Here is a 115343-nt window from a genome sequence, read left to right as displayed (position 1 = left end):
TCGATGTCGCCCAGCGCACCTCGCCGCTGGTGGTTCTCGATCTGGCGCATGGCTGGAACGGCTGGACCCGCACCACATTGATGCGGGCCGATGAAGTGGTGATCGTCGCAGCACCCGATCTCGCCAATCTGCGCAATACGAAGAACCTGCTCGACACGCTGGCGCAATTGCGCCCGAACGATCTGAAGCCGCATCTGGTGCTCAATCAGGTGGGTGTGCCGAAGCGCCCCGAAATTGCACTGTCGGACTTTTCCGAACCGCTCGGCATCGACCCGATTGCTGCCATCGAATTCGAACCGCAGCTTTTCGGCAATGCCGCCAATACCGGGCGCATGATCGCGGAAACCAGCCCCGACAGCCCGGTTTCTGCAACCATCACGCATTTAGCGCACGTGCTGACGGGACGGGCGGATGTCCAGCCGCGCAAGAAGAATGGCATCTCCGGTCTTTTGGGCAAATTTGCACGCAAGACGAAGTAACGGCGGAAAATCATGTTCGGCAAAAGAGGCAACGATTCAGGAAGCAAACAGGATGGCAGCATTGCAAAAGCAATCGCGCCTCAGCCTGTGCAGCGCACGGAGCCTGTTCAGCCGTCCCGCATGCAGGCCGCTGTTCCCACCACGCCTGCCAGACCTGCCCCGCCCACCAGCAGCGGGCGCGAGAAGACCGAAGGCTATTACGACACCAAAGCGCAGGTCTTTTCCGCGCTGATCGACACGATTGATCTGTCGCAGCTTTCGCGCATGGCGCCCGATACGGCGCGCGAGGAAATCCGCGATATCGTCAATGATATCATCGCCATCAAGAATTTCGTGATGTCGATTGCCGAGCAGGAAGAACTGCTCGACGACATATGCAACGATGTTCTGGGCTACGGTCCGCTGGAGCCATTGCTCGCCCGCGACGACATTGCCGATATCATGGTCAATGGTTCGCGCCACACCTATATCGAAGTCGATGGCAGGGTGCAGGAAACGGGTATCCGGTTTCGCGACAACCAGCAGCTTCTCAATATCTGCCAGCGCATCGTCAGCCAGGTCGGCAGGCGCGTCGATGAATCAAGCCCGATCTGCGATGCACGCCTGCCGGACGGGTCGCGCGTCAATGTCATCGCGTCCCCCCTGTCGCTTGACGGCCCGGCGCTCACCATCCGCAAATTCCGCAAGGACAAGCTGACGCTCGACCAGTTGGTGCGTTTCGGCGCGATTTCCAGCGCCGGTGCGGAACTGTTGCAGATCATCAGCCGCGTGCGCTGCAATGTCATCATTTCCGGCGGCACGGGTTCGGGCAAGACCACGCTTTTGAACTGCCTGACCCGCTATATCGATACGCATGAGCGCATCATCACTTGCGAAGATTCCGCCGAACTGCAATTGCAGCAGCCCCATGTCGTGCGCCTTGAAACCCGCCCGCCCAATCTGGAAGGCGAAGGCGAAGTGACCATGCGCGATCTGGTCAAAAACTGCCTGCGTATGCGCCCGGAGCGAATCATCGTCGGCGAAGTGCGCGGACCGGAAGTCTTCGATCTGCTGCAAGCCATGAATACCGGCCATGACGGCTCGATGGGCACCATCCACTCCAACAGCCCGCGCGAATGTCTCAGCCGTATGGAAGCCATGATCGCCATGGGCGGCTATGTGCTGCCGCAGAAGACCGTGCGCGAAATTCTGGTCAACTCCATCGATATCATCATTCAGGCGGCGCGCCTGCGGGACGGTTCGCGTCGCATTACCCATGTGACAGAAGTTGTCGGGCTGGAAGGCGACGTTATCATCACCCAGGATCTAATGCTTTACGACATCAAGGGCGAGGACGCATCCGGACGTATTCTCGGCACGCACAGTTCGACCGGCATTGGTCGTCCGGCCTTCTGGGAACGCGCGCGCTATTACAACGAAGATAGCCGCCTTGCCACTGTTCTCGACAGTATGGAGACGGTTGACTGATGACCGCCTCCCCCGTCAGCATTCTGATCTTCATTGTTCTGGCGGTGGTCGCCTGTGCTGCGCTCGCCTATGTGCTGTTCTATGACAGGCTGGCCAGCAAGGACCCCGCCTCGCGGCGGCTGGAAACCGTGCGCAACTATGCCGAACGCAGTGTCACCCGCAGCGAACGGGACAAAAACACCGATATCCAGAAACGCCGCAAACTGTTGCAAGACAATATCAAGGATCTCGAAGCGCGGCAGAAGCAGCGCGAGAAGAATCAGAAATACCCGCCGCTGCGCATCATGCTGACGCAGGCGGGCCTGAGCATCACGCTGCGCCAGTTCTATATCTATTCCGGCGTCACGGCCTTCACCGGCCTCCTGATCGGCTTTATTTTCGGCCTGCCGCTTCTGCTACTTCCCGGCATTGCCATTGCCTGCTTTTTCGGGCTGCCACGCTGGTTCGTGCTGCAAAAACGCAAGCGCCGCCTGAAGAAGTTTCTGGAAGAATTTCCAAACGCGCTCGACGTCATTGTCCGCGCGACAAGGGCGGGCCTGCCGCTCAACGATGGCTTGCGCCTGATCGCCAGCGAGGCGCTGGAGCCGGTCAAAGGCGAATTCAAGAAAGTCGTTGAAGCCCAGCAGATGGGTCTGTCGATCCCCGAAGCTGTTGGCAAGATGCCCGACAGCATGCCCTGCCCCGAAACCAACTTCTTCGCCATCGTGATCCAGATTCAGTCTCAGGCGGGCGGCAATCTTTCCGAAGCGCTGAACAATCTGTCCAAGGTGCTGCGTGATCGCAAGAAGATGAAAGCCAAGGTCGATGCGCTTTCGATGGAAGCAAAGGCATCAGCCGCCATCATCGGCGCGCTGCCCTTTATCGTCATGGTGCTGGTCTATCTGACCAGTCCGCAATATATGACGCTGCTTTTCACGTCATCAACCGGCCATATGCTGTTAGGCATTGCCGCCGTGCTGATGGCGACCGGCATCTTCATCATGAAGAACATGATCAATTTCGATATGTGAGGCGCAGACCATGTTTTCTCTCCTCATCGAAAAACTAAGCGACCCGCAATTTCTGATCGCCATGCTGATCACGGTTGCGGTTTTCGCCGCCATCGTCACTGTTGTCATGCCGGTCCTCAGCACCAGTGTTTTGAAATCACGCATGAAATCGGTCGCCACCGAGCGCGAGGCCATCCGCTCGCGCGAACGCGCGCGGCTAGCAACGGAAAACGACCGGCGCAACAGCCTGCGTCACCAACAGAAGCAGGGCATTCGCGACTTCGTCGAAAGGCTCGATCTGAAAAAGGCGCTGGCCGACGAAAAGACGATTGCAGCACTCAGAACCGCCGGTTTTCGCGGGCAAAACCCGCTCAACATCTTCCTGTTTCTGCGCTTCGTGCTGCCTTTCGGCGCGATGACGCTGGCAGCCTTTTACGTCTTCGTGCTTGGCAATCTGCCGGAGCACTCATTCTTCGTCCGGATTTTCGTCTGTATTCTGGCCGGTTATGCCGGGTTCTATGCGCCGAACCTCTATGTTTCCAACAAGGCGGCCAAGCGCAAGCAGTCGATCCGCCGGGCCTGGCCGGATGCGCTCGACCTGATGCTGATCTGCGTCGAATCGGGCATGTCGGTTGAAGCAGCCTTTCGCAAGGTGGCCGACGAAATCGGCATACAATCGGTGGAACTGGCGGAAGAACTGATGCTCACCAATGCCGAGCTGTCATTCCTGCCCGAGCGCCGTCAGGCCTATGATAATCTCGCCAGCCGTACCGGCGTCGATCAGGTGAAATCGGTTTCGCAGGCGCTTATTCAGGCAGAGCGTTACGGTACGCCGGTGTCGCAGGCGCTCAGAACGCTTTCTCAGGAAAGCCGCGATCTGCGCATGCTGGAAGCGGAAAAGAAAGCGGCAGCCCTGCCGCCGAAACTGACCGTGCCGATGATCGTGTTCTTCCTGCCGGTGCTGTTCATCGTCATTCTTGGCCCGGCCTTCATCCAGATCGCCGCGCAGGGCGGACTGTTCGGTCCGCGCTGATGCATCGCCGGATGTAAGAACGTCAGCCCTTCGGCTTGTCCTTGAGCATGTTCCAGGAGTTCTGCTGCGCCAGCATGGAACGCAGATAATCCGTGTTGGCCTTGGCCTGTTGCGGCGAAAGCTCCTGCGCGGCAATGGTTTCCGCTTCCTGAAAACGCCCCTGCAATCCGACTGAAAGCGCCAGATTCTGACGCACGCGGCTATCCGCGCCAGGCAGAACGGACGCCTGCCGGAAATAGTTTTCCGCCGCCTTGGAATCACCGGCGAGAAGATAGGACATGCCCATATTGGAGAGTACCGACGGTTCGTTCGGCTTGATCTGTAGCGCCTTCTGATACATGGCGCGGGCCTGATCCCGATTGCCCATCTGGTCGAGAATGGCACCTTCGGCGGAGACGAGTTTCCAGTCGGGATAGGCCGGGTTCTGCGCACGGCGAATGGCATCAAGTGCGGTGTCGAACTGGCCCGCACCGGCCAGCGCCTTGCCATAGGCGGCAAGCACCTGCTGATCCTTCGGATAGGTGATGACCAGCGCGCGCATGACGGCCAGAGCCTGATCGTTGCGGCCAAGTCGTATCAGCACGCCTGCATAATTGAGCGCTGTGCCACGGTCCTTGGGGTTGCGCTCATATTGCGCGCCAAGACGGCCCGCCATCGCGGCAAGCTGTGCGTCGTTCATGTGATCGAAAGTGGCTGCGGTTTCGACGCGTCGCACCGAACCTGTCGTAGTGCGGTCCACCGTGTTGCAGCCGGTGAGGACAAGCGCTGAAAGGATAGAAGCCACGCCAAGGCGGAAACCAGCGCCGCCCATTACACCGATGTTGAGCATCCCGCCTCCAATATCGACCGGCGCTACGCCCCGGTCCATCAAGCCCGATTTCTCCTTCATCAATAATCCGTTAACCCTAATGATTGGTTAACAAGCCCTGCATGCACCTGTTTTCAAACGAGGCGAAGCACTCTATCTGTTTTCAAAACTGCCTTGATCGGAAAGAGTGCCATGTCTGTCGAACTCATTGCCCAAAAGTCGGAACAAAGCCGTCCAATCTGGTTTACGAAAAAGGGGCAACTGGAAGAAAACACGCTTCCTGCCCCGGTGATCGCTTGGGCGAAAGCCCATGATTTCGACGGAGAGGCGGGCAAGGTTCTGGTTCTGCCGGGACCGGACGGCGCGATCTCCGGCGCGCTGTTCGGCATTGGCGACGGTGCCAAAGGTGGTCAGTCGCAACTGCTTGCAGGCAAACTCGCACGCAGCCTGCCGGAAGGTGACTGGCATTTCGAAAATGCTGGCGACGAGGCCGGGCTGGCGGCGCTCGCCTTCCTGATGGGCGGCTATCATTTCTCGCGCTACCGCAAGGCAAATGGCAAGACAATCCGTCTTGCTCTGCCAAGCGGTGTTGATGAAGCCGAGACGAAGCGCATCGCCGCAGCGGTTACACTCACGCGTGATCTCATCAACACGCCGACCAACGACATGGGACCGGACGCGCTGGAAAAAGCCGCACGCGAACTGGCCAGCGAACATGGCGCGAAGGTGAGCGTCACGGAAGGCGATGCTCTTCTGGAACAGAATTTCCCGATGATCCATGCGGTCGGACGCGCAGGCGCGATTGCGCCACGTCTGATCGACATCACATGGGGCAAGGAAAGCGATCCGAAAGTCACGCTGGTCGGCAAGGGCGTCTGCTTCGATACGGGCGGTCTCGATATCAAGCCCGCAAGCGGCATGTTGCTCATGAAAAAGGATATGGGCGGCGCTGCCAATGTGCTCGGCCTTGCCGCCATCGTCATGGGCGCAAAACTGGCCGTGCGGTTGCGCGTACTAATCCCGGCGGTCGAGAATTCAATTGCCGGAAATGCGTTCCGTCCGGGCGATGTTCTGCAAAGCCGCAAGGGACTGACCGTCGAAATAGGCAATACGGATGCGGAAGGCAGGCTGGTGCTGGCGGATGCTCTGGCGCTGGCCGACGAGGAAGAACCGGAATTGCTGATTGATATGGCGACCCTGACCGGTGCAGCGCGTGTGGCGCTCGGTCCTGACCTGCCACCGTTCTTCACCCATGACAATGCGCTGGCGGAAGCCATTGCCGCCAAGGCCGAGGAAACCGCCGATCCGCTGTGGCGCATGCCGCTCTGGCAGCCCTATGCGCAAAAACTGTCGTCACGCATTGCCGATATCAACAACGTCACCACTGACGGTTTTGCCGGATCGGTGACGGCAGCCTTGTTCCTCAGCCGCTTTGTCGAAAAAGCAAAGGCGCATGCGCATTTCGATATTTTCGGCTGGGTGCCGGTGGAAAAACCCGCCTCACCGGTCGGCGGTGAAGCGCAGGCGATCCGTGCGCTCTATCTGCTGCTCAAGGAACGCTACGCTTGATGTTTATCAATCGAAGGCTTCACCGGGATAAACACCCCATAGCTCCGACTGCTTGATCCAGCCGCGCACGCCGCTGACGTCCATACGGCACCATTGGCCGGTGCACTGGCGCACGGTGCCGACAACACCCGGTTCGATATCGGCAGCGACCGCTGCCGTATCGTTGGCATCGCGGCGCATGGTGATCATCTTGCCCTTGTCGTTCTTCAGCCACGGCGCGGTGATCGCTGTACGCTTGCCGGACAGAAGCGACTGGTAGACCCAGCCTTCTGTGCCGTCGGCATCGCGGATACGTCGCCAGTTGTCATATTCCTGAATGATCTCGACCGGCAGCCCGGCCTTCATGAACAGCCACGAAACCGGATAGTCGCGCCCCGGCCCGATGCGCAGGTTGACGCGCGCCGGTTTGAGGCTGACGAAGCGCGGCACAGGCAGTCCGCTTGCGCCCGTGGCGGTGCCAGTTGCTTCCGTTTCGGCTGCATGCGCGCTGATCGGCGCTGCCGTGAACAGCAGCCCCAGACACGCCGCAAAGGCCATGAAAAAGCGCTTTACCGAGATGCTCTGAGCCAAAAACCTTTGGGGAAGTACTCTATTCACTGCGCCTCTCGCCGTCCTGTTCTTTACTCAAGACGGTCATGCCTTCAGCGGAAGCGTAAAACGGCGGGGGCTGTCCGGCATCGCGACCGTCTTGTTTATCGGTCCTGTTTTTCTTTGTCTTTGCCCCGCCGCCTTGATAGAGATGAGCAGCCGAAGCAATATCCCATATTGCACCTTCTTGGTTAAGGAGGTCTCAACATGAAGCTTCAGCACAGAAGTTCGCCCGGAAGCGGGCTTAAAAAACGGGGTGGAGATGTCGAACAAAAAGAAGCCGCTGGTCGTTCTTACGAGAAAATTGCCGGACCCGGTGGAAACCCGAATGCGGGAATTGTTCGATGCACGTCTCAATATAGACGACCACCGTATGACCCAGCCGGAAATCATCGCCGCGCTGAAAGAGGCCGATGTTCTCGTGCCCTGCATCACCGATGTGATCGACGCCGCCGCCATCGAGCAAGCCGGCCCCAATCTCAAGCTAATCGCCAATTTCGGCAATGGCGTCGATAATATCGATGTAGCCGCCGCAGCCAAGCGCGGCATTACCGTAACCAACACGCCGAATGTGCTCACCGAAGATACCGCCGACATGACGCTGGCGCTGCTTCTGTCGGCCCCGCGTCGCCTTGTGGAAGGCGCGAATGTGCTGAACGAGCGCGATGGCAAATGGCCGGGCTGGTCGCCGACATGGATGCTCGGACGCCGCATCTGGGGCAAGCGCCTCGGCATTGTCGGCATGGGCCGCATCGGCACCGCCGTGGCGCGCCGCGCCAAGGCTTTCGGCTTGTCGATCCATTATCACAATCGCAAACGCGTCAGCCCGCAGGTCGAGGAAGAGCTGGAAGCGACCTATTGGGACAGCCTCGACCAGATGCTGGCCCGTATGGACATTATCTCGGTCAATTGCCCTTCGACGCCGGCCACGTTTCATTTGCTCTCGGCCCGTCGCATCGCGCTGATGCAGCCGACGGCCTATCTGGTCAACACGGCGCGCGGCCAGATCATCGATGAAAACGCCTTGATCGATCTGATCGAGCAAGGCCGCATCGCCGGTGCCGGGCTGGACGTGTTCGAGAACGAACCTGCGGTCAATCCGCGCCTGCTGGCGCTTGCCGAAAAAGGCAAGGTCGTGCTGCTACCACATATGGGTTCAGCCACGATTGAAGGTCGCATCGATATGGGTGACAAGGTCATCATCAATATCAAGGCTTTCGTCGACGGACATCGGACGCCGGATCGGGTGCTGCCAAACCGCGTCTAGCACAAGTGTGGTCCTAAATTCGGCTGCTCGTCTTGCCATCGATGAATTTCAGAACCGTGTGGGCGTAAAGCCGGGGATTTTCCACCGGCACGCCGTGGCCGGAATCGGGCAGGATAATCAGTTCTGCACCGGGAATCTGGCTGGCGATGAATTCCGTATGTTCGCGCGTGACGGCTGTATCGTGATCGCCGATCACGATGGCGGTGCGCACCTTTATCTGTGATAGGTCTTCATCGGTATAGTTCGGTTCATTCGCCCAGAGCGCATGAATTTCCTTGTCGATGCTTTCGTAGTGGCGAAGTTCAGGGATGGGCCGTCCCTCAGCCATCGCTTCGATATAGCCGGTATTGCCTTCGGGCGAGACATTGGCGGCCTGCGCGAACAGGCTGTTCAGGCGCTCAGGGTAACGCATGGCGATATCGAGCCCGATAATGCCGCCATCGCTCCAGCCCACCAGATCGACCTTGTCGATATGCAGAAAGTCCATGAGCGCCACATAATCGTCAGCCATCAGGCCATAAGTGAGCGGTTCAGTCGTGCGGGTGGAACGCCCCTGCCCGCGACTGTCGGCGACGATCACCGTGTGATGACGCGCCAATATCGGCAGTTGCGCATCCCAGACATGCTGGTCGGACAGACCGCCCGGTATCAGCAGGATCGGCGGTCCCTTACCGACGATCCGGTAATACATTTCGATACCGTTGACTTCGGCAAAGGCGGCTGGCGAAGCGGGAATGGTCACGCGCGCTATCCTTTCGGATGAAACCGCTGAAGGGATGAGGACAGCAAGACCAAGCGCCATGGCGACAAAGCCTGCACCTTGAAACATCCTGTTTCCCGTCATCGGCCCGACCTTTCATGGACCTGTTTAAAGCAGTCGCTGCGCAATCAGGGTCTGCGGATCAGCGTCGGCAGATCATAGAGATAAGCGATGCGCTTGATCGCATCCTGCAACGGTTCCAGCGTCACGGTCATGGTGTGACCGCTCGCATGGATCAGCATGTCGGGCGCAGCGCAGATCGCGACATGCCCCTTCCAGAAAACAAGATCGCCACGCTGGAGATTGGAATAATCCGCATTCGGCTCCACCACCGTGCCCAGCGTATTTTGCTGCATGTCGGAATCGCGCAGAACCTTGCGGCCCGCGACCCACATGGCAAGCTGAACCAGACCGGAACAATCAATGCCGAAGCCGGACGTGCCGCCCCAAAGATAGGGCGTATGCAACAGCGTTTCCGCCACGGCCACATAGTCGGCAGCGTGTTCGCCGATTGGCGCCAGATGGCTTGCAATCATCGCCTCGCCGCTTTCCAGCACGGCATAAGGAGTGCCGCGCGTTTCGGCAGCGCCCACGATCCGCACGCGTGAACCAAGCGACAGCGCCTGTGTGTGCGGAAAACGCAAATCGGAGCCGGGATAGACAAAGGTTCGCGGCACGATGACCATATGGGTGGCTTCGCCCTGCGGTTTTTCGATGAACGACGCCGAGACATAACCCGTATAACCGTCACGCTCGGCCTGCACCCAGCACCAGCCGTCCATTTCCTCGAAAACGCGCACCGTGTCGCCAAAAATGATCTGGGTCTGGGGTCCGCTGTCCGGGCGCGGCTGCGACCGGAGATCAACCACCGGCGCGGTCACCTGCATTTCGGTTCCGGCTATAAAGCGGGCCGCCTGCACCCGGTCGTTCAATCGCTCATCGGCGAGATCGGCGCGATAGGCATTGAGGCGGCGGTCGAGCGTGGTCACATCGGAACTCATGGGCAGACACTCATAAAGGTAACTCTCTGGCTTTGGCGATCACCAGATCGCCCAGTCGTTCAACATAAAGCGCACCGGCGACGGTTCTCTTAACTAGCACATTTCGCCGGTCTTTTTCATCACGATGACGGGATAGAAGGTCGAGCGTACCCATCGTGTCGAGCGCGCGCGTGACCACCGGCTTGGTGACATCCAGTTTTGCCGCAAGCCCCCGCACCGTATGCGGCGGAGGCTCCAGATAGATTGTCAGAAGAATAGCGGTCTGCCGCGTCGTGAGATCTGGCATCTCGTCACGTATCTGCCCAAGCGACAGGGTCTTCAGCAATGTCAGTGCCTGTATCGGCTTCATCTCAACCGGCATCCGCTATCCTCTACACCAAGGATTGTTTCGGAACCGTTTTATTCAACCCGCTTTCGCTGTTTCTGGCAAGAACTTTATGGCAGCTAACAAAAAAGCGGCCGAAGCCGCTTTTCAGTAATCCGTCAGGATCGAACTGTCACTGCGTCTTGCGACGGAGGCGAACGATAATGTCCACATTGACGATTTCCATGCCTTCCGGTGCGTCGGGCATATTGGCAACTGTCGGCTGGCCGCGTTCGCCATGCGGAATATCGAACACGACATTTTCCCCTTCGAGGAAGAAGTGCTGATGGTCCGAAATATTCGTGTCGAAATAAGTCTTGGAGCCTTCCACCGCGATGATGCGGAGCATTCCGGCTTCCGTGAACTGGTGCAATGTGTTGTAAACGGTAGCGAGAGACACCGGCACATCCGCCATGACCGCCTGTTCGTGGAGGTCTTCAGCGGACAGGTGGCGATCACCTTGCGAAAAAATCAGACTGGCAAGCGCAACGCGCTGGCGCGTCGGACGCAGGCCGCAATCGCGGAGCCGTTCTTCCATAGAGACCGTCGAGTGGGTATGTGTAGACTGCATATTCACCGCTGGTTCCGTTACAAGCTTGTAGCAAATTCGTCAAAGATTGAACGGGCTGTTGCCCATTGCATACTGACATTGATATATGCCGTTGCGAAATAAGTATCAATAGGCTTGGAGTTTGCCCGTTTTTTCGGGAAAATCCATTGCATATTTTTATGGTCGCTAAGGTTTTGTACGGGAACCAGTCTGTGATAGGGGTGTTCCGACTTAACGACCAGAAAGAGATAGAGCGGTTTGGGCGTTTGCGCTAAAACCGTTCCGAATGACAACCGGGCCGGATTGCCGGCCGATAGCGAATAAACCTCAAGGGAGGCGAAATGGCAGAACAGAAATCAAGCTACGGGTATGAAGAACTCCTCAGCTGCGGGCGCGGCGAGATGTTCGGCCCCGGCAATGCCCAGCTTCCCCTGCCGCCAATGCTGATGGTGCACCGCATCACCGATATTTCCGAAACCGGTGGAGAGTTCGGCAAGGGTTATATCCGCGCCGAATACGACGTGCGCCCTGACGACTGGTATTTTCCATGCCATTTCCAGGGCAACCCGATCATGCCGGGCTGCCTCGGCCTTGACGGCATGTGGCAGCTGACCGGCTTCTTCCTTGGCTGGCTCGGCGAACCGGGCCGCGGCATGGCGCTTTCGACCGGCGAAGTGAAATTCAAGGGCATGGTGCGCCCGCACACCAAGCTTCTCGAATATGGCATCGACTTCAAGCGCGTCATGCGCGGACGTCTTGTGCTCGGCACCGCCGATGGCTGGCTGAAAGCCGATGGCGAAACCATTTACAAGGCCACCGATCTGCGCGTCGGCCTTTCAAGGGAAGGCGACGGACAATAATCGTCTGAACCAACCATTATTCACGGGCGCGACGGCAAAAACGAACAGTTTTTATGCGGTCGCGCTCAAAACATGCGAAGATCGCACCTATGTAACGGCGACGAGGCAGTCTTGACCCAAGCGACTGCCGCTCGACGAGCAAAGGTGTAAAGGAGAACGCGATGCGGCGTGTGGTCGTAACGGGTATGGGGATCGTATCCTCGATTGGCAACAACACCGAAGAGGTGACGGCCTCGCTGCGCGAAGCCAAATCCGGCATCTCGCGTGCGGAAGAATATGCCGAACTGGGTTTCCGCTGCCAGGTGCACGGCGCACCGAAGATCGATGTCGAATCCCTCGTGGACCGTCGCGCCATGCGCTTCCACGGTCGCGGCACCGCCTGGAATCACATCGCCATGGATCAGGCGATTGCCGATGCTGGTCTTTCGGAAGACGAAGTCTCCAACGACCGCACCGGCATCATCATGGGTTCGGGCGGTCCTTCCACCCGCACCATCGTTGATTCCGCTGATATCACCCGTGAAAAGGGCCCGAAGCGCGTCGGTCCGTTCGCCGTGCCGAAGGCCATGAGCTCGACGGCGTCCGCGACGCTGGCGACCTTCTTCAAGATCAAGGGCATCAACTATTCGATCTCTTCGGCCTGCGCGACATCCAACCATTGCATCGGCAATGCGTTCGAGATGATCCAGTATGGCAAGCAGGACCGCATGTTTGCGGGCGGCTGCGAAGATCTCGACTGGACGCTTTCGGTGCTATTCGACGCCATGGGCGCGATGGCGACCAAGTATAACGACACGCCTGCCACCGCATCACGCGCTTATGACAAGAACCGCGACGGCTTTGTGATTGCAGGCGGCGCTGGCGTTCTGGTGCTGGAAGATCTCGAAACCGCGCTTGCGCGCGGCGCCAAGATCTATGGCGAAATCGTCGGCTATGGCGCAACGTCTGACGGCTACGACATGGTCGCTCCATCCGGCGAAGGCGCGATCCGCTGCATGAAGATGGCGCTTTCGACCGTCAAGACCAAGATCGACTACATCAACCCGCACGCAACCTCTACGCCTGCTGGTGATGCGCCGGAAATCGACGCCATCCGTCAGGTGTTCGGCTCGGGCGACGCCTGCCCGCCGATTGCCGCGACCAAGTCGCTGACCGGCCATTCGCTGGGCGCAACGGGCGTGCAGGAAGCGATCTATTCGCTTTTGATGATGCAGAATAATTTCATTTGCGAAAGCGCGCATATCGAAGAATTGGACCCTGCCTTCGCGGACATGCCTATCGTCCGCAAGCGCATCGATAATGCTCAGCTCAATACCGTGCTCTCCAACTCCTTCGGGTTTGGCGGCACCAATGCGACGCTGGTTTTCCAGCGCTACCAGAGCTGAGGGAGAGGGGAATATGGAAGGTTTGATGCAAGGAAAACGCGGCCTCATCATGGGGGTCGCGAATAATCATTCTCTGGCATGGGGCATCTCGAAGCAACTGGCCGCACAGGGCGCAGAACTCGCTTTCACCTATCAGGGCGATGCGCTGGGCAAGCGCGTGAAGCCGCTGGCCGAACAGGTCGGCTCGGACCTCGTCCTGCCCTGCGATGTCGAAGACATTTCTACGGTCGATGCGGTTTTTGCCGAAATCGAGAAGAAGTGGGGCAAGCTCGATTTCATCGTTCACGCCATCGGTTTTTCCGACAAGACCGAACTGAAGGGCCGTTACGCAGACGTCACCACGCGCGATAATTTCAGCCGGACCATGGTGATTTCCGCCTACTCCTTCACGGAAATGGCGCAGCGCGCTGAAAGGCTGATGAAGGACGGCGGTTCGATCCTGACGCTGACCTATGGCGGCTCGACCCGCACGATCCCGAACTACAACGTTATGGGCGTTGCCAAGGCGGCGCTTGAAGCCATGGTTCGCTATCTGGCTGCCGATTACGGCCCGCAGGGCATCCGCGTCAACGCTATTTCGGCTGGCCCGGTGCGCACGCTGGCCGGTGCTGGCATCGGCGATGCGCGCGCGATCTTCAGCTATCAGCGCCGCAATTCGCCGCTACGCCGCACTGTTGATATTGACGATGTCGGCAAATCGGCAGTCTATCTGCTGTCCGATCTGTCGAGCGGCGTGACTGGCGAAATCCATTATGTGGATTCCGGCTACAACATCGTTTCAATGCCGACGCTGGAAGAGCTGAAAAGCTCCGACGCCGAACGCGGCGAATAAGTATTCCGGAAACAAAAAAGCCGCCCTTCGGGGCGGCTTTTTTGCTTCACTTCTTCGCATCGAAGATTTTGAAACCGTCTGCTTCTTCCAGTGTCGTCACCGACTTGAACAGGCCCTTGAGGGTCACCTCATAGGGTAGCTGCCGGTTGGCGACCATCAGCAGGCGACCGCCCGGCTTCAGCCGCGACGCTGCAGCCGAGATAAAGCTCTGGCCAAGCGAAACATCCGTCACGCGCCCTTCATGGAACGGCGGGTTCATGATGACGGTATCGTAGATGCCGGTCACCTTCTCGCTGGTAATATCGAACCAGTTGAAGGAAATCGGCACCGAAGCGCGCAAGCGCTCCAAATTGCCGCGTGCGGCCTCCAGCGCCTCATAATCCGCCTCGAACAGATCGATGGACTTGATGCGGTCGGCATATTTCAAGCTCTGCGCTGCGAGATAACCCCAGCCCGCGCCAAAATCCGCTACATTGCCGAACACGATCTTTTCCATATGCGGGACCAACAGCGCCGAGCCCTTGTCGATGGCGCCGTGCGAAAACATGCCCGGTTCGGTGCGGAACACATCATCAATTGCGCTTTCCAGCGGGCGCAGCGCCGCGATGAAGTCGTCGTCCAGATCGGCGGGACGCTGCAGCCAGAAGGCCACCGCGTGGTTCTTTGACATCCGGTCGCTGATTTCGGCGATATTGCCCACCCATTTGCGGAAACTATCGACGCCAAGCTTCTTGTCCCCGCAAACGACGATCCACCCGCCCGGCTGAACACGCGCCAAAAGCTCGGAGAACCACGCCTCGTTGCGTCCACGGTGTTTTCCGAGCAGGAGTAGCCCGCCGTTAAAACGGCTCTCTGTGGCCAATCTCGGCTCTGCGCGAAAGCCTTCCTTGCCCAGCGCCAGAAAATCTGGACGCCATGGTTGCAGGCAAGTCAGGATCTGCTTCCATTCAGGATCGAGAAGCCGGTCGGCGGAAAGGCCGCATGCGAGAAAGGATTGCCCATCTTCGGGCGTATCGAGAATGCCCTGCTCGAAGGGAAGGAAGAGTGTTTTCTGTGCCGGTGTCATCATGATCGTTCTTTAACCCGCAAGATCGCATCCGAAAAGTCCGCGCGACCCCTATGATTCCCGTGAAACAACAAAAAAGCGCGCCCGAGGGCGCGCTTTCAGATTTCATAAGCGATGCAGGGCTTATTCAGCGTCTGCCTCTGCCTTCTTTTCAGCAACGACTTCCTTGCCGGTTTCCTGATCGACGACCTTCATCGACAGGCGAACCTTGCCACGTTCGTCGAACCCCATGAGCTTGACCCAGACCTTCTGGCCTTCCTTGACCACATCGGTGGTCTTGGCAACGCGGTCGGCAGCCAGCTGCGAGATGTGAACCAGACCGTCACGCGGGCCGAAGAAGTTCACGAAAGCGCCGAAGTCGGCGGTCTTGACGACCGTGCCTTCGTAAATTTCGCCGACTTCCGGCTCAGCAACAATCGAGTGAATCCACTTCTTGGCGGCTTCGATTTCCTTGCCGTTCGACGAAGCGATCTTCACCGTGCCGTCGTCTTCGATGTTGATCTTGGCACCGGTCTTTTCCACGATTTCGCGGATGACCTTGCCGCCCGAACCGATAACATCACGGATCTTGTCAGTCGGGATGTTCATCACTTCGATGCGCGGAGCGAATTCGCCGAGTTCTTCACGCGACGTGGACAGAGCCTTGCTCATTTCGCCGAGAATATGAATGCGACCACCCTTGGCCTGCTCCAGAGCGACCTTCATGATCTCTTCGGTGATACCGTCGATCTTGATGTCCATCTGAAGTGCGGTGATGCCGTTTTCAGTACCGGCAACCTTGAAGTCCATGTCGCCGAGGTGATCTTCATCGCCGAGAATATCGGAAAGAACAGCATAACGCTCGCCTTCCTTGATCAGGCCCATGGCGATACCGGCAACCGGACGTGCAAGCGGAACGCCGGCGTCCATCAGAGCGAGCGAGGTGCCGCAAACGGTCGCCATCGAGGAGGAACCGTTGGATTCGGTGATCTCGGAAACCGAACGGATCGTGTAAGGGAACTGTTCGGCAGCTGGCAGCATCGGGTGGATAGCGCGCCATGCGAGCTTGCCATGACCAACTTCACGACGGCCCGGCGAACCCATACGGCCGGTTTCACCAACCGAATATGGCGGGAAGTTGTAGTGCAGCATGAAGGATTCTTTGTACGTACCGGTCAGAGAATCGATCATCTGTTCGTCTTCGCCGGTGCCGAGCGTGGCAACAACGATTGCCTGCGTTTCGCCGCGGGTGAACAGCGCCGAGCCGTGGGTGCGCGGCAGAAGGCCAACTTCCGAGACGATTGCACGAACGGTCTTCAGGTCGCGGCCATCGATACGGTTGCCCGTGTCGAGAATGTTCCAGCGAACGATCTTCGCCTGCAGGTGCTTGAAGACAGTCGCAAAGCTTTCAGCCGAGAATTCCGGTTCTTCAACGCCTTCAGGGAAGAAGTGAGCCTTCGCCTTGGCCTTTGCAGCGTCAACAGCAACGTAACGAGCCTGCTTTTCGGTGATCTTGTAAGCGTCGCGCAGGTCGTTCTCCACAACGGCCAGCATCTTGGCTTCGAGGTCCGACAGGTCTTCCGGCTGGAAGTCGCGCGGTTCCTTGGCAGCAACTTCAGCAAGCTTGATGATCGCGTCGATCACCGGCTGGAAGCTCTTCTGGCCGAAAACGACGGCGCCGAGCATGACTTCTTCGGAAAGTTCCTGCGCTTCCGATTCAACCATCAGCACGGCATCAGCCGTACCGGCAACAACCAGATCGAGCTTCGATTCCGGCATTTCGTCGATATTCGGGTTCAGAACATATTCGCCGTTGATGTAACCAACGCGCGCACCACCGATCGGGCCCATGAAAGGAACGCCGGAAAGGGTCAGTGCTGCGGAAGCTGCAACCATCGACAGGACGTCGGGGTTGTTTTCGAGATCGTGCTGAACAACGGTCAGAACAACCTGCGTGTCGTTCTTGTAGCCATCGACGAAGAGCGGACGGATCGGACGGTCGATCAGGCGCGAAACGAGGGTTTCGTTTTCGCTCGGACGACCTTCACGCTTGAAGAAACCGCCCGGGATCTTGCCGGCAGCATAGGTCTTTTCCTGATAATTGACCGTCAGCGGGAAGAAATCCTGACCAGGCTTCGGTTCCTTGGCAGAAACGACAGTCGCCAGAACGACGGTTTCGCCATAGGTTGCGAGAACTGCACCGTCAGCCTGACGCGCGATCTTGCCGGTTTCGAGCGTGAGCGGACGACCGCCCCATTCGATTTCCACTTTGTGGGTATTGAACATATCTTGTCCTCATAGGGAGACGCCGCGCCAGGCGCTAAGGCATCTCCGTGGTTGGTGGACGGGCCACGGGCAAGACAACGGGGAGCTCGGGGGAGAGCGAACTACCTGCAATCCTGCCCCATGACTGGTCCATGTCATGAGCCTTTTCGGCTCTCGGGCAACCCGATCCGGCCTTGTTTCGTCCGGGGCGGGAAATAAGGGCATATGCCCTATTCTCTGTTTCTCCGCATTACCCTACGCAAACCGCTTCGCGCTCTTGTTGGGAATGCTTTAAAAATCAAACGGGCGACGTTCATCACGTCGCCCGTTTTACCGTTAACGGCGCAGGCCGAGACGGCTGATCAGCGCCTGGTAGCGCGCTGCGTCCACGCCTTTGACATAGTCAAGAAGACGGCGGCGCTGCGAAACCAGCTTCAAAAGGCCGCGACGCGAATGATTGTCATTCTTGTGGCCCTTGAAGTGTTCGGTGAGGTTGGCGATACGCTCGGAAAGAACGGCAACCTGAACTTCAGGAGAACCGGTGTCACCTTCCTTGGTGGCGTATTCCTTGATAAGTGCTTGCTTGCGCTCAGCAGTAATCGACATCGTAAACCCTTTCTTGATGAGAGGAAAAACAGACGCCCAGGCCGGGATGTCGTCCAGCGCGGGCCAACTTACACGATCTGATCTGCATTTCTGCGGGATCGCTGTTGGGGCATATAGTGCAAAAACGGCAAGAATACCAGCATCAAATACGCCCCGGCAGTTGCGAGGACTTTTTAGGTAGCAGTGAAAACTCGCTTCGGCTTGAACTGACCATGCTCGATATAGCCGATGGCTAGCAGTTTTCCGCGTGCCGTGACGCACGCTTCGTCCGCTTCCAGCGGGGCATCGCGACCACGCAGGATAACCGGATTGCCGAGGCGAACGCGCTGCGCCTGATCGTCGGTCAGCGGCACCTGCGGCAGACAATCGAGCGCAGCGCCCGTATCGATCACCAGAGCATCAAGGCCCGAGAAATCGCGGCGCGGCGCGGGTTCGAGCACATTGCCATCCTCGTCTTTCGGCGGCAGCGGCGGCCAGACGGCTTCCAGTTCCGAGAGCGTGACAAAGTCTTCTTCCGTGAACGGCGCGACTTCGATGCGGCGCAGTTCGGAAATATGACCAAAGCAGCCAAGATCGCGGCCCATATCGCGCGCCAGTGAGCGCACATAGGTGCCCTTGGAGCACTCGACCTCGAACGAGGTGCGGTTGTCGTCGTGGAATTCGACGATTTCCAGACGGTCGATCTCGACTTCGCGTGCCGGAATCTCCACCGTTTCGCCTTCACGGGCGAGATCATAGGCGCGTTCACCGTCGATCTTGATGGCGGAGAACTGCGGCGGGATCTGCGAAATGAGGCCGGTATAGTTCGGCAGCAGGGCCTCAACTTCTTCACGCGACGGACGCTTGTCGGAGGTCTTGGTCGGCTGACCTTCAAGGTCGTCGGTCGAGCGTTCCTCGCCCCAGGTCACCGTGAAACGATAGACCTTGGTTCCGTCCATGACATAAGGCACGGTCTTGGTGGCTTCGCCCAGAGCAATCGGCAGCATGCCGGATGCGAGCGGGTCGAGTGTGCCGGCATGACCGGCCTTCTCGGCGTTGAACAGCCACTTGATCTTCGAGACCGCTTCGGTCGATCCCATACCTTTCGGCTTGTCGAAAATAACCCAACCGGAAACCGGACGGCCTTTTTTCTTACCCCGTCTTGCCATGCTTTATTTGTCTCCATTGCGGGAGGTTTCATCCTCGCCAGCGTCTTCATCGTTATGCGCAAGATCGCGCGCCACTTCCGGCGAACGCAGAAGTGCGTCGATCTTCGAAAAATTGTCGAAACTCGTGTCGGAGCGAAAGCGGAACTCCGGCATGTATTTCATCTGGCCAAGGACTGGCGCCATGCGTCCGCGAATGAATTTCGCGTTTGCGGCCAAAGCCTTGACGATAGACTGCGGGTCAACATTGCCAAGCGGCATGATGAAACAGGTGGCGATCTTCAGGTCGGGCGACATGCGCACTTCCGAAACGGAAATGACGGTGCGCTCGATCAGATCGTCACGGATTTCATTGCGCTGGAGCAATTGCGCCAATGCATGGCGCACCTGTTCGCCAACGCGAAGCTGGCGCTGCGAAAGACCGCCTGAGCCTTTTGGGTCCGGGGAACGTGCCATAGCTAAATCCTCGATGAACAGCCATCGACCGACGTTCAGCCTCTCAGGCTGTCCGACGACACGGCTTGAAAATTATGGGCGTAACTTACCACAATTCAGATGGGAGTCAGACCCTCGGAACCGGGCATTAGAGCGCGTTTCGATCTGAATGAATCACATCGGCGCTCAATGCTTTTCTATTTCGAGCATAATCTTTCCGATGCTCGTTTCACTCCGGTCAGATTAAGCTCTAAAAAGCCGGACCGCCCCTGTCGGACGGTCCGGCCAAAGCTATTAGAGCGTGCGCGTAATATGCTCGACGCGGAACGCTTCGATCGTGTCGCCTGCGCGAATGTCGTCGTAGTTTTCGAACGCCATACCGCATTCCTGGCCCATCGGCACTTCCGACACTTCGTCCTTGAAGCGCTTGAGCGTCTTGAGCTTGCCTTCGTGGATAACCACGTTGTCACGGATGAGGCGGACGCCTGCACCACGTTCGACCTTACCGTCAACGACACGGCAACCAGCAACCTTGCCGACCTTGGTGATGTTGAAGACTTCAAGAATCTCAGCGTTACCAATGAAGGTTTCACGGCGTTCTGGCGACAGAAGACCCGACATTGCTGCTTTAACATCTTCGATCAGATCGTAAATGATGTTGTAGTAGCGAATTTCGATGCCCTGCTGTTCGGCAGCGTCACGTGCCTGCTTGTTGGCGCGGACGTTGAAGCCGATGATCGCGGCATTGGAGGCTTCGGCCAGCGACACGTCGCTTTCCGTGATACCACCGGCGCCCGAATGCACGATGCGTGCACGCACTTCGTCGGTGCCGAGCTTGTCGAGAGCCGTCATGATTGCTTCGACCGAACCCTGCACGTCACCCTTGATGACGAGCGGGAATTCCTTCAGGCCATTGACCTGCAGCTGGCTCATCATCTGCTCGAGCGAACCGCGCGCGCCGGACTGGCGGGCAACGGCCTTGTCACGGGCCAGACGCTGACGATATTCGGCGATTTCACGCGCCTTGGCTTCATTGGCAACCACGGCAAAGCGGTCGCCCGCCTGCGGCGTGCCCTGAAGGCCCAGAACTTCAACCGGCATAGCAGGACCGGCTTCCTTCACATGCTCGCCATGGTCATTGACCAGTGCGCGCACGCGGCCCCATTCGCTACCGGCGACGAGAATGTCACCGGGATGCAGCGTACCGGTCTGAACCAGAACGGTTGCAACCGAACCACGGCCACGATCAAGCTGGGCTTCGATGACAACGCCTTCAGCCGTACGCTTCGGGTCTGCCTTGAGATCAAGGATTTCAGCCTGCAACAGAACTGCTTCCAGCAGCTTGTCGAGGTTGATCTTGTTCTTGGCCGACACTTCGACGTCGAGAACTTCACCGCCCATCGATTCCACGAAGACATCGTGCTGCAACAGGGCAGTACGAACCTTCTGCGGATCGGCAGTTGGCTTGTCGATCTTGTTGATCGCCACGATGATCGGAACACCAGCCGCCTTGGCATGGTTGATCGATTCAATCGTCTGCGGCATCACGCTATCGTCGGCAGCCACCACAAGGATGGCAATGTCGGTCGCCTGCGCACCACGGGCACGCATTGCGGTAAAGGCAGCGTGGCCCGGCGTATCGATGAAGGTGATCTTCTGGCCGTTCTGTTCGACCTGATAAGCACCGATATGCTGTGTGATACCACCGGCTTCACCCGACACCACATTGGCGTGACGGATTGCATCGAGCAGCGAGGTCTTGCCGTGATCGACGTGGCCCATGATGGTCACGACCGGAGGACGGGAAACCAGCGCAGCCTCGTTGTCGGCAACACCGAAGATGCCTTCTTCAACGTCCGATTCCGCAACGCGCTTGACGGTGTGGCCGAATTCTTCAGCAATGAGCTGCGCCATATCGGCATCGATCACATCGCCCGGCTTCATCATCTGGCCCTGCTTCATCAGGTACTTGATGATGTCGACCGAACGCTCGGTCATACGCTGTGCGAGTTCCTGAAGCGTAATGGTTTCAGGCACAGTCACTTCGCGAGAGATTTTCTCGCGCGTTTCCTGCATCTGCGAACGCTTGAACTTTTCCTGACGGCGACGCATGGCCGACAACGAACGCGAACGGCCTTCGTCTTCCAGATTGCTGGAGATCGTCAGCTTGCCGCGACGGCGATCGTCTTCCGTCTTGACCACCTTCGGCGCGCGCACTTCCGGCTTGGCCGCGGTGCCACGACGGGCTGCCATCGGGCTTCCGCCACGACGATCATCGTCATCGCCAGACTGGCCCGGCCTGCGAAGCTGGCTCTGCGGCAGCGGCTTGCCCGGTCCCGGAGCGGTTTCTGCAAGCGACGGAGCCGGACGCGGTGCACCCGACTGCGGACGATTGCCCTGCTGCGGACGGCCAGCGTGCTGCGGGCGGTTGCCCTGCGGTGCGCCACGCGAATCGTCGCGACGCTCGGTGCGCTGTTCGCCCCGTGCTTCCGGCTGCGGAACGCGCTTGGCAGCTTCTTCTTCTGCCTTGCGGCGTGCTTCGGCCTCAGCCTTGAGACGGGCTTCTTCCTCGGCCTGACGGCGTGCGGATTCTTCACGTTCCTTGGCGCGGCGCGCATCTTCTTCGGCGCGACGCTTGGCTTCTTCAACGGCGCGGGCGCGTTCTTCGACTTCACGCACCTGCGCTTCTTCAAGCGCACGGCGGCGTGCATCCATTTCGGAGCGCGACAGCGTGTTCAGCACCATGCCGGAGCGATCGGCAGGGCGCGGGCGCGGTGCCTGCTGATTGGGGCGCTGCTGCACCGGGCGCTGCAGTTGCTGTGCGACATGCGGCTTTGCAACCGGGGCCGCAGCAGCGGGTGCTGCCGGTGCCTTCGGCTGAGCCACGGGCGCGGCAGGGGCTGCTGCAGGCTTGGGAGCCGCTGCTTCCACTTCCGGCTTGTCGTCTGGCCGTGAGAACTTGCGCTTCTTGGTTTCAACGACGACAGCCTTGGTGCGGCCGTGGCTGAAATTCTGGCGCACGGTGCTCTGCTCGACGCCCGGCCGCTTCATGGTCAGGGTCTTCTTGGGGGTGACGCCCAGCGTCTTGTCGTCGTTTGTGTTATCGCTCATTACGTTCCGTTTCCTTCGCGGCTCCGGCCGCTCTACTCGAGCATTATCCAACGCGACCTGGTCGGGTTGGATAATGCTCCAGTCATCCACTTCTACGCCCAATCCGGTGTGAGACCTGCCAGCCTCCGGGATTACGCTCTAATTCGAATTCGTTGCGCTTTCACCGCGATAGCGATGCAGCAATTGCGCCCGCTGAACGAACCCGACAGCCGCCTTTCCTTCAAGCACGGCTGCATGTATCACATTTCCGCCCCCAAATGCCAAATCCATTTCTTCTCCCGTAAAAAGGGTGAAGGCCGGGATATCGGGGCCATCCAGATGCACCACGGCGCGCCTTGCCTGATCAAGCTTGCGCACGCCATCGGCTGCGGCTTCCTTGGTATGCAGCACCATGGCCGCCGCGCCCGTGCGGATCGCCTGATCCACCTTGGTCGAGCCGGTTACCACGGCGCCTGCCTTGCGCGCCAAAGCCAGACTGCCGAGAGCGGATTTCGTCAGCAGCTGGTCGACCAGCGCGCCAAGATCGTCCTGCGGCTTCACGCCTTCCTTCAGCGCCCGCGCAAAAAGCTTGCGCTTGATCGCTTCATCCACCAGACGGCGCTCGGCCTTGACCCAGCATCCCCTGCCTGGCAGGTTTCTTTTCAAGTCCGGCACGACGGAACCGTCTGGCCCTGCCACAAAGCGGATCATGTCATCGGCAGAACCGCTTTCGCGCGTGACGATACAGGTTCTGTCATTCATATCCTGCTCCACGCAAACTCCCGCTCTGCCATATACGGACTTGTACTCAACTTCAAAACTGGCAACGCTTCCGCCGTTATGTTCTCAAATCGGGCGGTTTGGAACCTCCCCGACATATCAAACGCAACGCGTGGCGCTGTACCAGAGCCGGGGCTTCGCCACAACCCGAAACGTGGTCCAAGGCCCACTGAAACCCGATCCGACTGACCGAATCCGGCAGATGAGACCCGTTTCCCCATCTCCGGGCGCAAAACCGCTGCGCAGTTTTGCTGGAGATGCTTGAAGCCGCACAGCTTACGCCTGAATTGCTTCAGACGTAAGAACCCATGCGGCTCCAGAACTTTCAGCGCTTCTTACGAAGCAGCTTCTTCTTCACCGGCTTCAGCCTCGACTTCCGCTTCGGCTTCTTCCTGAGCGGCTGCTGCCAGCTCTTCTTCCGTGATCCAGCCAGCCTTGAGGCGGGCAGTCAGGATCATCTGTTCGGCATCGACGCGCGAAACATCGAAGGACGAGAGAATGCCGCTATGAGCGACAGTGTCGCCATCCTTGCGCTCACGCCAGCCGACGAGATCGTCAACAGCGTAACCTGCAAAGTCTTCAATCGACTTCACACCGTCTTCACCGACAGCAACCAGCATGGCGGTGGTGAGGTTCGGCAGTTCACGCAGTTCGTCTTCGACGCCGAGTTCCTTGCGGCGCGCATCCAGTTCACCTTCGAGGCGATCCAGATATTCACGGGCACGCTGCTGGATTTCAGAAGCGGTATCGTCATCGAAACCGTCGATGGATGCGATTTCGCCCGGCTCGACATAAGCCAGTTCTTCAATCGAGGCGAAGCCTTCGGAAGCCAGAACCTGACCGACCATTTCGTCAACGTCGAGGGCTTCCATGAACAGGTTCGAACGCTCGGTGAATTCCTTCTGACGACGTTCGGACTCTTCGTCCTCCGTCAGAATGTCGATGTCCCAACCGGTGAGCTGCGATGCGAGGCGGACATTCTGGCCGCGACGACCGATCGCAAGTGATAGTTGGTCATTCGGGACGACAACTTCAATACGTTCCGCATCTTCGTCGAGAACAACCTTCGCAACTTCAGCGGGCTGAAGCGCGTTGACGATGAAGGAAGCCGCATCCGGCGACCACGGAATGATGTCGATCTTTTCGCCCTGCAGTTCAGCCACAACCGCCTGAACACGCGAACCACGCATACCAACGCAGGCACCGACCGGATCGATGGACGCATCGCGCGAAACCACGGCGATCTTGGCGCGCGAACCCGGATCACGGGCGACCGACTTGATCTCGATGATGCCGTCATAGATTTCCGGAACTTCCATGGTGAAGAGCTTCGCCATGAATTGCGGATGGGTGCGCGACAGGAAAATCTGCGGGCCGCGCTGTTCGCGACGCACGTCGTAAACATAAGCGCGGATACGGTCACCATAACGGAAGGCTTCACGCGGGATCAGTTCGTCACGGCGCACGATGGCTTCGCCACGGCCCAGATCGACAATCACATTGCCATATTCGACGCGCTTCACAGTGCCGTTGACGATTTCGCCCACGCGGTCCTTGTATTCGTCATACTGGCGGTCACGCTCGGCTTCGCGCACTTTCTGCACGATGACCTGCTTGGCGGACTGGGCAGCAATACGGCCGAAATCCATCGGCGGCAGCTGGTCAGCGATGAAGTCGCCGATCTGCGCATCCGGGTTGCGGTCGCGTGCGGTGAACAGCGAAATCTGCGTGGCGTAGTCTTCGACATTCTCGACCACTTCGAGCAGACGCTGAAGCTTGATCTCGCCCGACTTCGCATTGATGTCGGCGCGGATGTTGCTTTCCTGACCGTAACGCGAACGCGCTGCCTTCTGGATCGCATCGGCCATGGCCGCAAGAACGATCTCGCGGTCAATCGACTTCTCGCGTGCGACCGCATCGGCGATCTGCAGAAGCTCCAGCCTGTTAGCACTGACTGCCATAGGTCTCTCCTTGGTGTCGCACCCGGCTTCTCCTTGCGCCGAATGCCTGAAACTTTTTTCGTCGGCTTATTTCTTGTCAGCCGTATCTTCTGTCGGCGTCTCTTCCGGCGCATCGCCCAGATCGTCTCCGGGGATGCGGCCTTCACGAAGGGCCTTGTCCTTGCGCAGCGCATCGCGGATCAGATCGTCGGTGAGGACCAGACGCGCATCCGAAATCACATCGAAGGGAATGCGCACGACCGGTTCGTTGCCGTAGGACACCTGATCGCTTTCGATCACCACCGTCTCGGCATCGCCCAGCACGATACGACCGCGGAATTTCTTGCGGCCTTCATGCACGATAGAAGTCTCTACCTTGGCGATATGGCCTGCCCAGTCAGCAAAGTCCGACTTGCGCACCAGCGGACGATCGATGCCCGGCGACGAGATTTCCAGATGATATTTGCCGCTGATCGGATCTTCGACGTCGAGCACCGGCGCGACGGTACGGCTGACCAGCTCGCAATCGTCAACGGTCATCGTGCCATCGGGACGCTCGGCCATGATCTGCAAGGTCTGGCCATTGAGGCCGGAAAGACGCACGCGCACCAGACGGAAGCCGAGCGTATTGAGGACCGGCTCCACAATGCCTGCCACTTTCGCGTCGATGCCCGTTTCGCGAATGATGCGCTCATCCACAGCCACGATTGGCGTCTCTGCTTCGTTTGCCTGAACCTGTTCCGTCAACTCTGAACCTCTCGAAGGGGTCGAAAAACCTCTATTTCCCGGGTCTAAGTAACAAAAAAGAGCGGGACCGGACGGACCCACTCTTGTTCGTTCGACCAAGAATTTGAGAGTTATATACCAGCGGAAGCGGATTTTTTCAAGTCCCGCTTCTGTCTAGAGCATTTCCAGCAAAAGTGCGCAGCGATTTTGCGTAGGATAATGCGTAAAAACAGATAGATAGAGCGGTTTCACGATACCGTTTTGATCGGAACCGCTCTAGAAATTCAACGTCGGATAAAAGTCAGATAGGCAGCCTTGCGGCCCTCGCGAAAGGCCTTGGCCTCATAGCGCGTTCCCGGCCAGCCTTCATAGGCATTGTTCCAGTCCGCCGGACTTTCCGCTTGCCAGTCAAAAGCATCGTGACGACGGCAATGTTGCAGCGTCCAGTTTACATAATGCTCGATATCCGACGCGAAGCGGAATTTTGCGCCGGGTTTCAAAATGCGGGCAAAACGATCCAGATTGGCGTCGCTGACAAAACGGCGCTTCCAGTGGCGGCGCTTGTGCCACGGATCGGGATAAAACAGGTCGATACCGGTCAGCGATGCATCCGGCAGCCAGTCGAGAACCGCCGTCGCATCTTCATCATAGAGCCGCATATTGGGACGCAGCTCCTGATCGAGCGCCGCCAGCATCTTGGCCATGCCGTTGACGAAAGGCTCGACGCCAATGAAGCCTGTCTGCGGATAGCGGCCCGTTTCATGATGAAGATGTTCGCCGCCACCAAAGCCGATTTCCATGCGCACCGCGTCAACCGCGATGGGAAACAACGCGCGCAGATCCTGCGGCGCAGGCTTGGCAAGGTCGAGCTTCAGTTCGGGCAGAAGGTCCTCGAACAGGTTCCGCTGATGGCTGCGCAGCGGCTTGCCGTGACGACGGCCAAAAAAGTTTCCGGCACCGCGCAGAGGATGGGTTTCTTCGGTCATGTTTTATCCGTCAGAATAAGCGAAGAGCGCGGTCGATGACCGCGCTCTTTGATATTTGCAAGACACATAACGCCAAGCGGCCTGTGATGCAACTTTTGGAACAGGCTTTAAGCGACAGACGCTTTGAGTGCCTTGGTGAGGTCGGTCTTCTCCCAGGAGAAGGAACCGTCACGGCCCGGCTTGCGGCCAAAATGACCGTAAGACGAAGTCTTGGCATAGATCGGCTTGTTGAGGTCGAGATGCTTGCGGATGCCGGTCGGCGACAGGTCCATCACTTCACGCAGCGCTTCTTCAACAGCGGATTCCGCTACCTTGCCGGTGCCATGCAGATCGACATAGACCGAAAGCGGCTGCGCAACGCCGATGGCGTAGGCAAGCTGGATCGTGCAGCGGTCGGCAAGATTTGCCGCCACGACATTCTTGGCCAGATAACGCGCTGCATAGGCAGCCGAGCGGTCAACCTTGGTCGTGTCCTTGCCGGAGAATGCGCCGCCGCCATGCGGAGCGGCACCGCCGTAAGTGTCGACGATGATCTTGCGGCCCGTCAGGCCTGCGTCACCGTCCGGGCCACCAATGACGAATTTGCCGGTCGGGTTGATGTACCAGTTGCAGGTCGCTGCAATCGGCAGCTCGCCCAGCGCGTCGCGGATATAGGGCTCGACAACCGAACGAACCTTCTTCGAATCCCAGCTGGCATCCAGATGCTGCGTCGAGAGCACAATCTGCGTAACTTCCGCAGCCTTGCCGTTTTCGTAACGCACCGTGACCTGGCTCTTGGCGTCCGGGCCAAGCTTGCCCGCATCGCCTTCGCCCTTATGGCGGGCTTCGGACAGCTTTTCGAGAATCTTGTGCGAATAATAGATCGGGGCAGGCATCAGATCGGGGGTTTCGCGGCAGGCATAGCCGAACATGATACCCTGATCGCCCGCACCTTCTTCGCCCTGACGGTCGGCAGCATTATCGACGCCCTGCGCGATGTCGGCAGACTGCGGGTGCAGAAGCACGTCGATCTTCACCGTCTTCCAGTGAAAGCCGTCCTGCTCGTAACCGATTTCGCGGATCGCCTTGCGGGCTGCCGAACGGAAGCGGGCAGGATTGATCAGCGGATGGCCAGCGGCGTCCCTGGCGATCGAGCCGTCCTTATTCTTCTTCAGGAAAGTCTCCGGCACGCGCACTTCACCGGCAATCACCACGCGGTTGGTGGTGGCAAGCGTTTCGCAGGCGACGCGGACAGACCACGGATCCACGCCGGTGCGGCGCGCTTCCTTGTAGACCATGTCGACGATTTCATCGGAGATACGATCGCAAACCTTGTCCGGGTGTCCTTCAGACACAGATTCGCTGGTGAAGAGATAAGAACTGCGCGACACGGGTAACCCCTCTTGAAAATCCAACGGAGGACATCTCCGCCTAGGAAACACAGTAGCGCCCGGAACTTTCCGGGCGCGTCAAAGTGTTAGCGAAGTTGGGATCGAACCGTCAATGCATTTTCGTATTGCGACAGGGCGCGGTGGGAAAAATTCATTTCCCAAGGCCGAAAAGCCACCGTCAAAAGGGGAAAAACGCGCATGAATCGCCAGAAAACAGGCGTAAAGGGGAGTGACTTACTCGGCGTCTGCTGCCAGCGACTTCACCAGATCGATGATTTTCCGGCGAACTTTCGGATCTGAAATTTTCGTGAACGCCCGTGTGAGCTGGACGCCTTCGTTCGAATTCAGGAAATCGACCACATAGGTCGCTTCGTTATCTTCCGCAAAGCCTTCCTGGCCGACGGGGTTTGATCCCGGTGCGTCTTCGAAGAAAAAGGAAACCGGTACATTGAGAATGGCTGAGATCGCCTGCAGGCGGCTGGCACCGACGCGATTGGTGCCCTTCTCGTATTTTTGAATCTGCTGAAACGTGATGCCCAGATTTTCGCCAAGCTTTTCCTGACTGAGGCCCAGCATGTTGCGGCGGAGACGAATGCGGCTGCCGACGTGTACGTCGATTGGGTTGGGCTTCTTTTTATTCTCAATCATACAGCTGTCACTCCTCGCGGCTGCGAGCTTTCATTCATGTACTGTTCATCTGAACAGGGATAACATCACGTTGTGGGAGGTAGTCTGACGCGTTTCGCACGACTTCACACGTGGGAACCGTCACCGCGCCGGTATAACATCTTAACAAAATTGCCGTGTCAATGAAAACGCCTGCGGAATGACACCGTGAAAGCGACGTTGACAAAGAGTAAGGTTAACAGGATCGTTATCGTCTGTTTCGATCCCGGCGCTGTGCCCCAAAATGGTGCACGAACTGACGGTAGGGAAGCATCCACCACGCCGACAGCATCCAGCGCGAGACCTTCAGTGATTCGACCGTAGGAATCCGTTACCGCCGAAAGCCCGTTATTGGCCGCACGCACGAGCGGCAAGCCTTGCTCCACGGCGCGAACCTGCGCCTGCCGGAAGTGCTGATAAGGCCCCGGCGTGTTGCCATACCAGCCATCATTCGTGACGTTGACGATTGCTTTGGGCGCGCTTGTTTCCGGCCCCGAAACGCCCAGCTCATCAGGGAAAATCGCCTCGTAGCAGATAAGCGGCAGGAGCGTCTGGCCCGGCCTCACATTCAGGAGACGCCGTGAGGAACCGGCGGTAAAACCGCCCGGCATTTTCACCACTTCCTGAAGTCCAAGCCCCCGCAGAAGGCTTTCCAACGGCAGATATTCGCCGAATGGAACAAGATGCACCTTGTCGGTAGCGTCGGTGATCTCGCCCCGGTCGTTGATCGAATATATGGAATTGTAATAGCGCGGCTCGCCATTGCCTGCGGCCCGCTCTTCGCGCACGGCGCCGGTCAACAGCACCTGACCGTCCTGCAATGTATTGCCCATCTGGGCCAGCGCTTCCGGTGTCGACGTCAGAATATAGGGTACTGCCGTTTCAGGCCATATGACGACATCGGGGCGCGGCTTGCCATCAGCGGGCGGCTCGGCCGTCAGCGCAATCAGCTTGTCGAAGATCGAGCGGCGCGCGGCATTGTCCCATTTCATGGTCTGCGGAATGGAGGGCTGCACGATGCGGATATTGATGTTGCCCTTTTCGTCGCCCACGGCTGGCGCGCGCGAAAGTGTCCATGCGCCAAAGCCGACATGGGTTGCAGCAAGAAGAATGGCGAGGGTGATACCGCTTTTTGCAAGCCGTCCGCCGATCAGCAATGCGGGCGATGCGAAGAGGAACACGGCAAGCGCGCTCATGCCCACAAGGCCGACCACCGCGACCGACTGCATCAGCAGCGGCACCGGCATTGCCGCATAGCCGATAGCGTTCCACGGGAAGCCGGTCAGCAGGAAGGTGCGCAACCATTCTGCAAGCGCAAAGCCGAACGCGAGCGCAAAAATCCTTCCAAGCCCGTCAGACCAGAAAATGCGCGCAACCATGGTCGCAAAGGCATAGAAAATCGCCAGAAAGGCGGGCAGGCCCAGCACTGCCAGCGGCAGGGCCCAGGCAAACTCGTCTGCATCGACCAGAAGCGCCGTCCCGATCCACCAGAGGCCCGAGACGAAATAGCCGAAGCCGAACCACCACCCAACCATTGCCGCGGGCAGAATACGCCGGATCGGGCCAGCATCGGCGCGCGCCAAAGCGCCGTCGATCAGCCAGACGAGGATCGGAAAGGAAATGAAACCGGCGATGAAGAGATCAAAAGGCGGCTGGGTCAGTGTCGCGAAGGCGCCACTCAAAAAAGCGGCCAGCGCACGACGCCAGCCGCTTGAAAGAATGATCCTGCCCGCAAGCCGTTCGATCATCAGGCCTCTTTGAAGGTTTCAGTGTCTTCGGCGGTAGCCGGAGACTGCTCTTCAGGCTTGGTGGTAACAACGGCACGCTGTTGCCTGCGGCGGTCAGCGGCGGAAAGCGGCACGATGCGCACCTTCTTCACGCGGCGCGGATCAACCTCCAGCACGTGGAATTCATAGCCGGGCACGGCCTGCACCACTTCACCGCGAACCGGAATCCGGCCCAATACGGAGAAGATCAGGCCGCCAACCGTATCGACATCCTCGCCATGTTCGCCCACCGCGAAAGACGGGCCGATCTTTGCCGCGAATTCGTCCAGATCGGCGCGCGCATCGACGACGAACACGCCATCGGCTTCCTCGGCGATCATGATTTCTTCGTCGTCATGCTCGTCTTCAATATCGCCGACAACCATTTCGACAATATCTTCCAGCGAGACGAGACCATCGGTGCCGCCATATTCGTCGATGACCAGCGCCATCTGGATATGGGTTGCCTGCATGCGGGCCATCAGGCCGCTCGCCATCATCGATGGCGGCACGAACAGCACCTTGCGCATGAGGTTGAGCTCGCCGATCGTCTTGGTGAGATCAATGCGGCTCATATCGAATTTCGGCGGCGTCGCCGCAGCAGGCGTCTTGGCCGTCGTGCGGCGGCGCGTTTTCTGGCGCGCCTGACGCGTGATGAAATTCAAAACGTCGCGGATATGGATCATGCCGCGCGGATCGTCCAGCGTTTCGGCATAGACCGGCATACGGGAATGGCCGGATTCCTCGAAGAGTTCCAGCACTTCCCAAAGCGGCGTGGAAATTTCCACGGCCTCGACATCCGCGCGCGGAATCATCACGTCTTCGACGCGGATTTCACGCAGGCGCAGGATATTGTGCAGCATCGCCTTTTCTTCGGGCGAGAAGGCGGAATCCTGTTCGCTTGCCGTGCTGGACAACGCATCGGCCAGATCTTCACGCAAGGAAGATTGCTGCCGCGAGCGGATGAAAGGGAAAATATTCGACAGAAGGGAACGCTTTTCGACCGCTACCGGTCGCTGCGTACTTTGCCCTTCGGCGTCTTGGGTCTCGCTGCGATTCTCGCCCGCGGACGGAGGTTGTGAGGTTTGATCAGCCATGGTCAATCGTTGTTAATGGTCTCTTGGGATACAGCATAAGGGTCCGGGATGGCAATAGCATGAAGAATCTCGACCTCGCGGCGTTCCATTTCCTCTGCTTCCTCGTCGGTTTCATGATCATAGCCCAACAGATGCAGGAAGCCATGCACGACAAGGTGTGAGAGGTGATGGTCAAGAGGCTTGCCTTCTTCAACCGCTTCACGCTCCACGGTTTCGCGGGCGATGACAATGTCGCCCAGCATTGGTCCCGGTTGGTTCCCGGCCTTGACCGGAAACGCGGGAAACGACAACACATTGGTAGGCTTGTCCTTGCCGCGCCATTCGGCGTTCAGCTCCTGAATGGACGCATCGTCGGTAAAGACGATACTCAATTCGCTGTCGGCATCCTTGAGGCCCAGATTGGTCCATGCCGCCTCGACAGACTTTCTGACAAGTCCTTCGAGTGTTGTTTCATCCGGCCAGTTGCCAGCTTCAATGGTGATATCGATATGGATCGCGTTGTCTGACACGTTCTGCGGCGGCTTCCCGGACAGCAAGCCGCTTCGTCCTTTCAGTTGTTCGAAAGCCGTCTGCCCCAAAAAGGCAGACAGCATTTTTTAGATCGTAGTTCTAACGACCAATTACAAGTCCTCTTATTCCGGACGGACCGGCTGCTGGACATGCGTTTTCGCATCGCGGTCATAGGCGTTGACGATTGCCGCCACCAGCGGATGACGCACCACGTCTTTTTGGGTGAACCGCACCTTGATGACGCTTTCCACATCGTCCAGCACGCGAAGCGCTTCGACAAGCCCGGATTTCTGACCGGGTGGAAGATCGATCTGGCTCGGATCGCCCGTCACGATCATCCGCGATCCTTCACCAAGACGCGTCAGGAACATTTTCATCTGCATGGATGTCGTGTTCTGCGCCTCATCGAGGATCACCGCCGAATGGGCCAGCGTGCGCCCGCGCATGAAGGCCAGCGGCGCGATTTCGATGACGCCTGCCGTGATGGCCCGCTCGACCTTTTCGGCGGGCATCATGTCGTAAAGCGCGTCATAGAGAGGACGCAGATAGGGATCGACCTTTTCCTTCATGTCACCCGGCAGAAAGCCCAGGCGTTCACCCGCTTCAACAGCCGGGCGGGACAGGATGATCCGCTCCACCAGACCGCGTTCCAAAAGCATGGCGGCATGGGCGACGGCCAGATAGGTCTTGCCTGTACCGGCAGGACCGACACCGAACACCAGTTCGGAACGGTCGAGCGCCCGCATATAGGCGTCCTGCGTCGGGGTGCGCGCAAAGATCGTCTTCTTGCGGGTGGAAATCTGGGCAGCAGACAGCTTGCCCTTGTTTTCCATCGTCGGCAGGTCGAGCTGATCATCGGCGGCGATGGCCATGCGCAAGGCACCATCGACATCCGATGCCGTCAGTTCATGGCCTTTCTGCACGGTTTCATAAAGATGATCGAGCGTGCGGCGCGCCTGTTCGGTCGCGGTCGGTTCGCCCCGGATCGAGAGCTGGTTGCCCTTGGAGCGAACATCGACACCGAGCTTTTGCTCGATCCGTGCCAGATTTTCGTCGAACTGACCGTAAAGCGCACTGGCCAGGCGGTTGTTCTCGAAAGTGAGCACGATATGGGCCATATCCGAGGCCCCGGTAGTCGGGCTTTTTTGCGTTAGAGTGGTTGGCTTGGCAGGTCTCAGCTTTTCCGTGGCGCTCAACCGTATCTCCTCAAGAGTTCACGCATTGCAATCACAGTTCCGACGGGATCATCGGCCCGACAGGATTATCGGCACGAGACTCAAGCGCCGAACCATCTGCCTGAACGGTATCATGCCTTCACGCCAGTTTTTGCGCAATAAGGCTATTGGTCCCAGTGGAGGTGATTTTCACATGAATAATTTCGCCGACCTGATCATTGTTGTCATCGATGATCACCGGAAGGAGCCAGGGCGAGCGTCCCACCATCTGCCCCGCCTGACGGCCGGGCTTTTCTAAAAGCACGTCCATCTCGCGACCGATCATGGATTCCTGAAACGCATATTGCTGTTCCGACAGCAAAGCCTGCAGGCGCTGAAGCCGCTCGTCTTTCACCGCTTCGTCCACATGACCGGACAGATCCGCGCCGGGCGTGCCGGGACGTGGCGAATATTTGAAGGAATAGGCCTGCGCGTAATTCACATCGCGCACCAGCTGCATCGTATCTTCGAAATCCTGATCGGTCTCGCCGGGGAAGCCGACAATGAAATCGCCCGACAGCGCCATATCCGGACGCACGTCACGGATGCGCTCGATCAGGCGTCGATATTCGTCCGCCTTGTGGCGGCGGTTCATCGCCTTGAGAATACGGTCCGAGCCGGACTGCACCGGCAGATGCAGATAAGGCATCAGCTGGCGCAGGTCGCGATGCGCGGCGATCAGGCTGTCATCCATATCGCGCGGATGGCTGGTCGTATAACGCAGGCGCGCAACACCCGGAATACGCGCGAGGCGGAACAATAATTCGCCCAGCCCCCATTCGCGGCCATCGTCGCCCTCGCCATGCCAGGCATTGACGTTCTGGCCGAGCAGGGTCAGTTCCCGCACACCGCCATCGGCAAGGCGTTCCGCTTCGGCCACGATCTGTTTGACGCTGCGCGACACTTCCGAACCGCGCGTATAGGGCACCACGCAGAAGGTGCAGAACTTGTCGCAGCCTTCCTGCACCGTCAGAAAAGCAGAAACGCCGCGCTTGCGGGTTTCCTCGCGCTTCGGCGACGGCAGATGTTCAAACTTGTCTTCAAGCGCATATTCGGTCTCGACGACCTTTTCGCCGCCGCGAACGCGCGCCAGCGCATTGGGCAGGCGATGATAGGTCTGCGGTCCGATCACCAGATCGACATTCGGCGCTCGGCGCAGAATTTCCTGTCCTTCGGCCTGTGCCACGCAGCCAGCAACACCGATGGTCAGTTCCTTGCCATTGGCTTGCCGCGCGTCCTTCATCTTGCGCAGGCGTCCCAGCGCGGAATAGAGCTTTTCCGAGGCCTTTTCGCGGATATGGCAGGTGTTAAGCAGCACCAGATCGGCATCGTCCGGCGTATCGGTCGCGACATAGCCTTCCGCTGCAAGGCTGTCGGCCATGCGCTGGCTGTCATAGACATTCATCTGGCAGCCATAGGTTTTGACAAAAACCTTGCGCGTATTTGGACGCGTATCGGCGTGGTCTGCCGCTGGCACAATATCGGTGATGTTTTCGCTCATGCGGGGCTATCTACAGCTTTTGTCGCCGCTTTGGAAGGTGACAAACTGATCGGCTTTTTCGCTATCGCATTTTCGAACGCAAAACTGCTTCGCACTTTTGCTGAAAATGCTGGTTACTCTTCCGAAATCTCACGGCCCAGAAGTGCGCTTTGCAAAAGTGTGCGCACCCGGCTTTCCATGGTGCGGGCCAGCATCTTGCGGTCTGTGGCTGCCGTGACGACCATCGGCTCGCCGAAGCGGATTTCAACATCGATGGCGCCTTCGCGCAGGATACCTTTCAGATGCGGCATCAACTCGACATCGCCCGGCCAGGATGCAATCGGGCGAAAATAGCGCCCCATGGCCATGCCATGCACGCCGGTATAGGCGATGGCGACCGGCTGCACGAGCACTTCCGGCACACCGGCTTCCCTGATCGCCGCATGGGCTGCACCGAAAAGAGCGGTCTTGAACGGCAAGACCCGATTGCCATCGGAGGTCGTGCCTTCGGGAAACAGCACCATGGCATCTCCCTCGCTCATCCGCGTGGCGATTTCAGAGGTTTGTTCGCCGGTCTTGCCGCGCCGCTCGCGCTCGACAAAAACGGTCCGCTGCAAAACAGCGAACATGCCGAAAATCGGCCAGCTGCGCACTTCTGACTTGGCGATGAACGACACCTGCCCGACCGAGGACAGGACAACAATGTCGCTCCAGGACGTATGATTGGCGACCAGCAACAACGGGCGACCGCGATGCATTTCGCCGACGGTGCGCACCCGAAAGCCGAACAACCGCGCAATCACGCGGTGGAAAAAATTGGGCAGGCTGCGTTTCCAGCCATTCCTGAGTTTCAGAAACACATATTGAACCGGGATCAGCGACAGGCTCAGCATGACCATGGCCGCGAGAACGAGAAAGACCCGGATCGCGCCAATCATTGCGGTCTCTTCAGATCGCGGCGCAGAACGAGCGCTGCCGAGCGCCCATTGGCGGTTTCGTAATAAGCCGGGCGATCACCGACCTTCTGAAACCCGAGACGCCGGTAAAGCGCCTGCGCCGCGACATTGGCTTCATCGACTTCGAGAAACAGCGTTTCCGCCCGTTCCTGATAGAGATAGCGCAACACGGCATCCATCAGCGCGCGACCGACACCCTGCCGTTGCACATCGCGAGAAACCGCGATGGTGAGAATTTCCGCCTCTCCTGCAACCAGCCGCGCCAGAACGAAACCGCAGGCGTCATTGGGTTTGCCTTCCGCACGGGCGACAAAACCGAAAACCGTATCCTGCGCGATCAGCGAGCGAAAATCGTCCGAGCTCCAGCCATGGTGAAACGCGACGGCATGAATGCGCTGGATCACGTGGCTGTCCTGCGCGCTGAGCGCTTCCACCGAAACCTGTCGGCGACCGAAGCGACCGAATGGCAAGCCCATCATCGCCTATTCTCCGGCCTGCCTGCGCGGCAATGCAAACCCGACCTGCGGCTTGGCATCTGGCCCGCGCATGTAAAGCGGCTTCGGCGCGTCAGCGGGTGTGCGTGTGGCCGCCAGGCAGGCGAAAGTGGCGATATTGGCGGTCGGCTCGATGGGGCCAAGCGCAAACTTGTCGCCCAAGGCCTCGTTGATCGACTTTGCTGCCGATCCGGCCAGCACGGTATCGAGGGCCGCATTGCCTGCAAAAGCTTCCGCTTCTTCTCGCGACAGCACCGATGGCTTGGACAGGGCAGCACCATTGGCGTCGAATGTCTGCGCGTAAATCTCGCCGCGATGCGCGTCGAGCAGGATCGTCACCGGCTTGCCCGGCATGTGTGTGATTGTCTCATCCGCCAGCGCCTCGAAGGCGGTGACGCCAATCGCCGGGCACCCGAGCGCCAGTGCAAAACCCCGCGCCGCCGAAACGCCAATACGAACGCCCGTGAAAGAACCGGGGCCGATATTCACCGCCACGCGATCAATATCCTTAATCGCCACGCCTGCCTCGGCCAGCGCGCGCCCGACATAATCCATCAGCACTTCGGCGTGCCCCTTGCCGATATTCTCGCTGACCTGAGCAAGAACGACATCGCGGCCAGCGTCATAGACGGCGGCGGCGCAATAGGAAGCGGCGGTATCGAGGGCGAGTATCTTCATGCACTTCCGGGTAAATGAGAATTGCCCCCGCGACAAGTCTAACCGTGCCCAAGTGGACACCAATTCATCGTCAAAGAGCAGCCTGGCTTGGAATTTTCGGCTTTTTCTGCGGAACAAAATCTCTCGGCAGGCGTTTTCTTGCTGGGTGCGGGACGATTCTGTTTGCGCCTCTCTTCGACCGCCCCGACGCTGGCGATTCTCCCAATCGCTGCGAGCCAGCCAATCGCTCGCGCCTGATTGTGCAAAAGGATATGAGGATAAAATGTCCAATAAGTCGATGCATGCAACCCGCAACGATCTTCCTTCCAACACCAAGACGACCATGATCGCGCTTCTGAACGAAAATCTGGCTGCGACCATCGATCTTGCACTGATCACCAAGCAGGCGCATTGGAACCTCAAGGGGCCGCAATTTATCGCAGTGCACGAGATGCTCGACGGTTTCCGCACCGAACTCGACGATCACGTCGACACCATTGCCGAACGGGCGGTGCAGCTTGGCGGCACGGCCTATGGCACGTCGCAGATTGTGGTGAAGGAAACGAAACTGAAGCCCTATCCGACCGATATTTATGCGGTTCACGATCATCTGGGCGCGCTGATCGAGCGTTATGGCGATGTCGCCAATCTTCTGCGCAAATCGATCAAGGATTCAGACGAGGCGGGCGACGACAACACGGCGGATATTTTTACCGCCGCTTCGCGCTCGCTGGACAAGGCGCTATGGTTCCTCGAAGCCCATGTGCAGGAAAAGAATTGAGGCTTCAGTTCATCGCAATCATGAAGAAGGCCGGGAAATTTCCCGGCCTTTTCGATTTCCGGCGTCCAGCACTCAGAGCGGTTCCGGTAAAAACGGAATCGGGCAACTGCTCTATCTCTTTGTTTTTACGCATTATCCTACGCAAAACCGCAACGCACTTCTGCTGGAAATGCTCTAGCTGGCCCATTCGCCGCGACGCATCACCGGCTCGCGGCTACCATCGGCCTTGATGCCATCAACGTCGATTTCACCGGAACCGATCATCCAGTCGATGTGGATGAGGCTGGAATTGCCGCCCTGCGCCTTGATCTGTTCCGGCGTCAGCTTGGCGCCGTCGATGAAGCACTTGGAATAGCACTGGCCGAGCGCGATATGGCTCGCAGCATTTTCATCGAACAGCGTGTTGTAGAACAAGAGACCGCTTTGCGAGATCGGTGAGGAATGCGGCACCAGCGCCACTTCACCGAGCCTGCGCGCGCCTTCATCCGTGTCGAGCACCTTCGACAGCACTTCCTCACCACGGCTCGCCTTGGCTTCGACAATCCGGCCCGCTTCGAAACGCACGGCGATATTCTCGATCAGTGTGCCCTGATGCGAAAGTGGCTTAGTGCTGGCGACATAACCATCGACGCGCAAGGCATGCGGCGTGGTGAAAACCTCTTCCGTTGGAATATTCGGATTGCAGGTAATGCCGTTCTTCGCCGTCGATGCGCCGCCGTGCCACTCGTGGCCGTCGGCAAGCCCGACCGTCAGGTCCGTGCCCGGGCCCTTGAAGTTCAGAGCGCTATAAGCCTTGCCGTTCAGGAAACGGGTGCGGGTGCGAAGCGCTGCATTATGCGCGGCCCATGCGCCGATCGGATCTTCGACATCCACGCGTGAAGCGGCAAAAATGGCTTCGGCCAGCTTGCGGGTCGCAACCTCTTCCGGCTCATTCGGGAACATCAGCTTCGCCCATGCCACATTTGGATAGGAAACGATGTTCCAGTTGATATCGAAGCCCGCGATCTTTTCCAGCGCAGGCTGATAGGCCTTGGAATTTGCGCGATTGGCACGCGAAACCTTGGCGGCGTCCTGGCTGGACAGGAGCATCGGGTTGTCGGCAGCAATCGCAAGACGCGCCGCACCTTCCGAATAGGCCTTGGCCATACCCTGATAGAGCCAGTCCGCGGCGCGGTCGAAGCTTGCATCGGGCGCGTTTTCATAGCGGGCCAGCGCAATCTGATCATCGGCGAAGAACGGCGTCACCAGACCTGCGCCAGCCTTATAGGCGTGTTTGGCAATCAGCCGCACCAGCGGCAGGGCGACAACCGGCGCCGTGATGATCAGATCCTGTCCCTCGCGCAATTGCAGGCCGACGCGCACGGCGACTTCCGCCAGACGTTCGAGCTTTACCGGATCGATGACAGGATTTTGCATATCGTGAGCCATGAGCTGCGGGACCTCTTTTGATGCGAAGACGCGTACCTTTAAAAAAAGGAGCGCGGTTTGGAATCAGTTCTATACTCTCGTTATCAGTTTACCAAACGGCATAATTTCACCACTCTTTTTCATGCACCTGCGCTATTATTGAAGCAGCGGGCAGTTACACAGGACGAATGACATGAACCGGAAACTACTTGTTTTGCTGGGGCTCGCAGGCCTGCTGGCCGGTTGTGTCACCATGACACCGGAAGAGCGCCGCGCCGCCGACGAGCAGACATGTCTCGGCTATGGCTTCAAGCCGCGGACCGACGCATTTGCCAACTGTCTGCAGCGGCTCGATCTCGACCGCCGGGCGGATCGCCGCGCCTGGGAAAACCGCGTCGATTTCTACGATCAGCCCATCATGCTCTATCAGCCGATCTATCGTCCGGTCGTGGTTCGTCCCCGCTAATAGCGATGGAATGCAGAACTCAAATAAAAAATGCGGGCCAATCGGAAAGATTAGCCCGCACCAAATCTGTTCAACTCAACTTATAGAGGGGTTTCCGGACGGTCCTGCGACAGAAGCAATGCGCCGATTGCATCGACCTGCTTCTGATCTGCCGCTGCATAGCCAAGCGATTGCGGCTGGCTTGCCGGTGCCGACGTATCGAATTGCGGCTGATAGGACGCGACCTGCTGAATTTGCGGCTGAGCCGTCGCTACATCGTTGTTATGCGCAAGGCGATTGCCCCGCGCCTGCGGTCCAAGGCCGCTGCCACGCACAGAGGTTTCCATCTTGGACGCATCCGCCAGCGCGACCTGTACGGTTGGCGCTGCTGCCGGAACCGGTCCCGCCTGCGGCAAGGTCACGTCATAGGACGGGTCTTGCGGCAGCGAAGGCGATTGCGGCGAATAGGCGAGCGCGAGGTTATATGGTTCCTGCGGCACCGGGTTCTGCAACGAACCGTCGCGATTGCGTTTTTCGTAGAAGGAATTACCGCCGGCAACCAGCACATAGTGCATGTTGTTGTAGGGGAACTTCAGGCCTGCCGTATGGAAGAACATGGCGTTCTTCAGTTTCGGATGGCGCTGGCCTTTCAGCACGGCGTCGGCTGCGGCCTGAACATCGGGCAGCTTGCTGGATTCCATCTTGCGGGTGAGAACGCCGGGCGCGAACTGGTTCTTCTGGCCGACGACGCCGCAAATCGTATCGGGATAACGGCCCGATGCGAGGCGGTTCATAACAACCGTGCCGACAGCCATCAGACCATCGGAACTGGAGCGGTTCGATTCGAAGAACATGGCGCGCTCGAGGCACTCCTTGTCCCTTGCCGTATAGGTATAGGTCTTGACACCGTTGACCGACTTGACGTGACTTACGGCCGCCGTCTTCTCGGTCTTGGCTGTGGTGCCGGTCGTCGTGCAGCCCGTCACTACGAAGGGCGCTACGAGCAGTCCTGCCAATACAGGCAGCTTCCAATTACCAGCGCGCGTCAACGGCTCAGTCTCATATTCAGGACCCTTAACTGAAGCAGTCGATCCGAAGGCCAAAAATGACCAATACGGGTCTAGCTGCGGTGCAAGTCAAAGCAGGCGAAGATCAAAAATCAAACAACCTGCCGTCGCTCGTCTTCTTCAAGGTTTTGGAATTTTTAGGCCAAAAAAAGGCAATGGGTCAAATTCCGAAATTGCTGGAACCATCGAAATGGTCGCAAATGAAACCCGAATCACGAGCGCAATTGTCCACACAAACCATTCAAAACTATTAATATTTTATTAATGAACCTGCGGAAAAGAGATAAACCTTTGATTTGATGGAAATGATAGTTCCTCAATACAGGTCACAACCCTGCCTTAATTCGCAACTGCTGTAAAATTTTGATATATCTTGCTTCATCAGGTTGGGAAAATCTGCGGCGTAACTGTTTTAGCAAGTCCTGCGCCGGTTCCTTCAACTTTGATACAAGAAGCGTAACATTCCGTGAGATTAGCGATTTACAGCCTTTTCAGCGTCTCCCGGACCGAATCGGCTGGCAAGGATAACAGGCCGCAAGAGCGCTTCAGAAAGTGATCGAGCCCGCCTTTCGATGAGGAAAGACGGGCTCGAAAAGAAGTTTTTTATCGACGCACGATCAGCCGAAAGAATATCCCGCGCCGCGTACCGTGCGGATCGGATCGAGCGCACGACCCAAGTTGATGGCCTTGCGCAAGCGTCCGACATGGACATCCACGGTGCGATCATCGACATAGATATCCGGTCCCCAGACACCGTCGAGAAGCTGACTGCGCGAGAAAACGCGGCCCGGTGACATCATGAAATATTCGAGCAAACGGAACTCCGTCGGTCCAAGACGGACTTCCTTTTCCTTGCGGTAAACGCGGTGCTGCTGACGGTCGAGCACCAGATCGCCTACTTTCAGAACATGCGACAGCAGGCTTGGATTGGCACGGCGCAGCATCGCCTTGACGCGGGCCAGGAGTTCCGGCGTCGAGAAGGGCTTCACGACATAGTCGTCGGCCCCGACGCTTAAACCCCGAACGCGTTCGCTTTCCTCGCCGCGCGCGGTCAGCATGATGACCGGCAGGCGTTCCGTCTCCGGCCATTGGCGCAGACGGCGGCACAGTTCGATGCCCGATACGCCGGGAAGCATCCAATCGAGGATGAGGAGATCAGGGACGTTCTCGCGCAGCGCGATTTCGGCCTCGTCGCCGCGCAGCATCGTGTCCACCTGATAGCCTTCGGCCTCAAGATTGTAGCGCAGCAGAACGCTCAGCGCTTCTTCGTCTTCCACCACAGCGATTTTGGGTACCTGTGACATCCAATATTCCCTATCTTAAACCGGCGAGCGGAAGATACACGTCCCCCCATCGACCGCGTGCCGCCGCGCTATTCACACATTCTCCACCGCATTTGGGAGCAATCCTGCAATCTGCCCTGATCGCTCCAAATGCAGCGCTTACTCAGGGCTTGCGTGCCTCATCCACGACGATGCCGTGGCTCAGGTCTTCCTTCGGTCGTTCGGCAGGCATCTGCAGGCCGGTCACGATGTAATAAACGGTTTCCGCGATGTTGGTCGCATGGTCGCCGATGCGCTCGATATTCTTGGCGCAGAACAGAAGATGCGTGCAGGCCGAAATATTGCGCGGATCTTCCATCATATAGGTGAGAAGCTCGCGGAACAGCGAGGTGTACATGGCGTCGATCTCGTCGTCGCGATCACGCACGACATTGATCTGCTGCACCGAGCGCGACGAATAGGCGTCGAGCACGTCTTTCAGCTGGGTCAGCGCCAGTTCGGCGAGCGTTTCCAGACCGCGATAGAGCTTGACCGGCTGGCGGGATTCCGAAACGGCGGCAACGCGCTTGGCAATGTTCTTGCCCAGATCGCCAACGCGCTCCAGATCGGCGGAAATGCGAATCGAACCGATGATTTCGCGCAGGTCCACCGCCATCGGCTGGCGCTTGGCGATGATCATCACGGCCTTGTCGTCGATTTCGCGCTCGCTGGCATCCAGGATCAGGTCGTCGGAAATGACGCGCTGCGCAAGGGCGTTGTCGGCATTGACGATCGCTGCGACCGACTGTTCGACCATACGTTCCGCATGTCCGCCCATTTCGGCGATCTTGTGGGTGAGAAACTTCAGTTCCTCATCGTAGGAACGAACGGTATGCTGAGACGGCATGGTAGACCTCGTAATATAAATTGCGGGGAAGCCGCACTTCTGTTTGTTCTGACGCAATCCGCGCGCAAGGGTTGCTTTCCCCTGCCCCCGGTTTGTCAGCCGAAGCGTCCGGTGATGTAATCCTGCGTGCGCTTTTCCGTCGGCGCAGTGAACATCGTTTCCGTGTCGCCCACTTCGACCAGATTGCCGAGATGGAACATGGCGGTGCGCTGCGAGACGCGGGCTGCCTGCTGCATCGAGTGGGTCACGATGACGATGGTGTAGTTCTGGCGCAGTTCGTCGATCAGCTCCTCCACCTTGGCGGTGGCAATCGGATCAAGCGCCGAGCAGGGTTCGTCCATCAGGATGACTTCCGGGCTAACCGCGATCGCACGTGCAATGCACAGGCGCTGCTGCTGGCCGCCGGAAAGGCCCGTGCCCGCATCGTGCAGGCGATCCTTCACTTCCTCGAACAGGCTGGCCTTCTGAAGGCTGGTCACGACGATTTCCTCCAGATCGGCCTTCGTGCGGGCCAGACCGTGAATGCGCGGGCCGTAGGCGACGTTCTCGTAGATCGACTTCGGGAACGGGTTCGGCTTCTGGAACACCATGCCGACACGGGCGCGCAGTTCCACCACGTCGATCTTCGGATCGTAGATATCCTCATTGTCGAGCGTGATCTTGCCAGCGATGCGGCAACCTTCAATCGTGTCGTTCATGCGGTTGAGCGAACGAAGGAAGGTGGACTTGCCGCAGCCGGAAGGACCGATCAGCGCCGTCACCATCTTTTCCGGAACATCCAGATTGACGTCGAAAAGGGCCTGCTTCTCACCATAGAATACGCAAACCTTGTCGCCGCGCATCTTTACGGAACTGGCGTTGGCGTTCATCTTTTCTCCTACGGCTTTCTCGAGAGTTCGTTCAGTCATCAAATTCATAGCTTCGACTCCCGTTTACCAGCGGCGCTCGAACCGGCGGCGCAGAATGATTGCTGCAATGTTCATCACGGCCAGGAACAGAAGCAAGACGATGATAGCGCCGGACGTGCGTTCCACAAAGGCGCGTTCTGCTTCATTGGCCCACATATAGATCTGGACAGGCAAGGCGGTCGCCGGGTCCATCGGCGTGGACGGAACATCCGCCACGAAAGCCACCATGCCGATCAGCAGAAGCGGCGCGGTTTCGCCCAGCGCATGGGCAAGCCCGATGATCGTGCCCGTCAGAATGCCGGGTGCGGCAAGCGGCAGCACGTGATGAAACACCATCTGCGTCTTGGACGCGCCGAGACCGAGCGCTGCTGCGCGGATCGACGGCGGCACGGCGCGCAGGGCGGCACGCGTTGCGATAATGATCGTCGGCAGCGTCATCAGCGTCAGCACCAGACCGCCGACCAGCGAGGCTGAGCGCGGCAGGTTGAAGAAGTTGACGAAGACCGCAAGCCCCAGCAGACCGAACACGATGGACGGTACGGCTGCGAGGTTGTTGATGTTCACCTCGATCATATCCGTCCAGCGGTTCTTCTTGGCGAACTCTTCCAGATAGATCGAAGCGGCGACTCCGATAGGCAGAGCCAGACCCAGCACGATCAGCATCATATAGAGCGAACCGACCAGCGCCACGCCGAGCCCCGACGTTTCCGGGCGGCTCGATGCGCCATAGGTGAAGAGGCCGGTGTTGAATGCCTCCTTCATGACGCCTTCTTCCGAAAGCGTCTTCATCCAGCCAACCTGACGGTCCGATACCTTGCGGCTCGTTTCAGGGACGGTCAGATCGATCTGCCCCTTGAAGGCGGAATCGATATCCGCACCGGCCAGAACCGGAACAGTTTGTGTCGTGCCGATGATGGCCGGATTGTCCATCACCATCTGGCGCAGCTGAACGCGCACGCCGTCGGAATAGAAGCGGCCAAGATCGCGCATGGCCGGGCGGTCGGTGGTTGCGACGCCGAGCTTTTCAGCCAGCGCATTGCGCACCAGAAGCGGATAGTTCGCGGCGATCAGCACGTTCGGATCGGTCGCCCGCTTGTTGCCCGGATCGATCACCTGCGCGTCGATCTGGACCGGAAGGTAGAGCGTCGTCTGCCAGAAGGCGGTGTAGCCCTTGGAGAAAACCGAGAACAGCAGCGCGCAGAGGAAGAACACGCCAATGGCGATTGCAGCGATGCCATAGAGGCGGAAGCGGCGTTCGGCAGCGTAGCGGCGTTTCAGTCCGATATCGCGGCGGGCGGGTTGTGCAGTCGCCGTACCGCTTGCGTTGAAGGTCGTATCGGTCATTATTCGTACTGCTCCCGGTACTTGCGCACGATATGCAGCGCAAAGATGTTCATGATCAGCGTCAGGACGAAAAGCGTGATGCCAAGTGCAAAGGCAACCAGCGTCTGCGGCGAGTTGAACTCAAGGTCGCCGGTCAGCTGATTGACGATTTTCACCGTGATGGTGGTCATCGCGTCGAATGGGTTGATGTTGATACGCGCCGCAACGCCTGCCGCCAGAACCACGATCATGGTTTCACCGATGGCGCGTGAAGCGGTCATCAAAAGTGCGCCGACGATGCCCGGGAGTGCCGCAGGCAGGACAACGCGCTTGACAGTTTCGGAGCGGGTGGCGCCAAGACCGAGCGAGCCGTCGCGCAGCGTGCGCGGCACGGCGGTGATTATGTCGTCGGAAAGCGACGACACGAAAGGAATAAGCATCACACCCATGACGAGACCGGCGGTCAAAACGCTCTGCGCCATGATGAAGCCCTGACCGCCCGCAATCGCGGCGGAAAGATCACGCAGGAACGGGCCGACCGTCACAAGGGCGAAGAAGCCGTAGACGATACTGGGAATACCGGCGAGCAGTTCAAGCACCGGCTTGACCACCGTGCGCACGCGCGGCGAGGCATATTCGGCCATGTAGATGGCGGCGAACAGACCGACCGGAACCGCGAACAGCATAGCGACCAGCGCGATATAGAGCGTACCGGCCAGAAGCGGGATCAGGCCGAACTGGCCCGTCTCACCGCCGGAACCGGCAGCAGCAAAGCGCGGGTCCCAGACCGTGCCGAAGAAGAAATTCCACGGCGAAACCGACTGAAAGAAGCTGATCGTCTGAAACAGCATCGAGCAGATGATGCCGACAGTGGTCAGAATGGCGATGCCCGACGCGGCGATCAGCCCCCACAGCACGATGCGCTCGACATTGTTGCGGGCGCGCATGCGGCGGTTGATCGTGGAAAGACCGAAAATCAGACCGGCAACCGCAATGACCAGCGCCACGGCAGCGCCGATCGTGTGCGTGAGGTCCGTCGCCTTCTTCAGATAGAGGGCGATGGGCACCATATAGTCCTGGCCCTCGGTCGCGAGAGCCACGCCCTTGTTGCCGAGAACCGAGCGCGCATCCTGATAGTTGGTCGGGAAGCTTTCCAGCTCAGCCGGTGTCAGGCGCTCAAGCCCGTTGGCGAGGCCGCGCACCATACCGAGCTGAAGGCTGCGATTGGTGTAAGAACCATCCTCGACGGCATCGGGTAGTCGTGCGGTGGCGCTGTGATCGAGATAGACGGACGATCCGACAGCCCAGACGGCAAGAAACAGCACTGCAGGCAATGCAGAAACGAGGAAAACCCACCAGCCATGATAATGCGGGCGGGAATGCATTTTCTCGGCCGTCGATCCTTGCCCCGAACCTTGGGGCGCGACAGGCTGCGCTTTGTCCAGTGCAACGGCGCGCTGACGGCCAATAAAGAAGCCGACCAACCCGATTGCAATGACGCTGACGAGAACCAGAAAGAAGGACATTCAATTTCCCCGGTTGCCCTGAAAAATGCGAAACGACATAGACGTGTCCCCAATGACCAGACTGTCAGCTCCGCGCGATTGCGCCTCTCATATTAGAATGGCGCGAAAGGAGAAGAACGCGGGGAGGTTTCATCCCCGCGTTCCACAGTTTTAGACTTACTTTGCAGCCAGCGTCTTGCCTTCGGTGAAGGCGGCGCGCTGTGCTTCGCGTTCTGCATCCGGAGCCGGCACCAGACCATATTCAGCGAGCGGGCCGTCAGGACCGATCATCTGGTCGTTCAGGAAGAAATCGACATATTCCTTGAGGCCCGGCACGACGCCGAGGTGAGCCTTCTTCACGTAGAAGAACAGCGGACGCGAAACCGGATATTCACCCGAGGCGACGGTCGCAGCCGATGGCGTGATGTCGTTGACGGTCGCAACCTTCAGCTTGTCGGCATTGTTTTCGAAGAAGTAGAGGCCGAAAACGCCAACGCCGGTCTTGTTGGAGTCGATGCGCGCCAGCGTTTCAGCATAGTCGCCGTCGATGTCGACAGCCTTGCCGTCCTTACGCACTGCGATACAGGCCGAAGCGGCAGCCTTGTCGTCGAGACCGGTCTTCTTGATTTCGTCCAGAGCGCCGGAGTGCTTGCAGCCGTCGGCCAGAACCTTTTCTTCGAAAACTTCACGGGTGCCGTGCTTTTCGCCCGGGATATAGGCAGCAATGTCCCAATCCGGCAGGTTCGGGTTCACCTGGTTCCACTTGGTGTTTGGATTATCGACCAGCTTGCCATCAACAACAACCTTGGCGGCCAGGGCCTTGTAGACGTCTTCCGGCTTCAGCTTCCAATCCGGACCCTTGGCGTCGGTTGCGAAGACGATGCCGTCATAACCGAAGCGCACTTCCTGAACGTCCTTGACGCCAGCGTCAACGCACGACTTCAGTTCCGAATCCTTCATGGCGCGCGATGCATTGGCGATGTCGATGGTGTTTTCACCGACGCCCTTGCAGAATTCCTTGATGCCGGCGCCCGAACCGCCCGATTCAACAACCGGCGTCTTGAAGTTCGGATAGGTTTCGCCGAAGGTTTCAGCGACGATCTTTGCATAAGGCAGCACGGTCGAGGAACCGGCAACCTGAATCTGATCGCGCGCCTGGGCAGCGGAAACCGACAGAACGGCGGCAATGGCCAGCGCCGCGGTCGAGGAAATCATCTTGTTCATGAGCAGCAGCTCCTGTTGTAAAAAGCCTATGACGATTAGCGTCAGTAGCCGTCTACGCGCTCTATATTACATTCATATGACAGTAATGTTACAGGTTTGTAGCAATCCACCCTCCACCAATTGTGTGGGACTTTGGATGCCATGGAAGAGCTGCTGGAACTGTTATGGGAATCAAAGCCGTAAGCTTGGCAAACGGGCTCCCGTGGCTTCGATGCCGGCCACATCGGCATTGGCAAAGGCAAAGCGCAGAAAAGCTTCCTGCCCGTCACCGAAGAAGACACCCGGCAATGTGACAATGCCGAGCGACTTCGCAAGGCGCTCTGCAACCGTCACCGATGATAGGCCCTCGAAAGGGTGCCGCACGAAGGCGAAATAGGCCCCCACCGCTTCTACACGCCAGCCATCGACCACCGCCATGACGGAGCGAAGTGTTGCAGACCGGCACGCGATTTCCTTGCGGTTCTCGTTGCGCCATGCTTCGAGCGGCGCAAGCACGCGGGCAACGGCCACCTGCGGCGCACGTGTCGCGCAGATTTGCAGATTATCCATCACCTTGGCTATATTGGCCACCATATCGACGCCTGCAACAATGGCCCCCAGACGATGCCCCGGAATGCAGAAGGATTTCGAGAAGCTGTAGAGCTGGATCAGATGCGACGGCCAGTCGGCCTCACCGAATAACTCGTGCGGCGCCTCACCGGCAGTCGGCAGAAAATCGCGATAGGTTTCATCGAGGATCAGCCACGTGCCGTTGGCGCGGCACAGCGCATAGATCTGGCCGAGCAGTTCCGGCGGGTAGACCGCGCCGGTCGGGTTGTTCGGGGAAACAAGCGTCAGCGCCCTCACACCGGGATGCAGCGCCGCCCGCACATCCTCAACCGTTGGCACAAAGCCATTTTCAGCACGGCACGGAAAGGAAGCCGGCTTGATGCCAAGCATTTCCAGTGACGAACGGTGGTTGAAATAGAACGGGTCGGTCGTCAGCACCGTATCGCCGCTGCCAGCCACGCACATGATGGCCGCGATGAAAGCCTGATTGCAGCCGGATGTGACATGCACATTGCGCGCTTCAATCGAAGCGCCATAAAGCGAGCCGACATGTCGGGCATAGGCCTGACGCAGCACAGCCTCGCCTTCAATCGGCCCGTAGCCTGCGCTGGAGAGCGAACCCGCCGCCTCGCCCAGAAAGCGCAGCATGTCGGGATGCGGCGGATAGCCCGGAACCGCCTGCGAAAGATCGATCAGCGGGCCGTGGCTGCCGTCATAATCCCGCGCCCAGACCTGCACAGCCGGAATGGGCGGCGCGGAGAGTTGATCGATCAGCGGATTGACGGCAGGCAAATTCATCGGTGGCTCCCATAGCGATGACGCCACTCTTATCGCGAAGGGATGAGGGTTTAAAGCGGTTACTCGCTGGGCCGAGAAAGCACATAGGCGGCAGAGCCCAGCATGAAGATGGTCACCGCAATCGCCAGCAGCGGACCCGGATGGGCGCCCCACCAGAAAAAACCGTAGCCGACAAGCATGCCCAGGCAGGCATAGAGCTTTGCCTTTGGTGGTATCGCGCCACGGTCACGCCACTTGACGATCAGCGGGCCGAAACGCGGGTCGGCAAGAAGCCGCGCTTCAAGTTTGGGCGAAGACCGCGCAAAGAACCAGGCCGCCAGAATGATGAAGATGGTCGTCGGCATGACCGGCAAGACGGCGCCGATGATGCCAAGCGCAAGCATGACAAAGCCCAGTACGAGATAGAGCGCCCGCTTGCCAGCGGATATCGCCGGAACGGAGGCATTCGTGTTCGTGTCGGGATGATCGTCCTGCATGTTTTCCGTTGGAATCACATCTGTTCGCCACAGGCATATAGCAGGATTTCTTCCATAAATTGCACTGGCTGCACGGTCAAAGAAACGTCATAAGCGCCGTTTTCCGGCCTGTGGATAAGAAAAAACCGACCTGTAAAAATTGCCACACACACGGCCAAATTGCATTTTTGCCCGGAAAATGCCGCATTTCGACAACTTTTAGAAGAGGCTTTAAAACTTGCGCTACAAATAAAAATTGTAGGGTCAGGCGACAGCGGTAGAACCGCTAAAAGCAGTTTTTCTTGGATTCCACCGCGTAAAACAAGGCCACACGAAGCCATGCGCCAGATTCCTAACGAATCGTAAACGCTTTTACAGCAACAGAACCGAATCCTTCAAAATATTCCTCAGTTATGTTTCGAAATATAAGTAAACAACGCATAGTATAGGATGATATTCCGCTGCGGATATAGATTCAATTATCGCATAATGTTCTCATTCGAACCACGTCATCGCCACATTTAGATTCCACTTCGCTCAGGTCTTTCTCAGCAAAACTGTCAAAGCGCCCCGTTAACAACTAGTGGAACTGGTATGAACTTCAAGACCCGTATGGCTATGCTCGGCTTTGCAGCAACCAGCCTTCTCGCTGTCAGCGCAATCGAAGCCTCGGCACAGCAATGCGGCGGTGCCTCCTGGTACGCCCTGACCTCCCGCACGGCTTCGGGTGAACGTATGAACCCAGCCGGATTGACCGCAGCGCACCGCTCCCTGCCGCTTGGCAGCAAGGTCAAAGTTACCAATCAGAGAAATGGCAAGTCGCTCGTCGTGCGCATCAACGACCGCGGCCCGTTCATCAAGGGACGCGTGCTGGATCTCTCCAAGGGTGCTGCAAGCCGTCTCGGCTTCATCGGCGCCGGACATACCAAGGTCTGCTTCACGCCGATGTAATCCGGCGTAAAGCAATGATCAGATTCTAGAGCGCATCCCGAAAAGCGGGAGCCGGTTTTCGGAAAAGATGCGCGTAAAAACGAAGAATTAGAGCAGTAACAGCCTAGGCTGGGCAGGTACTGCTTTCAACTCTTCCGGGATACGCTGTTTGCGATCCAGCCGATCGATGAACCAGCGGGTCAGATTGATCCAGACGTCGTCTTTTTCCGCCGCATCCTCGATGCCGTGTTCGAGATTGGGATTGTCATTGACTTCGATCACCACGACACCGTCATCCGTCTCCTTCAGATCGACACCGTATAATCCATCGCCAATACACCGCGCAGCGCGCAGGCCGGTTTCCAGAACCGCTTTGGGCGCATCCGCCAGCGTATAGGTGCGAAAGCCGCCCTCAAGCGGTTTGCCGCCCGTATCGTGCTTGACGATCTGCCAGTGGTTTTTCGCCATCATATACTGACAGATGAAGAGCGGCTTGCCGTCGAGGACGCCCACACGCCAGTCGAACCGGGTCGGCATATATTTCTGCGCCAGCAGAAGATCGCTGTCCTGAAGCCACAGCATCGCCAGCACCTTCAGCTCCGCAATATCCTTCACCTTCTTCACCCCGCGCGAGAAGGACGAATCCGGTATCTTGATCACCAGCGGAAAGCCCAGAATATCGGCGGCCCGCTCCAGATCCTCCTCGCCCGCAATCATCACGGTCTGCGGCACGGCCACATCATTGGCCTGCATCAGTTCGTGCAGATAAACCTTGTTGGTGCAGCGGATCATCGAAATCGGATCGTCGATGACCGGCATGTTTTCCTGCTGCGCCCGTCGCGCAAAGCGATAGGTATGGTTGGAAATCGACGTGGTTTCGCGGATGAACAACGCGTCGTAATTGGCAAGTCGCGACAGGTCCTTCCTGCCGATGGGGTCCACTTCAACGCCGAGGCGCGCTGCGATCTTCGCCCAATGCTTTAGTGACGCCATGGATGAAGGTGGCATCGCCTCTTTCGGATCGCAAAGCGTGGCGACCGTATAACGGGCCGGAACCTTTGGCTTGGCCGCCCGCCATTCGCGCTGCGTATAGCGGTCGAGCGCATCCTCGAAACGCTCCTTTTGATGTTTTGAGAATTTCGCAATATTGGCAAAGCCGATTTTCTGGATACGCGCCCACTCGCCGGGCTTGACCGTTACTTCCAGCGACGGCGCACGGAACCAGTCGAACAATAGCCTGCCGAAACGCTCGAATTCCGGGTTCTCGGCCAGCCCGAAATGGACGTGGATGGTTTCTGGCGCTTTTTCGGGATGCTTGCCCAACGCCTTGTTGAGCATGTCTTCCAGCTCGGGAATGGCATTCTCATAGAGCCGCCGTTCGGACAGATCAATCATCGTCTCGACGGACGGAATGATCCGGTGACCGCGCGCCTCCGCCAGAAGCGAGGCATAATAGCCGCGGCTTTGATAGGTATAGCTCCGCGACAGGTTGATAATGCGCGGGCGCTGCTGGCCGTTGAACAGGGCCGGATGCGCGAGATAATCGCGATTGGTCATGACCTTGTGCGGTGTCGCGCCATTGTCGATATCCGAGAGGCGCCCAACGAGAATGACGCAGATCGTCATCAGTCTGTCCCTTTTTCGAGAATCACCGCTGCTCTCAGCCCATCGCTGCCGAAGCGGGCGATGCGGTCGAAGATGTGGAAGGGAACCGGCACATTGGCCGCATCGGCGATGCTTTCGCCCTGTTTCTCTTCCACCCACGGATCATGAATAAAAATGTGACGGCCATCTTCGCCATGGACGAGCACCCAATGCGGCACCTTGTTGCCGAACATGAGATAGCCGCTGATCAGAACGATCACCGACGCGCCCCGTCGAAGCGCCGTGATGATGTCGAACAAGGTGAAACCGCGATATTCCACCGGAATGCCATAGGCTTCCGTGCGCTGGCGAAAATCGGTCTGTGCAAGCCGCATCACCCGGCGCTTCTTTTCCGAACGCACCGATTGCAGAAACAGCATATCCTCAATGGAGACGATGATGGATGCCTTCAATCCATGCTCGTGCCCGGCGACGGCAAGGCCGAAAGGTTCGCAGCCGCCCGGCCCGGACATCATGTAGATCGTGGTTGCATCGCGCCACAGACGGATTTCCAGCACCGGATCGAGCGCGGTTCCGGGCTTGTGCCGGGCAAGCGCCATCATCAGGCAGGCCGCACCACAGGTGAAATCGGTCGTCTGCCGGTAATAGGCAAATGGTGTTGCCAGAGGCACGCCGCCGCGCACCGTCTTTTCGAAACGCAAGGCGTTGGAATGGTCGGCATAATAATCGAGATAGCGCCCAATCGGGCGATAGCTGTGGCGCTTGTAAAGAGCGATCGCCCGCGCATTGTCCTCGCGCACTTCAAGCCGTAGCAGCGGACGGTCATGCTCAAAGGCCGCCGTCTCTGCCGCCTGGAGCAAAAGCGCGCCGATCCCCTTGGCGCCTGCATCCGGATCAACGGCAATCGAATAGAGCCGCGCCAGTGCCGTACCGTGCCGGAAAAGGATCATCGCATAGCCGATGATCTGGCCGTCAGCTTCCGCAATGATGGTTTCCGCAGTGGGGCGCGCGATCAGGGCGCGAAAGGAGCGTCGGGAAATGCGGTCTGTTTCGAAACAGCGCTCTTCGATGCGCAATAACGCATCGATGTCGTCTGCCGTGGCCTTGCGCGTGGTTGCGCTTGTCATCCCGTGGCCTTTGCAAATGGACCTCAAAGGTCCGGTGGAATGTGCCAACCATTGGCATATTCGCTGGCAAAAACAAGCTCCCTCAGCATGGCAAAATTATGAGTGGTCACCAAGCGTACAAAACGCCTGAAAAACCCAACAAATTCAATCATAGATTGTATTATTTCAGACCACCCGCGTTAACCATTAATTAAGATGTTGGGCGGTGAAGCGGCAAATCGAATTGACTCGCAAGTGTTTCAGATTTTAACGTTTCGTTAATAAAAGAGTTTCCGGCAAGGGCGTTGAGTATGTTTTGCGTTGTTCGCTCGACCAAGAAAATGATGGCAGCTGCTGCTTTCGCGGCTTCGGTGCTGATGACAGGCTTTGGTGCTGAAGCAGCCTCTGGCGACTTCATGCAGACTGGCAAGGTCACCTCGCAGCCAATCGGCCATTACGAATTCTGCAAGCGCGAAGCGCAGGAATGCAATATTGCCAGCCGCGACACCAGCCCGTTGCCGCTCGGTCATGCCAACTGGCAGCGCATTGTCGAAGTCAATCTTTCGGTCAATGAACGCATCAAGCCGATGACCGACGTGGAAATCTACGGCGTCGAGGAATATTGGGCTTATCCGACCACCGTTGGCGATTGCGAAGACTATGTGCTGCTCAAGCAGCGCGAGTTGCAAAAGGCCGGCATTCCGATCAGCGATCTTCTGATCACCGTCGTGCGCAAGCCGGACGGCGAAGGCCATGCCGTGCTGACCGTTCGCACCGACCGCGGCGACTTCGTTCTCGACAATCTGACCGACGAAGTTCTGCGCTGGAACGAAACCGACTACACCTATCTGAAGCGTCAGGCCGCGAACAATACCGGTCGCTGGGTCACCATCGAAGCACCGGACAATCTGTTGGTCGGCTCGGTTCGTCATTAGAGCGGTTCCGGTTAGCACGGAATCGTGGAACCGCTCTGTCAATTTGTTTTTGCGCATTATCCCACGCAAAACCGCTACGCACTTTTGCTGGAAATGCTCTAAATCGAAAGCTTACCGAAATTGAATTCAGGCCCGGAACGTGATAGACAGTCCGGGTCTAAAAAGGAGAGGTCGGTGCGGTTAGCCCGGCTCCCGTGCAACGGCATAGTATAATGCCAGAGACGGGTCCTGACCTTCGCGGTTCTGCGATCGCAATGTGTCCCCTGACCTTCAACTCCGGAGCAATGGTGCGCCGGAGGATCAAGGGTTTGGACAATGAAACAGCAAATTTCCGTTATTACACTCGGTATTGCCGACCTCGCCAATTCGCGTCGCTTCTATGTCGAAGGCTTCGGCTGGACGCCGATATTTGAAAATGACGAGATCATCTTCTACCAGATGAACGGGTTCGTTCTCGGCACCTTCCTTAAATCATCGCTCGAAGCCGACATGAACCGTCGCGGCCTTGTGCAACCGGGGGCATTTTCGCTCGCCCATAATGTGGAGCAACAAGCAGATGTCGCGCCGCTGATGCAGCGGCTGACAGAGGCAGGCGGGACGCTGCTGCGCGCTGCCGACGCGCCCCCGCATGGCGGCTTTCGCGGCTATGTCGCCGATCCCGACGACCACGCCTGGGAAATTGCGTGGAACCCGGCCTGGCGCATCGATGAAAACGGGCTGGTGACCTTCGGGATCTAAGCCCCGGAACGCGACCATCTGCGGCGTGAGCAATCACGCCGCAGAAATCAACCGTTCCGCACCGATGCGGTAGGAAATTGCGCCAGCCAGATGAATGCGGCTGATTTGATCCACCCCATCGAGATCGGCCAGAGTGCGCGCAACTTTCAGGATGCGGTGATAGGCACGGGCGGAAAAGCGCATCTGCTCGCTGGCGTCGCGCAACAGCTTCATTCCCGCTGCATCCGGTCGCGCCACCTCCTCGATCAGATTCGCCGAGCAATAGGCGTTCGCCATCGACGGATCGAGCCCCAGCGCCGCATAGCGCGTGGCCTGCACGGCGCGGGCGCGGGCGACACGCTGCGCCACGGTCTCGCTGCGCTCCGACTGCGCGGGCTGGATCAGGTCGAGCGCCGAGACAGCGGGCATGTCGACACGCAGGTCGATGCGATCCAGAAGCGGGCCGGAAATCCGCGCCTGATAATCCGTCTGGCAGCGCGGCCCGCGCGCGCAACTGTGGCCGGGCTCGCCCGCCATCCCGCATCGGCATGGGTTCATGGCGGCAATCAGTTGAAAGCGCGCCGGATAGCTGGTGCGATGATTGACCCGGGCGATCAGACATTCGCCCGTTTCGAGCGGCTGGCGCAACGAATCCAAAACCTGCGGTGAAAACTCTGGAAACTCATCCAGAAACAACACGCCATTATGCGCCAGCGACACCTCGCCCGGGCGGGCGCGCAAGCCACCGCCGACCATCGCCGCCATCGAAGCCGAATGATGCGGCGACCGGAACGGCCTTCGGTCGGACAGTTTTCCGCCCGCTAGCTCGCCCGCGATGGACGCGATCATCGACACATCCAGCAATTCACGAGGGGAAAGCCGCGGAAGGATCGACGGCAGGCGTTGCGCCAGCATCGACTTGCCGGAACCGGGCGGGCCGACCAGAAGCAGATTGTGATTGCCTGCTGCGGCGATTTCCAGCGCGCGTTTGGCCGTTTCCTGTCCCTTGATATCGGCAAGGTCGGGCAGGCTTTCGCTGGAAACCCGCATGGACGGATCGGGCGGCGTCAGCACCTGTGTTCCACGAAAATGATTGGCCAGCGCAATCAGGCTGCGCGGTGCGAGAATGTCGATATCGGCACCGGCCCAAGCAGCTTCCGGACCGCAGGCATAGGGGCAGATCAGCCCCTTGTCTTCCCGATTGGCACCGATCGCAGCGGGCAAAACACCCGCGACAGGCGTAATCGACCCGTCGAGCGAAAGTTCGCCCAGCACCAGATAGGATTGGATGGCGTCTGCCGGAATGGCGCCGATGGCCGCCATCAACCCGACCGCTATCGGCAGATCGTAATGCGACCCTTCCTTCGGCAGATCGGCGGGCGCCAGATTGACCGTGACCCGCTTGGTGGGCATCGATAGCCCGGAAGCATGCAAGGCCGCCTGCACGCGCTCGCGGCTTTCCGCCACCGCCTTGTCGGGCAGGCCGACAATCGACATGCCCATCTTGCCCGGCGCGACCATGACCTGCACATCGACAGGCACCGCTTCTATGCCCTGAAAGGCAACCGTTCCAACCCGCGCGACCATAAGCCCCCACTCGCCACGCAGCACATCTCTAAAGTGAGAGAATGCTTAAATACAACCAGAGGATTTAAGCATTTTTCCCGAAACAGATCAAGAACGCTGTGTCGCCGGCGAGGCCTGAATTTACCAGGAAACGCGTGCGCCTATACGACCGGAAAGAAGCCTGAAGCGCTCGCCGCCGAGGTTGAACTCATAGGATGCATTGGCGTAGAGCGAGGTATTGTCGGCAACCTTGGTCGTGAAACCGGCACCGAGTTCAAGGCTGGTTTCCTCCCAGGACGGACGAAGCCTGTCATTGTTGAAATAGATCGTATCGCTCGCCTTGAACTGATGCCAGACATTGGCCAGCACAAACGGATTGAACGGCCGCTCGTTGATCGTGTAATTGCCTTGCAGGCGCGCGCCGACACGGCCTGTCCAGCTATCGTTATTGTCGTAACGGATGGTGCCGCCGGGATCGTTAGCCTCATCGAAATTCTGATACTGCCAATAGATCTGCGCCTGCGGTTCGATCACCCATTTTTCGCTGATCGCGAATTTCTTGCCCGCTTCGAGAGAGGCCGTCCATTCCTTGCCATGGAAGCTGGAACTATAATCTGCGACCGATTCCGTATCGATGCTGAGCCATGAATGCATGACGATGGCGTCGATATAAGCTTCGTTTTCCCAGGTATGGGTCCAGTAAGCGCCGAGGCTGTAAGCATCGACATCGATATTGCCGATCTCGATATTATTGCCATAGATGTTTCTGGCGCGCATATCGCCCCAGCCGCGCGCATAGCCAGCCATCAGGCCGAGCGTATCGAGCTGACCGTCATCATGTTCGGCACGATAGACCGGCACGCCGAACTGCATGCCCCACTGGTTACCCTTGTAGCGCTGATCGGCGAAGGTGCTGAGATTCTGGCGATATTGATCGCCGAACATGCGGCCCCAGATGACATGCTTGTTTGCTTCATCACCGAACCAGGACTGTTCGCCGTGCCGTTCGTGGAATGTGCCGAGCGCCACGCGCAACAACCCGCGCACGACGGTTGGCGTTGCGCCCAGGATCGGAACTTCGGGACGAACCAGCGTGATGCTGCCGCCATCGTCGCCACCGCCCGAACCGCCTCCGGTCCCACCGCCGCTGCCGCCACCCGTGCCGCCGCCAGAGCCGCCGCCTGTACCACCTCCGGAACCACCGCCAGAGCCGCCACCTGTGTTGCCATTGCCGTCGTCGTCATCATCGCCATCGTCAGGGCCGGGCAATAACCAAATCGGCAAATCAGGATTGGTTGCGTCGATGCCGTCGAAATTGTTGCGCAGATACCAATTGTTCTCGGTTCCCGCCGTCACACCGCCTTGCACCAGCTGGTATTCGTAAATACCGGCGGAAGCGCGCCGCGCGAGGTTAAACGTACCTTCGCCCGTGGTCGCTCCATTGATCGCCTCCACCACAAGGATACCGTTCTGCTGGGTTTGCGCACCCGTACCGCCGACATTGGTCACCACGATGCCGGTGGAGCCGGTCGTCGTGCCGTTCGAAATGACCAATTTGTCGGACGGCGCATTGTCGCTGGCCAGAACCGTGTTCAGCCAGAGCTGGCCCGAATTCCCCTGATAATTGCCGACGATGGTGAGGCTGTCCGATGTGGAATTGGAGCCATTGGTGAGATCGATCACGCCTGCATTCACCACCTGTGTGAGACTGCCACCCACCGCCGGGCTGATGGTCCAGCTGCCGCTGCCAGCGCGAAGATAGCTGCTCGAATCGATGGTGAGCGTGCCGGTAGCGGTGCCGCTGTCGCCAAGCGTCAGATTGCTGTTCATCGTCAGCTCCGACGCATTCTGAAGCTCGATAAGCTCCCAGTTGATCAGACGCTGCGGATTGCTGCCCTTGGTGTTCTGCCAGGTCAGACGATCTGTGCCGAGGCCGCCATTGATCTGGATGCTTTTCAGCTGCGTATCGGTCAGCCCCTGAAACACCGCGACATCATTGTCCGCGCCCATGTCGATGCCGCCGATCAGACCGCCCGTCCAGAGCATGTAATCAGCGCCATTGCCCGCCATCAGCGAACCGGTGACTTCGCCACCGGACAAGAGGAACCGGTCATTGCCGTCATCCTGATTGACCGTCGCACTGACACGACCGCCGCGCATGTCGAAAAGATCGTCGCCAGCCCCTTGCGAAACGCTGCCATTGATCTGGCCGGGATCATAATTGATGATCGTGTCGTTGCCGGAACCAAGCGCAATCGTGCTCTGGATCGTGCCGTAATTTTCCACGAAGGTCTGGCTGGCGCCATTGACGAAAATGCCGTTATTGAAGAATGCGCCGGTGGTGTTGGTGATATTGGTCGCGCCATCGCCATTGATGGTGACGCCATTGTTCAACGTGCCATCATTGGTGATGATGTTCGTGCTGTTGCCGGTGAAGCTGAACGCCGAATTGATATGCGAATTGGCATAATTATGGACCACATAGGTGCCGTTGCCGCTCACAGTCAGGCCGCCATTGATCGTGCCGCGATTGTCGAAAACGAGGCTGGTCGCATCGTTTATGGCAACGCTCTGCGCATTGCCCGAATGATCGACCGTCAGCGCGCCCATGCTGCTGGCCGTGAATGGGCCATTCAGATTGGTGTTCTGCTCGATCACGACATTGAGGCTGCCAAGCCCGCTGGTGCTGAACCCGCTCGGATTACCGTTACAGACAACCGTATCGCCCGATGCAGGCGAGGCAGGCGTACAATCGGCAAGCGCCGTTTCTGTATAGGGGAAGAGAAGAAGAACCCCGATGACCGGTATCGGCATTTTGAACTGAGGGGCGGTAAGGCGCAGTAACGGAAAGGCGTGACTTTTTCTGTTCTCAGTCGAATGACGCATCAAGGTCCCCTCGAATACTATTCGCAAATAACTGAATAGACCGAATTCTGCACTAAAGAACGGGATTGGCAATATTATAAATTAGGGTGTTCTAAATTTGTTGGACGGTGTGTCCCAAAATCGTACAGGGGGTGCAAGCGGCGCAGTCACTTTGATTTTGCAAGTCTGCTCAATCCTATAGCCAGACGAAGCGCATGTCTGGCGAAAAAGAAACGGGCCCCATTGCTGGAGACCCGTTTCACTATACTGGTGGTTCGCAGTCGAAACATCGGCGCCACGGATTTGCGGGGGCCGGTGTTGTCTATTACCGCTTTGCTTCCACTGCGTCCCAGAACAGAGCAGCAATATTGGTGCCGTCAAAACGCTCGATCTCGCGAATGCCGGTCGGCGAGGTGACGTTGATCTCGGTCATGTAGTCGCCGATAACGTCGATGCCGACCAGAATGAAACCGCGCTCCCGCAGGGACGGTCCGATGCGTGCGCAGATTTCACGTTCGCGCGCCGTGAGCTTGCTCTGTTCGGGCCTGCCGCCGACATGCATGTTGGAGCGCGCATCGGTTTCTGACGGCACGCGGTTGAGCGCACCGACCGGCTCGCCGTCGATCAGGATGATGCGCTTGTCGCCTGCGCGCACGTCTTTCAAATAGCGCTGGGCGATGAACGGCTCGCGGAAAAGCTGGCCGAACATTTCGAGCAGCGAAGTGAGGTTACGATCACCATCGGCCAGATGAAACACGCCCGCGCCGCCATTGCCATAGAGCGGCTTGAGGATAATGTCGCCAAATTCGCGGCGGAAATCCATGACTTCCTGCGGGTCCTTGGTGATGAGCGTTTCCGGCATCAGGTCGGGAAATTCGGTGACGAAGATCTTTTCGGGGCTATTGCGCACCCAGGCCGGATCGTTGACCACCAGGGTCTTCGGATGGATGCGCTCCAGAAGATGCGTGTTGGTGATGTAGTTCATGTCGAAAGGCGGGTCCTGACGCAGCAGCACCACATCCATTTCCAGCATGTCGCGGCGCTCAGGTACGCCCAGCGTGAAGTGATCGCCTTTGACGTCGCGCACTTCCAGTTTTTCGAGGCGCGCCGAAACGACGCCGTCGCGCATCGACAGGCGGTCAGGCGTATAATGATAAAGCTCGTGGCCGCGCTTCTGCGCCTCCAGCGAAAGAGCGAACGTTGTGTCGCCCGTGATGTTGATCGTGCTGATATGGTCCATCTGGACCGCGACTTTGAGAGCCATGATTTCCTCGCGATTCGAAGTTGCGGGAAATTTAAAACGGAATGCCCCGGCGATATAGTGCCTTTCTGCCGCCGAAACCGTGCCAATTCAGGCTTTCCGGCGTCCACAAAACACAAAAAAGTGTTTGCCATGGGGCCTCACTTCCAAACGAGGCAACCCTCCCCATATGATGGATCACAAATAGATACCCCTAGAATCAAGAGAACCTCATGAAAAAGATTGGCTTTCTCTCGTTCGGCCATTGGTCGCCCTCCCCGCAGTCGCAAACCCGTTCGGCTGCCGATACGCTGCTGCAATCGATAGATCTGGCAGTAGCCGCTGAAGAACTGGGGGCCGATGGCGCCTATTTCCGCGTGCACCATTTTGCGCGCCAGCTCGCCTCGCCTTTCCCGCTTCTGGCGGCGGTCGGCGCCAAGACCAGCAAGATCGAGATCGGCACCGGCGTCATCGATATGCGTTATGAAAACCCGCTTTACATGGCGGAAGATGCAGGCGCTGCCGACCTGATCGCTGGCGGACGCTTGCAGCTTGGTATCAGCCGCGGATCGCCCGAACAGGTGATCGACGGCTGGCGCTATTTCGGCTACGCGCCGGAAGAAGGCCAGACGGATGCCGATATGGGCCGCAAACATGCGGAAGTGTTTTTGCGCACATTGAAAGGCGAAGGCTTTGCGCAACCCAATCCGCGCCCGATGTTCCCCAACCCGCCCGGCCTGTTGCGCCTTGAGCCGTATTCGGAAGGATTGATCGACCGCATCTGGTGGGGCGCAGGGTCGAACGCCACCGCGGTCTGGGCAGCCAAGCTCGGCATGAACCTGCAAAGCTCCACGCTGAAAGACGACGAGACGGGCGAGCCGTTCCATATCCAGCAGGCAAAGCAGATACGCGCCTATCGCGAAGCCTGGAAGGAAGCGGGCCACAGCCGCACGCCGCGCGTTTCGGTGAGCCGCAGCGTCTTCGCGCTTGTCGATGACCGCGACCGTGCCTATTTCGGCGCTGGCGGCAAGGAGCAGGACAGCATCGGCTACATCGATGAGAATACGCGGGCGATCTTCGGTCGCTCCTATGCCGCGGAGCCGGAAGACCTCATCAAGGAACTGGCGCAGGACGAAGCGATTGCCGAGGCAGACACCCTGCTTCTGACCGTCCCCAACCAGCTTGGCGTCGACTATAATGCCCATGTCATCGAAGCGATTTTGAAACATGTCGCTCCGGCGCTTGGCTGGCGCTGAATTGCCGCATTTATGCCATGCCGAAGCTTTTCATTTGGCGGGAAAATGCTCTAGACACAGCGGTTGAATGATACTTTTCGGGAGGAAAAGGTGACGTCCGTCAAAACTGTCATATTCGCCGACCATATCGCAGAACTGGGCGAAGGCCCGGGTTACGATCCGCTGACAGGCCATGTCTGGTGGTTCGATATTCTCGGGCACAAACTCATCGAGCGAAACTGGGAAAGCGGGGCAATGGAGGTCCATGACCTCGGCATGAAAGCCAGCGCCCTTGCCGTCATCGACCGCGAGCGCCAGCTTCTGGTCAGCGAACACGGGCTGTTCATCCGCGAGCGCGCCAATGGTCGTCTGACGATGCATCATCCGCTGGAAGCCGACAATCCGGTGACGCGCTCCAATGATGCGCGCGTCCACCCCTCCGGCGCATTCTGGATCGGCACCATGGGCCGTAAGGCCGAGAAGGATGCCGGTTCCATCTGGTGGTATCGCGAAGGCCAGGTGAAGAAGCTCTTTTCCGGCATCACGATCACCAATTCGATCTGCTTTTCGCCGGATGGAAAGATCGCCTATTTCGCCGATACCGACCGCAATATCATCTGGCGTGTCGATACCGATCCTGAAACGGGGCTGCCGGTTTCGGAAAAGAGCGTCTTTCATCACCGTGTCGATGAAGGCGGCGTTGACGGATCAGTCGTGGATGCGGAAGGCACCGTCTGGAACGCCTGCTGGGGCGGAAAAGCGCTTCACGCCTATTCACCACAAGGTCGCCTGATCCGATCGATAGAACTGCCTGTAAGCCAGCCGTCCTGCCCGGCCTTTGTCGGCCCGGATGCGGCGGTGATGATCGTGACCAGCGCCCATGAAGGCATGAACGACGAGGCTCGTAACGCCGATCCCCATGCCGGAAAGGTGCTGCTGCTTGATCTCACATTGGCGGGGCGGCATGACCCGCCGGTAGCGCTCTAAAAGATAAAGGCCCCTTCCGAGGCCTTTTTCATTGTGGTGTCAGATACCCTCGACAATGACGATCTCACCATCCGCTACGGTCTGGCGAATAGCTTTCGCCGCCTGATATTCCGGCGAGTTGTAGCAATCGAGCGCGTGCTGCATGGTCTCGAACTCGATGATGACATTGCGCGCACGTCCTTGTCCTTCGACGGCTTCCGCCTTGCCGCCGCGCGCAATGAAATTCGCGCCATAGCGTTCGAAGGCGGGTTTGGCTGTGGACACATAATCCTTGTAGCGTTCCGGGTCGCGAACATCCACGCGGGCGATCCAATAGGCTTTCGTCATGCTTTCCTCCTCGAAAACTATTTACGCAGCGGAGCGCATTTCTTCCAGAATGGCAAGGGCAGACGCTTTGCGATCCGCTGCGCCGACAATCGGTCGCGCCACGACAAGATGGCTGGCGCCGGCACGAAGCGCATCCGCTGGCGTCATGACACGCTTCTGATCACCCTTCTCCGCGCCTGCGGGACGAATGCCCGGCGTCACCACCGCCATATCCGGTCCGATGGCCTGACGAATGGCGGCAGCTTCGGCTGCGGAAGCGACGATACCACCCATGCCGGCGTCCAGCGCCTGACGCGCGCGCTTCAGGACCAGCGTTTCCGCATTGTCGGAATAGCCCGCTTCGCGCAGGTCGGCATCATCCATCGACGTCAGAACCGTCACGCCGAGCAAGCAGAGATCTGACCCTCTGGCGGCTTCGACGGCAGCGCGCATGGCTTTTGGATAGGCATGGAGCGTGAGCATCGAAACGCCCATCTTCGCAACATTCTCCACGCCCTTGGCGATGGTGTTGTCGATGTCGAGCAGCTTCATGTCGAGGAAGACTTTCTTCTTCGCCGCAATCAAGCTCTTCGCAAAATCGAGACCGCCCGCAAAAACCAGCTGATAGCCGATCTTGTAGAAGGACACGGCATCACCGAGTTCCTCAACGGCTTTTTCCGCTTCGGCGATAGTCGGCACGTCGAGGCCCACGATCAGCTGATCGCGCAATTCTGTCGTCGTCATGAAATTCTCCGCTGCAATTTTTGTTCTAATCGCACAACGGGGCGCGGTACGAAAGATACCGCGCCCCGAAATATGCAGATTGAACGGAGAATCAGCCGACCCGGCTGATCACGCTCTGACAGACGGCTGTGAGCATTTTGGCGCTGCGCTCATCCTTGAGGGTGCCATCCTCGTTGAATGCCACCGAGGCGCGACCGACCGAACATTGTTCGGTCACGACCTGCGTTCCAACCGCCATCAACACCGCGCGCAGGTGGTAGAGCCCGCGCATACCGGCGAACATGCCATCCGACGTCGAACACAGACCGACCGTCAGCCCGCTATAGGGCCGCAGCGGCTGGTCGCCATCCTTGGAAATCCGGCTGACCCAGTCGAGCGTGTTTTTCAGCAGCGGCGGGATCGATGCATTATATTCCGGCGAGCAGATCAGAAGCGCGTCGTGTTCGGCAAAGAGCCGACCGAGCTTCATGGCGTTTTCGGGAACGCCATGCTCCTTTTCCAGATTCTGGTCCATCAGGGGCAACGGATAATCAGCAAGCGTGATGCGGGTGACTTCCGCACCCTGCGCCCGCAATTCCTGTTCGGCGGCATCCGCCATATGACCCGAGAAAGCGCCGATACGGATCGAACCGGCGAAGACAAGAACACGTGCGGTCATGGACAACTCCGAGAATCAGCAAATACAATCACGGACAGTCAATCAGCCGAGCGGCCTGCGGTAAACCCACAGCTGTGCTGGAGGAACATTACGCATGACGAAATCATAGTGCTGAACCGTATAGTTTCCGCGACCGGCTGGAACCGGCGGCAGAGGTCCATAAGTGATCTGCATGAACGGACGGCCGCGCGGAATGCGCGTCAGCATATCTTCGATAAGCTGCACACGGCGCGCCATCGGGAAGTTGAGCAGCGGCACGGCAGAAATAATACTGTCGAACTGCTGGTCCTTCATGGTGCCGAGCGTGGTGTCGAGATCGAACGCATCGCCCTGGATGATGTTCACCTCGGGATAGGTCTTGTTCAGATGCTCGACGAAATCCTGCGAATATTCGATCGAATAAAGATCGGATGGCTTCACGCCATGCTTGAGGATCGCCTTGGTGATGACGCCGGTGCCCGGCCCAAGTTCGAGAACCGGCAGGCCGGAATGGATATCGATCACGCTTGCCATGCGCCGCGCGGTGATGGAGCTGGTCGGCAGAATGGCGCCTACCGCTTTCGGCCCGTCAATCCACCCTTTGAAAAAACGGATTTCCTCGTCGAATTTCGCGGCGAGTTTCCTGCCGAGTTGACCTGCCATTCCGCATGCTCCCATTGTCGTTATTGGACAAGCTTATGCCGCTTTCAATTCCTTAAGCAAGGCAGGAATAAGGAAAATATGAAAAAAGGGAGCCGTTTGGCTCCCCTTTTTTACTCACCTATTCCCTCGAAGAATTCCTTCATCCGCGAGAAGAACCCGGCTGATTTCGGGCTGTTCTCCTGCGAGGAGAGCTTTTCGAATTCCTCCAGTAATTCGCGCTGGCGCTTCGACAGGTTCTGCGGCGTCTCAATATCGATCTGGATATAGAGATCGCCCACCGCCTGCTGGCGCAGAACCGGCATGCCCTTGCCCTTGAGGCGGAACTGCTTGGCGTTCTGCGTGCCTTCGGGAACCTTCACGCGGGTCTGGGTGCCGTCCAGTGTCGAGACTTCGAACTGGCCGCCCAGCGCCGCCGTGGTCATCGAGATCGGCACCTTGCAATAAAGGTCGGAGCCGTCGCGCTGGAAGAACTCGTGCGGCTTGACCGAAAGGAAGATGTAGAGATCACCCGACGGACCGCCGCGCATTCCGGCTTCGCCTTCGCCTGCAAGGCGAATACGGGTGCCGTCCTCGATCCCGGCCGGGATATTGACCGAAAGCGAACGCTCCTGCGTCACGCGGCCCTGACCGTGGCACTTGCCGCAAGGATCCTTGATGACCTGACCGCGACCATTACAGGTCGGGCAGGTGCGTTCCACCGAGAAGAAGCCCTGCGCCGCGCGCACCCGGCCCGAGCCCGAGCACATGGTACAGGTGGTGGGCTGCGAACCCGCCTTGGCACCCGAACCGGAGCATTCATCACAGGTGATGGAGGTCGGCACGCGAATCTGCGCCGTCTTGCCGGCGAAAGCTTCTTCGAGCGTCACTTCCATATTATAGCGCAGATCGGCGCCGCGTTCGCGACCGTTGCTGGAACGGCGGCGACCGCCACCCATCATCTCGCCAAAAATATCTTCGAAAATATCGGCAAAACCGCCCGCGCCCGCAAAGCCATTGCCAAAACCGGCACCTGCGCCGCCATTTTCAAAGGCAGCATGGCCGAAACGGTCATAGGCTGCCCGCTTCTGCGGGTCCTTCAGCGTTTCGTAAGCTTCGCCGATTTCCTTGAACTTGCGTTCAGCTTCCGGATTATCCGGGTTGCGATCAGGATGGTACTGCATGGCGAGCTTGCGAAAAGCCGCTTTCAGCGTCTTGTCATCGCAGGACTTTTCTACGCCCAATGCTTCGTAATAATCGATCTTCATACGTCCGTTACCCCGGCGGCTGGACCGGACTCCCAACCGGAGCCTTCGTTATTATTCATCGTCTGCCGAATACCGAAACTGGCAAAAGCCCGGCATGGAGCCGGGCTTTCACTGTCAGCGGCAGATGATTACGACTTCTTCTTGTCGTCGTCGATTTCTTCATAGTCGGCGTCAACGACATCGTCCTTGGACGAAGCCTGCTCGCCGCCTTCGGCGTCCGCACCTTCAGAAGCCTGCGCTGCCTCATACATGGCCTGACCGAGCTTCATCGCCGTTTCAGCGAGCGTCTGGGTCTTGGCCTTGATGTCTTCGGCATCGTCACCTTCAAGCGAGGTCTTGAGCGCAGCGATCGCGCCTTCGATGGCCTGCTTGTCGTCTTCCGAGACCTTGTCGCCGTAATCCTTCAGCGACTTTTCCGTCGAGTGGATCAGGCTTTCGGCCTGGTTCTTGGCTTCAACGGCATCGCGGCGCTTCTTGTCGGCGTCGGCATTGGCCTCGGCGTCCTTGACCATCTTTTCGATGTCGGCATCCGACAGACCGCCCGAAGCCTGAATGCGGATCTGGTGCTCCTTGCCGGTGCCCTTATCCTTGGCCGATACGTTGACGATACCGTTGGCGTCGATGTCGAAGGTCACTTCGATCTGCGGCACGCCACGCGGTGCAGGCGGAATGCCCACGAGGTCGAACTGGCCGAGGATCTTGTTGTCGGCAGCCATTTCACGCTCGCCCTGGAAGACGCGGATCGTCACAGCCGACTGATTGTCTTCGGCAGTGGAGAAGGTCTGCGACTTCTTGGTCGGGATGGTCGTGTTGCGGTCGATCAGACGGGTGAACACGCCACCGAGCGTTTCGATGCCGAGCGACAGCGGGGTCACGTCGAGCAGCAGAACGTCCTTGACGTCGCCCTGCAGAACGCCGCCCTGAATGGCCGCGCCCATGGCGACGACTTCATCCGGGTTCACGCCCTTGTGCGGTTCCTTGCCGAAGAAGGCCTTCACGACTTCCTGGATCTTGGGCATGCGGGTCATGCCGCCGACCAGAACCACTTCGTCGATTTCACCAGCCTTGAGACCGGCATCCTTCAGAGCGGCCTTGCACGGCTCAATCGTGCGCTTGACGAGGTCTTCGACAAGGCTTTCGAACTTGGCGCGCGACAGCTTGATGGCCAGATGCTTCGGACCCGTTGCGTCAGCGGTGATGAACGGCAGGTTGATTTCGGTCTGCTGGGCAGCCGACAGTTCAATCTTGGCCTTTTCGGCAGCTTCCTTGAGGCGCTGCAGAGCAAGCTTGTCGTTCTTCAGATCGATGCCGCTTTCCTTCTTGAACTCGGTGATCATGTAGTCGACGATGTGCATGTCGAAGTCTTCACCGCCGAGGAACGTGTCACCGTTGGTGGACTTCACTTCGAACACGCCGTCACCGATCTCAAGCACCGACACGTCGAAGGTGCCGCCGCCAAGATCGTATACGGCAATAGTCTTGCCTTCGCTCTTGTCGAGACCATAGGCGAGCGCAGCAGCGGTCGGCTCGTTGATGATGCGCAGCACTTCCAGACCGGCAATCTTGCCAGCGTCCTTGGTGGCCTGACGCTGGGCGTCGTTGAAGTAAGCCGGAACCGTGATAACGGCCTGCGTGACGGTTTCGCCGAGGTAAGATTCAGCCGTTTCCTTCATTTTCTGAAGGATCATCGCGGAAACCTGCGATGGCGAATACTTCTTCCCGTGAACTTCTACCCAGGCATCGCCATTGTCGCCCTTGACGATCTTGTAAGGGACGAGATCCTTGTCCTTGGTGACCATCGGATCGTCGAAACGGCGACCGATCAGGCGCTTGACTGCAAACAGGGTGCCTTCCGGATTGGTGACGGCCTGACGTTTCGCAGGCTGACCAGCGAGACGTTCGTCACTATCGGTGAAAGCAATGATGGAAGGCGTCGTGCGGGCGCCTTCGGCATTCTCGATGACCTTCGCGCTCTTACCGTCCATAACGGCGACGCAGGAGTTGGTCGTTCCCAGATCGATACCAATAACTTTAGCCATATTTCTCTCCATTCAGCAAACCGCCAAGACCTCTACCGAGCGTTCCATGGGCGGCTCCTACGGTTTTTCACAATGCCCGCTTCAAGGTTGGGTTTCCGGAGGTTTTTTCAAGACCCCTCGGCCTGTCATCGAAGCCCTGTGCGAGGCGTATATAAGAAAGGCGCTTTTTCACTGCAAGTCAGAACAGCCGGACAGTCATAAATTCCTTCCCGGCTAATCTGACAGGTCTTTATCCGGACGATCCCTACAGGGAACCTATAGGTCTACGAAACCATTATTTTTGCCCGCCCGATAGATCGCGTCGATGACGCGCTGATTGGCCTTGGAATTCTCCAATGAAAACAAGGCTACATCCTCGCCCTGTACGACGCGCACAAAATTTTGCGCCTGCAACTGATAATGGTTTACGTCCGAAAACGACCATTCCGTCGCTTCCGTATGGCCTGCGTCGTTGAGCGTCACGCGGCTATGGCCATATTTGCCGGTGTTGAACGGCGCATGAACCTCGATGAAGCCCTTGTCGCCGTGGAAAACCATGAACTGACGCCCGGCAAGCTGCGTCGCTACATAGAAAGTCATGTCGAAGCCGTCGAATCGGGCCGCGACATTGGCATAGCGGTCAGTGCCGAAATTCGGGTCGATTTCGACGGAAGCCTGCACGGAGAGCGGCTCCTTGCCCGTGACCATGCGGGTTACGACCGTCGGATAAACGCCGATATCCGGCAACGCGCCGCCGCCGAGGTCGGGCTGATTGCGCATATTGCCGGGATCGACGTTGAAATAGCTGAAAGCGCCCTGAACATGGCGCAACGTGCCGATGGCGCCTTCGGCCAGCAATGCGCGCACCTTGATCCATTGCGGATGGTAATAGACCATGAAGGCCTCGGCGATTGTGACCTTGTGCTTGTCGCGTGCGGCGATGAGCTGGTCGATATCGTCGGCTTTCAGCGCTATCGGCTTTTCACACAGCACATGCTTGCCGGCTTCCGCCGCCTTGATCGTCCATTCGATATGCTGCGATGTCGGCAGCGGGATATAAACGCCGTCCACCTGATCGCTGGCCAGCAATTCCTCATAGGAGCCGAAGGCAAGCGGGGCACCGAAACGGTCGGCCACGGCGCGGGCACGCGCGTGATCGCGGCTCGCTATCGCATGGACCACGCCATTATCCGACGCGGCCAATGCGGGAATCACCTGCGTGACGCCGATTTTGGCGGTGGAAAGAATACCCCAACGGAACATGCCATTTCCTTTAGTTTCGCGGCTGAACACTATCATCGATTTCGTGACCGGTGGTAATCGATGACATGTTTGACCGAAAGACAAAAGGAAAAATCCCGTTACAGGCGTTCTTTCCAAAAAGGCGTAAATTCACATCCGCCGCAAGGCTGGCGGCGCAAGCGTCAACAGCCCGGCCAGTGTCATGGCGAAGCCAACCCACAGTGGCGCGTGGAGACCATATCCCGCTTCCATCGCCAGACCGCCGATCCATGGACCAAGGCCGAGGCCGATATTGATAACCGATGCGTGCATTGCATTCACCAATGCGCCGGGATGGGCAATGCGCATCACACGCGCCACGAAAGCCGGGTTCAAGGCAATGCCGGTCAGGCCGATCATCACGATGGCGAGGATTGCGGCAGGCTTGAGTTCGGCGAAAAGCGCGAAGATCAGCATGGCTGCAAGCATCACCACAAGACCTGCAAAGATCGTCATGATCGTGTGCCGATCGGCAAAGCGACCGGAAACATAGTTGCCGACGATGTTGGCCGCACCATAGACGGCGAGCAGGAACGGAACCTGCATGGCCGAAAATCCGGCCAATTCCACGGTGATCGGCGACAGATAGCTGTAAACCGCAAAAGACGAGCCGATGACCAGCGCGCTGGTGGCATAGGCCGCCCAGAGTTTTGGCTTGCGCATTTCCGCCAGCTCCGACCGCAGATCGGCCTGCGGTCCGTCACGGGTCGTTTCGATCTTCAGCGCGATGACCAGCGCACAAAGCAGAATCAGCACCACGATGCTCCAGAAGCTGGCGCGCCAGCCGAACGCATTGGTGATCGCCGTTGCAATCGGCACGCCCAGCACGGTGCAGAGCATCAATCCGGCAAAGACCAGCGAGGATGCCCGGCCGCGCAGTTCCGGCGCGACGAGTTGCGCCGTAATGGCGAGCATGAGGCCGAAACTGGTTGCGGCGGCCATGCCGGTCAGCACGCGGGCGGCCAGAAGCACCTGGAAATTGCTGGTGGAGGCGGCAACGCTCTGCGCGAGCGCATAGAAGATCAAAAGGCCGAGCAGTCCGCGCTTGTTCTCGATCTTCAGGGCCAGAAACAGCACCGTTACCAGCGGACCGCCGACCATCATGCCCAAGGCATAGAGCGAAATCAGATTGCCGATATCGGCAATGGAGCGGCCAAAAGCTTCCTGAAGCGAGGGCATCATGCCCGAAATCATCAGTTCGGAGGTCGTCAGCGCAAAAACGCCGAGACTGAGACAATAGACAACCAGCGGTATTGCCCGCGCCTCTTTACGGGACGCAACCGTCCCCTCCGCCGCAAGGGCAGAATCGCACGAATCGTTCATGGAGACGAATCCTATTTATGTAATAATGATTATATAATTCATATCGACTTGTTCGAGCGCGTCAAGAGAATTATATAAGACAGACTACAGAAAGGGAGGAAAAATGGTTTCGCGCGGTCGCCCGCGCAGTTTCGATCGCGATGCTGCGCTGGACAAGGTCATGAAAGTTTTCTGGGCCAAAGGCTATGAATGCGCCCAGATCAGCGATTTCACGGCAGCCATAGGCATTACGCCGCCGAGCTTCTATGCCGCTTTCGGCAATAAGGAGCTGGCTTTCCGCGAGGCCGTGGATTTTTACCGACGCACCATCGGCGCTGCCCCCTTCAGAGCTTTGGAAGTCGCCGCCACCATTCAGGACGGCATACGCCTCTGGCTTGAATTGAGCGCAGACAGCGCTTTTGCGTGTCCTGCTGGCGGCTGCATGATCAGCGTCAGCTCGATCCAGTGCAAACCGGAGAACGTCCCGGTCAAGGAATTCCTGACAGCCATTCGCCACACCAATCAGGACCTGCTTTCCAAGCGCCTGCAACGCGCCTTGCGCGAGGGCGACCTGCCGCCCGAAACCGACATCGCCCAGATGAGCGAATTCTACCACGCGATCCAGCAGAGCCTCTCCTATGAGGCGCGCGACGGCAGTTCGCGGGCCGCGGTGCAAAAGATCATCGACATGGCCATGCGCGCCATGCCCGCAAAAGTAAAAAGCCCGGCTTGAAGCCGGGCTTTTTACTTTTTGCTTATCCGCGCAGCACGCCGCCGGTCTGTTTGGCGACACTTGCCACAACCTGTTTCGACAATGCGTCCAGATCTTCGTCGGTCAGGGTGCGGTCCTGCGGCTGAAGCAGCACTTCAACCGCAATCGACTTCTTGCCTTCGCCAAGCGATGCACCGGTGAAGATATCGAACACCTGAACGCCGACGATCAGCTTCTTGTCGGCTGCCGAAACCGCCTTCACGACATTGCCCGCCTCGACGGTGGCATCGACCACGAAAGCATAGTCGCGTTTGAGGCTCTGGAACTGCGACAGGTTGAGCGCAGGCTTGGTGCGGGTCGCCTTTGCCTTCGGCTCAGGGATCGCATCGATATAGATTTCGAAGCCGCAGAGATTGCCCGACACGTCGAGGGCTTCCAGCGTGTCCGGATGGAACTCGCCGAAATAGCCAAGCACGACCTTGGGGCCGAGCTTCAGCGTGCCGGAACGGCCCGGATGGAACCATTCCGGTCCACCGGCTTCGATCTGGATGCGATCAACCGGCGCACCGGCAGCTTCCAGCGCCGCCAGCGCATCGGCCTTGGCGTCGAACACGCCAACGGTCGCCGCATTGCCCGACCAGAAGCGGCCAGCGCCTTCAACGCCCGCCGTTCCGCGACGGATACCACCGGCCACACGGCGCTGCTTCTCCGGCGTGTCGCCTTCATAGATGCCCGAAACCTCGAACAGAGCGATATCGCCAAAACCGCGATCCGCATTGCGCTGTGCCGCAGCCAAGAGGCCCGGCAGAAGCGACGGACGCATATCCGACATGTCGGCTGCAATCGGGTTGGCAAGCTTCAGCTCCGGCTGGCCGCCGCCAAATGCCTTGGCCTGCGCTTCGGAAATGAAGGAATAGGTCACCGCTTCCAGCATGCCGCGCGAAGCGAGCATACGGCGGGCATGACGCGTGCGAATCTGCAAGGTGGTCAGGATGCGGCCATTGACGGCGCCATGGTTTGGCAGCGGCTGCGGCTCGATCTGGTTGATGCCGTGAATACGCATGACTTCTTCAACGAGGTCGGCCTTGCCTTCCACGTCTCCACGCCATGTCGGCACCGTTGCCTTGATGACCTTGCCATCGCCTTCGACACCGAAGCCGAGACGCTTCAGGATATCGAGCGAAGCGTCGTAGGAAACCTCGATACCTGTCAGGCGCTTTACTTCCGTGACCGGGAAATCGATGACGCGCGCAGCTGGCGCCTTGTAACCGACAACGTCGAGAACCGTTGGTTGTCCGCCACACAGGTCCAGCACCAGCTGGGTCGCAATTTCCGCACCCGGAACCATCATTTCCGGATCGACGCCGCGCTCGAACCGATAGCGCGCATCGGTGACGATGCCGAGTTCGCGACCCGTGCGTGCAATCATGCGCGCATCCCAAAGCGCGGATTCGATCAGCACATCGACCGTGTTCTCGTCGCAACCGGAATGCTCGCCACCCATGATGCCCGCAATCGATTCGGGACCGTTTTCATCGGCAATGATGTAAATGCCGGGCTTCAGCTTGTACTCACGCTGGTCGAGCGCCAGAATGGTTTCGCCTTCACGCGCCGCACGCACCGTCAGATTGCCCTTGACCTTGGCCGCGTCGAAAACATGCAGCGGACGGCCCTGATCGAAGGTCACGTAATTGGTGATATCCACCAGCGCATTGATCGGGCGCAGGCCGATTGCCTTCAGACGCTGCTGCATCCATTTCGGGCTCGGGCCATTCTTCACGCCCTTGACCATGCGCAGCGCAAAGCCAAGGCAGAACGGGTTTTCCGCATCCTGATCGAGAACGATCTTCACCGGCGTTTCGCCTTCGCCCTTGGCGGCGGCTGGCAGCGTGTTCTTCAGCGTGCCGAGACCGGCGGCTGCCAGATCGCGGGCAATGCCGTGAATACCGGTGCAATCGGCGCGGTTCGGCGTGAGGCCGATTTCGATAATCGGATCGTCAAGGCCCATATAGGCCGCAAAGCTTGTGCCCACCGGTGCATTTTCTGGCAGATCGATAATGCCGTTATGCTCGTCGGACAGTTCCAGCTCACGCTCGGAGCACATCATGCCAAAACTTTCGACACCGCGAATCTTGCCGACCGACAGCGTGACATCGAGACCCGGCACATAGTCGCCCGGACGGCCCAGAACACCGACCAGACCGGCGCGGGCATTCGGCGCGCCGCAAACGACCTGTACCGGCTTGCCATCGCCCGTATCGACGGAGAGCACGCGCAGCTTGTCGGCATCGGGATGCTGGGTGGCGCTCACCACCTTGGCGATCTTGAAAGCCTTGAAGGCGGCGCGGTCATCGACCGATTCCACTTCAAGACCGATATCGGTCAGCTTCTCGACGATCTGGTCGAGCGTCGCATCGGTTTCAAGGTGATCCTTGAGCCAGGAAAGCGTGAATTTCATGATCGTGTTCTTTCCTAAAAATCAGCGTTTGAGCACTTCGACAACGCGAAAGCGCTCGCAAAGCAATTCCATATCTGGAGAGAAGCCGCCGTTGCGGCGAAAATAGGCTTCGTGGCCCTTTCGCCATTCTTCCAGCGGGCCTTCGCCCTCCTGTTCCGCAAATGCGGCATCAACCTCATCAAAGCGGCAGACCGTCAGTTCGACGGTTTCGACCACCGCAGCGGGTCGGCCAAGACCATCCAGAACCACATCGCGACGACCGATGACCGGCATCGGCTCGCCGTCTTCACCGAATGAGGCAAGCGCGGCGCAGGTCGCAGTCTTGCGACCTGCCAGAACCAGCGCAAGCAGCTCATCGGCGAGTTCCGGCGAATCGCCAAAGGCGAAAGTCACGGCATCGCGATAAGGTTCGGGCAATTGCGTCATGCGCTGAGGCCACCAAACAGCGTCGGCAGATCGAGCGGACGGAAACCGTAATGGTTGATCCAGCGCACATCGGCATCGAAGAAAGCGCGCAGATCCGGCATGCCGTATTTCAGCATGGCGATGCGGTCGATACCCATGCCCCAGGCAAAGCCCTGATAGACGTCCGGGTCATAACCCGAAGCGCGCAGCACATTCGGATGCACCATGCCGCAGCCCAGAATTTCGAGCCAGTCATTGCCCTCGCCGAACTTCACATGCGGGCCGGAGCGGTCGCACTGGATATCCACTTCGACAGATGGTTCCGTGAACGGGAAGAAGCTCGGACGCATGCGCATCGTCACCGACGGCACTTCGAAGAACGCCTTGCAGAACTCTTCCAGCACCCACTTCATGTTGGCGACATTGGCCGACTTGTCCACGACCAGACCTTCGACCTGATGGAACATCGGCGAATGGGTGGCGTCGGAATCCATGCGATAGGTTTTGCCCGGGATCACGATGCGGATCGGCTCGTCGCGGCCTTCCTTGTCACGGATCGCTGCAAACTTCTCCATCGTGTGCACCTGCACCGGCGATGTATGCGTGCGCAGAAGCTTGCGCTCGCCCTTTTCATCCGGATTGAAGAAGAACGTGTCGTGCATCTCGCGCGCCGGGTGCCCTTCCGGAAAATTCAGCGCGGTGAAATTGTAGTAATCAGTTTCGATATCCGGACCTTCGGCAATCGAGAAACCCATATCGGCGAAGATCGCCGTGATTTCGTCCACCACCTGCGAAATCGGATGAATGCGGCCGCGCGAGGCAGCGCTTTCACGAACCGGCAGCGTCACATCGACTTTTTCGCGTTCCAGACGGGCCGCAACCGCAGCCTTGCGCAGCGCAGACTTGCGCTCCGTCAGCGCATCGGTGACGCGGTTCTTCAGGCCGTTAATCGCCGGGCCCTGAAGCTGGCGTTCTTCCGGCGTCATGGTGCCGAGCAGTTTCAACTTCTCGGAAACCGTGCCCTTCTTGCCCAGTGCCGCGACGCGGACCGCTTCAATCGCCTGCTCATCGCTGGCGGCGGCGATTTCGCCCATGATCGTTTGTTCGAGTTGTTCAAGATCGCTCATTGTCTATATCCCTCTCGTGTCCAAGGGACACTCGACGCCTCTTGTTTACATCCCTGTCGTGCCTTTGGCACTCCACGCCTCTTGTTTGCTTCCCTGTCGCGCCGATGGCGCTCCACGCCTCTTGTCTATTTCCCTGCGCGCCTGCAACACCCACGCCTCTTGATCGGCGATATCGGCACCGGGCACCAGATAAGAAAGAAAAACCCGCGCCAGCCGAGCCAGCGCGGGTTCCCCAAATTCACAATGTCACTTGGGAAGGGCTGGCTTAGCGGACAGCGCCTTCAAAAGCGTTCGGCGTTTCGGTGTTCTTGAGGTACTCAAGAGCCTTCTTTGCCGATGCAACCAGCGCACCGAATGCATCCGGTTCGTGGATTGCGATATCGGACAGGACCTTGCGGTCGATTTCGATACCAGCCTTGGCCAGACCGTCGATGAAACGGCCATAGGTCAGGCCCTGCTCGCGGACAGCAGCATTGATGCGCTGGATCCAGAGCGCGCGGAACGTACGCTTGCGATTCTTACGGTCGCGGTAAGCATACTGCTTCGAACGGTCAACTGCAGCCTTGGCGGTGCGGATGGTGTTCTTGCGACGACCGCGGAAACCGGCAGCCTGATCGAGAACTTTTTTGTGCTTGGCGTGTGAGGTAACGCCGCGTTTTACGCGTGCCATATCATGATCTCCTTAAAGGACAGCGGCTTAGAGGCCGTTAGGCAGGAACTGTTTTACGATCTTCGCATCTGCTTCCGAGAGCACCATGGTGCCGCGTGCATCGCGAATGAACTTGTTCGAGCGCTTGATCATGCCATGGCGCTTGCCTGCAGCCGCAGCTACAACTTTGCCAGTGCCGGTGATTTTGAACCGCTTCTTCGCGGCCGATTTGGTCTTCATCTTGGGCATTTTGCTACTCCTTAATTGCGATCCCCGTCGTGCCTGCGGCACTCCACGCCTCTTGTTATGGAAGGCGTTCGTGCCTGAAACCGACCGAAATCTGTTTTTACTTTCAGGCAGACCAAGCCTGAAAAGCATACGAAACCGCCACGGCATGCCCTGCCGGGCGGTTCGAACGCGGCCTTATAGGCTTAAAGCCCATAAAACGCAATGGCTGAATCAACCGAAATTGATCAATAAAGCCGCAACAAAACCGACAAGACATGGATGTCCTGCAGGTACTCGATAAATTCGAAGAACGGATAGGCTACGAAGAATACCAGCCCATCTATGAAAGTACGATAGAGCCGGTCCGGCTTCACCGTGACCGTCGCGTCGTCGCTATAGATCGAAAACTTCGGGAAGAAGCGTGGAACCTCACGGCAATAAGCGCGGTAAGGCTCGCCGAAATTCTGCTCCAGAAATTTTTCTTCTGTGCGGATGACGATGGAAAAGGCGATATAGCAAAGCACGCCGAAGCCGGCTGCCACGATGATACTGCCCGTCTGCGCGCCGATGCCCATCGCACCGATGGTGCTGAACACATAAAGCGGGTTGCGCGTGATCGAATAAGGACCGCTGCGCACGATTTCCGCGCTCTTGCGCCCGCCGATATAAAGCGTGCACCACAGGCGCCCGAGAATCGCGGCGACGATGAAGCTGATGCCGATCGCCTCAATATATTCATGCGCGTGCCCGACCCAGGCCGAGCGCACGAAAAGCAGCGCGATCACCAGCAGCGCAATCACAACGCCAATCGCCAGACGGCGACGTTGCTGATATCTTCCCAATTCACCTATCGTCTTCATAATTGTTCCACGATTGCCACATTGGTTGCCGCCCATCCGATTGCGGGCAAATTTCCGGCAAAGAAAAACCGCCCGAAGGCGGCTTTTCCAAGACAATTCTGAAAAATCAGCGCGGTGCAAGCACCATCATCATCTGACGGCCTTCGAGCTTCGGCTCGGACTCGACCTTCGCGATTTCGACAGTGTCTTCTTTTACACGCTGCAGAAGCTTCATACCGAGCTCCTGGTGCGCCATTTCACGGCCACGGAAACGCAAGGTAACCTTTACCTTGTCGCCTTCCTCAAAGAAACGCACGGCAGCCTTCATCTTCACCTCATAATCATGAGTGTCGATGTTCGGTCGCATCTTGATTTCCTTGATTTCAACCGTTTTCTGCTTCTTGCGTGCCTCGGCGGCCTTTTTCTGGTTCTGATACTTCAGCTTACCAAGGTCTACGATCTTGCAAACCGGAGGCTCTGCGTTCGGCACGATCTCAACGAGATCGAGGCCCGCTTCCTCTGCCATAGCAATCGCTTCCTGAATGGAAACATCACCATGGTTCTGGCCTTCGGCATCGATAAGCTGGACCCGGGGAACCCGGATGTCACGGTTGGAGCGCGGTCCGTCTTTCTGGACCGGCGTCGCTCTGAACGGTCGGCGAATGGTCGTTATCTCCTGATTGTTAACGTTCATACGGCAAGAACTTTTGTCGCTCACACGACATATCCCCGATCAAACCGCAGTTGATCGCGGAAATGTCGTCAAGCAAGCGGCGAAGTCAATAGCATCTTTGACAGGAAAAATCACCCCCACTTGATAAAGAGCTAAATCGGGGGCTGAAAGCGACATATCGGTCACATTTCCTGCAATTTCAAGGGCTGCCAAGCGATTGGGCTGATCGCGCGGGTTTCCTCGCCAGACAAGACATGGCAAAAGTCATCCCAACAATCAGGAGACTCAGATGAGCAGTGCGGGGCCAGAACTGGAGCCAGAATTTCTTGACGTGGACGGCGCGAAGATTGCCGTTCGCCACAGAGAGGGTAAAAATCGGCCCGGTGTCGTCTGGTTAGGTGGCTATCGTTCCGACATGCGCGGCACCAAGGCCCTCGTTCTCGATGAATGGGCCGAAAAGACCGGCCATAGCGCGCTGCGGCTCGACTATTCCGGTCACGGCGAATCCGGCGGCGATTTCAATCAGGGCACGATTTCGCGCTGGCTCAACGAAAGCCTTGCCGTCTATCGCCATTATGCCAAAGGCCCGCAAATTCTCGTCGGCTCGTCCATGGGCGGCTGGATTGCGCTGCGAATGGCGCAGGAATTGAAGAAGGAAGGCAAGGAGCCCGCCGGCATCGTGTTGATTGCGCCCGCCCCCGACTTCACGGCGGTGCTTGTCGAGCCAACCCTTTCTGACGCCCAAAAGCGTGACTTACAGGAAAAGGGTTATTTCGAAGAGCCTTCCGACTATTCGCCCAATCCGTACGTCTACACACGTGCGCTTCTCGAAGACGGCCGCCAGAACCTCGTACTCAAGGGCATTATCGAAACCGGATGCCCGGTCCATATTCTGCAAGGCATGCAGGACCCGGACGTGCCGTACAAGCACGCGCTGACGCTGGTGGAGCATCTGCCGGTCGATGATGTGACGCTGACGCTTGTACGCGACGGCGACCACCGGCTGTCACGCCCGCAGGATCTCGATCTTCTCATCCGCACGGTCTCCGGTTTGGCCGAACGTGTGACCACAACAGCATAACGGGGCATCATCATGCGCTTTTCGGTCATCGCGTCATCGGCGGTTGCGGCCATTGTTGGCTTCGGCGGCACGCTGGCGCTGATCATCGCCGCCGCACAGGTTCTGGGCGCCACACAGGCCGAAACGGCGAGCTGGGTCACGGCCATTTGTCTTTCCATCGCCGCCACCTCAGCCTGGCTCAGCACGCGCTATCGCATGCCGATCATCGCGGCATGGTCGACGCCCGGACTGGCGTTGATCGGCGCAAGCGCCGGTTTCACCATGGCGGAAGCCGTCGGCGCCTTCATCGTGACGGCAATTGCGCTGATCGCGACCGGACTGATCCGCCAGCTTTCGGTGCTGGTCTCGCGCATACCGGCCTCCGTTGCCTCGGGCATGCTTGCGGGCGTACTGCTCAGCTTCGTCATCGCCGCCGCCAAGACTGTTCCCTTCGATCCCGTTTTCGTGCTGCCGCTGGTAGCGCTGTTCTTCCTGATCCGCCTCTTCAACCCGTCGCTGGCAGTCATCGCCGTTCTGGTGGTCGGGATGATCTTCGCGCTTGTTTCAGGCCGCTCGCCAACCCTGCCCGCACCGGAAATCTCGACGCTCACCCTCGTCTGGCCGGAATTTCATTTGGGCGCGATGATCGGCCTCGCCTTGCCGCTCTATCTCGTCACCATGGCGTCGCAGAACCTGCCCGGTTTTGCGGTGCTGCGCGCATCCGGCTATGAACCGCCGACCAGCGCCTGCCTGCGCGTGACGGGTCTATTCTCCATACTGTCGGCACCGTTCGGTGCATCCACCACCAATCTGGCGGCGATTTCGGCAGCACTTTGCACCAATCCCGATGCCCATCCCGATCCCACCAAGCGCTGGCTGACCGGGCCGGTCTATGCGGCAATCTATGTTGTGTTCGCTTTGTTCGGCGCATCGCTGGTTGCGATCTTCGCCGTGCTGCCGACAACGCTGATCGCGCTGGTCGCCGGTCTTGCCCTGACCGGCCCGTTCATCAACGCCATGTCGCTTGCCTTGAAGGACGAACCGGAGCGCCTTGCCGCCACGATCACTTTCGCTGTGACCGCCTCCGGCATGGCATTCTTCGGGGTCGGTTCGGCCTTCTGGGCCTTGATAGCCGGGCTCGCCGTTACTTTTCTCGAACATTTTCGGAAAAAAATTTCGAGATAATCACATTGGTTAGCTCTGACTCCCTCTGAATCGCACTGGAATCAGATTGCGACATGCTTGAAATGCCGCAATCCCCTCACCAATTCGAAATCAAGCCGCCAAACACGAAATGTCCGCATAATGTGGACCTGGCAGGCCTGATTTTATGGAGCAGACCATGACCAATTCCGCATTGATACGACCGGCATGGACGCCAGCCACGATTGCGCTGATGGTGCTCGGCTTCTTTCTCTTCTGGCCGCTTGGCCTTGCCATGCTCGCCTATATTCTTTGGGGCGACCGCCTCGAAGGGTTCAAGCGCGGCGTCAACGAGAAGACCGATTCCATGTTCGGTTCTTTCCGCAACTGCCGCAAAAGCGAGAGCTTCAACTTTGGCAGCGCAACCGGCAACGCAGCCTTCGACGACTGGCGTCGCGAAGAACTGGACCGCCTTGCCGAAGAACGCCGCAAGCTTGACGAAGCCCGCGCCGAATTCGAATCCTATGCCGCAGAGCTTCGCCGCGCACGCGACAAGGAAGAGTTCGACCGCTTCATGGCTGAGCGTCGCGCTGCCGCCAAGAAGACGCCAGCAAAGGGCAACAAGAATGACATCACCGATCTTTGATCGCGGATAACAGCTTGAAAACTATTGAAACGGCGCGGGTTTTCCGCGCCGTTTTGCTTAAAACAGCTTTTTTGTCTGGCTTTTCGCACGAATCGCTTATTCTTGCGCGATGGGCTTATCCTTCCTTCGGCAAATCAGCGGCAACAGGGCATCTGCCAATACGGCAACTGTCCGGAGCGAACGCATCCATGCGGTGGCCGGTCGCGAGCTGTCATTGCGTGTCTTCGAAAACCCGCGCGCCAAACGGCTGACGCTGCGCATCGAAGCTGGCGGAAAAGGCCTGCGCATCACGGTTCCGCCCGGACTGCCCGAGCGCGAAGTGCAGAGTTTTCTCAAGCGCCATCAGGGCTGGATCGAAAGCCGCATCACCAAACTGCCGGATCAGCCGGGTGTTCGCCCCGGCGTGAAAATTCCGATCCGCGGCGTGCCGCATCTGATTACACATCAGCCCGGACGCGGCACGGTCGACCTCCTTGAAGGCAATGTGCTGCTGGTTCACGGCGACCCCGCCCATCTGCCACGCCGTCTGGCAGACTATCTCAAAGGGCAGGTGAAGCGCGATATAGAGGCGCTCGTCATCCGCCATACGGCAAGCGTCGGGCGCAAGGCCAAGGCCGTCCGCTTCAAGGACACCAAGAGCCGCTGGGGGTCGTGCACCTCCGATGGCGTTCTTTCCTTTTCATGGCGGATCGGCATGGCGCCACCGGCCGTCATCAACTATCTCGTCGCGCATGAAGTCGCGCATCTGATCGAGATGAATCATGGGCCGCAATTCTGGAAACTCTGTCAGGAGCTTTGCCCCGATACGGAACGCTGCAAGGCGTGGCTGAAGCGAAATGGCAGCGCATTACAGGCTATAGACTTTACATGAACCGATCGATACTGACCGCCGCCAAGGTGCTGTGGGACTACCACTGCATTTACGATCCAATTCCGGCATCCGATGTCATCATCGGCCTTGCCAGCTATGATCTGCGTGTGGCAGAGCGCGCTGCCGATCTCTATCTTGAAGGCATGGCGCCGCTGGTGATCTTCACCGGCAAAAGCGGTCACTGGACCGAAAACCTCTATCCTGCCAGCGAAGCGGAAGCCTTTGCCGAAGTGGCGATCCGGCGCGGAGTGCCGGAAGAAGCAATCACCATCGAGCCCAACGCCACCAATATCGGCGAGAATATCCGCTTCTCGCTGGAAAAAATGCTGCCGGGCGTGATCAGCCCGATTTTCGTCACCAAGCCGCAGACCCAGCGCCGCGTGCATGCCACCGTCGCCCGGCAATGGCCGGAAGCAAAGGCAAGCGTGACGGCGCCGCTCCTTTCCTTTGAAGAACAGCCGACGCCTTCCTATCCGGTGGAGATGCTCATCAACGAGATGACCGGCGATCTGGAGCGCATTCTGGACTATCCCGCCAAAGGCTACCAGATTGCGCAGGCGGTTCCCATGGAGGTCATGGAAGCGTATGATTTCTTGATCGCACGCGGTTTTGACGGACATACCGCCAGAGAATAGCTGCGAACTGCTTGAGAAGCGCACCGTTTTGTGCGACGGGAAACCATGGTTTTGGATATCAAGATATGCGGGCTGAAAACGCCTGATACAGTCGCTGCCGCTCTCAACGGCGGTGCGACGCATATCGGCTTTATCTTTTTTCCCAAAAGCCCGCGCAATATCACGCCGGACGCCGCAGCCGTTTTGCGCCCTGCCGCGCTTGGCCGCGCCAAAGTTGTCGCCGTGACGGTCGATGCCGACGATGCGACGCTGGATGAAATCGTCAGCGCCGTAAAACCGGATATTCTGCAATTGCATGGCCATGAAACGCCTGAGCGCGTGCGCTTTGTGAAGGAACGCTACGGCCTGCCGGTCATGAAAGCCTTTGCGATCCGCAGCGCCGACGATCTGGCCGCAATCATGCCCTATAAGGGCATTGCCGACCGCTTCCTGTTCGACGCCAAGCCGCCGAAGGGATCGGAATTGCCGGGCGGCAACGGGGTTTCCTTCGACTGGGGCCTGCTCGATGCGCTTGACGCGGATGTCGATTACATGCTTTCCGGTGGATTGAACGCTGGCAATATTGCAGAGGCGCTGCACGAGACGCACGCGCCGGGCATCGACATATCGTCCGGCGTCGAGCGCGCACCCGGCGTTAAGGACGTGCGTCTCATTGAAGATTTTTTCCAGGCTGTCGCCGATGCGGATGTGTCACCATCCGCAAAACGCGCCTGAACATGACGGAGCTGAAGCGTTGAACAAGCCGGTTGAACCCAATTCCTACAAGACAGGCCCGGACGAAGAGGGCATGTTCGGTATTTTCGGCGGACGTTTCGTCGCCGAGACGCTGATGCCGCTGATCCTCGAATTGCAGGAGGCCTACGAAACGGCCAAGAACGATCCTGAATTCAAGGCCGAGCTTTCCGCCCTTTCGACCTATTATGCCGGTCGCCCGTCGAAGCTGTATTATGCCGAAGGGCTGACCAAGCATCTGGGCGGTGCAAAAATCTACTTCAAGCGCGAAGACCTGAACCACACCGGCAGCCACAAAATCAACAACTGCCTCGGTCAGATTCTGCTCGCCAAGCGCATGGGCAAGACGCGCATCATCGCCGAAACCGGTGCTGGCCAGCATGGTGTGGCATCGGCAACCGTCGCTGCACGTTTCGGCCTGCCTTGCGTCGTCTATATGGGCGCGACGGACGTTGAACGTCAGAAGCCGAATGTGTTCCGCATGAAGCTGCTGGGTGCCGAAGTAAAGCCGGTCACGGCTGGCAACGGCACGCTCAAGGACGCGATGAACGAAGCGCTTCGCGACTGGGTCACGAATGTTGAAGACACCTATTACCTGATCGGCACGGCTGCGGGTCCGCATCCTTATCCGGAACTCGTGCGCGACTTCCAGTCGGTCATCGGCACGGAAGCGCGCCAGCAGATTCTCGAACAGGAAGGCCGTCTACCGGATGTCATCATCGCGGCTGTCGGCGGCGGTTCCAATGCCATCGGCCTGTTCCATCCCTTCCTCGATGACGCATCGGTCAAGATCGTCGGCGTCGAGGCAGGCGGTCACGGTCTGGACGGTGACGAGCATTGCGCATCGATGAGCGCAGGTCGTCCCGGCGTTCTGCACGGCAACCGCACCTATCTGCTCCAGAACGAAGATGGCCAGATCCTCGAAGGCCATTCGGTCTCCGCCGGTCTCGACTATCCGGGCGTCGGCCCGGAACATTCCTGGCTCAAGGATACGGGTCGCGTCGATTATGTGCCGATCCTCGATCAGGAAGCACTGGATGCCTTCCAGCTTGCAACCCGCGTCGAAGGCATCATTCCGGCGCTCGAATCCGCCCATGCCATTGCGCAGGCCGTCAAGATGGCGCCAACCATGGGCAAGGACCAGATCATGATCGTCAACCTGTCTGGCCGTGGCGATAAGGACGTTCACACGGTCGGCAAGCTTCTCGGCATGGATATCTGAGGACAGAATGGGCAAAGACGCCGCTGACGCTTCCACCTACAGACCGCGCGCCGCATGGTTCGACGGGCTGACGGAATGCGGCCCGGCGACGATCAAGCTCAACATCATCGAAGCGGACCCTTCCAATCCGCTTGCCGAAGCTGCGGTGGGCATTGCCCGCCGGCAGATCGCAAATGCTGCGGCAAGGCTTGAAGCCCTGCCGCATCTGGACGCTGGTTTCGCCATTCTCCATCAGGGTGAGGAAAGCCTCTGGCTTCTGCTTCACTGGTGGCTGGAAGGCGGCATTGCAACGGAAATGCTGTGGCAGTCCGAACTCGGCGACGAGATCGAATTCATGCCCGCACAGACCTTGCTGATGGCCTGCGTCTGGGAACTCGGAATCATTGACTTTGAACGGCGCGCTTGGATGGAGACGGCCATGTCCGGCAAACCCATCGCCGATTATCTTGCGCGCACTTTGCCACGGGGCACGGTATGACCACTCGCATCGACACCAAATTCGCCGCATTGAAGACCGAGGGCCGTCCGGCGCTGGTCACCTATTTCATGGGCGGCGATCCCGACCTCGAAACTTCGCTCAAGATCATGAAGGAACTGCCGAAGGCCGGTGCCGATGTGATCGAGCTTGGCATGGCCTTCTCCGATCCGATGGCGGACGGCCCGGCCATCGAAGCTGCCGGTCTGCGCGCGCTGAAAGCCGGGCAGTCGCTTTCCAAGACGCTTTATATGGCCGCCGAATTCCGCAAGGAAGACGACACGACCCCGATCGTGCTGATGGGCTATTACAATCCGATCTATATCTATGGCGTCGAGCGCTTCCTGACCGATGCCAAGGCTTCCGGCGTTGATGGCCTGATCATTGTCGATCTGCCGTCGGAAATGGATGCGGAACTTTGCGTTCCGGCCAGGAAGGCGGGCATCAACTTCATTCGCCTGACCACGCCGACCACCGACGACAAGCGTCTGCCGAAGGTTCTGCATAATTCGTCGGGCTTCGTCTATTATGTCTCGATGAACGGTATCACCGGCTCGGCCATTGCCGATACGGCCCGCGTCGGCGACGCGGTGCGTCACATCAAGAAGAGCACCGATTTGCCGATCTGCGTCGGCTTTGGCGTCAAGACGCCGGAACAGGCTGCCGCCATTGCCGCCCATGCGGATGGCGTCGTCGTCGGCACGGCAATCGTCAATGCGGTGGCCGGCGAACTGACGCCGGAAGGCGCGCTTAAGGGCGATCCTGTGGCCGCTGTGAGCAAACTTGTCGGTGCACTGGCGCAAAGCGTTCGCACGACACGCCTTGAAGCCGCCCAATAAATCGTCCATTTAAGCGGGTAGAGTTGCTTTTCCGCATAAGCGGGCGCAAAAGCGCCCGCACTTTCTGTCGGAAGTGCTTGCCGTCGAAGAACAAGAAACGGAACCAAACGTCATGAACTGGATCACCAACTACGTTCGTCCGAAGATCAATTCGATGCTTGGTCGTCGCGAAATGCCGGAAAACCTCTGGATCAAGGATCCGTCCACCGGCGAGATGGTGTTCCACAAGGATCTGGAGAGCAACCAGTTCGTGATCCCGTCTTCGGGCCATCACATGCGCATCAAGGCGAAGGACCGCCTGCGCTTCTTCTTCGACAATGGCGAATATACCACGCTCGACGCGCCGAAAGTGCCGGTCGATCCGCTGAAATTCCGCGACGAGAAGAAATATATCGACCGTCTCAAGGATTACCGCACCCGCACCGGCATGGACGACGCCATCGTCAACGGCCTTGGCACCATTGAAGGTCTGCCGATTGTCGCCACCGTGCAGGATTTCGGCTTCATGGGCGGTTCGCTCGGCATGGGTGCCGGTGAGGCGATCATTCAGGGCTTTGAAAAAGCCATCGAGCTGAAGCGCCCGCTGGTTCTGTTCGCAGCATCGGGCGGCGCGCGCATGCAGGAAGGCATTCTCTCGCTGATGCAGCTCCCGCGCACCACCGTTGCCGTGGAAATGCTGAAAGAGGCAGGCCTGCCTTACATCGTCGTGCTTACCAACCCGACCACGGGCGGCGTGACCGCTTCCTACGCCATGCTGGGCGACATTCATATTGCTGAGCCGGGCGCGCTGATCGGCTTTGCCGGTCCGCGCGTGATCGAACAGACCATCCGCGAAAAACTGCCGGAAGGTTTCCAGAGTGCTGAATATCTGATGGAACACGGCATGGTGGACATGGTTGTTCCCCGCACCGAACTGAAGGAAACGATTGCACGTCTCCTGAAGATCATGACCAAGCAGCCGGCCAACACCGACAGTCCTGTAGCGCCAAAACCAGACGCCGATAGCAACACTGGCAGCAAGGCGGCCTGATATGGGCAGCCAGATCGTGGCAGGCAAGGCGGCTGCCGCTATCGAGCGGCTGATGCAACTGCATCCGAAAGGATTTGACCTCTCCCTGGACCGCATTCGCGGTCTGTTGGAGAAGCTCGGCAATCCGCATCTCAAACTGCCGCCCGTGATCCATATTGCCGGAACCAATGGCAAGGGATCAGCGACTGCCTTCTGCCGCGCCATTCTGGAAGCTGGCGGCTTTGACGTCCACGTCCACACTTCCCCACATCTGGTCAACTGGCACGAGCGTTATCGTCTGGCTGCGCCGGGTGGTGGCCAGCTGGTTGAGGACGACGTTCTGGCCGAGGCCATTGAGCGCGTCGCGGCCGCCAATGGCGGCCAGCACATCACCGTCTTTGAAATCCTCACCGCCGTGGCCTTCGTGTTGTTTGCCGAGCATCCAGCCGATGTCGTCATCATGGAAGTCGGGCTGGGCGGACGCTTCGACGCCACCAATGTCATTCCCGAACCTGCCGTATCGCTGATCATGCCGGTTTCCATTGACCATCAGGCATATCTCGGTGACCGTGTGGAACTGATCGCCGCCGAAAAGGCGGGGATCATCAAGAAGGATTGCCCGGTCGTCGTCGGCTTTCAGCCTTTCGATGCGGCGCGCGAGGTGCTTGTTTCCACCGCGGACCGGCTCGGTTGTCCGGTTTCGGTCTATGGTCAGGATTTCCTCGCCTTCGAAGAACATGGCCGCATGATCTTCCAGAACGAGGATGGGCTGATCGATCTGCCGCTTCCACGCCTGCCCGGTCGTCACCAGATTGCCAATGCCGCCGCTGCCATCGAAACAGTGCAGCTTGCGGGCTTCAACATCCCCGACAAGGCCGTCGAAAAGGCGCTGATGGTGGTGGACTGGCCGGCGCGCATGCAGCGTCTGACGCATGGGGCGCTTGTCGATCTCGCACCGCCAACCTCGGAAATCTGGCTCGACGGCGGACATAATCCGGGCGCAGGCGCGGTGATCGCGGAAGCCTTCGGCGATCTCGAAGAACGCAATGCGCGTCCGCTGTTCCTGATTACCGGCATGATCAACACCAAGGACCCTGTCGGCTATTTTGAGGCCTTTGCGGGCATGGCGCGTCATGTGTTCACCGTGCCGATCCCATCCAGCGATGCGGGTATACCCAATGATGCGCTGGCTGTCGCCGCCCAGAAGGCCGGATTGTCAGCCGAACCGGTTCACTCGGTCGCCAATGCGCTGAAACTTCTGCACGACACCTGGCCAGCCGATGAAATTCCGCCGCGTATCCTGATCGGCGGATCGCTATATCTGGCGGGCGAAGTATTGGGAGAAAACAACACACCACCATCCTAATAAAATTACACTATTATGAGTTACTTTATTAGTCATTATTCCGCCTTTATTTATATCCAAGAATGAATTGTCGTAATTTTAAGAATGGATATATAAATGCGTAATACTATTATTATTTCTACAATTCTTTTTATGAGCCTTTCGGGTGCTCCGTCCTTTGCTGCCAGTATTGCAAAAGAAACTGGCGCCAAGGAAACGGACACCAAGGCTGTAATGCCCGTTTGTCCCACCGGCACCAAAGCTGCTGCCGACGGGAAATATTATCTTCCCGGTACGCATGAAGAATGCCGGTCGGGCGATAAAGACCATAACGACACCCAGCACAAGTCGAAGTAAGCACACCGCTGTTCTTCGAACAAAGAAAAACCCGGCTCAAGGCCGGGTTTTTTATTGCTTGCTATAATTTCTACTTAAGCAGCAGAAGCCTTGATCCAGTCGGCAAGGCGGCTCTTCGGAGCAGCGCCAACCATGTTGGCAGCAAGTTCACCGTCCTTGAACATCAGGAGCGTCGGAATCGAACGCACGCCGAACTGGGCTGCGAGTTCCGGATTCTCGTCGATGTTGACCTTGGCGATCTTGACCTGACCGGCCATTTCGGCGGCGATCTCGTCGAGCGCCGGAGCGATCATCTTGCATGGACCGCACCATTCTGCCCAGAAATCCACCACGACCGGCTCGTTCGACTGAAGAACGTCCGACTGAAAATTGCTGTTATCGACCTTAACGGTTGCCATAGGGCTATCCTCTATATGGTTAAGAACGGCAGACATCTTCACAGACTCACACGCAATCCGCTCTTTCTTCGCTATATCATGTGGCGTGTCTGCTGCCATCCGTCAAGTTCTAGTTACTCACCTTTCCTTGAGAGTCTCTCAGCGCCTGCATGGCTTCATCAAGCACAGCATCGGATAGCGGCAATAGAAACGGCCCCTCAGTAAAGAGCAAGGCCGTTTCCACAACCCGCCCCGGATAAAGCGGCTCCAGCAGTGCCTTATAGAGCGCAAGCTGTGCGCGATAAGCGAAAGGCACCGCCTCGACGGTCTTGGGCGGCGGTCGGTTGGTCTTATAGTCGACAACGAGAACGCGGGTCGCGTCCACGCTGATGCGATCGACCTGACCGGACACGGCATGATCGCGCCCGCCAAGATTGATCGTGCCCATGATTGCGACTTCGCCACGCGAGCCGGAAGCGAAAACCGGTGCAAATTGCGGATCTGTCAATATAGCTTTCACGCTCGAAACGGCGTTGTGACGCTCAGCCTCCGGCCAGTCGCCCGCTATTCGGGCCAGATAATCTTCCGCCAGCTTCTCTCGCTCGCTCTCCGGCACTTCCGGCAGATATTGCAGCAGCATGTGGATCGCCGTGCCGCGCCGCAGGGCAAAGCCGGGCGTGCCATCGCTGACGATATCCCCGAGCACAGGGGAGCTTGCATCAAGCGGCGGCTCTTCATCCGCCTCAATCAGCGCCGCCGCGCCCGATGGTGCCAGCGGGCGCGGGAGCCCCGCCTCGGGCTTGACCGGAAGCAGATATTCCGGCGGCAAACCGGGCAAGGGCGTCGCCTCCGCCTGATCCGGCTCGATAATCTCCGTTAATCCGCGTGGCGTATTGCGATAGCGTCGTGCGGCGACACCCTGCACGGGGTGCACAAAGGTCTCCGATTTGATGGCAAGCGCGTCCTCGGCCAGCCGGTGCCAGGTTTCTCCGCTCTCGCGTGTGCCGCGATAGCCGCAGATGATGAGGCGATCCTCGGCGCGCGTCATGCCGACATAAAGCAGGCGGCGGTATTCTTCCTCGGCGCGGGCCTTTAGCTCTTCGATACGAGCAGCAGTAAACCCGGTCTGCCATGACCCGTTCGGCTGCCAGAGATAGCCTTTAACCGGCGGTCCGTCATGCGCCAGATCATAGGGGATCAGCTTGGGCGCACGGCTCCCGGTCCAGACGGCACTGCCGGGATCGACCAGAAACACCACGGCGCCTTCAAGGCCCTTCGCCGCATGGACGGTCATGAGGCGCACTTCGTTGCGGCCCTGATCCAGTTCGCGCTTGATTTCCGGTGAAGCCGCATCCAGCGTTTCAAGGAAAGCCTGCAAGCCCGGCAGCCCGGCCCGCTCGGCAGAGAGCGCGTAGTTCTGAAACTCATCGATAATGTCGCCCGCTTCCGGCCCAAGTCGCGCCAGAAGTTTCCGCCGCGCGCCGTCAGCACTCAGAATACGGGCATAGAACTCGAAAACCGGCATGGTGTCGGCGATGCCGCGCCAACGGCTCAAGGTCCTGTGGATGGCGGCAAGCGCCTCGTCGTCACGTGAGGCGCGGTAGAGATGTTCGAACAAGGTCGAACCGGCCCCGCGCGGATGCGCCAGTGCAAACAGCCGGTCATCGTCCCAGCCGAAGAGCGGGCTTTTGAGAAGCGAAGCCAGCGAAAGATCGTCGGAGGGTTGCAGCACGAAGCGTCCAAGCGCCATCAGATCCTGAATGGCGATATGGCTGGTGAGGCGCAGGCGATCCGCGCCCGCCACCGGCACGCCGAGATTCTTGAGCGCCCGAGACAAGGCAGGCATGAACTGATCACGCTTGCGCACCAGCACCATGATATCGCGCGGTGCAATGCGGCGGTTTTGACCGGGAATGGGTTCGCCCCTGTCCAGCCAGTAGCGGATGGTGGCGGCGATCTGTTCAGCCAGCCGCACGGCGGGCGCGGCCAGATGATCGACCGGCACACGCCAGTCATCCGGTTCTTCCACCGCTTCGGGCGTCAGCATATCCCAGATTTCCACCTCGCCCGGCGCGTCGGCGCGAATGGCATCGTGAACCGTGGCACCGGCAAGCCCGCGATTGGCTTCCGGCCTCGCAAACACCTCATCCACCGCCTGCAACACATCCGGTGCCGAGCGGAAGGAGAAGTTGAGACTGACGCGCTCGAACTTCAATTCGGCATCGCCTGCGCGAAGACTGACCGAACGTCCCTGCGCGGCAAAATCTTCCGGCACAGCCCCCTGGAACGAATAGATCGACTGTTTTTCGTCACCCACTGCAAACAGCGTGCGCTGCAAATTGCGCTGGCCGAGACCGGAGAAGAACTCCTCCGACAACATGCGGATGACCTGCCACTGGTCGGGGCTGGTGTCCTGCGCTTCATCAACGAGGATATGATCGATGCCGCGATCGAGCTTGTACTGCACCCACTGCCCTGCCCCGTCGCGGGCAAGCAGCGCCACGGTGCGGGTGATCAGGTCCTCGAAATCGAGCAGACCGCGCTTACGCTTCAGATCATGATAGCGTTGCAGAAGATCGTCGATCAGCGTCAGCGCGGCCAGATTGAGCCGCACGAGGCGCAATTCCTTCAGCCGGTCGAGGCCCATTTCAACACGGGAAGCGGCTGCATCGAAGGCTTCCTCGAAATCCGGAAGCAGTTTCTTCACCGCCGCCGAGCCGACATAGGACCCGGATTTCGGCTCGCCAGTGCTTTTCAGAAACGCAGCGCGCAGCACGGCTTCGCGGTCACGGGTGACGCTCACCTTGTCGTAACGCTTCAGTTGCAGCGCAAAATCATGCGCGCGCGCAGCACCCTTCTGGATCGAAAGAATGAGATCAAGCGCGTCATCGGAGAATTCAGGAACCGGCCAGAGCTCCGCCAGAATATCGCTTTCGCGCTCATCCCGATCGAAACCGAAGGCGCGATGCAAGGTCTCGGCGCGCGTTTCGGCAACGCCCAATTCCGCGATATAGCGCTGCAAACCGTTGCGCCGGTTCACCGCCTCGTCCAGCAGCGATTGCAGCCCCATTTCGCCCGATGCCTGCAACACATCGGCAAAGGCGGCTGCGATATTCGCATCGCCACCACCATGCGCCGTTTCGAGTAGCTGACGCCGTGCTTCACCCACAAGCGCGACCTGCATCAGATCGTCCATCATCTCGAAGTGACCGGCGATGTTTGCCTCAAGTGGAAACTGATGCAAGATGGCTTCGCAAAACGCATGGATGGTCTGGATTTTCAACCCGCCCGGTGTTTCCAGTGCGCGGGCGAAAAGCCGCCGTGCCACCGCAAGGCGAGGTGCGCCCGGTCTGCGGCCTTCAAGCGATTTCAACCGCTCGGCCAGTTCACTGTCCGGCAGCACCGCCCATTCCGACAGACGCGCAAAGACGCGGTTCTGCATCACCGCAGCCGCCGCCTTGGTATAGGTAAGGCAGAGAATTTTCGACGGATCGGTCCCTTCGAGCAAAAGGCGGATAACGCGCTCGGTCAGAACATGCGTCTTGCCGGAACCGGCATTGGCCGACACCCAGACCGAAGCGGCGGGGTCGGCAGCCCGTGTCTGCGCATCGATGGTTTCCGGCGGGATATAGAGTTTCTTCTTCATTCGCCGCCCTCCCCACCGGCATCGCCGCCAGCGGACCATTCCAGCACGCGCGCGAGGTGGTCATAGTCGCCCGTAAGATCGGTTTCGCGGAATGGCAGCGCGCGCGAAAGATAACCCTTATCCGGCTTCTGATATTCAGCCAAAAGCTGGGCAAGGCGCTGCCATGCCTCCTCACCCAAAGCGGGAGCGGTCTTTTCCGATGGCGGTCTGCTGATCTTCAGAATGGATTCCGGCTTCACCTCGCCTCCGGCGCGAAGCCGCACATAGGTGAGATCGGACGCCCGAACCGAGCCAACCTCCCGGAACGCGCCCCGCACCAGAAGAGCTGCCTCCAGCGCCAGTTGCGGCGACAGCAGGACATGCGCCTGACGCGGCGACGGCGTGGAGCCGGTTTTATAATCGATGATTTCGGCGGTCCCGTCGCGCATCAGATCGATACGGTCGGCACGGCCCGAAAGCGTGATGCCAAGGCTTTCGATGTCGCGCTTGTCCGAGGCGATTTCCGCAAACCGCGTCTGCACATTGTAAGCGCGCTCCCGCTCCCATTCCAGAAACTGCGGGATCAGCGCCGTGAAACGCGGCCACCAGACGGCTTCGATTTCGGTCGGCAAATCCATATCTGCAAACAGGATGCGCCCCAGTTCTGTCAGGCGCTCGGCTGCATCCGGTGCCAGCGGGTCGATATTTTCCTGCGTGAAATGTCCGAGAATGTCATGGAACAGCGTACCGCGTTCCGCCGCTGCCGGATCACGGATCAACGGCTCCAGCGGACGCAGCTTGAGAATGCGCTTGGCGAAGATCGCGTAAGGGTCGCGGCGCAGCGTTTCCACTTCCGTGACCGAAAAATGCTTGGGCCGCGCTGCGACCGGTGGCGCAGGCTCAGGTCTTTTGACGAAAGGCACATCCGGCGCACGGTCAATCTCCCGCGACCAGTGAAGGAAACGCTGGCCGCGCTGGCGCATGTCCTTCGTCACATCGGCACCCAGCACGGTTTCAAGTCGCTGCAGCCAGCGCGATGTCACCGTCGGCGCATTATCGGAACGCTGCGAACGCGACAACACCACATGGTCCATGCCAAGCGCCATTTGAAAATCATGCGCGGCAAGGCCGGTGCGCCGCTCTGGCGGATCGAGTGCGATCATCGCCTTCATCGGGCGCGACATGAAGGGATCGTTGCGCGTCTTGGCGGGCCAACTACCTTCGTTCAGACCGCCGATCACCACTGTATCGACCGTCTGGAGACGCGCTTCCAGCGCACCCCAGACAAAGACACGCGGATGACCGCCCGGATGCGGCTTGACGGTTTCGCCAGCCATCAGCGCATCCAGAATAGCGGGCCATTCGCTAGCTTCGAAATCCAGCTCCGATTCGCTCGACACCAGACCACGCAGGAACGAGGCAATTTTTTCGCCGCGCTCACCGGAATAGAAAGTGGCGACGCTGCCGTTTTCATCACGCGCCATGTTTTCAACGGCTTGCGCCGTCGCACGCGCAATCTCGCCAATATTGGTTCGCCGACTTGTTGTCGCGAAAGATGCCAGCGGCGCCACCGCCTGGGACAGATTTTCACAGAGGGCCCGGGCGGCAGCGATCATCTCCGGCGTGATGCTGTCATGCCATGCCGGACGCCACGACTGATTGGCGCTCTCCTTCAATCGCCGGTCAAAAAAGGCTGGTAGGTCGATAACGGAAGCGCGTCCCGTGCCACCACGAAAGGCGACAAGCTCCAGCGTTTCACCAGCGAGACGCCGGTCGATGCGCGGTGTTTCAAGCCGCAGCAAAGGATGCTTCACCAGCGCCAGCAAGGCCACCGGATCACCGGGATTGAACACCGTTTCGACCGTCAGGCGCAGCAGCGTCGAGGTCTCGACATCGCGCAAATGCCGCCCGCCGGAATCATCGGCATCAATGCCGAACCGCGCCAGTTCTCCAACCACACGCCGCGCCAAATTGCGGTCCGCCGTCACCAGCGCTGCGATCTTGCCTTCTTGATGGATGGCGTCGCGCAGCGCCAGCGCCACCGACAGCGCTTCCTCGCGTTCGTTCGCCGCCTCAATGAGATCGATTTTATGCGCCGAAGACTGAAGGACGTCCGGTTGCATATCCGGGTGCTGGCTGAGCGCGCCCCACGCATCAGTCGTTTCCGCCGGGCGCAGCGCTTCGCTCACAACACGCTCCAGAATCCGTTTCTGGCGGGGCATGTCTTCAATATGCTCGACATCTTCGCGGAGCGTCCCGATGGCGCGCAGCAACTTGTGCAGGCCATATTGCGGATGCCCGAAGGTCGAGGGATTGTCCTCGACCTCGCCCAGCATCTTCCACGCCTCATCGTCCAGATCGCGATCAAGCCCCGGCAGCACGACTGCGCCGTTCGGCAGATGCGCGATGACGGAAATCAGTTCCGCTGTGGCAGGAATGGAACCCGTCGAACCGGCCGCGATAACCGGCCCCGGAGGCGGGTTATCGCGCAGGCGCGCCACCTCGCCCCAGATCAGGTCGTTGCGGTGGGCTGCCGGATTGGAAAGCTTGCGCTCAGCCAGAATTTCGGGCCACAGCTTGGTGACGATATCGAGAAAACCGAGCGTCACCCGCCACCAGTCGGCAAGATCGTCCGGCGCGATGCTGGCGAGCTCGCTCCATTGCGCGCCATCAGTTTCCACCTGATCCATCAGCCCGGCCAGATCGCGGGCCAGCCAGATGGCATCGGCGGTTGTGGCTGGAACCGATACGTCATCAACGCCGAACAGCGCCCGCACATGGGCGGGCAGAGATTCGCGCCATGGACGGATCAGACGCGCCAGCAGCAGAAGCCGCTCGGCCTTTGCAATCGGCGGATTGAGGTCGAATACGCCCGCCGCCCCGGAATTGAAAAACGCCGCGTCTTCATCCACATCGCCAAGCGGTCTGATGGCGGGCAAAATGGCACTCTTAGCCGGATTCATATCAACGATAACAGAACGCAGAGCACGCGCGGCACGACGCGTCGGCACATAAATCGTGGCGCTGGCTAGCGCCAGAGGATCTGCGGGATTGCCGGGAAAGCCTTCGATCAGTTTGCCGTCAAGCAAGGCTTTGGCGAAGGCTGGGAGAAACGGCGTTCCGGAAGGAATGGAAAACAGCCTTGGCGTGGTTTTGCTCATGCTGTTTCTATCCTTCTCAAATTATTTGGCTCAAATAAACTCGGTTCAAACCAACGCGGAAAGTGCGACCTCCGCTTGCGCTATCGCTTCCGGTGTTCCGACCGTCAGCCAATGGCCGACCATGGGCATACCATAAAGACGGCCTTCAGCGATGGCCTTATCGAAATATCGATTGAGCGACGCCACTTCAGGCTCTGCACCTGCAAAAATGCGCGGATGAATGATACCGGCCCCGGCATAGATGAGCGGCGTTCCCGCCACATCGCGGGCGCGACGCAAGCGGCCTGCATCGTCGGCGACGAAATCGCCCTTCCCCTCGAAACCGGTGGCCTGATCCAGCCCCGCCGTCATCAGCAGGATATCCATCTTTGCATCGTCCCAAGCCTCGCCCAAGGACACGAGATTGGGCTTCGATATATCGCCCACCCAAAACGTATCGGCGTTCAGGAGGTAGAACGGTGCCCCTCCCAATTGCGGCAATGCCTTGACGATGCCGCCTGCAGAATCGAGCAGCAGATCGCGCTCGTCGGAAATGACGATATGCGGCTCTGCGCGGTCAGCAAGATAGGCATCAAGTTGGTCGGCTAAATAATGTACATTCACGACCGCCATCTGTACGCCAACGGCTTCAAGCGCGTCCAGCCCCCAGTCGATCAGCGGCTTTCCCGCGACCTTGACCAGCGGTTTCGGGATTGTCTCGGTGATGGGGCGCATACGCTTGCCAAGCCCCGCCGCCAGAACCATGGCCGTCTCAGGCATTTTCATTGCGCAATAGCCCTTCCTGCATCAATCCCAATTCGCGGAACCATGCCGCCACGGGCGCCATGACCGGATGAACAAGCACACGACCGAGATAGTCATGGATGCGTGGCAGATGGTTGAGATAAGCCGGTTTACCGTCGCGCTCATCAAGCCGCACGAAGAGACCGAGCAGCTTGGCATTGCGTTGCGCGCCCATGGCCGCATAGGCCTTGCGGAACAGTGCTTCGTCGAAAGCATGGCCCAAGCTGCGGCGCTCGTCGCAATAAGCAGAAACGACCGCCTGTTCCAGTTCAACCGGAATCGTCACGCGCGCATCGAGCGCCAGCGAGGCCACGTCATAGGCAGCGGGACCGATCATCGCATCCTGAAAATCGATGGTTCCGATGCGGTCCTTGCCTTCTGCTTCCGGAAACCAGAACAGGTTTGGCGAATGATAATCACGCAGCAGCAGGCTCTGTTCGACATCGGCGATATCGGCAATCACCTTGTCCCACGCCACTTCGTAAGCCTGCTTTTCAGCGTCGGTCAGCTGGCGACCCATCATGCGTGGCGCATACCACTGCCCGACAAGGCTAACCTCGATCAGCATGGCATCGCGGTCGAAAGGCGCGATGAGGTGATCAGGATAGCCGTCAAGCGGCACGTGGTTCGGCCAGTGCACCCCATGCAGATGCGCGAGAAAGCGCCCTGCCGCCTTATAGCGTTCCGCCACCGGCTCACCGGTAGCGGCGCGCACGCCCTCAACGCCCAGATTTTCCAGAACCAAAAACCCTGCGTCCAGATCAGCAGCGCGCATTTCAGGCACGCGAAAACCATGCGCGGCCAAAAGCCCATCAATGGCTGCGAAAGCCAGAATATTCTCGGCCAGATGCGCTATCTGTCGGTAGGTCTTGCCGTCACGCAATATTGGATCATAAGGCATCTGCGGCGCGTTCATGAGAATCTCGACGCCATGCGTGCTGCGGATCGTTTCATATTTGCGCGGCGATGCATCGCCTTGCAGATAACGCCGTTCCGCACCCTGCCGGTCATGGCGGTCAAGGAAAGCACGAATGGCCAGCGAGCGCTCCAGACGGCTGATCGCGGCTTTCGGCACGGCAATGGCGATGCGTCGCCCTGCCCCTTCATGCGAAAGCGTGACCGAGAAATTCGCCTCGGGCAAAAAGCCCTCCCCGCGCTCCGGCCATTCGGCAAGCACAACGCCATCGTCCAGAAATTCGACCAGTCCCAGCTCGTCAAGCTCTTCACCCGACGACAGGCGATAAAGATCGGCATGGGCAACCGGTAGACGAAGCGCTTCGTAGCTTTGCACCAGCGTAAAGGTCGGGCTTGGCACTTCAAGCCCCGGATCGTCGGCAATGGCGCGGATGACCGCGCGGGCCAGCGATGATTTCCCCGCCCCCAGATCACCGGAAAGCGTGACCAGATCGCCCTTTTGCAAAGCGAGAGCGAAGTCCTCGCCAAACCGGAGTGTGGCGGCTTCATCGGGCAAATAGAATTCGAGAATCTGTGTTTGGGCGCTCATAAGCACCGTTTACCTTATTCGGCAGCAACACGGAAGCTGCGTGTCTCCGATGGAAAGCGGCAAATCACGGTTGTTCCCCTGCCCGAACCAGTCTCGATATCGACGTTGCCGCCATGCAGCTCAACGAAGCTTTTCACGATGGCAAGGCCGAGCCCGGCACCGCGCTTGCGCCCGCCATTCGGATAGGATTGGAAACGCTTGAAGACAGTATCCAGAACTTCCGGCGGCATGCCGTGGCCATCGTCATGGACAGAGAAGACCACTTCAGACCCTTCGCGCGCCACCTGCAAGGTGACGGTCGAACCTTCCGGCGCGTAATTGGTCGCGTTGGACAGAAGGTTGAAAAGCACCTGACGTACGCGATTGGCGTCTGCCTTGAAGACATCCACATCATCGGCAATATCGACATCGAGGCCGATATCATGGTCGCGCAAGCGCTCGCTCACGCGGGAAGCAGCTGCGGAAATCGCCTCCACCACCGAAACATCGCCGATTTCCAGTTCCATGATGCCGGCATCGACGGTCGCGAGATCGAGAATATCGTTCACAATGGTCAGCAGAACCGACGACGACGTGCTGATATGCTCCAGATATTCCACCTGACGCTCGTTGAGCGAGCCAAAGGACGGGGTCTGCAGCAGTTCGGTAAAGCCGATGATGTTGGTCAGCGGCGAACGCAGCTCGTAGGAGACGTGCTGCACGAAATCGTTCTTGATCTGGTCGGCCAGTTCCAGCGCTTCGTTCTTTTCCTTCAGGGCACGTTCAACGCGCACCGTATCGGTCACATCGATGAAGGTAAGCATGGTCTGCCCCTTGGGCAGCGGCACCACCGCGAAGGACAGGATCACACCGTCATCCAGCTCCACCTGCCCCATGCGACCATCACGCTGGTCGAGGAAGCCGGTCACGGAGGACACGAAATCGTCCCAGAGACCGTCTCCGCCACGCTCACGGCAAAGCTTTGAAATCGTTGATATATGCGTGCCCACCACGACCATGGCGGCAGGTAGTGACCACAGGTCCGCGAAGGACGGATTGGACAGGCGCATGCGGCCATCGGACCCGAACACCGCCACGGCCTCGGCCAGATGATCCAGCGTTTCGCCCTGAACCTTGATCAGTGTGTTGTAGCGGCCTTCGAGTTCGAACTTTTCCGTCATGTTCTCGAAGAACCAGGTCACGCCGCCTTGCGGATGCGGATTGGCGACCACGCGCATGGTGCGCGTATCGGGCAGATGCCACATATGTTCCTGCGGCTCGACGGCGCGATAGGCAGACAGTAAACCGTCCTTCCACTTGCGCCATTCCGGCTGTTCCGGCAGCTTGCCTTCGGACCGCAGCCGGTCGAAGAGCAAGGTGTTGCTCGGCTGGGTTTCGAGCCAGGCCGTGTCAAGCGACCAGAGTTTCGCAAATGCCTGATTGAAGAACTGGAGCTTCATTTCCGGATCGAAAATCGCCACGGCAGTCGAGAGCTGATCCAGCGTTTCAGCATGGCTTTTCAGCGTGCGGCTCAGTTCCTCACGCACCTGCTCGACTTCGCTCAGATCGAAGCCAAGACCAGCGGAACCGCCCTCGGCGCTCACATCGGTCACATCGAAAATCCGGCGGTCGCCGCGCACCACTGTCGGCAATTGCTCATGCAGAACCGGCTCGGCAAAACGGTCGCGCTCCAGACGAATCCGCGCCTGCGCACCGAAAAGCTCGCGACCTTCCGCGATCGTCTGGCTGGTATCGGGCATATCGACAGCGCGCGCATAGGCCTGATTGACCCATTCGATGCGGCCATTGCCATCGCGAACCCAGACAGGTTGCTCGATGCGCTCCAGCAGGCGGCGCAGGAGTTCGATCCGGTCCGACAATTCGCGATTTTGCGCCTGAAGCGCTGCGCGCTCCGCCTGAACGCCCTGCAGGCTGAAAAAGCGGGCGACAGCCAGACCGCCGGAGGTACGGCCATAAACATCAAGCAGCGTGCCATTATTGGTTTCGACCGTCAGATCGAAGGTGCGCGCATGTTCGCGCAGCGACGCGACGGCGCGCTCCAGCGCCGTCACCGATTGCGGGCGCAGCCAGCGACCGAAAGCCAGAAATGCCGAGCGATCCTGCGGCGCGCCGCTTTCATCCGGCAATTGCCCGACCACATCGGCCCGCATCGTATGACCGTCCCAGACGACGATGCGCTGATCCTTGAGATTGAGAAGCGCTTCATTGCGCTGCGCCGTAAGGCTCAGATCAGAGAGTTTGGAACGCAGTTCCTTGTTTTCACTCGCAGCGCGGGCGCGCTCGCGAATGAGCCAGCCTGCGGAAAGCAGCGCCGCGCCCATGGCGCCGACAAACATGGAAAACTGAATGACTTCGAAGGCGCCGACGCTGCCGCCGCCAAAAGGCAGTTCGATGCGCGCGCCATCAGCGCCCTGCGCAAAAGCGGGCATGGCGGCAAGAACGGCGGAAACTGACACGGTCGCCTTCAAGACGACCTGCCGAAGCGGCTTTGCAACACAGGCGAGAGCAACCGTCAAGCTCTTGCCTCTTCCGATTGTGGAATTGCCCCGGGTTGTGCCCGATAAGCCGACTTCTGGCATGTTTCCCTTTTCTCCGCCACCCGACTGTGCTTCCGCAAACGGACGCACACCCGCATTTCAATTTCAACACATCAACCGACCGTCGGGCACCGCCATAGTGCCGATAGCCGAACGTGTTTCAGGGACGAAGCGACCAGCCGCTTCCCGCCGAAACCGGCAAAAAACGCACCACGCGAACACCCGCCAAAACACATTGTTTCTTCGCATTCCCGAACATCAAAACCGCAATACACTTTTGCCGGGAATGCTTTTGATTCGTCTTCACAATACCCTTCCGACGAATCCAGGTGAAGCGTGTCGCGCGCAAAAAGAAAGACTGGACAGCCTGTCAACTGCCCAGTCTCAACATGTAGTAGAATGCTTAACCGATGGTTAATATCTGTAGTGCTCGGACTTGTACGGGCCCTGTGGAGTGACGCCGATATAGGCTGCCTGTTCCTCAGAAAGCACAGTCAGCTTCGCACCCAGCTTGTCGAGATGCAGGCGCGCGACCTTCTCGTCGAGATGCTTCGGCAGAACATAGACTTCGTTCTTGTAGGCTTCCGGACGCGTGTAAAGCTCGATCTGGGCCAGCACCTGGTTGGTGAAGGAGGCCGACATCACGAAGCTCGGATGGCCGGTCGCGTTGCCGAGATTGAGCAGGCGGCCTTCCGAAAGAAGGATCAGGCGCTTGCCATCCGGGAACTCGATCAGATCGACCTGCGGCTTCACATTGGTCCACTTCAGGTTGCGCAGAGCGGCAATCTGAATTTCGTTGTCGAAGTGGCCGATATTGCCGACGATGCACATGTCTTTCATCTTGCGCATGTCGTCCAGCGTGATGACGTCCTTGTTGCCGGTCGTGGTGATCACGATATCGGCGGTCGGAGCGGCATCGCTGAGCGTCACGACTTCAAAGCCATCCATGGCGGCCTGAAGGGCGCAGATCGGATCGACTTCCGTCACCTTGACGCGGGCACCGGCACCGGCCAGCGACTGGGCGGAGCCTTTGCCGACATCGCCGTAACCGCAGACGACGGCGACCTTGCCAGCCATCATCACGTCGGTGCCGCGACGAATGCCGTCGACCAGCGATTCCTTGCAGCCATACTTGTTGTCGAACTTCGACTTGGTGACGCTGTCATTGACGTTGATGGCTGGGAAGGGCAGGAGGCCCTTCTTCTGCAACTGGTACAGACGGTTGACGCCGGTGGTGGTTTCTTCCGTCACGCCCTTGATGGCATCGCGCTGCTTTGTGAAGAAGCCCGGCGTTGCAGCCATGCGCTTCTTGATCTGCGCGAAGAGAACTTCCTCTTCTTCCGAACCGGGGTTCGACAGAACGTCTTCACCCGCTTCAGCGCGCGCGCCGATGAGGATGTACATGGTGGCGTCGCCGCCATCGTCGAGGATCATGTTGGACGGCTGGCCATCCGGCCACTGGAAGATCTGGTCGGTGTAGGTCCAGTATTCTTCAAGGGTTTCGCCCTTGATGGCGAAAACCGGCGTGCCGGTGGCGGCAATCGCAGCGGCGGCATGGTCCTGCGTCGAGAAGATGTTGCACGATGCCCAGCGCACATCGGCGCCAAGGGCCTTGAGCGTCTCGATCAGAACGGCGGTCTGAATGGTCATGTGCAGCGAACCGGAAATGCGTGCGCCCTTCAGCGGTTGCGTCTTGCCGAATTCCGCGCGCGCAGCCATCAGGCCCGGCATTTCGGTTTCGGCAATGTCGAGTTCCTTGCGGCCCCAGTCGGCCAGGCTCAGATCCTTGACGACGAAATCTTGGCTTGCGGTCATCGCGTGCTCCAATCAAAAACAATTCCAACACGGCAATGAACCCGGTTCGGAATGGCGTTGTAGACATGGTTTGGGAGCGGAATATCGTCGATAAAAGCCGCTCCGGCTGCCGCTTTGACTAGCAGATCGCGGGTCGAAGCACAACTTCATATAAACAAATCTTTATACGTGCATATCGGCAGATCTTGAAACCGCTATACACGGAGTTCAATCGTGAGCCATAAATCCCCCACGCAAGGCAACGATTAAACCAATTAATATCCCGCTCTCAAATCCCTCAAGAAAATATAACAGCTATCCTCAGGAACCATTTGGTGATCCTATCAAATTATAATTTCGTATTATTTAATGTTATGGAGATAAAATGAAAAAAACTGTCTTTATGTTATTAATTCTTGCAATGGCATCGCACATCGATACTCTCCCTTCCCAAGCACAAGATAAAGGAATCTCTGCTTGGACAAACAACGTTTACAATGACAGCGTCATCGATATTTATATTAGCAAGGCAAAAAATCCATATGGGAAAGCTAACTTAATAGAGGCGCACAGTAAAGAAAACACTGGTCTTAGTGAGCCTCCAGACGGAATTACTTACATAAGAAATAGCAACAAGGAAACATTATACAGCATTGTACAGCATGGTGAGGAACCATACACTCTATCATCAGTCATCTGGAAATCGGGAAAACCTTATAAAACATTAGAGTGCTACTCGATAATCAAAAATAAACATAACGAATATGGATATGACCTGAGATATAAAAACAGCGGTTACCTGCAATTTGAAAGAATCGATTTAGTCACCGCAACTCTCATTGCTCCCACGGACGAGCGCTGCACAGCTAACTTCCAACGTCTTTTGGTAACAAAATAGGAAGCGGGTCCTATCAGCACTCCTCGCCGAACTTGTCGGCAATCAGCGTCTGCAGGGCGTCGAGCACCGTCTCGGCCTGTTCGCCCGAAGCGCTGACCTCGATGCAGCAGCCGGGCGAGGCGGCCAGCATCATCAGCCCCATGATCGAGGTGCCGCCGACCGTCATGCCGTCCTTGGAAACGCGGACATGCGCGTCATAGCCGTCGACCAGCTGGACGAATTTGGCGGAGGCGCGGGCGTGCAGCCCGCGCTTGTTGACGATCTCAAGCGACCGGGAAATTGCAGTTTCGGGATCGTATTCGCCAGTAAGGGTGACGCTGGACCGCATATTTACTTTCCTGTCAGAACCTGACTTGCGACGTTGATATATTTACGCCCCGCGTCCTGCGCCTCGCGAAGCGCAGTCTTGATGTCGCCGCCGATCCGCACGCTTGAAAGCTTGATCAGCATCGGCAGATTGACGCCTGCGATGACTTCAATCTTGCCTTCCTGCATGACCGAGATGGCCAGATTGGAGGGAGTTCCACCGAACATGTCGGTCAGGATGATGACGCCGCTGCCATTTTCGGCGCGTTCGACAGCTTCGACGATATCGCGTCGACGCTGCTCCATGTCATCTTCCGCACCGATGCATACGGTTTCGAAATTATCTTGCGGGCCTACCACATGCTCAACGGCATGAAGAAACTCTTCGGCCAGCCTTCCGTGCGTAACAAGCACGAGTCCGATCATACTATAAAAGCTCCCGTCGCGCGCCCGCCGCATCACCCCGCCAGATGATCAGATGGCACCTGCTTTGTTCCAGTACGATCACTCCAAAAAACCTGTCTCGTTTTAAGGATCGTACTGTAGCCGGAACCATGCCGGCGAGTTGTGCATCTTGGCAGGGCAAATCCTTATAGCAAGTGAAAAATCTCCACCCCGCCTTGAAAAAAGCAAAATGCCGCAGCGGTGTGAAATCTTCACAGAATCGAAACCATCGCCGGTCAGCGATTCTCCGGCGACCACCGTTCGTAGAACAAAGTCGCCTCTATCGCCCGCGACAGCGCGTTGGAATCGCCATTCGACGACAGTGACGGTAGAAGCAGACGCGGCAGTTCGATCCCTTCAAAGCTCCAGATTCCGCCGCCTGGATAACGCTCCGCTTCTTCACGGGCCACAAGCAGGATCACCAGATCAAGCGTGGCGCTGGCGACGAAAGGCACCTTGAACAGGCCAGCGCCGCGAATCTCCACACCGCCCGCAAGGGCAACTGGCGCGCTGGCGATCAGGTGATTGTCTTCGGCGCGCAGCATCGTGCGATCATCGCTGACGAGGGCCGCCTGTTCGCTGCGGAGCGATGCGCGCTCCACCAGCGTCAGCGCCAGTTCGGTCTTGCCCGCGCCCGAGCGGCCCATGATCATCACGCCCTTTCCGCGCAATTGCACGGTGGTGGCGTGGAGGCCGCTCCTGGCTTCTTCCGGGGTCATGTGCTGGCCGGAAGATCGACGATGAAACGGGCGCCCCTGAATTGATCGGGCTTTGCAGGATCGACAATGTTTTCCGCCGTCAGCGTACCGCCATGGGCTTCGATGATCTGACGGCTGATCGACAGGCCGAGGCCAGAATTCTGGCCGAACGCCTCCGATGCCGGGCGATCCGTATAGAAACGCTCGAAAATCCGCTCGATATTCTCGATGGGGATGCCCGGTCCGTTATCCTCGACGAGAACGCGCAGGCGGCTGCCTTCGCCCTGCAACGTCACCACGATGCGCCCCGTATCGTCGGGCACGAAGGAGCGCGCATTTTCAATGAGATTGCTCACCACCTGCCCAAGCCGCAGGTCATGGCCCGCGACGTAGAAGGCCTTTTTACCCGCTGGCAGCTTGCCAGTATTGAAGACGATCTCGGTGCCAACCTTGTTGCGGCGCACTTCGCGCGCGGCAGTGACAAGATTGGTGAGCAGCGTCTTCATATCCACGCGGTCGATATGTTCGCGCGCCAGTTCCGCGTCGAGGCGCGAAGCGTCGGAAATATCGGTGATCAGGCGATCAAGACGGCGCACATCATGCTGAATGATGTCGAGCAGGCGCTTGCGCGATTCCTCCGACTTGGCGAGCGGCAAGGTCTCCACCGCGCTGCGTAGCGAGGTGAGGGGGTTCTTCAGCTCGTGGCTGACATCGGCGGCGAAGCTCTCAATGGCTTCGATGCGGGTGTAAAGCGCGTCGGTCATATCGCGGATGGAGGTGGACAGATGTCCCACCTCATCCTGTCGCTCCGAGAAATCTGGAATTTCAACGCGGTTCTTGACGCCATGACGCACGCGATCCGCCGCAGCCGACAATTTGCGCAGCGGGCTTGCTATGGTCGATGCGAGGAACAGCGACAGGATCACCATGACCAGCGACACGACACCGAACACGCGGAAGACGGCCATGCGCTCGCCCTCTACGATCTTGTCGATATCGTCGCCTTCGGTCGAAAGCAGCAAGACGCCGAGAATCGCGCGCGAACGCTGGACCGGCACGGCCACAGAGACCACCAGTTCGCCCTTTTCGGTGCGGCGCTGCGCCGTTTGTGGAGAACCAGAAAGCGCCTTGACGATCTCGGGGAAGGCGAGACCATTGCCGCCCGGCTGTTCCTGATAAACGGGCAAGCCGCCACCATAGAAGAAGCCGGTGAACCAGCGGCTGAAACGCTCCCACAGCCCCGGCGTTTCGCCCTCGATCGGTGGCAGAGGGTAGCTCAACACCGGGCTGGAGGACGGGAAACTCGGCGAATAGAGCGCGCGCGAATCCAGCAGCATATTGGCGTAGCGGTCATAGATACGCGCCCGCGTGCTGGTCGGCGAAATCAACCGGCGCAACAGGGGCGAAACCTTTTCAGGATTGATCGGGAATTCCCAATTATCGGGAGAATCGGGCGAGGGGGTCAGGCTTTGCCCGGCTTGCAGTTCTAGAAGCTTTTCCGGATCGACCATCAGCGAGTTGGTATCGACCGTTGCCGAGGCCGAAATCGCCGCAGCGATGATCTTGCCCTGGGTCAGAAGGCTTTCCACCTTCGCGTCGATCAGCCCCTCGCGGAACTGGTTCATATAGAGAATGCCGGAAACCAGAACGCCAAGCGCCGCAAGGTTGAGAAACAGAATGCGGCGCGTCAGGCTTGAGAAGAGATATTGACCGAGAAACTTGCGAAAGGGCGCAAACAGACGGCGCCAGAACACCGAGCGCTGCCGCCGTGCCCTGCGCTCGCGCAAGTTTGCTTGCAAACTCGTTTTCTGGCCTGCAAGGCCTTCGTTCTGGGTCTCTGCGACCATCTCGCTTTTGTTACTCGTTGGAGCGCATCCCGAAAAATGTGAAACGCATTTCGGATAAGATGTGCGTCAAATATTCCAAACCAATGCCGGGCTATCGCACCCGGCATTGGTAATCCTATGCATCAAGCCTCGCGGAAGCGATAGCCGACGCCATAGAGCGTTTCGATCATCTCGAAGTCGTCGTCAACCACCTTGAACTTCTTGCGAAGGCGCTTGATGTGGCTGTCGATGGTGCGATCGTCCACATAGACCTGCTCATCATAGGCCGCATCCATCAAGGCGTCACGGCTTTTCACAACGCCGGGACGCTGCGCGAGCGAGTGCAGGATGAGGAATTCGGTGACCGTCAGCGTAACGGGTTCACCCTTCCAGGTGCAGGTATGACGTTCCTGATCCATGACCAGCTGACCGCGTTCCAGCGATTTGGACGGCTGGCCCGCAGGCTTTGCCGTACCGTCGCGGGCAGCGACGCGGCGCAGAACTGCCTTGACGCGCTCCACCAGCAGACGCTGCGAGAACGGCTTGGTGATGAAATCGTCGGCGCCCATCTTGAGACCGAACAGCTCGTCGATCTCGTCGTCCTTCGAGGTCAGGAAGATAACCGGGAGATCGGATTTCTGGCGCAGGCGGCGCAGAAGCTCCATACCGTCCATACGCGGCATCTTGATATCGAAGATCGCAAGATTTGGCGGGCGCGCCATCAGACCATCAAGTGCGGAAGCGCCATCGGTGTAGGTTTCAACCCGATAGCCTTCCGACTCCAGCGCAATGGAAACGGAGGTCAGAATGTTACGGTCATCGTCGACCAGCGCAATTGTCTGCGTTGCCGAGGCTTCCTTCATGCGGACCTTTCTCCTTCATGTTTTGCCAGGGCATCACCCTTTGGGGCTCTGCCATCTGGCATTCCACCCGGAACAACCGGCTGGTGGGGCGGTTCGATCATCGAGCGCCTGATTTGCACGTCGATCTTATTATAGTGATGCAGCTTGTGCAGTACAAATTAGGTACAAAATGTGGCAGCCCTGAAAGAAGCCGTGAAAGGCGCCGTCTCGAATCATTCTTTGGTTAACGCTCGTAAAGATTGTATTCCACAAAAAATACACGCGAAAACGCAATAGTTAAACGATTTAAAAAAAATTCAAAATTTTTAAATCGATTAAATATTTGAATTGCCACAATTAATCTGTTTCTGACTGCCATTCCTCCGAGAACGGAAAAACGGAGGGCAGATAAATTTGTCAAACCAAGATGGCGGAGACACCATGAGAGAGACCGGCATTCACAATACGGCCGCTTCCATTGCCACTTCGGGACTGAAGGAACTCTCCGCAGTCTTTTATAACCTCGGACCGGCTCGGCTCTATGAGGAAACCGTCCGCCGTGGCGAAGCCGAACTGACGGCACAGGGCGCGCTCGTTGCCCGCACCGGCCAGCACACGGGCCGTTCGCCGAAGGACAAATTCGTAGTCCGCGACGCCAATACCGAAGATCAGGTCTGGTGGGACAACAACAAGCCGATCACGCCGGAAGCCTTCGAGCTTCTCTACGCCGATTTCATCGAGCATGCGAAGGGCAAGGAGCTTTTCGTACAGGATCTCATCGGCGGTGCTGACGCCGACAACAAGATCAACGCCCGCGTTGTGACCGAATATGCCTGGCATTCGCTGTTTATCCGCAACCTGCTGATCCGTCCGGCCCAGGAAGAGCTTGCTTCCTATGTGCCGGAAATGACGATCATTGATCTGCCGTCCTTCAAGGCCGATCCGGAACGCTATGGCGTGCGCACCGAGACGGTGATCGCGGTCGATCTGACCCGCAAGATCGTGCTGATCGGCGGCACCTCCTATGCCGGTGAAATGAAGAAGTCGGTCTTCACCGCGCTCAACTATATTCTGCCTGCCAAGGGCGTGATGCCGATGCATTGCTCGGCCAATGAAGGCCCGGATGGCGACACCGCCGTCTTCTTCGGCCTGTCCGGCACCGGCAAGACCACGCTTTCCGCCGACCCGACGCGCACGCTGATCGGCGACGACGAGCATGGCTGGGGTGAACACGGCATCTTCAATTTCGAAGGCGGCTGCTATGCCAAGACCATCCGTCTTTCCGCCGAAGCAGAGCCGGAAATCTATGCCACGACGCAGCGTTTCGGCACTGTGCTGGAAAATGTCGTGCTCGACGCCAATCGCCAGCCGGATTTCGACGATGGTTCGCTGACCGAAAACACCCGTTGCGCCTATCCGCTCGACTTCATCCCGAATGCATCGAAGACGGGCAAGGGCGGCCAGCCGAAGAACATCATTATGCTCACCGCCGATGCTTTCGGCGTGATGCCTCCCATCGCCAAGCTCACGCCTGCACAGGCCATGTACCACTTCCTGTCCGGTTACACGGCAAAGGTCGCAGGCACTGAAAAGGGCGTCACCGAACCGGAAGCAACCTTCTCGACCTGCTTCGGCGCACCGTTCATGCCGCGTCATCCGTCGGAATACGGCAATCTGCTGCGCAAGCTGATCGCCGAACACAAGGTCGATTGCTGGCTCGTCAACACCGGCTGGACCGGCGGCGCCTATGGCACCGGCAAGCGCATGCCGATCAAGGCAACCCGCGCGCTTCTCGCTGCCGCCCTCGATGGCTCGCTGAACGACGCCGAATTCCGCATCGATCCGAATTTCGGCTTCGCCGTTCCGGTTGAAGTGCCGGGCGTGGATACGTCCATTCTCGATCCGCGCTCCACCTGGGCCGATAAGGCCGCCTATGACGCGCAGGCCAAAAAGCTGGTCGATATGTTCGTCACCAACTTCGAAAAGTTCGAACGTCACGTCGATCACGAGGTCAAGGACGCAGCACCGGCAATCCGTATCGCTGCGGAATAAGCTCAGAAATACTGAGGAGGAAGAAAGCCCGGCCCGCGTGCTGGGTTTTCTTTTGCCCTCAATCCAGCCCCGCACTTTGGCGCGCGTGATTTTTCTCGCATGCCCTTACCCCAAAACCGCTTCGCACTTTTGAGGAGCATGCGCGTGCCGGGTTTTCTTTTGTCCAACCGAAGCGAAGCGTGTATGCGTTCTCTCATGGAAGAGAACCGGAACATCATCCGCATCACCAATCGCCTGACGATCCGCGAGGACGATCTGGAGGAAAGCTTCATTCGCGCCTCCGGTCCCGGTGGGCAGAACGTCAACAAGGTTTCGACGGCGGTGCAGCTGCGCTTTCATGCGGCGCGATCGGGATTGCCGGAAGATATTCTCACGCGCCTCTTCAAGCTGGCCGGTCAGAAAGGCACCAAGGACGGTGACATTCTTATCGAGGCCAATCGCTTCCGCACGCAGGAGCGCAATCGCGAAGATGCCCGCGAGCGGCTGATCGCCCTGATTGCCAAGGCCGCCGAGCCGCCACCTCCGCCGCGCAAGAAGACCAGGCCGACCAAAGGCTCCGTCGAGCGACGCCTGAAGGCGAAATCAGGCCGCGCGGATATCAAAAAAGGGCGCGGCAAGGTTTCCTTCGACTGAAACACCGTCTAAAAAGGGCGGGCTCCCGATTTTTCTTAGCATTTTTCTTACTTCGACCTCTTCGAAAGGGCGCGAAGCCTTTGCATCGTTTCAAATCCGTACGTCACCCTGACCCGCATATTCGTGATCGGATTATCCACTTACCTAGGTGTCAAACCGACGCAAATATGCAATTTGATCTATGATATTCTCATGCTTGCTATCGTATACATCCATAATTTGCAGATACTTATCCCCGGCTCCCGTTGGTTCGTATTGCATCTGATCATGATTTCCATCATTATAATCAAATGGGCTGACTTTACTGAATTTTACTGCATCGGAAGAATTCCAGTAATCCTGGAATATGTATATGTAATTATCTTGATTCTTTCCACATTTTAGTGTTATTTTTTTATAATTTTCGGATTTTTTACCAATCCACGGTATCCCAATTGAACATTTATGAATAAGCTCCGCATGACATGTCATATTTTTATCTTTATCTTCGCCATCCTCAAGGTATACGTCATATGAAGACAAATTATCTACTTGAACAATTGTTGTTACGCGAGCCATGATGCCATCCTTAAATTAATACATAATAATTCACTTATAAATATTCAATTCTAATTGAATATAATCAAGATACTTGCATTCATAAATAAATAAAACTGTCAATTTTTCTGGTATATCCGTTTTACATATTCTAACCATATTCTCTAAAAAAGCATTCCGACGCAATGCGGATTTGGAAAACCCACATGAGGATTAAATTGGTCACAGCATGATTTTGGCTTTTCAGCGCGAGTCTTCGAGACAAGCGTGCAATTCGGGCATGGCGCAAGTCATCATCGACAAGTCGGCGACGAAATCGTCGAACTCGTCCGCACCAATCTCCGATGTGGCCGGGTTTCCCCGGCCTCTTTTCATATCTTTACTGAGTGCGACCTCTACGATCAGATGATCGCTGCCCTTGCGCAGGATCAGATCGGCGGGTGGGTTGGTAGGATATTCTCGTTGAGATTGTGCAGATTGATATTCCGCCACTGCCCTTCGGCAATGGAGCGCGGCACATCTTCCGAAAGCTGCAAATAGCGATGGACGAAGGACTGCGGATCGCGGAAAGCTGTTTCGCGCGCCGCATCATGTTCGAGAAATTCGCCGCCGGAACCGGTGGCAACCAGCGCGATATCGTGGCGGCGGCAAAGCTCCCCATCGCCGTGGTCAATGGGCGCGACGAGCCTTTCGTCGAACTCGACTTCGTGTCGAACGTCCGCTTCGGCAATCTCTGGGAGGGGAAAACCCACGTTATCGACAATGCCGGTCACGCACCTTTTCGTGAAATGCCAGCGGTTTTCGACGCCTATCTGGCACGTTTCATTACCGATTGCACGGCATAGAGCCGTTTTCACCGCGCTTGATGCATTCTTTTCGGCGGCGTTGCGCGGCGCCGCCGAAATTAGCTGCTACCATCTCCTCATTGACGCCCTAGTTTGAAGGCGGGAGTTTCAACGAGGTGATATTATGAGCATGACTGTTGCAGACCTTTTGGCCGAAACCCTCTCTCAGGCCGGTGTCCGACGCATATGGGGCGTGACCGGCGATAGTTTGAACGGACTGAACGACAGCCTGCGCCGCCTTGGCAAGATAGACTGGATGCATGTCCGTCACGAAGAAACTGCCGCTTTCGCCGCAGGCGCGGAAGCAGCCGTAACCGGCGAGCTCGCCGTCTGTGCCGGTAGCTGCGGCCCCGGCAATCTTCACCTCATCAACGGCCTTTTCGACTGCCAGCGCAATCGCACACCCGTTCTGGCGATTGCCGCCCATATTCCATCGTCGGAAATCGGCCTCGACTATTTTCAGGAGACACATCCGCAGGAACTGTTTCGCGAATGCAGCCATTTCGTGGAACTCGTCTCCAATCCCGCCCAGATGCCGGAAGTCCTGCACCGCGCCATGCGCGCCGCAGTGGGGCAACAGGGTGTGGCCGTCATCGTCCTGCCGGGGGACGTCGCGCTGAAGCAGATCGACGAACCGTCCGCGAAAGCCTGGGTCCATGTGGCGCGACCCCGGATCATCCCGTGCGATGAAGATATCGGGCAGCTTGCCGATCTTTTGAACGGCTCGGAAAAAATCACGATCCTCGCGGGGAGCGGCTGCGCCGGAGCACATGATGCCGTGGTGGCGCTTGCTGACCGTCTGGCTGCGCCTGTCGTTCACGCACTGCGCGGCAAGGAACATGTCGAATGGGCCAATCCGAACGATGTCGGCATGACCGGCCTGATCGGATTTTCATCCGGCTACCACGCCATGCTGAACTGCGACACACTTCTGATGCTGGGCACCAGTTTTCCGTATCGGAATTTCTATCCCGAGAAAGCTAAGGTGGTTCAGATCGACCATGATCCATCGCAGCTCGGCCGTCGCGCGCCGATCACGCTCGGCGTCGTCAGTGACGTGAAGGAAGCCGCCAATGCGCTGTTGCCCAAACTGAAATCGAACCGCAGCGCGACATTCCTGAATTCCGCCAAGGCGCATTATGTGAAAGCGCGCAAGGATCTCGACGATCTTGCCCAGCCCTCAAAGGCGGGCCAGCCGATCCATCCGCAATATCTCACGCGTCTGATCGACGAGATTGCGAAAGACGACGCCATTTTCACTGCCGATGTCGGGACGCCGACCGTCTGGGCGGCGCGCTATCTCACGATGAATGGCAAGCGCCGTCTGCTTGGCTCGTTCAGTCATGGCTCCATGGCCAATGCCATGTTGCAATCGCTTGGCGCGCAGGCCGCAGCACCGGACAGGCAGGTCATCTCCCTGTCCGGGGATGGCGGCTTCACCATGATGATGGGTGATTTTCTATCCCTCACGCAGCTGAAACTGCCAGTGAAGATCGTCGTCTATAATAATGGCTCGCTCGGTTTCGTCGCCATGGAAATGAAAGCGGGCGGCTATCTCAGCACCAGCACCGATCTGGACAATCCAAACTTTGCCGCCATGGCGGAAGCCATCGGCATCAAGGGTATCCGGGTGGAAGAATCCGCCGACCTGCCGGGCGCGCTGCAACAGGCGTTCGATCACAAGGGCCCGGTTCTGGTCGATGTCGTCACGGCCAAGCAGGAACTTGTTATGCCGCCGAAGATCAAGGCCGAACAGGCGAAGGGGTTCAGCCTCTATATGCTGAAAGCCATTATCAACGGGCGCGGCGATGAAATCGTCGAACTCGCCCGCACCAATCTGGGACGCTGATCAAAATGCCAAGGCCGGGTTTCCCCGGCCTCTTTTCATATCTTCCTCAGAGCGACCTCTTCGATCAGATGATCGCTGCCCTTGCGCAGGATCAGATCAGCGCGCGGGCGGGTCGGCAGGATATTCTCATTGAGATTGCGCAGATTGATATTCTGCCACAGCCCTTCGCCGATGGAGCGGGCCGCATCTTCCGAAAGCTGCGAATAGCGATGGAAGAAGGACTGCGGATCGCGGAAGGCCGTTTCGCGCAGGCGCATGAAACGGTCGATATACCATTTGTGGATCAGTTCCGGATCGGCATCGATATAGATCGAGAAGTCGAAGAAATCCGACACGAAGGGCACCATCTTGCCGTCTTCCGGCAGATCGCGCACCTGAAGGACATTGATGCCTTCGAAAATCAGAATGTCCGGCTTGTCAACGATCTGGTAATCGTCCGGCAGCACGTCATAGCTCAGATGCGAATAAAGCGGCGCGCGCACATGGCTCATGCCCGCCTTGATCGCCGACAGAAAGCGCAGAACCGCGCCGATGTCATAGCTTTCCGGAAAGCCCTTGCGCTCCATCATGTTCTGCTCGCGCAGAACCGCGTTGGGATAGAGAAAACCGTCCGTCGTCACCAGATCGACCTTCGGGCTGGAAGGCCAGCGGGCGAGCAGTTCCTTCAGGATACGCGCCGTGGTGGACTTACCGACCGCGACCGAACCGGCAACGCCGATGATGAAGGGCGTCTTGAAGGATTCCTCCATATTGAGGAATTGCTGGCGCTGGCGAAACAGCAACTGGCTTGCCTCGACATGGGCATAAAGCAGTCGCGACAGCGACAGATAGATGCGGCGGACCTCATCGAGATCAATGGGGTCGCCCAACGAACGCAACCGCTTGACTTCTTCATAGGTCAGGGTGAGGGGGGTATCCGCGCGAAAACCGGCCCATTCCTCTGCCGAGAAAAAGCGGTAGGGCGAATATCTGGAAGGGGTGAGCTGATCCACTTTTTCCCACATGAACTGTCGTCTCTCTAGAGCATTTCCAGCAAAAGTGCGAAGCGGTTTTGCGCAGGATAATGCGTAAAAACAAATAGATAGATCGGCTCCACGATTCCGTTTTAACCGGAACTGCTCTGGCCTTCTATTCAGCGCGATCCTTTGCAGGATCACGCCTTCGGGCGAGCAGCCTTTTCCTCAAGGCCGGTCTGGCCCGTGCGGCGGTCGAGTTCCTGCAGAACATCTTCCAGCGGAACACCAGCGATTTTCCAGACCACCATCAGGTGATAAAGCAGATCGGCGCTTTCGGAAACCACGCCCGCGCGGTCGCCGGAAACAGCGGCAATCACCGTTTCCACGGCTTCTTCGCCGAGCTTTTGCGATGCCTTGGTCTGACCTTTGGCGACAAGGCTTGCCGTATAGGACGATCCATCGGTCACGCTGGCGCGTTCCGCCACGATGCGTTCAAGGTCTGCGAGCGTAAACTGGCTCATCGGGGTTCCTCCCGTCATGTATATTCTTGTTAGCGAACCGGATCGAGCCGCATCGGAATTCCGGCTTCGGCCATATAGCGCTTCGCTTCCCCGATCGTATAAGTGCCGAAGTGGAAGATCGAAGCGGCCAGCACGGCCGTCGCATGACCGTCGCGGATACCGGCCACCATGTGATCCAGATTACCGACACCGCCGGAAGCGATCACCGGCACGCGCACGCTGTCGGCCACTGCGCGGGTCAGCGCCACATCGTAACCGGCCTTGGTACCATCACGATCCATGGAGGTAAGCAGGATTTCGCCTGCGCCCAGATCGACAACCTTGCGGGCGAATTCCACCGCATCGATGCCGGTGGTCTGGCGACCGCCATGGGTAAAGATTTCCCAGCGATCCGCTTCGCCTTCGCCCGAAACCTTCTTGGCGTCGATGGCAACGACGATGCACTGGTTACCGAACTTGTCCGCCGCCTCGGCGACGAATGCCGGGTTTTTCACCGCCGCCGTGTTGATCGACACCTTGTCGGCACCAGCCAGAAGCA

Annotated in this window: 109 protein-coding genes and 2 pseudogenes (2 of these 111 only partly in view); 36 read left to right on the top strand and 75 right to left on the bottom strand. The window is 58.4% G+C overall.

All coding sequences use genetic code 11. From position 1 onward, the window contains the following. The 4 genes in view from HWD97_RS01105 to HWD97_RS01090 are tightly spaced (at most 12 nt apart) and all read left to right on the top strand, a layout consistent with a single transcriptional unit that may run on beyond the window. On the top strand, window positions 1-479 hold the final stretch of the coding sequence (locus tag HWD97_RS01105; protein WP_124915148.1) for a CpaE family protein. 805 nt of this gene lie to the left of the window's left edge; 479 of the gene's 1284 nt are visible here — the last part of the coding sequence; its start codon lies off the left edge, out of view; the stop codon is at window positions 477-479. Between the two features lie 12 nt (window positions 480-491). Beyond that, window positions 492-1946, top strand: a complete 1455-nt coding sequence (locus HWD97_RS01100; RefSeq protein ID WP_109370124.1) for a CpaF family protein — start codon at window positions 492-494, stop codon at window positions 1944-1946. Beyond that, entirely contained in the window at window positions 1946-2956 is a 1011-nt protein-coding gene (locus HWD97_RS01095) for a type II secretion system F family protein (RefSeq protein WP_109370123.1), read from the top strand. The genes HWD97_RS01100 and HWD97_RS01095 overlap by 1 nt, the downstream gene beginning before the upstream one ends. A 10-nt stretch (window positions 2957-2966) precedes the next feature. After that, a complete protein-coding gene (locus tag HWD97_RS01090) occupies window positions 2967-3968 on the top strand; it encodes a type II secretion system F family protein (protein ID WP_109370122.1) in 1002 nt (333 codons plus the stop codon). A gap of 22 nt (window positions 3969-3990) precedes the next feature. On the opposite strand, the gene HWD97_RS01085 is transcribed toward HWD97_RS01090, so the two are convergent. After that, entirely contained in the window at window positions 3991-4797 is an 807-nt protein-coding gene (locus tag HWD97_RS01085) for a tetratricopeptide repeat protein (protein WP_109370348.1), read from the bottom strand. A 171-nt stretch (window positions 4798-4968) separates the two neighbouring features. On the opposite strand from HWD97_RS01085, the gene HWD97_RS01080 reads away from it, so the two are divergent. Beyond that, on the top strand, window positions 4969-6345 hold the full coding sequence (locus HWD97_RS01080; RefSeq protein WP_109370121.1) for a M17 family metallopeptidase: 1377 nt from the start codon (window positions 4969-4971) through the stop codon (window positions 6343-6345). 6 nt (window positions 6346-6351) lie between these two features. Here HWD97_RS01080 and HWD97_RS01075 read toward each other — a convergent pair whose 3' ends face one another. Together HWD97_RS01075 and HWD97_RS01070 are read right to left on the bottom strand one after the other, a co-directional pair. After that, window positions 6352-6882, bottom strand: a complete 531-nt coding sequence (locus HWD97_RS01075; protein ID WP_371834591.1) for an SH3 domain-containing protein — start codon at window positions 6880-6882, stop codon at window positions 6352-6354. Window positions 6883-6978: 96 nt separating this feature from the next. Further along, complete coding sequence (locus HWD97_RS01070; RefSeq protein ID WP_180917932.1) at window positions 6979-7155, bottom strand: hypothetical protein; 177 nt, start codon at window positions 7153-7155, stop codon at window positions 6979-6981. A 40-nt stretch (window positions 7156-7195) separates the two neighbouring features. Here HWD97_RS01070 and HWD97_RS01065 point away from each other — a divergent pair, with 40 nt between their 5' ends. After that, window positions 7196-8200: a D-glycerate dehydrogenase gene (locus HWD97_RS01065; RefSeq protein WP_109370120.1), complete on the top strand. Its 1005-nt coding sequence runs from the start codon at window positions 7196-7198 to the stop codon at window positions 8198-8200. Window positions 8201-8213: 13 nt separating this feature from the next. Here HWD97_RS01065 and HWD97_RS01060 read toward each other — a convergent pair whose 3' ends face one another. The 4 genes from HWD97_RS01060 to irrA all read right to left on the bottom strand — a co-directional run bounded on the left by HWD97_RS01060 (window position 8214) and on the right by irrA (window position 10896). Next, window positions 8214-9044: an alpha/beta fold hydrolase gene (locus HWD97_RS01060; RefSeq protein WP_371834590.1), complete on the bottom strand. Its 831-nt coding sequence runs from the start codon at window positions 9042-9044 to the stop codon at window positions 8214-8216. A gap of 44 nt (window positions 9045-9088) precedes the next feature. Further along, window positions 9089-9961: an NlpC/P60 family protein gene (locus tag HWD97_RS01055; protein WP_109370118.1), complete on the bottom strand. Its 873-nt coding sequence runs from the start codon at window positions 9959-9961 to the stop codon at window positions 9089-9091. A 10-nt stretch (window positions 9962-9971) separates the two neighbouring features. Beyond that, window positions 9972-10322 carry a MarR family transcriptional regulator gene (locus tag HWD97_RS01050; protein WP_109370117.1) on the bottom strand — a complete coding sequence of 117 codons (351 nt, stop codon included), beginning with the start codon at window positions 10320-10322 and terminating at the stop codon, window positions 9972-9974. Window positions 10323-10458: 136 nt separating this feature from the next. Then, complete coding sequence (gene irrA, locus HWD97_RS01045) at window positions 10459-10896, bottom strand: iron response transcriptional regulator IrrA (protein WP_109370116.1); 438 nt, start codon at window positions 10894-10896, stop codon at window positions 10459-10461. Between the two features lie 320 nt (window positions 10897-11216). On the opposite strand from irrA, the gene fabA reads away from it, so the two are divergent. The 3 genes from fabA (at window position 11217) to fabI (ending at window position 13952) form a co-directional block, all read left to right on the top strand. After that, the gene (gene fabA, locus HWD97_RS01040) at window positions 11217-11735 is read left to right on the top strand and encodes a 3-hydroxyacyl-[acyl-carrier-protein] dehydratase FabA (RefSeq protein WP_109370115.1); all 519 of its coding nucleotides are present in this window, start codon (window positions 11217-11219) and stop codon (window positions 11733-11735) included. Window positions 11736-11896: 161 nt separating this feature from the next. Then, window positions 11897-13120 (top strand): beta-ketoacyl-ACP synthase I, encoded by a 1224-nt coding sequence (fabB, locus tag HWD97_RS01035; RefSeq protein WP_109370114.1) that lies wholly within the window; start codon window positions 11897-11899, stop codon window positions 13118-13120. A 13-nt stretch (window positions 13121-13133) separates the two neighbouring features. Then, window positions 13134-13952: an enoyl-ACP reductase FabI gene (gene fabI / locus HWD97_RS01030; RefSeq protein WP_109370113.1), complete on the top strand. Its 819-nt coding sequence runs from the start codon at window positions 13134-13136 to the stop codon at window positions 13950-13952. A 46-nt stretch (window positions 13953-13998) separates the two neighbouring features. Here fabI and HWD97_RS01025 read toward each other — a convergent pair whose 3' ends face one another. The 20 genes from HWD97_RS01025 to tsaB all read right to left on the bottom strand — a co-directional run bounded on the left by HWD97_RS01025 (window position 13999) and on the right by tsaB (window position 37201). Further along, the gene (locus HWD97_RS01025) at window positions 13999-15021 is read right to left on the bottom strand and encodes a class I SAM-dependent methyltransferase (protein WP_109370112.1); all 1023 of its coding nucleotides are present in this window, start codon (window positions 15019-15021) and stop codon (window positions 13999-14001) included. Window positions 15022-15141: 120 nt separating this feature from the next. Continuing rightward, window positions 15142-17283 (bottom strand): polyribonucleotide nucleotidyltransferase, encoded by a 2142-nt coding sequence (pnp, locus tag HWD97_RS01020; protein ID WP_109370111.1) that lies wholly within the window; start codon window positions 17281-17283, stop codon window positions 15142-15144. A gap of 315 nt (window positions 17284-17598) precedes the next feature. Beyond that, a complete protein-coding gene (rpsO, locus tag HWD97_RS01015; RefSeq protein WP_109370110.1) occupies window positions 17599-17868 on the bottom strand; it encodes a 30S ribosomal protein S15 in 270 nt (89 codons plus the stop codon). Between the two features lie 173 nt (window positions 17869-18041). Continuing rightward, window positions 18042-19016, bottom strand: coding sequence for a tRNA pseudouridine(55) synthase TruB (gene truB / locus HWD97_RS01010; RefSeq protein ID WP_109370109.1), 975 nt, complete (start codon window positions 19014-19016; stop codon window positions 18042-18044). Window positions 19017-19019: 3 nt separating this feature from the next. Continuing rightward, window positions 19020-19469, bottom strand: coding sequence for a 30S ribosome-binding factor RbfA (gene rbfA / locus HWD97_RS01005; protein WP_109370108.1), 450 nt, complete (start codon window positions 19467-19469; stop codon window positions 19020-19022). A 273-nt stretch (window positions 19470-19742) separates the two neighbouring features. Next, a complete protein-coding gene (gene infB / locus HWD97_RS01000) occupies window positions 19743-22559 on the bottom strand; it encodes a translation initiation factor IF-2 (RefSeq protein ID WP_109370107.1) in 2817 nt (938 codons plus the stop codon). A 138-nt stretch (window positions 22560-22697) separates the two neighbouring features. Beyond that, window positions 22698-23300 carry an RNA-binding protein gene (locus tag HWD97_RS00995; RefSeq protein WP_109370106.1) on the bottom strand — a complete coding sequence of 201 codons (603 nt, stop codon included), beginning with the start codon at window positions 23298-23300 and terminating at the stop codon, window positions 22698-22700. Between the two features lie 353 nt (window positions 23301-23653). Continuing rightward, on the bottom strand, window positions 23654-25279 hold the full coding sequence (nusA, locus tag HWD97_RS00990) for a transcription termination factor NusA (protein WP_109370105.1): 1626 nt from the start codon (window positions 25277-25279) through the stop codon (window positions 23654-23656). A 66-nt stretch (window positions 25280-25345) separates the two neighbouring features. Beyond that, window positions 25346-26005 carry a ribosome maturation factor RimP gene (rimP, locus tag HWD97_RS00985; protein WP_109370104.1) on the bottom strand — a complete coding sequence of 220 codons (660 nt, stop codon included), beginning with the start codon at window positions 26003-26005 and terminating at the stop codon, window positions 25346-25348. Window positions 26006-26268: 263 nt separating this feature from the next. After that, on the bottom strand, window positions 26269-26970 hold the full coding sequence (locus HWD97_RS00980) for a tRNA (guanosine(46)-N(7))-methyltransferase TrmB (protein WP_109370103.1): 702 nt from the start codon (window positions 26968-26970) through the stop codon (window positions 26269-26271). A gap of 107 nt (window positions 26971-27077) precedes the next feature. Continuing rightward, window positions 27078-28340 (bottom strand): methionine adenosyltransferase, encoded by a 1263-nt coding sequence (gene metK, locus HWD97_RS00975; protein WP_109370102.1) that lies wholly within the window; start codon window positions 28338-28340, stop codon window positions 27078-27080. 234 nt (window positions 28341-28574) lie between these two features. Continuing rightward, window positions 28575-28988 carry a helix-turn-helix domain-containing protein gene (locus tag HWD97_RS00970; RefSeq protein WP_078337717.1) on the bottom strand — a complete coding sequence of 138 codons (414 nt, stop codon included), beginning with the start codon at window positions 28986-28988 and terminating at the stop codon, window positions 28575-28577. 158 nt (window positions 28989-29146) lie between these two features. Then, window positions 29147-30754, bottom strand: coding sequence for an apolipoprotein N-acyltransferase (gene lnt, locus HWD97_RS00965; protein WP_371834589.1), 1608 nt, complete (start codon window positions 30752-30754; stop codon window positions 29147-29149). After that, complete coding sequence (locus HWD97_RS00960; protein ID WP_109370100.1) at window positions 30754-31869, bottom strand: hemolysin family protein; 1116 nt, start codon at window positions 31867-31869, stop codon at window positions 30754-30756. Before HWD97_RS00960 ends, lnt begins: the two co-directional genes overlap by 1 nt. A 2-nt stretch (window positions 31870-31871) precedes the next feature. Then, window positions 31872-32378, bottom strand: a complete 507-nt coding sequence (gene ybeY, locus HWD97_RS00955; RefSeq protein ID WP_109370346.1) for an rRNA maturation RNase YbeY — start codon at window positions 32376-32378, stop codon at window positions 31872-31874. Between the two features lie 123 nt (window positions 32379-32501). Further along, window positions 32502-33575, bottom strand: coding sequence for a PhoH family protein (locus tag HWD97_RS00950; protein WP_171316966.1), 1074 nt, complete (start codon window positions 33573-33575; stop codon window positions 32502-32504). A gap of 118 nt (window positions 33576-33693) precedes the next feature. After that, window positions 33694-35094, bottom strand: a complete 1401-nt coding sequence (gene miaB, locus HWD97_RS00945; RefSeq protein WP_124915144.1) for a tRNA (N6-isopentenyl adenosine(37)-C2)-methylthiotransferase MiaB — start codon at window positions 35092-35094, stop codon at window positions 33694-33696. Window positions 35095-35207: 113 nt separating this feature from the next. Next, window positions 35208-36011 carry a 1-acyl-sn-glycerol-3-phosphate acyltransferase gene (locus HWD97_RS00940; protein ID WP_109370097.1) on the bottom strand — a complete coding sequence of 268 codons (804 nt, stop codon included), beginning with the start codon at window positions 36009-36011 and terminating at the stop codon, window positions 35208-35210. Continuing rightward, window positions 36008-36508: a ribosomal protein S18-alanine N-acetyltransferase gene (gene rimI, locus HWD97_RS00935; protein WP_109370096.1), complete on the bottom strand. Its 501-nt coding sequence runs from the start codon at window positions 36506-36508 to the stop codon at window positions 36008-36010. The genes HWD97_RS00940 and rimI overlap by 4 nt, the downstream gene beginning before the upstream one ends. 3 nt (window positions 36509-36511) lie before the next feature. Then, window positions 36512-37201, bottom strand: a complete 690-nt coding sequence (gene tsaB / locus HWD97_RS00930) for a tRNA (adenosine(37)-N6)-threonylcarbamoyltransferase complex dimerization subunit type 1 TsaB (RefSeq protein WP_109370095.1) — start codon at window positions 37199-37201, stop codon at window positions 36512-36514. A gap of 262 nt (window positions 37202-37463) precedes the next feature. On the opposite strand from tsaB, the gene dps reads away from it, so the two are divergent. Continuing rightward, entirely contained in the window at window positions 37464-37961 is a 498-nt protein-coding gene (dps, locus tag HWD97_RS00925; RefSeq protein ID WP_109370094.1) for a DNA starvation/stationary phase protection protein Dps, read from the top strand. A gap of 174 nt (window positions 37962-38135) precedes the next feature. Here the strand turns inward: dps and HWD97_RS00920 are convergent, their stop codons facing one another. After that, on the bottom strand, window positions 38136-39389 hold the full coding sequence (locus tag HWD97_RS00920) for an aminopeptidase (protein ID WP_109370093.1): 1254 nt from the start codon (window positions 39387-39389) through the stop codon (window positions 38136-38138). Window positions 39390-39561: 172 nt separating this feature from the next. Between HWD97_RS00920 and HWD97_RS00915 the strand changes: the two genes are divergently transcribed. After that, window positions 39562-39834 (top strand): hypothetical protein, encoded by a 273-nt coding sequence (locus tag HWD97_RS00915; protein WP_109370092.1) that lies wholly within the window; start codon window positions 39562-39564, stop codon window positions 39832-39834. An 80-nt stretch (window positions 39835-39914) separates the two neighbouring features. Here the strand turns inward: HWD97_RS00915 and HWD97_RS00910 are convergent, their stop codons facing one another. Continuing rightward, window positions 39915-40862, bottom strand: a complete 948-nt coding sequence (locus HWD97_RS00910) for a cell wall hydrolase (protein WP_109370091.1) — start codon at window positions 40860-40862, stop codon at window positions 39915-39917. A gap of 56 nt (window positions 40863-40918) precedes the next feature. Here HWD97_RS00910 and HWD97_RS00905 point away from each other — a divergent pair, with 56 nt between their 5' ends. After that, window positions 40919-41134, top strand: coding sequence for a hypothetical protein (locus HWD97_RS00905; protein ID WP_210261373.1), 216 nt, complete (start codon window positions 40919-40921; stop codon window positions 41132-41134). A 363-nt stretch (window positions 41135-41497) separates the two neighbouring features. On the opposite strand, the gene phoB is transcribed toward HWD97_RS00905, so the two are convergent. From phoB to HWD97_RS00860, 9 genes are all read right to left on the bottom strand, one after another. Next, window positions 41498-42184: a phosphate regulon transcriptional regulator PhoB gene (phoB, locus tag HWD97_RS00900; protein WP_078337701.1), complete on the bottom strand. Its 687-nt coding sequence runs from the start codon at window positions 42182-42184 to the stop codon at window positions 41498-41500. Between the two features lie 142 nt (window positions 42185-42326). Continuing rightward, a complete protein-coding gene (gene phoU / locus HWD97_RS00895; RefSeq protein ID WP_109370090.1) occupies window positions 42327-43049 on the bottom strand; it encodes a phosphate signaling complex protein PhoU in 723 nt (240 codons plus the stop codon). Window positions 43050-43144: 95 nt separating this feature from the next. Next, complete coding sequence (pstB, locus tag HWD97_RS00890) at window positions 43145-43966, bottom strand: phosphate ABC transporter ATP-binding protein PstB (protein WP_121536974.1); 822 nt, start codon at window positions 43964-43966, stop codon at window positions 43145-43147. A gap of 15 nt (window positions 43967-43981) precedes the next feature. Then, complete coding sequence (gene pstA, locus HWD97_RS00885) at window positions 43982-45301, bottom strand: phosphate ABC transporter permease PstA (RefSeq protein WP_109370088.1); 1320 nt, start codon at window positions 45299-45301, stop codon at window positions 43982-43984. Continuing rightward, window positions 45301-46806: a phosphate ABC transporter permease subunit PstC gene (gene pstC, locus HWD97_RS00880; protein ID WP_109370087.1), complete on the bottom strand. Its 1506-nt coding sequence runs from the start codon at window positions 46804-46806 to the stop codon at window positions 45301-45303. Before pstC ends, pstA begins: the two co-directional genes overlap by 1 nt. Before the next feature lie 156 nt (window positions 46807-46962). Continuing rightward, window positions 46963-48009 (bottom strand): PstS family phosphate ABC transporter substrate-binding protein, encoded by a 1047-nt coding sequence (locus HWD97_RS00875; protein WP_109370086.1) that lies wholly within the window; start codon window positions 48007-48009, stop codon window positions 46963-46965. A 171-nt stretch (window positions 48010-48180) separates the two neighbouring features. Further along, window positions 48181-49350, bottom strand: coding sequence for an aminotransferase (locus HWD97_RS00870; protein WP_181376114.1), 1170 nt, complete (start codon window positions 49348-49350; stop codon window positions 48181-48183). A gap of 65 nt (window positions 49351-49415) precedes the next feature. Further along, window positions 49416-49832: a YbaN family protein gene (locus HWD97_RS00865; protein ID WP_109370344.1), complete on the bottom strand. Its 417-nt coding sequence runs from the start codon at window positions 49830-49832 to the stop codon at window positions 49416-49418. A 14-nt stretch (window positions 49833-49846) separates the two neighbouring features. Continuing rightward, window positions 49847-50152 (bottom strand): hypothetical protein, encoded by a 306-nt coding sequence (locus HWD97_RS00860; RefSeq protein ID WP_171316511.1) that lies wholly within the window; start codon window positions 50150-50152, stop codon window positions 49847-49849. 253 nt (window positions 50153-50405) lie between these two features. Between HWD97_RS00860 and HWD97_RS00855 the strand changes: the two genes are divergently transcribed. Further along, the gene (locus tag HWD97_RS00855; protein ID WP_078337695.1) at window positions 50406-50762 is read left to right on the top strand and encodes a septal ring lytic transglycosylase RlpA family protein; all 357 of its coding nucleotides are present in this window, start codon (window positions 50406-50408) and stop codon (window positions 50760-50762) included. Window positions 50763-50849: 87 nt separating this feature from the next. Here the strand turns inward: HWD97_RS00855 and HWD97_RS00850 are convergent, their stop codons facing one another. Both HWD97_RS00850 and HWD97_RS00845 read right to left on the bottom strand, forming a co-directional pair. Continuing rightward, complete coding sequence (locus HWD97_RS00850) at window positions 50850-52367, bottom strand: RimK family protein (RefSeq protein ID WP_109370084.1); 1518 nt, start codon at window positions 52365-52367, stop codon at window positions 50850-50852. Next, complete coding sequence (locus tag HWD97_RS00845; RefSeq protein WP_109370083.1) at window positions 52367-53473, bottom strand: peptidase C39 family protein; 1107 nt, start codon at window positions 53471-53473, stop codon at window positions 52367-52369. Before HWD97_RS00845 ends, HWD97_RS00850 begins: the two co-directional genes overlap by 1 nt. Window positions 53474-53763: 290 nt before the next feature. Here HWD97_RS00845 and HWD97_RS00840 point away from each other — a divergent pair, with 290 nt between their 5' ends. Next, window positions 53764-54387: a transglutaminase-like cysteine peptidase gene (locus HWD97_RS00840; protein WP_109370082.1), complete on the top strand. Its 624-nt coding sequence runs from the start codon at window positions 53764-53766 to the stop codon at window positions 54385-54387. Between the two features lie 315 nt (window positions 54388-54702). Further along, complete coding sequence (locus HWD97_RS00835; RefSeq protein WP_109370081.1) at window positions 54703-55125, top strand: VOC family protein; 423 nt, start codon at window positions 54703-54705, stop codon at window positions 55123-55125. Between the two features lie 33 nt (window positions 55126-55158). Here the strand turns inward: HWD97_RS00835 and HWD97_RS00830 are convergent, their stop codons facing one another. The 3 genes from HWD97_RS00830 to gshB form a co-directional block, all read right to left on the bottom strand. Further along, the gene (locus HWD97_RS00830) at window positions 55159-56691 is read right to left on the bottom strand and encodes a YifB family Mg chelatase-like AAA ATPase (RefSeq protein ID WP_109370080.1); all 1533 of its coding nucleotides are present in this window, start codon (window positions 56689-56691) and stop codon (window positions 55159-55161) included. 120 nt (window positions 56692-56811) lie between these two features. Beyond that, complete coding sequence (locus HWD97_RS00825) at window positions 56812-59556, bottom strand: autotransporter outer membrane beta-barrel domain-containing protein (protein WP_124915143.1); 2745 nt, start codon at window positions 59554-59556, stop codon at window positions 56812-56814. Between the two features lie 304 nt (window positions 59557-59860). Continuing rightward, on the bottom strand, window positions 59861-60799 hold the full coding sequence (gshB, locus tag HWD97_RS00820) for a glutathione synthase (RefSeq protein ID WP_109370077.1): 939 nt from the start codon (window positions 60797-60799) through the stop codon (window positions 59861-59863). A gap of 209 nt (window positions 60800-61008) precedes the next feature. On the opposite strand from gshB, the gene HWD97_RS00815 reads away from it, so the two are divergent. Then, window positions 61009-62031: an LLM class flavin-dependent oxidoreductase gene (locus HWD97_RS00815; protein ID WP_109370076.1), complete on the top strand. Its 1023-nt coding sequence runs from the start codon at window positions 61009-61011 to the stop codon at window positions 62029-62031. 90 nt (window positions 62032-62121) lie between these two features. Next, window positions 62122-62997 (top strand): SMP-30/gluconolactonase/LRE family protein, encoded by an 876-nt coding sequence (locus tag HWD97_RS00810; protein WP_109370343.1) that lies wholly within the window; start codon window positions 62122-62124, stop codon window positions 62995-62997. Between the two features lie 39 nt (window positions 62998-63036). Here the strand turns inward: HWD97_RS00810 and HWD97_RS00805 are convergent, their stop codons facing one another. The 8 genes from HWD97_RS00805 to HWD97_RS00770 all read right to left on the bottom strand — a co-directional run bounded on the left by HWD97_RS00805 (window position 63037) and on the right by HWD97_RS00770 (window position 71213). Further along, window positions 63037-63324: a DUF1330 domain-containing protein gene (locus HWD97_RS00805; RefSeq protein WP_109370075.1), complete on the bottom strand. Its 288-nt coding sequence runs from the start codon at window positions 63322-63324 to the stop codon at window positions 63037-63039. 21 nt (window positions 63325-63345) lie between these two features. Further along, on the bottom strand, window positions 63346-64047 hold the full coding sequence (pyrF, locus tag HWD97_RS00800) for an orotidine-5'-phosphate decarboxylase (protein WP_109370074.1): 702 nt from the start codon (window positions 64045-64047) through the stop codon (window positions 63346-63348). Window positions 64048-64138: 91 nt separating this feature from the next. Beyond that, window positions 64139-64705, bottom strand: coding sequence for an NADPH-dependent FMN reductase (locus tag HWD97_RS00795; RefSeq protein ID WP_109370073.1), 567 nt, complete (start codon window positions 64703-64705; stop codon window positions 64139-64141). A gap of 42 nt (window positions 64706-64747) precedes the next feature. Next, the gene (gene pmtA, locus HWD97_RS00790; RefSeq protein ID WP_109370072.1) at window positions 64748-65347 is read right to left on the bottom strand and encodes a phospholipid N-methyltransferase PmtA; all 600 of its coding nucleotides are present in this window, start codon (window positions 65345-65347) and stop codon (window positions 64748-64750) included. Window positions 65348-65457: 110 nt separating this feature from the next. After that, window positions 65458-66591, bottom strand: coding sequence for a molecular chaperone DnaJ (dnaJ, locus tag HWD97_RS00785; protein ID WP_109370071.1), 1134 nt, complete (start codon window positions 66589-66591; stop codon window positions 65458-65460). 128 nt (window positions 66592-66719) lie between these two features. Beyond that, the gene (gene dnaK, locus HWD97_RS00780; RefSeq protein ID WP_109370070.1) at window positions 66720-68630 is read right to left on the bottom strand and encodes a molecular chaperone DnaK; all 1911 of its coding nucleotides are present in this window, start codon (window positions 68628-68630) and stop codon (window positions 66720-66722) included. A 255-nt stretch (window positions 68631-68885) separates the two neighbouring features. Continuing rightward, window positions 68886-69872: a Gfo/Idh/MocA family protein gene (locus tag HWD97_RS00775; RefSeq protein WP_109370069.1), complete on the bottom strand. Its 987-nt coding sequence runs from the start codon at window positions 69870-69872 to the stop codon at window positions 68886-68888. 129 nt (window positions 69873-70001) lie between these two features. Then, the gene (locus HWD97_RS00770) at window positions 70002-71213 is read right to left on the bottom strand and encodes an MFS transporter (RefSeq protein WP_109370068.1); all 1212 of its coding nucleotides are present in this window, start codon (window positions 71211-71213) and stop codon (window positions 70002-70004) included. 103 nt (window positions 71214-71316) lie between these two features. On the opposite strand from HWD97_RS00770, the gene HWD97_RS00765 reads away from it, so the two are divergent. After that, a complete protein-coding gene (locus HWD97_RS00765) occupies window positions 71317-71925 on the top strand; it encodes a TetR/AcrR family transcriptional regulator (protein WP_109370067.1) in 609 nt (202 codons plus the stop codon). A gap of 22 nt (window positions 71926-71947) precedes the next feature. On the opposite strand, the gene pheT is transcribed toward HWD97_RS00765, so the two are convergent. The 7 genes from pheT to infC form a co-directional block, all read right to left on the bottom strand. Further along, window positions 71948-74362, bottom strand: coding sequence for a phenylalanine--tRNA ligase subunit beta (gene pheT, locus HWD97_RS00760; protein WP_109370066.1), 2415 nt, complete (start codon window positions 74360-74362; stop codon window positions 71948-71950). A 21-nt stretch (window positions 74363-74383) separates the two neighbouring features. Beyond that, window positions 74384-74788: an ASCH domain-containing protein gene (locus HWD97_RS00755; RefSeq protein ID WP_109370065.1), complete on the bottom strand. Its 405-nt coding sequence runs from the start codon at window positions 74786-74788 to the stop codon at window positions 74384-74386. Then, entirely contained in the window at window positions 74785-75894 is a 1110-nt protein-coding gene (pheS, locus tag HWD97_RS00750) for a phenylalanine--tRNA ligase subunit alpha (RefSeq protein ID WP_109370064.1), read from the bottom strand. Before pheS ends, HWD97_RS00755 begins: the two co-directional genes overlap by 4 nt. 265 nt (window positions 75895-76159) lie before the next feature. After that, window positions 76160-76564 (bottom strand): 50S ribosomal protein L20, encoded by a 405-nt coding sequence (rplT, locus tag HWD97_RS00745; protein WP_105543029.1) that lies wholly within the window; start codon window positions 76562-76564, stop codon window positions 76160-76162. 27 nt (window positions 76565-76591) lie between these two features. Next, window positions 76592-76792 (bottom strand): 50S ribosomal protein L35, encoded by a 201-nt coding sequence (gene rpmI / locus HWD97_RS00740; protein WP_024898386.1) that lies wholly within the window; start codon window positions 76790-76792, stop codon window positions 76592-76594. 224 nt (window positions 76793-77016) lie between these two features. Beyond that, entirely contained in the window at window positions 77017-77631 is a 615-nt protein-coding gene (locus tag HWD97_RS00735; protein ID WP_109370063.1) for an isoprenylcysteine carboxylmethyltransferase family protein, read from the bottom strand. Between the two features lie 106 nt (window positions 77632-77737). Then, window positions 77738-78190: a translation initiation factor IF-3 gene (gene infC / locus HWD97_RS00730; protein WP_318282644.1), complete on the bottom strand. Its 453-nt coding sequence runs from the start codon at window positions 78188-78190 to the stop codon at window positions 77738-77740. On the opposite strand from infC, the gene HWD97_RS00725 reads away from it, so the two are divergent. The 13 genes from HWD97_RS00725 to HWD97_RS00665 all read left to right on the top strand — a co-directional run bounded on the left by HWD97_RS00725 (window position 78167) and on the right by HWD97_RS00665 (window position 88617). Further along, window positions 78167-78358 (top strand): hypothetical protein, encoded by a 192-nt coding sequence (locus tag HWD97_RS00725; protein ID WP_319080802.1) that lies wholly within the window; start codon window positions 78167-78169, stop codon window positions 78356-78358. The genes infC and HWD97_RS00725 overlap by 24 nt on opposite strands. Window positions 78359-78572: 214 nt before the next feature. Continuing rightward, window positions 78573-79364: a carboxylesterase gene (locus HWD97_RS00720; protein ID WP_109370062.1), complete on the top strand. Its 792-nt coding sequence runs from the start codon at window positions 78573-78575 to the stop codon at window positions 79362-79364. Between the two features lie 12 nt (window positions 79365-79376). Beyond that, window positions 79377-80528 (top strand): benzoate/H(+) symporter BenE family transporter, encoded by a 1152-nt coding sequence (locus tag HWD97_RS00715; protein WP_109370061.1) that lies wholly within the window; start codon window positions 79377-79379, stop codon window positions 80526-80528. 157 nt (window positions 80529-80685) lie between these two features. Beyond that, window positions 80686-81132 carry a DUF2852 domain-containing protein gene (locus tag HWD97_RS00710; RefSeq protein WP_371834588.1) on the top strand — a complete coding sequence of 149 codons (447 nt, stop codon included), beginning with the start codon at window positions 80686-80688 and terminating at the stop codon, window positions 81130-81132. A gap of 109 nt (window positions 81133-81241) precedes the next feature. After that, complete coding sequence (locus tag HWD97_RS00705; protein ID WP_140026069.1) at window positions 81242-82003, top strand: M48 family metallopeptidase; 762 nt, start codon at window positions 81242-81244, stop codon at window positions 82001-82003. Next, the gene (locus HWD97_RS00700; RefSeq protein ID WP_371834587.1) at window positions 82000-82638 is read left to right on the top strand and encodes a YdcF family protein; all 639 of its coding nucleotides are present in this window, start codon (window positions 82000-82002) and stop codon (window positions 82636-82638) included. The genes HWD97_RS00705 and HWD97_RS00700 overlap by 4 nt, the downstream gene beginning before the upstream one ends. A 45-nt stretch (window positions 82639-82683) precedes the next feature. Further along, window positions 82684-83352 carry a phosphoribosylanthranilate isomerase gene (locus HWD97_RS00695; protein ID WP_371834586.1) on the top strand — a complete coding sequence of 223 codons (669 nt, stop codon included), beginning with the start codon at window positions 82684-82686 and terminating at the stop codon, window positions 83350-83352. Window positions 83353-83371: 19 nt separating this feature from the next. Next, on the top strand, window positions 83372-84592 hold the full coding sequence (gene trpB / locus HWD97_RS00690; RefSeq protein ID WP_121537430.1) for a tryptophan synthase subunit beta: 1221 nt from the start codon (window positions 83372-83374) through the stop codon (window positions 84590-84592). 7 nt (window positions 84593-84599) lie between these two features. After that, complete coding sequence (locus HWD97_RS00685; protein WP_371834585.1) at window positions 84600-85070, top strand: hypothetical protein; 471 nt, start codon at window positions 84600-84602, stop codon at window positions 85068-85070. Continuing rightward, on the top strand, window positions 85067-85906 hold the full coding sequence (gene trpA, locus HWD97_RS00680; RefSeq protein WP_371834584.1) for a tryptophan synthase subunit alpha: 840 nt from the start codon (window positions 85067-85069) through the stop codon (window positions 85904-85906). The genes HWD97_RS00685 and trpA overlap by 4 nt, the downstream gene beginning before the upstream one ends. Window positions 85907-86018: 112 nt before the next feature. Continuing rightward, window positions 86019-86936, top strand: coding sequence for an acetyl-CoA carboxylase, carboxyltransferase subunit beta (gene accD / locus HWD97_RS00675; protein WP_109370341.1), 918 nt, complete (start codon window positions 86019-86021; stop codon window positions 86934-86936). A gap of 52 nt (window positions 86937-86988) precedes the next feature. Then, window positions 86989-88281: a folylpolyglutamate synthase/dihydrofolate synthase family protein gene (locus HWD97_RS00670; protein ID WP_180918063.1), complete on the top strand. Its 1293-nt coding sequence runs from the start codon at window positions 86989-86991 to the stop codon at window positions 88279-88281. A 96-nt stretch (window positions 88282-88377) separates the two neighbouring features. Continuing rightward, on the top strand, window positions 88378-88617 hold the full coding sequence (locus tag HWD97_RS00665) for a hypothetical protein (RefSeq protein WP_371834583.1): 240 nt from the start codon (window positions 88378-88380) through the stop codon (window positions 88615-88617). A 74-nt stretch (window positions 88618-88691) separates the two neighbouring features. On the opposite strand, the gene trxA is transcribed toward HWD97_RS00665, so the two are convergent. The 7 genes from trxA to ahcY all read right to left on the bottom strand — a co-directional run bounded on the left by trxA (window position 88692) and on the right by ahcY (window position 102419). Next, window positions 88692-89015, bottom strand: a complete 324-nt coding sequence (gene trxA / locus HWD97_RS00660) for a thioredoxin (protein WP_078337659.1) — start codon at window positions 89013-89015, stop codon at window positions 88692-88694. Between the two features lie 109 nt (window positions 89016-89124). Continuing rightward, window positions 89125-92640, bottom strand: coding sequence for a double-strand break repair helicase AddA (addA, locus tag HWD97_RS00655; protein WP_371834582.1), 3516 nt, complete (start codon window positions 92638-92640; stop codon window positions 89125-89127). Further along, window positions 92637-95780 (bottom strand): double-strand break repair protein AddB, encoded by a 3144-nt coding sequence (gene addB, locus HWD97_RS00650; protein WP_371834581.1) that lies wholly within the window; start codon window positions 95778-95780, stop codon window positions 92637-92639. Before addB ends, addA begins: the two co-directional genes overlap by 4 nt. 45 nt (window positions 95781-95825) lie before the next feature. After that, on the bottom strand, window positions 95826-96545 hold the full coding sequence (locus tag HWD97_RS00645; protein ID WP_109370051.1) for a nucleotidyltransferase family protein: 720 nt from the start codon (window positions 96543-96545) through the stop codon (window positions 95826-95828). Further along, the gene (gene tsaE / locus HWD97_RS00640) at window positions 96532-98067 is read right to left on the bottom strand and encodes a tRNA (adenosine(37)-N6)-threonylcarbamoyltransferase complex ATPase subunit type 1 TsaE (protein WP_109370050.1); all 1536 of its coding nucleotides are present in this window, start codon (window positions 98065-98067) and stop codon (window positions 96532-96534) included. The genes HWD97_RS00645 and tsaE overlap by 14 nt, the downstream gene beginning before the upstream one ends. A gap of 14 nt (window positions 98068-98081) precedes the next feature. Further along, a complete protein-coding gene (locus tag HWD97_RS00635) occupies window positions 98082-100646 on the bottom strand; it encodes a PAS-domain containing protein (protein ID WP_109370049.1) in 2565 nt (854 codons plus the stop codon). A gap of 372 nt (window positions 100647-101018) precedes the next feature. Continuing rightward, window positions 101019-102419 carry an adenosylhomocysteinase gene (gene ahcY / locus HWD97_RS00630; RefSeq protein WP_109370048.1) on the bottom strand — a complete coding sequence of 467 codons (1401 nt, stop codon included), beginning with the start codon at window positions 102417-102419 and terminating at the stop codon, window positions 101019-101021. A 364-nt stretch (window positions 102420-102783) separates the two neighbouring features. On the opposite strand from ahcY, the gene HWD97_RS00625 reads away from it, so the two are divergent. Beyond that, window positions 102784-103296 (top strand): hypothetical protein, encoded by a 513-nt coding sequence (locus HWD97_RS00625; RefSeq protein WP_371834580.1) that lies wholly within the window; start codon window positions 102784-102786, stop codon window positions 103294-103296. A 13-nt stretch (window positions 103297-103309) separates the two neighbouring features. Here HWD97_RS00625 and HWD97_RS00620 read toward each other — a convergent pair whose 3' ends face one another. From HWD97_RS00620 to HWD97_RS00600, 5 genes are all read right to left on the bottom strand, one after another. Further along, window positions 103310-103624: an HPr family phosphocarrier protein gene (locus HWD97_RS00620; protein ID WP_109370046.1), complete on the bottom strand. Its 315-nt coding sequence runs from the start codon at window positions 103622-103624 to the stop codon at window positions 103310-103312. A gap of 2 nt (window positions 103625-103626) precedes the next feature. After that, complete coding sequence (locus HWD97_RS00615) at window positions 103627-104028, bottom strand: PTS sugar transporter subunit IIA (protein WP_109370045.1); 402 nt, start codon at window positions 104026-104028, stop codon at window positions 103627-103629. 254 nt (window positions 104029-104282) lie between these two features. After that, window positions 104283-104765, bottom strand: coding sequence for an HPr kinase/phosphorylase (locus tag HWD97_RS00610; RefSeq protein WP_109370044.1), 483 nt, complete (start codon window positions 104763-104765; stop codon window positions 104283-104285). Beyond that, window positions 104762-106591, bottom strand: a complete 1830-nt coding sequence (locus tag HWD97_RS00605; RefSeq protein WP_109370043.1) for a stimulus-sensing domain-containing protein — start codon at window positions 106589-106591, stop codon at window positions 104762-104764. The genes HWD97_RS00610 and HWD97_RS00605 overlap by 4 nt, the downstream gene beginning before the upstream one ends. 122 nt (window positions 106592-106713) lie before the next feature. Beyond that, window positions 106714-107433 (bottom strand): response regulator transcription factor, encoded by a 720-nt coding sequence (locus HWD97_RS00600; protein ID WP_078337648.1) that lies wholly within the window; start codon window positions 107431-107433, stop codon window positions 106714-106716. A gap of 420 nt (window positions 107434-107853) precedes the next feature. On the opposite strand from HWD97_RS00600, the gene HWD97_RS00595 reads away from it, so the two are divergent. Then, window positions 107854-109464, top strand: a complete 1611-nt coding sequence (locus HWD97_RS00595; RefSeq protein WP_109370042.1) for a phosphoenolpyruvate carboxykinase — start codon at window positions 107854-107856, stop codon at window positions 109462-109464. 183 nt (window positions 109465-109647) lie between these two features. Then, window positions 109648-110097 (top strand): alternative ribosome rescue aminoacyl-tRNA hydrolase ArfB, encoded by a 450-nt coding sequence (gene arfB, locus HWD97_RS00590; protein WP_171317018.1) that lies wholly within the window; start codon window positions 109648-109650, stop codon window positions 110095-110097. A gap of 144 nt (window positions 110098-110241) precedes the next feature. Here arfB and HWD97_RS00585 read toward each other — a convergent pair whose 3' ends face one another. Further along, entirely contained in the window at window positions 110242-110655 is a 414-nt protein-coding gene (locus HWD97_RS00585; RefSeq protein ID WP_109370041.1) for a hypothetical protein, read from the bottom strand. 357 nt (window positions 110656-111012) lie between these two features. Continuing rightward, window positions 111013-111215: pseudogene (locus HWD97_RS00580) on the bottom strand (type I pantothenate kinase); the annotation flags it as partial. Here HWD97_RS00580 and HWD97_RS00575 point away from each other — a divergent pair. Then, a pseudogene (locus tag HWD97_RS00575) lies at window positions 111213-111479 on the top strand (alpha/beta fold hydrolase); the annotation flags it as partial. The pseudogenes HWD97_RS00580 and HWD97_RS00575 overlap by 3 nt on opposite strands. Before the next feature lie 124 nt (window positions 111480-111603). After that, the gene (poxB, locus tag HWD97_RS00570) at window positions 111604-113328 is read left to right on the top strand and encodes a ubiquinone-dependent pyruvate dehydrogenase (protein WP_371834579.1); all 1725 of its coding nucleotides are present in this window, start codon (window positions 111604-111606) and stop codon (window positions 113326-113328) included. Between the two features lie 35 nt (window positions 113329-113363). Here poxB and coaA read toward each other — a convergent pair whose 3' ends face one another. The 3 genes from coaA to hisF form a co-directional block, all read right to left on the bottom strand. Beyond that, complete coding sequence (gene coaA / locus HWD97_RS00565; protein ID WP_121536908.1) at window positions 113364-114332, bottom strand: type I pantothenate kinase; 969 nt, start codon at window positions 114330-114332, stop codon at window positions 113364-113366. 149 nt (window positions 114333-114481) lie between these two features. Next, on the bottom strand, window positions 114482-114805 hold the full coding sequence (locus HWD97_RS00560; RefSeq protein WP_121536906.1) for a phosphoribosyl-ATP diphosphatase: 324 nt from the start codon (window positions 114803-114805) through the stop codon (window positions 114482-114484). Between the two features lie 29 nt (window positions 114806-114834). Continuing rightward, window positions 114835-115343: the 3' portion of an imidazole glycerol phosphate synthase subunit HisF gene (gene hisF / locus HWD97_RS00555; protein WP_371834578.1), read on the bottom strand. 277 nt of this gene lie beyond the right edge of the window; only the last 509 of its 786 coding nucleotides appear in the window; the start codon falls outside the window, past its right edge — the gene reads right to left on this strand; the stop codon is at window positions 114835-114837.

Source organism: Ochrobactrum sp. C6C9 (assembly GCF_022627935.1).
Classification (GTDB): Bacteria; Pseudomonadota; Alphaproteobacteria; order Rhizobiales; family Rhizobiaceae; genus Brucella; species Brucella teleogrylli.
This window is presented reverse-complemented; position numbering and strand designations above follow the sequence as displayed.

Bases quoted from the DNA above. Each gene is read 5' to 3' on its own strand.
- HWD97_RS01100 (WP_109370124.1), top strand. From the start codon at position 492: ATGTTCGGCAAAAGAGGCAACGATTCAGGAAGCAAACAGGATGGCAGC.
- HWD97_RS01095 (WP_109370123.1), top strand. From the start codon at position 1,946: ATGACCGCCTCCCCCGTCAGCATTCTGATCTTCATTGTTCTGGCGGTG.
- HWD97_RS01090 (WP_109370122.1), top strand. From the start codon at position 2,967: ATGTTTTCTCTCCTCATCGAAAAACTAAGCGACCCGCAATTTCTGATC.
- HWD97_RS01085 (WP_109370348.1), bottom strand. From the start codon at position 4,797: ATGCTCAACATCGGTGTAATGGGCGGCGCTGGTTTCCGCCTTGGCGTG.
- HWD97_RS01080 (WP_109370121.1), top strand. From the start codon at position 4,969: ATGTCTGTCGAACTCATTGCCCAAAAGTCGGAACAAAGCCGTCCAATC.
- HWD97_RS01075 (WP_371834591.1), bottom strand. From the start codon at position 6,882: ATGGCCTTTGCGGCGTGTCTGGGGCTGCTGTTCACGGCAGCGCCGATC.
- HWD97_RS01065 (WP_109370120.1), top strand. From the start codon at position 7,196: ATGTCGAACAAAAAGAAGCCGCTGGTCGTTCTTACGAGAAAATTGCCG.
- HWD97_RS01060 (WP_371834590.1), bottom strand. From the start codon at position 9,044: ATGACGGGAAACAGGATGTTTCAAGGTGCAGGCTTTGTCGCCATGGCG.
- HWD97_RS01055 (WP_109370118.1), bottom strand. From the start codon at position 9,961: ATGAGTTCCGATGTGACCACGCTCGACCGCCGCCTCAATGCCTATCGC.
- HWD97_RS01050 (WP_109370117.1), bottom strand. From the start codon at position 10,322: ATGCCGGTTGAGATGAAGCCGATACAGGCACTGACATTGCTGAAGACC.
- irrA (WP_109370116.1), bottom strand. From the start codon at position 10,896: ATGCAGTCTACACATACCCACTCGACGGTCTCTATGGAAGAACGGCTC.
- fabA (WP_109370115.1), top strand. From the start codon at position 11,217: ATGGCAGAACAGAAATCAAGCTACGGGTATGAAGAACTCCTCAGCTGC.
- fabB (WP_109370114.1), top strand. From the start codon at position 11,897: ATGCGGCGTGTGGTCGTAACGGGTATGGGGATCGTATCCTCGATTGGC.
- fabI (WP_109370113.1), top strand. From the start codon at position 13,134: ATGGAAGGTTTGATGCAAGGAAAACGCGGCCTCATCATGGGGGTCGCG.
- HWD97_RS01025 (WP_109370112.1), bottom strand. From the start codon at position 15,021: ATGATGACACCGGCACAGAAAACACTCTTCCTTCCCTTCGAGCAGGGC.
- pnp (WP_109370111.1), bottom strand. From the start codon at position 17,283: ATGTTCAATACCCACAAAGTGGAAATCGAATGGGGCGGTCGTCCGCTC.
- rpsO (WP_109370110.1), bottom strand. From the start codon at position 17,868: ATGTCGATTACTGCTGAGCGCAAGCAAGCACTTATCAAGGAATACGCC.
- truB (WP_109370109.1), bottom strand. From the start codon at position 19,016: ATGGCAAGACGGGGTAAGAAAAAAGGCCGTCCGGTTTCCGGTTGGGTT.
- rbfA (WP_109370108.1), bottom strand. From the start codon at position 19,469: ATGGCACGTTCCCCGGACCCAAAAGGCTCAGGCGGTCTTTCGCAGCGC.
- infB (WP_109370107.1), bottom strand. From the start codon at position 22,559: ATGAGCGATAACACAAACGACGACAAGACGCTGGGCGTCACCCCCAAG.
- HWD97_RS00995 (WP_109370106.1), bottom strand. From the start codon at position 23,300: ATGAATGACAGAACCTGTATCGTCACGCGCGAAAGCGGTTCTGCCGAT.
- nusA (WP_109370105.1), bottom strand. From the start codon at position 25,279: ATGGCAGTCAGTGCTAACAGGCTGGAGCTTCTGCAGATCGCCGATGCG.
- HWD97_RS00980 (WP_109370103.1), bottom strand. From the start codon at position 26,970: ATGACCGAAGAAACCCATCCTCTGCGCGGTGCCGGAAACTTTTTTGGC.
- HWD97_RS00970 (WP_078337717.1), bottom strand. From the start codon at position 28,988: ATGATTGAGAATAAAAAGAAGCCCAACCCAATCGACGTACACGTCGGC.
- lnt (WP_371834589.1), bottom strand. From the start codon at position 30,754: ATGATCGAACGGCTTGCGGGCAGGATCATTCTTTCAAGCGGCTGGCGT.
- HWD97_RS00960 (WP_109370100.1), bottom strand. From the start codon at position 31,869: ATGGCTGATCAAACCTCACAACCTCCGTCCGCGGGCGAGAATCGCAGC.
- miaB (WP_124915144.1), bottom strand. From the start codon at position 35,094: ATGAGCGAAAACATCACCGATATTGTGCCAGCGGCAGACCACGCCGAT.
- HWD97_RS00940 (WP_109370097.1), bottom strand. From the start codon at position 36,011: ATGATTGGCGCGATCCGGGTCTTTCTCGTTCTCGCGGCCATGGTCATG.
- rimI (WP_109370096.1), bottom strand. From the start codon at position 36,508: ATGATGGGCTTGCCATTCGGTCGCTTCGGTCGCCGACAGGTTTCGGTG.
- tsaB (WP_109370095.1), bottom strand. From the start codon at position 37,201: ATGAAGATACTCGCCCTCGATACCGCCGCTTCCTATTGCGCCGCCGCC.
- dps (WP_109370094.1), top strand. From the start codon at position 37,464: ATGTCCAATAAGTCGATGCATGCAACCCGCAACGATCTTCCTTCCAAC.
- HWD97_RS00920 (WP_109370093.1), bottom strand. From the start codon at position 39,389: ATGGCTCACGATATGCAAAATCCTGTCATCGATCCGGTAAAGCTCGAA.
- HWD97_RS00915 (WP_109370092.1), top strand. From the start codon at position 39,562: ATGAACCGGAAACTACTTGTTTTGCTGGGGCTCGCAGGCCTGCTGGCC.
- HWD97_RS00905 (WP_210261373.1), top strand. From the start codon at position 40,919: ATGACCAATACGGGTCTAGCTGCGGTGCAAGTCAAAGCAGGCGAAGAT.
- phoB (WP_078337701.1), bottom strand. From the start codon at position 42,184: ATGTCACAGGTACCCAAAATCGCTGTGGTGGAAGACGAAGAAGCGCTG.
- phoU (WP_109370090.1), bottom strand. From the start codon at position 43,049: ATGCCGTCTCAGCATACCGTTCGTTCCTACGATGAGGAACTGAAGTTT.
- pstB (WP_121536974.1), bottom strand. From the start codon at position 43,966: ATGAATTTGATGACTGAACGAACTCTCGAGAAAGCCGTAGGAGAAAAG.
- pstA (WP_109370088.1), bottom strand. From the start codon at position 45,301: ATGACCGATACGACCTTCAACGCAAGCGGTACGGCGACTGCACAACCC.
- pstC (WP_109370087.1), bottom strand. From the start codon at position 46,806: ATGTCCTTCTTTCTGGTTCTCGTCAGCGTCATTGCAATCGGGTTGGTC.
- HWD97_RS00875 (WP_109370086.1), bottom strand. From the start codon at position 48,009: ATGAACAAGATGATTTCCTCGACCGCGGCGCTGGCCATTGCCGCCGTT.
- HWD97_RS00865 (WP_109370344.1), bottom strand. From the start codon at position 49,832: ATGCAGGACGATCATCCCGACACGAACACGAATGCCTCCGTTCCGGCG.
- HWD97_RS00860 (WP_171316511.1), bottom strand. From the start codon at position 50,152: ATGGCTTCGTGTGGCCTTGTTTTACGCGGTGGAATCCAAGAAAAACTG.
- HWD97_RS00855 (WP_078337695.1), top strand. From the start codon at position 50,406: ATGAACTTCAAGACCCGTATGGCTATGCTCGGCTTTGCAGCAACCAGC.
- HWD97_RS00850 (WP_109370084.1), bottom strand. From the start codon at position 52,367: ATGACGATCTGCGTCATTCTCGTTGGGCGCCTCTCGGATATCGACAAT.
- HWD97_RS00845 (WP_109370083.1), bottom strand. From the start codon at position 53,473: ATGACAAGCGCAACCACGCGCAAGGCCACGGCAGACGACATCGATGCG.
- HWD97_RS00840 (WP_109370082.1), top strand. From the start codon at position 53,764: ATGTTTTGCGTTGTTCGCTCGACCAAGAAAATGATGGCAGCTGCTGCT.
- HWD97_RS00835 (WP_109370081.1), top strand. From the start codon at position 54,703: ATGAAACAGCAAATTTCCGTTATTACACTCGGTATTGCCGACCTCGCC.
- HWD97_RS00830 (WP_109370080.1), bottom strand. From the start codon at position 56,691: ATGGTCGCGCGGGTTGGAACGGTTGCCTTTCAGGGCATAGAAGCGGTG.
- HWD97_RS00825 (WP_124915143.1), bottom strand. From the start codon at position 59,556: ATGCGTCATTCGACTGAGAACAGAAAAAGTCACGCCTTTCCGTTACTG.
- gshB (WP_109370077.1), bottom strand. From the start codon at position 60,799: ATGGCTCTCAAAGTCGCGGTCCAGATGGACCATATCAGCACGATCAAC.
- HWD97_RS00815 (WP_109370076.1), top strand. From the start codon at position 61,009: ATGAAAAAGATTGGCTTTCTCTCGTTCGGCCATTGGTCGCCCTCCCCG.
- HWD97_RS00805 (WP_109370075.1), bottom strand. From the start codon at position 63,324: ATGACGAAAGCCTATTGGATCGCCCGCGTGGATGTTCGCGACCCGGAA.
- pyrF (WP_109370074.1), bottom strand. From the start codon at position 64,047: ATGACGACGACAGAATTGCGCGATCAGCTGATCGTGGGCCTCGACGTG.
- HWD97_RS00795 (WP_109370073.1), bottom strand. From the start codon at position 64,705: ATGACCGCACGTGTTCTTGTCTTCGCCGGTTCGATCCGTATCGGCGCT.
- pmtA (WP_109370072.1), bottom strand. From the start codon at position 65,347: ATGGCAGGTCAACTCGGCAGGAAACTCGCCGCGAAATTCGACGAGGAA.
- dnaJ (WP_109370071.1), bottom strand. From the start codon at position 66,591: ATGAAGATCGATTATTACGAAGCATTGGGCGTAGAAAAGTCCTGCGAT.
- dnaK (WP_109370070.1), bottom strand. From the start codon at position 68,630: ATGGCTAAAGTTATTGGTATCGATCTGGGAACGACCAACTCCTGCGTC.
- HWD97_RS00775 (WP_109370069.1), bottom strand. From the start codon at position 69,872: ATGTTCCGTTGGGGTATTCTTTCCACCGCCAAAATCGGCGTCACGCAG.
- HWD97_RS00770 (WP_109370068.1), bottom strand. From the start codon at position 71,213: ATGAACGATTCGTGCGATTCTGCCCTTGCGGCGGAGGGGACGGTTGCG.
- HWD97_RS00765 (WP_109370067.1), top strand. From the start codon at position 71,317: ATGGTTTCGCGCGGTCGCCCGCGCAGTTTCGATCGCGATGCTGCGCTG.
- pheT (WP_109370066.1), bottom strand. From the start codon at position 74,362: ATGAAATTCACGCTTTCCTGGCTCAAGGATCACCTTGAAACCGATGCG.
- HWD97_RS00755 (WP_109370065.1), bottom strand. From the start codon at position 74,788: ATGACGCAATTGCCCGAACCTTATCGCGATGCCGTGACTTTCGCCTTT.
- pheS (WP_109370064.1), bottom strand. From the start codon at position 75,894: ATGAGCGATCTTGAACAACTCGAACAAACGATCATGGGCGAAATCGCC.
- rplT (WP_105543029.1), bottom strand. From the start codon at position 76,564: ATGGCACGCGTAAAACGCGGCGTTACCTCACACGCCAAGCACAAAAAA.
- rpmI (WP_024898386.1), bottom strand. From the start codon at position 76,792: ATGCCCAAGATGAAGACCAAATCGGCCGCGAAGAAGCGGTTCAAAATC.
- HWD97_RS00735 (WP_109370063.1), bottom strand. From the start codon at position 77,631: ATGAAGACGATAGGTGAATTGGGAAGATATCAGCAACGTCGCCGTCTG.
- HWD97_RS00725 (WP_319080802.1), top strand. From the start codon at position 78,167: ATGGTTCTGGCCTTCGGCATCGATAAGCTGGACCCGGGGAACCCGGAT.
- HWD97_RS00720 (WP_109370062.1), top strand. From the start codon at position 78,573: ATGAGCAGTGCGGGGCCAGAACTGGAGCCAGAATTTCTTGACGTGGAC.
- HWD97_RS00715 (WP_109370061.1), top strand. From the start codon at position 79,377: ATGCGCTTTTCGGTCATCGCGTCATCGGCGGTTGCGGCCATTGTTGGC.
- HWD97_RS00710 (WP_371834588.1), top strand. From the start codon at position 80,686: ATGACCAATTCCGCATTGATACGACCGGCATGGACGCCAGCCACGATT.
- HWD97_RS00705 (WP_140026069.1), top strand. From the start codon at position 81,242: ATGGGCTTATCCTTCCTTCGGCAAATCAGCGGCAACAGGGCATCTGCC.
- HWD97_RS00700 (WP_371834587.1), top strand. From the start codon at position 82,000: ATGAACCGATCGATACTGACCGCCGCCAAGGTGCTGTGGGACTACCAC.
- HWD97_RS00695 (WP_371834586.1), top strand. From the start codon at position 82,684: ATGGTTTTGGATATCAAGATATGCGGGCTGAAAACGCCTGATACAGTC.
- HWD97_RS00685 (WP_371834585.1), top strand. From the start codon at position 84,600: ATGGGCAAAGACGCCGCTGACGCTTCCACCTACAGACCGCGCGCCGCA.
- trpA (WP_371834584.1), top strand. From the start codon at position 85,067: ATGACCACTCGCATCGACACCAAATTCGCCGCATTGAAGACCGAGGGC.
- accD (WP_109370341.1), top strand. From the start codon at position 86,019: ATGAACTGGATCACCAACTACGTTCGTCCGAAGATCAATTCGATGCTT.
- HWD97_RS00670 (WP_180918063.1), top strand. From the start codon at position 86,989: ATGCAACTGCATCCGAAAGGATTTGACCTCTCCCTGGACCGCATTCGC.
- HWD97_RS00665 (WP_371834583.1), top strand. From the start codon at position 88,378: ATGCGTAATACTATTATTATTTCTACAATTCTTTTTATGAGCCTTTCG.
- trxA (WP_078337659.1), bottom strand. From the start codon at position 89,015: ATGGCAACCGTTAAGGTCGATAACAGCAATTTTCAGTCGGACGTTCTT.
- addA (WP_371834582.1), bottom strand. From the start codon at position 92,640: ATGAAGAAGAAACTCTATATCCCGCCGGAAACCATCGATGCGCAGACA.
- addB (WP_371834581.1), bottom strand. From the start codon at position 95,780: ATGAGCAAAACCACGCCAAGGCTGTTTTCCATTCCTTCCGGAACGCCG.
- HWD97_RS00645 (WP_109370051.1), bottom strand. From the start codon at position 96,545: ATGAAAATGCCTGAGACGGCCATGGTTCTGGCGGCGGGGCTTGGCAAG.
- tsaE (WP_109370050.1), bottom strand. From the start codon at position 98,067: ATGAGCGCCCAAACACAGATTCTCGAATTCTATTTGCCCGATGAAGCC.
- HWD97_RS00635 (WP_109370049.1), bottom strand. From the start codon at position 100,646: ATGCCAGAAGTCGGCTTATCGGGCACAACCCGGGGCAATTCCACAATC.
- ahcY (WP_109370048.1), bottom strand. From the start codon at position 102,419: ATGACCGCAAGCCAAGATTTCGTCGTCAAGGATCTGAGCCTGGCCGAC.
- HWD97_RS00625 (WP_371834580.1), top strand. From the start codon at position 102,784: ATGAAAAAAACTGTCTTTATGTTATTAATTCTTGCAATGGCATCGCAC.
- HWD97_RS00620 (WP_109370046.1), bottom strand. From the start codon at position 103,624: ATGCGGTCCAGCGTCACCCTTACTGGCGAATACGATCCCGAAACTGCA.
- HWD97_RS00615 (WP_109370045.1), bottom strand. From the start codon at position 104,028: ATGATCGGACTCGTGCTTGTTACGCACGGAAGGCTGGCCGAAGAGTTT.
- HWD97_RS00610 (WP_109370044.1), bottom strand. From the start codon at position 104,765: ATGACCCCGGAAGAAGCCAGGAGCGGCCTCCACGCCACCACCGTGCAA.
- HWD97_RS00605 (WP_109370043.1), bottom strand. From the start codon at position 106,591: ATGGTCGCAGAGACCCAGAACGAAGGCCTTGCAGGCCAGAAAACGAGT.
- HWD97_RS00600 (WP_078337648.1), bottom strand. From the start codon at position 107,433: ATGAAGGAAGCCTCGGCAACGCAGACAATTGCGCTGGTCGACGATGAC.
- HWD97_RS00595 (WP_109370042.1), top strand. From the start codon at position 107,854: ATGAGAGAGACCGGCATTCACAATACGGCCGCTTCCATTGCCACTTCG.
- arfB (WP_171317018.1), top strand. From the start codon at position 109,648: ATGCGTTCTCTCATGGAAGAGAACCGGAACATCATCCGCATCACCAAT.
- HWD97_RS00585 (WP_109370041.1), bottom strand. From the start codon at position 110,655: ATGGCTCGCGTAACAACAATTGTTCAAGTAGATAATTTGTCTTCATAT.
- poxB (WP_371834579.1), top strand. From the start codon at position 111,604: ATGAGCATGACTGTTGCAGACCTTTTGGCCGAAACCCTCTCTCAGGCC.
- coaA (WP_121536908.1), bottom strand. From the start codon at position 114,332: ATGTGGGAAAAAGTGGATCAGCTCACCCCTTCCAGATATTCGCCCTAC.
- HWD97_RS00560 (WP_121536906.1), bottom strand. From the start codon at position 114,805: ATGAGCCAGTTTACGCTCGCAGACCTTGAACGCATCGTGGCGGAACGC.